General features: G+C 60.2%; 112 protein-coding genes and 1 tRNA gene (1 of these 113 only partly in view). 65 read left to right on the top strand and 48 right to left on the bottom strand.

Annotated features, from left to right (window positions below; genetic code table 11):
• Positions 1-128 precede the first annotated feature (128 nt).
• Positions 129-806, top strand: a complete 678-nt coding sequence (locus ACSHXH_RS04700) for a tyrosine-type recombinase/integrase (RefSeq protein ID WP_435670609.1) — start codon at positions 129-131, stop codon at positions 804-806.
• Positions 807-828: 22 nt separating this feature from the next.
• On the opposite strand, the gene ACSHXH_RS04695 is transcribed toward ACSHXH_RS04700, so the two are convergent.
• Positions 829-904: transfer RNA gene (locus ACSHXH_RS04695), tRNA-Lys, on the bottom strand.
• Between the two features lie 139 nt (positions 905-1,043).
• On the opposite strand from ACSHXH_RS04695, the gene dapF reads away from it, so the two are divergent.
• The 4 genes from dapF (at position 1,044) to ACSHXH_RS04675 (ending at position 4,879) form a co-directional block, all read left to right on the top strand.
• Complete coding sequence (gene dapF, locus ACSHXH_RS04690; protein ID WP_435670608.1) at positions 1,044-1,883, top strand: diaminopimelate epimerase; 840 nt, start codon at positions 1,044-1,046, stop codon at positions 1,881-1,883.
• Positions 1,880-3,133, top strand: a complete 1,254-nt coding sequence (mtaB, locus tag ACSHXH_RS04685) for a tRNA (N(6)-L-threonylcarbamoyladenosine(37)-C(2))-methylthiotransferase MtaB (protein WP_435670607.1) — start codon at positions 1,880-1,882, stop codon at positions 3,131-3,133. Before dapF ends, mtaB begins: the two co-directional genes overlap by 4 nt.
• Positions 3,134-3,224: 91 nt before the next feature.
• Entirely contained in the window at positions 3,225-3,920 is a 696-nt protein-coding gene (locus ACSHXH_RS04680; protein WP_435670617.1) for a CDP-alcohol phosphatidyltransferase family protein, read from the top strand.
• 35 nt (positions 3,921-3,955) lie between these two features.
• Complete coding sequence (locus ACSHXH_RS04675) at positions 3,956-4,879, top strand: DMT family transporter (RefSeq protein WP_435670606.1); 924 nt, start codon at positions 3,956-3,958, stop codon at positions 4,877-4,879.
• Here the strand turns inward: ACSHXH_RS04675 and ACSHXH_RS04670 are convergent.
• Positions 4,827-5,636, bottom strand: coding sequence for an ABC transporter permease (locus ACSHXH_RS04670; RefSeq protein WP_435670605.1), 810 nt, complete (start codon positions 5,634-5,636; stop codon positions 4,827-4,829). The two genes, ACSHXH_RS04675 and ACSHXH_RS04670, sit on opposite strands and share 53 nt — an antisense overlap.
• Positions 5,637-5,756: 120 nt before the next feature.
• Here ACSHXH_RS04670 and ACSHXH_RS04665 point away from each other — a divergent pair, with 120 nt between their 5' ends.
• Complete coding sequence (locus ACSHXH_RS04665; RefSeq protein ID WP_435670604.1) at positions 5,757-6,338, top strand: GcrA family cell cycle regulator; 582 nt, start codon at positions 5,757-5,759, stop codon at positions 6,336-6,338.
• Between the two features lie 68 nt (positions 6,339-6,406).
• Here ACSHXH_RS04665 and ACSHXH_RS04660 read toward each other — a convergent pair whose 3' ends face one another.
• The gene (locus tag ACSHXH_RS04660) at positions 6,407-6,946 is read right to left on the bottom strand and encodes a GNAT family N-acetyltransferase (protein WP_435670603.1); all 540 of its coding nucleotides are present in this window, start codon (positions 6,944-6,946) and stop codon (positions 6,407-6,409) included.
• 131 nt (positions 6,947-7,077) lie between these two features.
• On the opposite strand from ACSHXH_RS04660, the gene rimO reads away from it, so the two are divergent.
• Together rimO and ACSHXH_RS04650 are read left to right on the top strand one after the other, a co-directional pair.
• Positions 7,078-8,454 (top strand): 30S ribosomal protein S12 methylthiotransferase RimO, encoded by a 1,377-nt coding sequence (gene rimO, locus ACSHXH_RS04655; RefSeq protein ID WP_435670602.1) that lies wholly within the window; start codon positions 7,078-7,080, stop codon positions 8,452-8,454.
• 112 nt (positions 8,455-8,566) lie between these two features.
• A complete protein-coding gene (locus tag ACSHXH_RS04650) occupies positions 8,567-8,956 on the top strand; it encodes a thiol-disulfide oxidoreductase DCC family protein (RefSeq protein ID WP_435670601.1) in 390 nt (129 codons plus the stop codon).
• Between the two features lie 2 nt (positions 8,957-8,958).
• Here ACSHXH_RS04650 and ACSHXH_RS04645 read toward each other — a convergent pair whose 3' ends face one another.
• Together ACSHXH_RS04645 and ACSHXH_RS04640 are read right to left on the bottom strand one after the other, a co-directional pair.
• A complete protein-coding gene (locus ACSHXH_RS04645; RefSeq protein WP_435670600.1) occupies positions 8,959-9,309 on the bottom strand; it encodes a YigZ family protein in 351 nt (116 codons plus the stop codon).
• Complete coding sequence (locus tag ACSHXH_RS04640) at positions 9,296-9,754, bottom strand: hypothetical protein (protein ID WP_435670599.1); 459 nt, start codon at positions 9,752-9,754, stop codon at positions 9,296-9,298. Before ACSHXH_RS04640 ends, ACSHXH_RS04645 begins: the two co-directional genes overlap by 14 nt.
• A 274-nt stretch (positions 9,755-10,028) precedes the next feature.
• Here ACSHXH_RS04640 and ACSHXH_RS04635 point away from each other — a divergent pair, with 274 nt between their 5' ends.
• The gene (locus ACSHXH_RS04635; protein ID WP_435670598.1) at positions 10,029-10,610 is read left to right on the top strand and encodes a thymidine kinase; all 582 of its coding nucleotides are present in this window, start codon (positions 10,029-10,031) and stop codon (positions 10,608-10,610) included.
• Positions 10,611-10,636: 26 nt separating this feature from the next.
• Here ACSHXH_RS04635 and ACSHXH_RS04630 read toward each other — a convergent pair whose 3' ends face one another.
• From ACSHXH_RS04630 to ACSHXH_RS04575, 12 genes are all read right to left on the bottom strand, one after another.
• Positions 10,637-11,755: a beta-ketoacyl-ACP synthase III gene (locus tag ACSHXH_RS04630; protein ID WP_435670597.1), complete on the bottom strand. Its 1,119-nt coding sequence runs from the start codon at positions 11,753-11,755 to the stop codon at positions 10,637-10,639.
• A 77-nt stretch (positions 11,756-11,832) separates the two neighbouring features.
• Positions 11,833-12,789: a 2-hydroxyacid dehydrogenase gene (locus ACSHXH_RS04625; protein WP_435670596.1), complete on the bottom strand. Its 957-nt coding sequence runs from the start codon at positions 12,787-12,789 to the stop codon at positions 11,833-11,835.
• Entirely contained in the window at positions 12,783-13,121 is a 339-nt protein-coding gene (locus ACSHXH_RS04620; RefSeq protein WP_435670595.1) for a tRNA-binding protein, read from the bottom strand. Before ACSHXH_RS04620 ends, ACSHXH_RS04625 begins: the two co-directional genes overlap by 7 nt.
• Positions 13,114-13,929 carry a pyrroline-5-carboxylate reductase gene (proC, locus tag ACSHXH_RS04615; protein ID WP_435670594.1) on the bottom strand — a complete coding sequence of 272 codons (816 nt, stop codon included), beginning with the start codon at positions 13,927-13,929 and terminating at the stop codon, positions 13,114-13,116. Before proC ends, ACSHXH_RS04620 begins: the two co-directional genes overlap by 8 nt.
• 32 nt (positions 13,930-13,961) lie before the next feature.
• A complete protein-coding gene (locus tag ACSHXH_RS04610) occupies positions 13,962-14,462 on the bottom strand; it encodes a YbjN domain-containing protein (protein WP_435670593.1) in 501 nt (166 codons plus the stop codon).
• Positions 14,463-14,962: 500 nt separating this feature from the next.
• Positions 14,963-16,225: an ABC transporter substrate-binding protein gene (locus tag ACSHXH_RS04605; protein WP_435670592.1), complete on the bottom strand. Its 1,263-nt coding sequence runs from the start codon at positions 16,223-16,225 to the stop codon at positions 14,963-14,965.
• Between the two features lie 36 nt (positions 16,226-16,261).
• On the bottom strand, positions 16,262-17,203 hold the full coding sequence (locus tag ACSHXH_RS04600; protein ID WP_435670591.1) for a branched-chain amino acid ABC transporter permease: 942 nt from the start codon (positions 17,201-17,203) through the stop codon (positions 16,262-16,264).
• On the bottom strand, positions 17,200-18,114 hold the full coding sequence (locus ACSHXH_RS04595; protein WP_435670590.1) for a branched-chain amino acid ABC transporter permease: 915 nt from the start codon (positions 18,112-18,114) through the stop codon (positions 17,200-17,202). The genes ACSHXH_RS04600 and ACSHXH_RS04595 overlap by 4 nt, the downstream gene beginning before the upstream one ends.
• Positions 18,111-18,839, bottom strand: coding sequence for an ABC transporter ATP-binding protein (locus tag ACSHXH_RS04590; protein ID WP_435670589.1), 729 nt, complete (start codon positions 18,837-18,839; stop codon positions 18,111-18,113). Before ACSHXH_RS04590 ends, ACSHXH_RS04595 begins: the two co-directional genes overlap by 4 nt.
• Positions 18,836-19,606 (bottom strand): ABC transporter ATP-binding protein, encoded by a 771-nt coding sequence (locus ACSHXH_RS04585; protein WP_435670588.1) that lies wholly within the window; start codon positions 19,604-19,606, stop codon positions 18,836-18,838. Before ACSHXH_RS04585 ends, ACSHXH_RS04590 begins: the two co-directional genes overlap by 4 nt.
• Entirely contained in the window at positions 19,606-20,676 is a 1,071-nt protein-coding gene (locus tag ACSHXH_RS04580) for an aldo/keto reductase (RefSeq protein ID WP_435670587.1), read from the bottom strand. Before ACSHXH_RS04580 ends, ACSHXH_RS04585 begins: the two co-directional genes overlap by 1 nt.
• Positions 20,673-21,047 (bottom strand): TIGR04076 family protein, encoded by a 375-nt coding sequence (locus ACSHXH_RS04575; RefSeq protein ID WP_435670586.1) that lies wholly within the window; start codon positions 21,045-21,047, stop codon positions 20,673-20,675. The genes ACSHXH_RS04580 and ACSHXH_RS04575 overlap by 4 nt, the downstream gene beginning before the upstream one ends.
• 123 nt (positions 21,048-21,170) lie before the next feature.
• Between ACSHXH_RS04575 and ACSHXH_RS04570 the strand changes: the two genes are divergently transcribed.
• A complete protein-coding gene (locus tag ACSHXH_RS04570; protein ID WP_435670585.1) occupies positions 21,171-22,628 on the top strand; it encodes an aldo/keto reductase in 1,458 nt (485 codons plus the stop codon).
• Positions 22,629-22,631: 3 nt separating this feature from the next.
• On the opposite strand, the gene ACSHXH_RS04565 is transcribed toward ACSHXH_RS04570, so the two are convergent.
• A complete protein-coding gene (locus ACSHXH_RS04565) occupies positions 22,632-22,877 on the bottom strand; it encodes an accessory factor UbiK family protein (protein WP_435670584.1) in 246 nt (81 codons plus the stop codon).
• A 93-nt stretch (positions 22,878-22,970) separates the two neighbouring features.
• Between ACSHXH_RS04565 and lgt the strand changes: the two genes are divergently transcribed.
• The 5 genes from lgt to ACSHXH_RS04540 all read left to right on the top strand — a co-directional run bounded on the left by lgt (position 22,971) and on the right by ACSHXH_RS04540 (position 26,990).
• Positions 22,971-23,855, top strand: coding sequence for a prolipoprotein diacylglyceryl transferase (gene lgt / locus ACSHXH_RS04560; RefSeq protein ID WP_435670583.1), 885 nt, complete (start codon positions 22,971-22,973; stop codon positions 23,853-23,855).
• A complete protein-coding gene (locus ACSHXH_RS04555; protein ID WP_435670582.1) occupies positions 23,852-24,928 on the top strand; it encodes a class I SAM-dependent methyltransferase in 1,077 nt (358 codons plus the stop codon). Before lgt ends, ACSHXH_RS04555 begins: the two co-directional genes overlap by 4 nt.
• Positions 24,925-25,680, top strand: a complete 756-nt coding sequence (gene pgeF, locus ACSHXH_RS04550) for a peptidoglycan editing factor PgeF (protein ID WP_435670581.1) — start codon at positions 24,925-24,927, stop codon at positions 25,678-25,680. Before ACSHXH_RS04555 ends, pgeF begins: the two co-directional genes overlap by 4 nt.
• Before the next feature lie 141 nt (positions 25,681-25,821).
• Positions 25,822-25,974, top strand: a complete 153-nt coding sequence (locus ACSHXH_RS04545; RefSeq protein ID WP_435670580.1) for a hypothetical protein — start codon at positions 25,822-25,824, stop codon at positions 25,972-25,974.
• A gap of 236 nt (positions 25,975-26,210) precedes the next feature.
• Complete coding sequence (locus ACSHXH_RS04540) at positions 26,211-26,990, top strand: Hint domain-containing protein (protein ID WP_435670579.1); 780 nt, start codon at positions 26,211-26,213, stop codon at positions 26,988-26,990.
• A gap of 13 nt (positions 26,991-27,003) precedes the next feature.
• Here the strand turns inward: ACSHXH_RS04540 and ACSHXH_RS04535 are convergent, their stop codons facing one another.
• Complete coding sequence (locus tag ACSHXH_RS04535; RefSeq protein ID WP_435670578.1) at positions 27,004-27,504, bottom strand: Lrp/AsnC family transcriptional regulator; 501 nt, start codon at positions 27,502-27,504, stop codon at positions 27,004-27,006.
• 204 nt (positions 27,505-27,708) lie between these two features.
• Here ACSHXH_RS04535 and trxB point away from each other — a divergent pair, with 204 nt between their 5' ends.
• The 3 genes from trxB to ACSHXH_RS04520 all read left to right on the top strand — a co-directional run bounded on the left by trxB (position 27,709) and on the right by ACSHXH_RS04520 (position 31,806).
• Positions 27,709-28,713, top strand: coding sequence for a thioredoxin-disulfide reductase (gene trxB, locus ACSHXH_RS04530; RefSeq protein WP_435670577.1), 1,005 nt, complete (start codon positions 27,709-27,711; stop codon positions 28,711-28,713).
• 238 nt (positions 28,714-28,951) lie between these two features.
• Positions 28,952-30,667: a bifunctional sulfate adenylyltransferase/adenylylsulfate kinase gene (locus ACSHXH_RS04525; RefSeq protein ID WP_435670576.1), complete on the top strand. Its 1,716-nt coding sequence runs from the start codon at positions 28,952-28,954 to the stop codon at positions 30,665-30,667.
• Positions 30,668-30,771: 104 nt separating this feature from the next.
• Positions 30,772-31,806 carry an autotransporter outer membrane beta-barrel domain-containing protein gene (locus ACSHXH_RS04520; RefSeq protein ID WP_435670575.1) on the top strand — a complete coding sequence of 345 codons (1,035 nt, stop codon included), beginning with the start codon at positions 30,772-30,774 and terminating at the stop codon, positions 31,804-31,806.
• Between the two features lie 51 nt (positions 31,807-31,857).
• On the opposite strand, the gene ACSHXH_RS04515 is transcribed toward ACSHXH_RS04520, so the two are convergent.
• Both ACSHXH_RS04515 and ACSHXH_RS04510 read right to left on the bottom strand, forming a co-directional pair.
• Positions 31,858-32,085: a DUF1150 family protein gene (locus ACSHXH_RS04515; RefSeq protein ID WP_435670574.1), complete on the bottom strand. Its 228-nt coding sequence runs from the start codon at positions 32,083-32,085 to the stop codon at positions 31,858-31,860.
• A gap of 3 nt (positions 32,086-32,088) precedes the next feature.
• Positions 32,089-32,502 (bottom strand): Hsp20 family protein, encoded by a 414-nt coding sequence (locus ACSHXH_RS04510; RefSeq protein ID WP_435670573.1) that lies wholly within the window; start codon positions 32,500-32,502, stop codon positions 32,089-32,091.
• A gap of 164 nt (positions 32,503-32,666) precedes the next feature.
• Between ACSHXH_RS04510 and ACSHXH_RS04505 the strand changes: the two genes are divergently transcribed.
• The 3 genes from ACSHXH_RS04505 to ACSHXH_RS04495 all read left to right on the top strand — a co-directional run bounded on the left by ACSHXH_RS04505 (position 32,667) and on the right by ACSHXH_RS04495 (position 34,536).
• Entirely contained in the window at positions 32,667-32,891 is a 225-nt protein-coding gene (locus tag ACSHXH_RS04505) for a YdcH family protein (protein WP_435670572.1), read from the top strand.
• Between the two features lie 75 nt (positions 32,892-32,966).
• Positions 32,967-33,461 carry a 5-(carboxyamino)imidazole ribonucleotide mutase gene (gene purE, locus ACSHXH_RS04500; RefSeq protein WP_435670571.1) on the top strand — a complete coding sequence of 165 codons (495 nt, stop codon included), beginning with the start codon at positions 32,967-32,969 and terminating at the stop codon, positions 33,459-33,461.
• A 4-nt stretch (positions 33,462-33,465) separates the two neighbouring features.
• The gene (locus tag ACSHXH_RS04495; protein ID WP_435670570.1) at positions 33,466-34,536 is read left to right on the top strand and encodes a 5-(carboxyamino)imidazole ribonucleotide synthase; all 1,071 of its coding nucleotides are present in this window, start codon (positions 33,466-33,468) and stop codon (positions 34,534-34,536) included.
• Between the two features lie 28 nt (positions 34,537-34,564).
• On the opposite strand, the gene ACSHXH_RS04490 is transcribed toward ACSHXH_RS04495, so the two are convergent.
• From ACSHXH_RS04490 to ACSHXH_RS04455, 8 genes are all read right to left on the bottom strand, one after another.
• Entirely contained in the window at positions 34,565-35,713 is a 1,149-nt protein-coding gene (locus ACSHXH_RS04490) for an alpha-D-ribose 1-methylphosphonate 5-triphosphate diphosphatase (RefSeq protein ID WP_435670569.1), read from the bottom strand.
• Positions 35,703-36,482: an esterase/lipase family protein gene (locus ACSHXH_RS04485; protein WP_435670568.1), complete on the bottom strand. Its 780-nt coding sequence runs from the start codon at positions 36,480-36,482 to the stop codon at positions 35,703-35,705. Before ACSHXH_RS04485 ends, ACSHXH_RS04490 begins: the two co-directional genes overlap by 11 nt.
• Positions 36,483-36,521: 39 nt before the next feature.
• The gene (locus ACSHXH_RS04480) at positions 36,522-37,376 is read right to left on the bottom strand and encodes a DMT family transporter (protein WP_435670567.1); all 855 of its coding nucleotides are present in this window, start codon (positions 37,374-37,376) and stop codon (positions 36,522-36,524) included.
• Between the two features lie 165 nt (positions 37,377-37,541).
• Positions 37,542-39,182 (bottom strand): chaperonin GroEL, encoded by a 1,641-nt coding sequence (gene groL / locus ACSHXH_RS04475; RefSeq protein WP_435670566.1) that lies wholly within the window; start codon positions 39,180-39,182, stop codon positions 37,542-37,544.
• 54 nt (positions 39,183-39,236) lie between these two features.
• The gene (locus ACSHXH_RS04470; RefSeq protein ID WP_085627964.1) at positions 39,237-39,548 is read right to left on the bottom strand and encodes a co-chaperone GroES; all 312 of its coding nucleotides are present in this window, start codon (positions 39,546-39,548) and stop codon (positions 39,237-39,239) included.
• Positions 39,549-39,817: 269 nt separating this feature from the next.
• The gene (locus ACSHXH_RS04465) at positions 39,818-40,582 is read right to left on the bottom strand and encodes an ABC transporter permease (RefSeq protein ID WP_435670565.1); all 765 of its coding nucleotides are present in this window, start codon (positions 40,580-40,582) and stop codon (positions 39,818-39,820) included.
• Positions 40,579-41,379 (bottom strand): ABC transporter ATP-binding protein, encoded by an 801-nt coding sequence (locus tag ACSHXH_RS04460; protein WP_435670564.1) that lies wholly within the window; start codon positions 41,377-41,379, stop codon positions 40,579-40,581. Before ACSHXH_RS04460 ends, ACSHXH_RS04465 begins: the two co-directional genes overlap by 4 nt.
• A gap of 59 nt (positions 41,380-41,438) precedes the next feature.
• Positions 41,439-42,446 (bottom strand): ABC transporter substrate-binding protein, encoded by a 1,008-nt coding sequence (locus ACSHXH_RS04455; protein ID WP_435670563.1) that lies wholly within the window; start codon positions 42,444-42,446, stop codon positions 41,439-41,441.
• Between the two features lie 256 nt (positions 42,447-42,702).
• On the opposite strand from ACSHXH_RS04455, the gene ACSHXH_RS04450 reads away from it, so the two are divergent.
• Positions 42,703-44,937 carry a vWA domain-containing protein gene (locus tag ACSHXH_RS04450; RefSeq protein WP_435670562.1) on the top strand — a complete coding sequence of 745 codons (2,235 nt, stop codon included), beginning with the start codon at positions 42,703-42,705 and terminating at the stop codon, positions 44,935-44,937.
• 39 nt (positions 44,938-44,976) lie between these two features.
• Here ACSHXH_RS04450 and ACSHXH_RS04445 read toward each other — a convergent pair whose 3' ends face one another.
• Positions 44,977-45,633 (bottom strand): DUF2161 domain-containing phosphodiesterase, encoded by a 657-nt coding sequence (locus ACSHXH_RS04445; protein ID WP_435670561.1) that lies wholly within the window; start codon positions 45,631-45,633, stop codon positions 44,977-44,979.
• An 81-nt stretch (positions 45,634-45,714) separates the two neighbouring features.
• On the opposite strand from ACSHXH_RS04445, the gene ACSHXH_RS04440 reads away from it, so the two are divergent.
• Positions 45,715-46,704 (top strand): TraB/GumN family protein, encoded by a 990-nt coding sequence (locus ACSHXH_RS04440; protein ID WP_435670560.1) that lies wholly within the window; start codon positions 45,715-45,717, stop codon positions 46,702-46,704.
• Here the strand turns inward: ACSHXH_RS04440 and ACSHXH_RS04435 are convergent.
• The gene (locus ACSHXH_RS04435; protein WP_435670559.1) at positions 46,693-47,604 is read right to left on the bottom strand and encodes a DMT family transporter; all 912 of its coding nucleotides are present in this window, start codon (positions 47,602-47,604) and stop codon (positions 46,693-46,695) included. The genes ACSHXH_RS04440 and ACSHXH_RS04435 overlap by 12 nt on opposite strands.
• A gap of 1 nt (position 47,605) precedes the next feature.
• The gene (locus ACSHXH_RS04430; protein ID WP_435670558.1) at positions 47,606-48,493 is read right to left on the bottom strand and encodes a LysR family transcriptional regulator; all 888 of its coding nucleotides are present in this window, start codon (positions 48,491-48,493) and stop codon (positions 47,606-47,608) included.
• Positions 48,494-48,619: 126 nt separating this feature from the next.
• Here ACSHXH_RS04430 and ACSHXH_RS04425 point away from each other — a divergent pair, with 126 nt between their 5' ends.
• From ACSHXH_RS04425 to ACSHXH_RS04335, 19 genes are all read left to right on the top strand, one after another.
• Positions 48,620-49,201, top strand: coding sequence for an FMN-dependent NADH-azoreductase (locus ACSHXH_RS04425; RefSeq protein WP_435670557.1), 582 nt, complete (start codon positions 48,620-48,622; stop codon positions 49,199-49,201).
• Positions 49,202-49,431: 230 nt separating this feature from the next.
• Entirely contained in the window at positions 49,432-50,928 is a 1,497-nt protein-coding gene (gene ffh, locus ACSHXH_RS04420) for a signal recognition particle protein (RefSeq protein ID WP_435670556.1), read from the top strand.
• Positions 50,929-51,465 (top strand): GNAT family N-acetyltransferase, encoded by a 537-nt coding sequence (locus ACSHXH_RS04415; protein ID WP_435670555.1) that lies wholly within the window; start codon positions 50,929-50,931, stop codon positions 51,463-51,465. It begins immediately after the preceding gene.
• Positions 51,462-51,986 (top strand): GNAT family N-acetyltransferase, encoded by a 525-nt coding sequence (locus tag ACSHXH_RS04410; protein WP_435670554.1) that lies wholly within the window; start codon positions 51,462-51,464, stop codon positions 51,984-51,986. Before ACSHXH_RS04415 ends, ACSHXH_RS04410 begins: the two co-directional genes overlap by 4 nt.
• Entirely contained in the window at positions 51,986-52,591 is a 606-nt protein-coding gene (locus tag ACSHXH_RS04405) for a GNAT family N-acetyltransferase (protein WP_435670553.1), read from the top strand. The genes ACSHXH_RS04410 and ACSHXH_RS04405 overlap by 1 nt, the downstream gene beginning before the upstream one ends.
• A 13-nt stretch (positions 52,592-52,604) precedes the next feature.
• Positions 52,605-52,904, top strand: coding sequence for a chorismate mutase (locus tag ACSHXH_RS04400; protein WP_435670552.1), 300 nt, complete (start codon positions 52,605-52,607; stop codon positions 52,902-52,904).
• A 40-nt stretch (positions 52,905-52,944) separates the two neighbouring features.
• Positions 52,945-53,334, top strand: a complete 390-nt coding sequence (gene rpsP / locus ACSHXH_RS04395) for a 30S ribosomal protein S16 (protein ID WP_435670551.1) — start codon at positions 52,945-52,947, stop codon at positions 53,332-53,334.
• A 224-nt stretch (positions 53,335-53,558) separates the two neighbouring features.
• On the top strand, positions 53,559-54,386 hold the full coding sequence (locus ACSHXH_RS04390) for a MipA/OmpV family protein (RefSeq protein WP_435670550.1): 828 nt from the start codon (positions 53,559-53,561) through the stop codon (positions 54,384-54,386).
• Between the two features lie 74 nt (positions 54,387-54,460).
• Entirely contained in the window at positions 54,461-54,967 is a 507-nt protein-coding gene (gene rimM, locus ACSHXH_RS04385) for a ribosome maturation factor RimM (RefSeq protein WP_435670549.1), read from the top strand.
• Positions 54,964-55,764 carry a hypothetical protein gene (locus tag ACSHXH_RS04380; protein WP_435670548.1) on the top strand — a complete coding sequence of 267 codons (801 nt, stop codon included), beginning with the start codon at positions 54,964-54,966 and terminating at the stop codon, positions 55,762-55,764. The genes rimM and ACSHXH_RS04380 overlap by 4 nt, the downstream gene beginning before the upstream one ends.
• Positions 55,765-55,874: 110 nt before the next feature.
• A complete protein-coding gene (locus ACSHXH_RS04375; protein WP_435670547.1) occupies positions 55,875-56,423 on the top strand; it encodes a hypothetical protein in 549 nt (182 codons plus the stop codon).
• Positions 56,424-56,481: 58 nt separating this feature from the next.
• Positions 56,482-57,294: a tRNA (guanosine(37)-N1)-methyltransferase TrmD gene (gene trmD / locus ACSHXH_RS04370; RefSeq protein ID WP_435670546.1), complete on the top strand. Its 813-nt coding sequence runs from the start codon at positions 56,482-56,484 to the stop codon at positions 57,292-57,294.
• Positions 57,295-57,613: 319 nt separating this feature from the next.
• Entirely contained in the window at positions 57,614-57,997 is a 384-nt protein-coding gene (gene rplS, locus ACSHXH_RS04365) for a 50S ribosomal protein L19 (RefSeq protein WP_435670545.1), read from the top strand.
• 11 nt (positions 57,998-58,008) lie between these two features.
• A complete protein-coding gene (gene rpmE, locus ACSHXH_RS04360; protein ID WP_435670544.1) occupies positions 58,009-58,230 on the top strand; it encodes a 50S ribosomal protein L31 in 222 nt (73 codons plus the stop codon).
• Between the two features lie 165 nt (positions 58,231-58,395).
• On the top strand, positions 58,396-58,701 hold the full coding sequence (locus ACSHXH_RS04355; protein ID WP_435670543.1) for a hypothetical protein: 306 nt from the start codon (positions 58,396-58,398) through the stop codon (positions 58,699-58,701).
• On the top strand, positions 58,701-59,747 hold the full coding sequence (locus ACSHXH_RS04350) for a hypothetical protein (RefSeq protein WP_435670542.1): 1,047 nt from the start codon (positions 58,701-58,703) through the stop codon (positions 59,745-59,747). The genes ACSHXH_RS04355 and ACSHXH_RS04350 overlap by 1 nt, the downstream gene beginning before the upstream one ends.
• Before the next feature lie 112 nt (positions 59,748-59,859).
• On the top strand, positions 59,860-60,669 hold the full coding sequence (locus ACSHXH_RS04345; RefSeq protein ID WP_435670541.1) for a division plane positioning ATPase MipZ: 810 nt from the start codon (positions 59,860-59,862) through the stop codon (positions 60,667-60,669).
• A gap of 55 nt (positions 60,670-60,724) precedes the next feature.
• Positions 60,725-60,922: a hypothetical protein gene (locus tag ACSHXH_RS04340; RefSeq protein ID WP_435670540.1), complete on the top strand. Its 198-nt coding sequence runs from the start codon at positions 60,725-60,727 to the stop codon at positions 60,920-60,922.
• A 49-nt stretch (positions 60,923-60,971) separates the two neighbouring features.
• Positions 60,972-61,745 carry an HpcH/HpaI aldolase family protein gene (locus ACSHXH_RS04335; protein ID WP_435670539.1) on the top strand — a complete coding sequence of 258 codons (774 nt, stop codon included), beginning with the start codon at positions 60,972-60,974 and terminating at the stop codon, positions 61,743-61,745.
• Positions 61,746-61,790: 45 nt separating this feature from the next.
• Here the strand turns inward: ACSHXH_RS04335 and ACSHXH_RS04330 are convergent, their stop codons facing one another.
• Positions 61,791-63,008 carry a TsoY family (seleno)protein gene (locus ACSHXH_RS04330; protein ID WP_435670538.1) on the bottom strand — a complete coding sequence of 406 codons (1,218 nt, stop codon included), beginning with the start codon at positions 63,006-63,008 and terminating at the stop codon, positions 61,791-61,793.
• 227 nt (positions 63,009-63,235) lie between these two features.
• Between ACSHXH_RS04330 and smc the strand changes: the two genes are divergently transcribed.
• From smc to ACSHXH_RS04315, 3 genes are all read left to right on the top strand, one after another.
• Positions 63,236-66,691, top strand: coding sequence for a chromosome segregation protein SMC (gene smc / locus ACSHXH_RS04325; RefSeq protein ID WP_435670537.1), 3,456 nt, complete (start codon positions 63,236-63,238; stop codon positions 66,689-66,691).
• Positions 66,692-66,733: 42 nt separating this feature from the next.
• Complete coding sequence (locus tag ACSHXH_RS04320; RefSeq protein WP_435670536.1) at positions 66,734-67,090, top strand: hypothetical protein; 357 nt, start codon at positions 66,734-66,736, stop codon at positions 67,088-67,090.
• 201 nt (positions 67,091-67,291) lie between these two features.
• The gene (locus tag ACSHXH_RS04315; RefSeq protein ID WP_435670535.1) at positions 67,292-67,654 is read left to right on the top strand and encodes a hypothetical protein; all 363 of its coding nucleotides are present in this window, start codon (positions 67,292-67,294) and stop codon (positions 67,652-67,654) included.
• On the opposite strand, the gene ACSHXH_RS04310 is transcribed toward ACSHXH_RS04315, so the two are convergent.
• Entirely contained in the window at positions 67,651-68,640 is a 990-nt protein-coding gene (locus ACSHXH_RS04310) for a glutathione S-transferase family protein (RefSeq protein WP_435670534.1), read from the bottom strand. The two genes, ACSHXH_RS04315 and ACSHXH_RS04310, sit on opposite strands and share 4 nt — an antisense overlap.
• A gap of 185 nt (positions 68,641-68,825) precedes the next feature.
• Here ACSHXH_RS04310 and ACSHXH_RS04305 point away from each other — a divergent pair, with 185 nt between their 5' ends.
• The 6 genes from ACSHXH_RS04305 (at position 68,826) to ACSHXH_RS04280 (ending at position 75,094) form a co-directional block, all read left to right on the top strand.
• Positions 68,826-70,016, top strand: a complete 1,191-nt coding sequence (locus ACSHXH_RS04305; protein WP_435670533.1) for a hypothetical protein — start codon at positions 68,826-68,828, stop codon at positions 70,014-70,016.
• 233 nt (positions 70,017-70,249) lie between these two features.
• On the top strand, positions 70,250-71,740 hold the full coding sequence (locus ACSHXH_RS04300) for a SulP family inorganic anion transporter (RefSeq protein WP_435670532.1): 1,491 nt from the start codon (positions 70,250-70,252) through the stop codon (positions 71,738-71,740).
• Positions 71,741-71,752: 12 nt separating this feature from the next.
• Positions 71,753-72,610, top strand: coding sequence for a universal stress protein (locus tag ACSHXH_RS04295; protein ID WP_435670531.1), 858 nt, complete (start codon positions 71,753-71,755; stop codon positions 72,608-72,610).
• Positions 72,611-72,696: 86 nt separating this feature from the next.
• The gene (locus ACSHXH_RS04290) at positions 72,697-73,149 is read left to right on the top strand and encodes an ATP-dependent zinc protease family protein (protein WP_435670530.1); all 453 of its coding nucleotides are present in this window, start codon (positions 72,697-72,699) and stop codon (positions 73,147-73,149) included.
• Positions 73,146-74,051 (top strand): 30S ribosomal protein S6--L-glutamate ligase, encoded by a 906-nt coding sequence (gene rimK, locus ACSHXH_RS04285; RefSeq protein WP_435670529.1) that lies wholly within the window; start codon positions 73,146-73,148, stop codon positions 74,049-74,051. The genes ACSHXH_RS04290 and rimK overlap by 4 nt, the downstream gene beginning before the upstream one ends.
• Positions 74,051-75,094: a succinylglutamate desuccinylase/aspartoacylase family protein gene (locus ACSHXH_RS04280; RefSeq protein WP_435670528.1), complete on the top strand. Its 1,044-nt coding sequence runs from the start codon at positions 74,051-74,053 to the stop codon at positions 75,092-75,094. Before rimK ends, ACSHXH_RS04280 begins: the two co-directional genes overlap by 1 nt.
• Positions 75,095-75,113: 19 nt before the next feature.
• On the opposite strand, the gene ACSHXH_RS04275 is transcribed toward ACSHXH_RS04280, so the two are convergent.
• From ACSHXH_RS04275 to def (ACSHXH_RS04250), 6 genes are read right to left on the bottom strand one after another with little or no spacing between them, the layout of a single operon-like run.
• Positions 75,114-75,347 carry a GlsB/YeaQ/YmgE family stress response membrane protein gene (locus tag ACSHXH_RS04275; RefSeq protein ID WP_435670527.1) on the bottom strand — a complete coding sequence of 78 codons (234 nt, stop codon included), beginning with the start codon at positions 75,345-75,347 and terminating at the stop codon, positions 75,114-75,116.
• Between the two features lie 3 nt (positions 75,348-75,350).
• Positions 75,351-75,611: a hypothetical protein gene (locus ACSHXH_RS04270; RefSeq protein WP_435670526.1), complete on the bottom strand. Its 261-nt coding sequence runs from the start codon at positions 75,609-75,611 to the stop codon at positions 75,351-75,353.
• Positions 75,602-76,525: a methionyl-tRNA formyltransferase gene (fmt, locus tag ACSHXH_RS04265; RefSeq protein ID WP_435670525.1), complete on the bottom strand. Its 924-nt coding sequence runs from the start codon at positions 76,523-76,525 to the stop codon at positions 75,602-75,604. The genes ACSHXH_RS04270 and fmt overlap by 10 nt, the downstream gene beginning before the upstream one ends.
• Before the next feature lie 3 nt (positions 76,526-76,528).
• Positions 76,529-77,026, bottom strand: coding sequence for a peptide deformylase (gene def / locus ACSHXH_RS04260; protein ID WP_435670524.1), 498 nt, complete (start codon positions 77,024-77,026; stop codon positions 76,529-76,531).
• The gene (gene def / locus ACSHXH_RS04255; protein WP_435670523.1) at positions 77,023-77,520 is read right to left on the bottom strand and encodes a peptide deformylase; all 498 of its coding nucleotides are present in this window, start codon (positions 77,518-77,520) and stop codon (positions 77,023-77,025) included. The genes def (ACSHXH_RS04260) and def (ACSHXH_RS04255) overlap by 4 nt, the downstream gene beginning before the upstream one ends.
• Positions 77,517-78,035, bottom strand: coding sequence for a peptide deformylase (gene def, locus ACSHXH_RS04250; RefSeq protein ID WP_435670522.1), 519 nt, complete (start codon positions 78,033-78,035; stop codon positions 77,517-77,519). The genes def (ACSHXH_RS04255) and def (ACSHXH_RS04250) overlap by 4 nt, the downstream gene beginning before the upstream one ends.
• Before the next feature lie 206 nt (positions 78,036-78,241).
• On the opposite strand from def (ACSHXH_RS04250), the gene ACSHXH_RS04245 reads away from it, so the two are divergent.
• Positions 78,242-79,420 (top strand): MalY/PatB family protein, encoded by a 1,179-nt coding sequence (locus ACSHXH_RS04245; protein ID WP_435670521.1) that lies wholly within the window; start codon positions 78,242-78,244, stop codon positions 79,418-79,420.
• A 57-nt stretch (positions 79,421-79,477) separates the two neighbouring features.
• Here the strand turns inward: ACSHXH_RS04245 and ACSHXH_RS04240 are convergent, their stop codons facing one another.
• The 4 genes from ACSHXH_RS04240 to ACSHXH_RS04225 are packed head-to-tail and all read right to left on the bottom strand — an operon-like array spanning position 79,478 to position 81,591.
• A complete protein-coding gene (locus ACSHXH_RS04240) occupies positions 79,478-80,101 on the bottom strand; it encodes a trimeric intracellular cation channel family protein (protein ID WP_435670520.1) in 624 nt (207 codons plus the stop codon).
• Positions 80,098-80,559 carry a ribonuclease HI gene (rnhA, locus tag ACSHXH_RS04235; RefSeq protein ID WP_435670519.1) on the bottom strand — a complete coding sequence of 154 codons (462 nt, stop codon included), beginning with the start codon at positions 80,557-80,559 and terminating at the stop codon, positions 80,098-80,100. The genes ACSHXH_RS04240 and rnhA overlap by 4 nt, the downstream gene beginning before the upstream one ends.
• Positions 80,552-81,142, bottom strand: a complete 591-nt coding sequence (locus ACSHXH_RS04230; RefSeq protein WP_435670518.1) for a class I SAM-dependent DNA methyltransferase — start codon at positions 81,140-81,142, stop codon at positions 80,552-80,554. Before ACSHXH_RS04230 ends, rnhA begins: the two co-directional genes overlap by 8 nt.
• Positions 81,139-81,591 (bottom strand): DUF3429 domain-containing protein, encoded by a 453-nt coding sequence (locus ACSHXH_RS04225; RefSeq protein WP_435670517.1) that lies wholly within the window; start codon positions 81,589-81,591, stop codon positions 81,139-81,141. Before ACSHXH_RS04225 ends, ACSHXH_RS04230 begins: the two co-directional genes overlap by 4 nt.
• Before the next feature lie 236 nt (positions 81,592-81,827).
• Here ACSHXH_RS04225 and ACSHXH_RS04220 point away from each other — a divergent pair, with 236 nt between their 5' ends.
• On the top strand, positions 81,828-84,047 hold the full coding sequence (locus ACSHXH_RS04220) for a DEAD/DEAH box helicase (protein ID WP_435670516.1): 2,220 nt from the start codon (positions 81,828-81,830) through the stop codon (positions 84,045-84,047).
• Positions 84,048-84,083: 36 nt separating this feature from the next.
• Here the strand turns inward: ACSHXH_RS04220 and ACSHXH_RS04215 are convergent, their stop codons facing one another.
• Together ACSHXH_RS04215 and ispH are read right to left on the bottom strand one after the other, a co-directional pair.
• Positions 84,084-84,545, bottom strand: a complete 462-nt coding sequence (locus ACSHXH_RS04215) for a pyridoxamine 5'-phosphate oxidase family protein (RefSeq protein WP_435670515.1) — start codon at positions 84,543-84,545, stop codon at positions 84,084-84,086.
• On the bottom strand, positions 84,542-85,492 hold the full coding sequence (ispH, locus tag ACSHXH_RS04210; RefSeq protein WP_435670514.1) for a 4-hydroxy-3-methylbut-2-enyl diphosphate reductase: 951 nt from the start codon (positions 85,490-85,492) through the stop codon (positions 84,542-84,544). Before ispH ends, ACSHXH_RS04215 begins: the two co-directional genes overlap by 4 nt.
• 136 nt (positions 85,493-85,628) lie before the next feature.
• Here ispH and ACSHXH_RS04205 point away from each other — a divergent pair, with 136 nt between their 5' ends.
• Entirely contained in the window at positions 85,629-86,096 is a 468-nt protein-coding gene (locus ACSHXH_RS04205) for a c-type cytochrome (RefSeq protein WP_435670513.1), read from the top strand.
• A gap of 60 nt (positions 86,097-86,156) precedes the next feature.
• Positions 86,157-87,410, top strand: coding sequence for an MFS transporter (locus ACSHXH_RS04200; RefSeq protein WP_435670512.1), 1,254 nt, complete (start codon positions 86,157-86,159; stop codon positions 87,408-87,410).
• Here ACSHXH_RS04200 and ACSHXH_RS04195 read toward each other — a convergent pair.
• Together ACSHXH_RS04195 and ACSHXH_RS04190 are read right to left on the bottom strand one after the other, a co-directional pair.
• Entirely contained in the window at positions 87,391-87,828 is a 438-nt protein-coding gene (locus ACSHXH_RS04195) for a YqaA family protein (protein WP_435670511.1), read from the bottom strand. The genes ACSHXH_RS04200 and ACSHXH_RS04195 overlap by 20 nt on opposite strands.
• A gap of 24 nt (positions 87,829-87,852) precedes the next feature.
• Positions 87,853-88,425, bottom strand: coding sequence for an NYN domain-containing protein (locus ACSHXH_RS04190; RefSeq protein WP_435670510.1), 573 nt, complete (start codon positions 88,423-88,425; stop codon positions 87,853-87,855).
• A gap of 151 nt (positions 88,426-88,576) precedes the next feature.
• Here ACSHXH_RS04190 and folK point away from each other — a divergent pair, with 151 nt between their 5' ends.
• The 10 genes from folK to ACSHXH_RS04140 form a co-directional block, all read left to right on the top strand.
• Positions 88,577-89,140 carry a 2-amino-4-hydroxy-6-hydroxymethyldihydropteridine diphosphokinase gene (gene folK / locus ACSHXH_RS04185; RefSeq protein WP_435670509.1) on the top strand — a complete coding sequence of 188 codons (564 nt, stop codon included), beginning with the start codon at positions 88,577-88,579 and terminating at the stop codon, positions 89,138-89,140.
• 74 nt (positions 89,141-89,214) lie between these two features.
• On the top strand, positions 89,215-89,568 hold the full coding sequence (gene rpoZ / locus ACSHXH_RS04180) for a DNA-directed RNA polymerase subunit omega (protein ID WP_435670508.1): 354 nt from the start codon (positions 89,215-89,217) through the stop codon (positions 89,566-89,568).
• Between the two features lie 42 nt (positions 89,569-89,610).
• Positions 89,611-91,749: a RelA/SpoT family protein gene (locus tag ACSHXH_RS04175; RefSeq protein WP_435670507.1), complete on the top strand. Its 2,139-nt coding sequence runs from the start codon at positions 89,611-89,613 to the stop codon at positions 91,747-91,749.
• A 20-nt stretch (positions 91,750-91,769) separates the two neighbouring features.
• Entirely contained in the window at positions 91,770-92,423 is a 654-nt protein-coding gene (locus ACSHXH_RS04170; protein ID WP_435670506.1) for a DUF2062 domain-containing protein, read from the top strand.
• A gap of 26 nt (positions 92,424-92,449) precedes the next feature.
• Complete coding sequence (locus ACSHXH_RS04165) at positions 92,450-93,214, top strand: pyridoxine 5'-phosphate synthase (RefSeq protein ID WP_435670505.1); 765 nt, start codon at positions 92,450-92,452, stop codon at positions 93,212-93,214.
• Positions 93,215-93,245: 31 nt separating this feature from the next.
• The gene (locus tag ACSHXH_RS04160) at positions 93,246-94,709 is read left to right on the top strand and encodes an alpha/beta hydrolase (RefSeq protein ID WP_435670504.1); all 1,464 of its coding nucleotides are present in this window, start codon (positions 93,246-93,248) and stop codon (positions 94,707-94,709) included.
• A gap of 10 nt (positions 94,710-94,719) precedes the next feature.
• Complete coding sequence (acpS, locus tag ACSHXH_RS04155) at positions 94,720-95,163, top strand: holo-ACP synthase (RefSeq protein WP_435670503.1); 444 nt, start codon at positions 94,720-94,722, stop codon at positions 95,161-95,163.
• A 137-nt stretch (positions 95,164-95,300) separates the two neighbouring features.
• Positions 95,301-96,137 carry a signal peptidase I gene (gene lepB / locus ACSHXH_RS04150; protein WP_435670502.1) on the top strand — a complete coding sequence of 279 codons (837 nt, stop codon included), beginning with the start codon at positions 95,301-95,303 and terminating at the stop codon, positions 96,135-96,137.
• A complete protein-coding gene (gene rnc / locus ACSHXH_RS04145; protein WP_435670501.1) occupies positions 96,137-96,826 on the top strand; it encodes a ribonuclease III in 690 nt (229 codons plus the stop codon). Before lepB ends, rnc begins: the two co-directional genes overlap by 1 nt.
• Positions 96,823-96,992 carry the 5' end (the start) of a DMT family transporter gene (locus ACSHXH_RS04140; protein ID WP_435670500.1) on the top strand. The gene runs 730 nt beyond the window's last position, so the window shows 170 of its 900 coding nt (coding positions 1-170); it begins with the start codon at positions 96,823-96,825; its stop codon lies beyond the right edge, outside the window. The genes rnc and ACSHXH_RS04140 overlap by 4 nt, the downstream gene beginning before the upstream one ends.

Below are 96,992 nucleotides of genomic sequence, written 5' to 3'. Positions count from 1 at the left end.
GGAAAAGCCCCGTCGCCTTCGAGCGGAAAGTAGCTTAAACGAGCACTTGGGGCGGCACAGAAGCGTGACAGGTCCAAGCCGAGACCCCGACCGCCGCGAACAACCTGCGCAAGCGGCTGATCCAGTTGATGGATTTCGCGATCACGCTGGACTGGCGCGGAGACAACCCGGCGCGGGCAACGAAGCCGTTTCGTGTGGGCGGTGACGGCTTTCACACCTGGGACGAGGACGAGCTGGCGCAGTTTTTCAAGGCCCACAAGCCCGGTACGCTCGCGCATACGGCGATGACGCTGATGCTCTACACCGGCGCGGCGCGGGTCGATGCGGTGAAGCTGGGGCCGAAGAACGTCCGCAACGGCAAAATCGAGTACCGGCGACAGAAGACGCAGCGCTCAGGCGGTGTGCTGGTTTCCGTGCCGATCCACCCGGACCTGGCCGAAGTGCTAGACAAGTTGCCGAAGGACCGCCCCTTCCTGGCCACCCAGAAAGGCACCATGCGCTCTGCCGGTGGGCTGGGCAATCTCATGCAGCGTTGGACCGAAGAGGCCGAGCTGCCTCAGTGTTCCGCCCACGGGCTGCGCAAGGCTTGCGCGCGACGTCTGGCCGAGGCCGGAGCCACCGCGCACGAGATCGGCGCGGTCACAGGCCACAAAACGCTAGCCCTCGTGCAGCGCTACACCGAGGCCGCAGGCCGCGAAGGCATGGCCGATTCCGCGATTGAGAAACTGGTCGCCCGCCCGAATGGCGAGCGCAATTTGGCGAACCTTCCCAAGAGGTTCGTCAATTCTGACACCAACCCCAAGTAGGGAAAGGAAAATTGATGATCAGTGGTGAGCCGTGCAGGATTCGAACCTGCGACCCACTGATTAAAAGTCAGTTGCTCTACCAACTGAGCTAACGGCCCACTGGGGCGCTGTCTAGAAAGAGGGCCCATTGCGGTCAACCCCCAAAACGGCACATTCGAACGCTAACGTGAAGAAAGCCAAAGCGCGGGATCAGCGGCGCACTGGAAAGATGCATCGCACAGGCGTATATGCGCGGCCATGATGACCCACGCGACGCATGATATCGCCTTTATGAAAATGCACGGGCTCGGCAATGATTTTGTCGTGCTGGATGGCCGTGTGCGGCCTGTCGCCATGACAGCCGCGCTGGCGCAGGCCATTGGCGACCGGCATCGCGGTGTGGGGTTTGACCAGCTTGCCCTGATCGAACCGGGCACAGGCAGCGCGGATGCGCGGCTGACCTTCTACAACGCGGACGGGTCCACCGCCGGGGCATGTGGCAATGCCACACGCTGTATTGCGCGGTATCTGATGGACGACACGCGCAATACCCAGGTGGTTTTGACCACCGAACGCGGGCACCTTGTGGCCCAGGACGCAGGCCACGGCCTGACGACGGTCAACATGGGCCTGCCGCAGATCACGTGGCACGAGGTGCCGCTGGCGTCGCAGATGGACACGCTGGAGCTTCCTATCGACGGCGGGCCAACGGCCACGGGCATGGGCAATCCGCATTGCACGTTCTTCGTCGCCAATGCCGAATCGGTAGATCTTGAAACGCGGGGGGCCACCATCGAACATCACCCGTTGTTTCCCGAACGCACCAATGTTCAATTTGCCAGCGTGATCGGCGACAACCATCTGCGGATGAGGGTCTGGGAACGCGGAGTCGGGGTCACGCTTGCCTCGGGATCGTCCTCCTGCGCGACGGCAGTTGCAGCGGCGCGGCGCGGTCTGACTGGGCGGCGGGTGACCATTGACCTTGATGGTGGGCGGATTGACATAGACTGGCGCGACGACGGGGTCTGGATGACCGGACCCACGGCGCATGTGTTCTCGGGCACGTTCACACCCGAATGGCTGGAGCAGATCAGATGAGCGCGCCCAAATTCACCACGATGGGCTGTCGCCTGAACGCGTACGAGACCGAAGCGATGAAAGACCTTGCCGCGCAGGCGGGGCTGTCAAATGCCGTGGTCATCAACACCTGCGCCGTAACCGCCGAGGCGGTGCGCAAGGCCCGCCAAGAGATTCGCAAGCTGCGCCGCGACAACCCCGATGCCAAGCTGATCGTGACCGGCTGCGCCGCGCAGACCGAACCCGAGACCTTTGCCCAGATGGCCGAGGTCGACGCGGTGATCGGCAACACAGAAAAGATGACGCCGGACACGTGGGCGGGGCTTGCCACCGATTTCATCGGCGACACGGAGGCGGTGCAGGTCAATGACATCATGTCGGTGACCGAAACCGCGCAACATCTGATCGACGGGTTTGGCACCCGGTCCCGCGCCTATGTGCAGGTCCAGAACGGTTGTGACCATCGCTGCACCTTCTGCATCATCCCCTACGGTCGCGGCAATTCGCGCTCGGTGCCTGCGGGTGTGATCGTGGACCAGATCACGCGGCTGGTGGACAAGGGCTTTAACGAAGTGGTGCTGACCGGCGTTGACCTGACAAGCTGGGGTGCAGACCTGCCCGCACAGCCGAAACTGGGCGACCTGGTGATGCGCATCCTCAAGCTGGTGCCGGACCTGCCGCGCCTGCGGATCAGTTCGATTGACAGCATCGAGGTGGACGAGAACCTGATGCAGGCAATTGCAACCGAGCCGCGCCTGATGCCGCATCTGCATCTGAGCCTTCAGCATGGCGATGATCTTATTCTCAAGCGGATGAAACGGCGGCATTTGCGCGACGATGCGATCCGCTTTGCCGAGGACGCCCGCAAACTGCGCCCAGACATGACCTTTGGCGCGGACATCATCGCGGGCTTTCCAACCGAAACCGAGGCGCATTTCGCCAATTCGCTGAAGCTGGTTGAAGAGTGCCACCTCACATGGCTGCATGTCTTCCCCTATTCGCCCCGCCAAGGCACGCCCGCCGCGCGGATGCCGCAGGTCGATGGGCGCGCGATCAAGGACCGGGCCGCACGGTTGCGGGCCGCCGGAGAGGCCGCTGTCACCCGTCACCTGCAAGACCAACAGGGCCGCACCCACAACGTGCTGCTCGAAGCGCCCGATATGGGCCGGACCGAGCAATTCACCGAAGTGCGCTTTGCTACAGAACAGCCCGTGGGGCAGATCGTCAGCGCAATGATCACGGGGCGTGACGGGCACCAACTGGTGGCATGACGGTAACATCTGCGACAGTCGGGCCGCCAATGCAGGAACGATCCACAACCGGCGCGTTGCACGCGGCGGCGAATTGCGCCAAAACCGCAAAATGACCGATCAATCCCGCGCCTTGGGCGTTCATCTTCTTACTGCCACTGGTGCCGTGTTTGCCATGCTCGCCCTCCTGGCGGCGGCACAGGACCAATGGTCGGTGATGTTTCTGTGGTTGGTCGTGGCCTTTGCCGTTGACGGCATCGACGGACCGCTGGCGCGCAAATACGATGTCAAAACCAATGCCCCACGCTTTGATGGCGTGCTGTTGGACCTGATCATCGACTATCTGACCTATGTGTTCATCCCGGCCTTTGCCCTGTTCCAATCTGGCCTTCTGCCCGGCTGGACAGGCTGGTTTGCGATCATCGTGATCACCTTTGCCAGCGCCATGTATTTCGCAGACAACCGGATGAAGACCCCCGACAATTCATTCCAGGGCTTTCCCGGCTGCTGGAACATGCTGATTCTTGTGCTGTTCGCAATCGAGCCGAATTCATGGGTCTCGCTGGGATTGGTGGCGCTTTTGTCGGTGGCGATGTTCCTGCCTCTCAAGTTCATCCACCCCGTGCGCACCGAACGCTGGCGTGGCCTGTCCTTGCCCATCGCACTGGCATGGACGTTCTTTGCAGGCTGGGCGGCTTGGGTCGATTTCCACCCCGACAGCTGGGCGCATTGGGGTTTGATCGCAACCTCCGTCTACCTTGTGCTCGTGGGGATCGTTCAGCAGATTGTACCAACACGCGCGCAGTGATTGCCTTTGGCCGAAAGGCCGGGCAAGGCTGAGCGATGTTTGTGCCCAAATCCCAGAACCCTGTCTTGGCCGCGGTGCTGACGCTGCTTGCCTCGGCCTTTGTGGCGGGCACCACGTTGCTGGCCAAGATGCTGAGCACGGACGCACTGGGCCCAGCGCTCAACCCGCTCCAGATCAGTCAGGGACGGTTTGTCTTTGCCTTCCTCGCCTTTGCGCTGGCTGCAACGCTTATGCGTTTGCGCTTTACCCAGATCGCATGGAAGACCCACACGGTGCGCGTCGCGTTCGGCTGGGGCGGTGTCACCCTGATGTTTGCGGCCACCGCCTATATCCCGCTGTCAGACGCCACCGCGATCAGCTTTCTCAACCCGGTGATTGCCGTGCTGCTGGCCATCCCGCTTTTGGGCGAACGCGTCGGACCTGTGCGGCTGAGTGCGGCGGCCATTGCGCTGTGCGGGGCGATGATCCTGTTGCGCCCCACGCCGGACGCGTTTCAGCCAGCGGCACTTTTGGCACTTGGCGCGGCGATATCGCTGGGCATCGAACTGATCGTGATCAAGCGCCTGTCCGGGCGCGAGGGGCCGATGCAGATCCTGCTGATCAACAACGTGATCGGCGTTGGCATCGCCTCGGCTGCGGCCATATGGGTCTGGATCGCGCCCACCCCGGCGCAATGGCTTGCGCTTGCGGGCATCGGGCTGTTGATGGCAGCCGCACAGACCTGCTTCATCAACGCGATTGCCCGCGCTGACGCGAGCTTTGTCGGGCCGTTTTTCTATGCCACGCTGGTGTTTGCCGCGCTCTATGACTTTGTCGTCTTCGGCGTACGCCCCGATAGCGTGTCGGTGATCGGAACCGGTGTCATTCTGTGCGGTGCGGGCCTGTTGGTCTGGCGCGAAGGCCGGATCAGGCCTTCAGCCGGTAGCCCCGTCGGAAAAATGACCACGCCAGAAGATTGATCGCCAGCGTCGCCGCAACAGTCACCGCGGCACCCAGCCACGGACTGCTGTCAGAGACCCCCAACATGCCCCAACGCACCCCATCAATCAGATAAAAGATCGGGTTCATATGGGTGATGTCGTTCAACAGCGGCGGCAAGGCCTGCACGGAATAGAAGGTGCCGGACAAGAAAGCCAAAGGCGTGACGATGAAATTGGTGATCGCGGCCATCTGATCAAACTTGTCTGCATAAATCCCGGCAACCATGCCAACGCCCGACATCAGCGCGCCGCCGATAAAGACGAAGAACAACGCGACCAGCGGATGCTGTGGCACGATCCCAAGGAACAGCCAAAGCGCAAGCGCGATGGCAACCGCCACCACCAGCCCCCGCGCGATCCCGCCCGCAAGATAGCCCAGAACCAGCTCTGCCGCCGACAAGGGCGGCATCAACGTGTCAACGATATTGCCCTGCACCTTCGAGATCACAATCGACGACGACGTGTTCGCAAACGCATTCTGGATCACGGTCATCATCAGGATGCCGGGTGCCAGAAACAGGGTGAAATCAACGCCCATCACGTCGCCCCGGCGTTCCCCGATGGCGATGGTAAAGATCACAAGGAACAATCCTGCCGTCACCAAGGGCGCAAGCAGCGTTTGCGTCCACACATTGGCAAAGCGCAGGATCTCGCGCTGACCGAGCGTATAAAGCCCCAACCAATTTACTCGGCCAAAACGACGCTCATTCGCATTCATCTGCTCGGTCTGTTGCATTGGGCACCTCTTGCCTGTCAGCGCGGGTTGTAACTCGCCCACGCATGATTAGAATAGAGAGCGACTTAGAGATTTCGGGCGGCCAACGCAAATGGCCGCTCTTTTTGATGGAGGGCGACGATGTCCTGGACCGATGAACGTGTAGAGCTGCTGAAAAAGATGTGGGGCGAAGGCCAGTCGGCCAGCCAGATCGCCAAGGAACTTGGCGGGGTGACCCGCAATGCCGTGATCGGAAAGGTGCATCGCCTGGGCCTGTCGAACCGTGCCGGGGCCGCTGGCGCGACCAAAGCCGAAGCCAAGCCTGCGCCCAAGGCGGAAGCGCCCAAACCCAAGGCCGCTGCCAAGCCAGCGCCTGCCCAAAAGCCTGCTGAACCCGAAGTGGTGATGGAAACGAAATCCGCCACCCCGCCGCCCAGCCCGCGCAAGCAGATCATTCCGGCGGGTCAACCGCTGCCGCCGCAACCCTCGGCGAACGAGATCAGCCCCGAAGCCTTGGCCAAGGTCAACGCGATCGAGAAGAAGGCAAAGAAGCTGACGCTGATGGAATTGACCGAACGGACCTGCAAATGGCCGGTGGGTGATCCGGCAACGCCGAACTTCTGGTTCTGCGGATTGCCCGTGCAACAAGGCAAACCCTATTGCGAGGCGCATGTCGGCGTGGCGTTCCAGCCGATGAGTTCACGCCGCGACCGGCGTCGCTGAGGCACAGATACGGTTTTGATGTCAGGGGCGGGTCAACCGCCCCTTTTTATTTGCCGCTGGAATGTCGTTTACCAAAAGTCCGGGTGATCCAGTGCTGGCGCACATATCGCAGGCTTTGGCAGCGGGGTCAGTGGAGCGTCTGTCAGGGATTGCGCGATCCAGCCCACTGGCATGTTGAGTGGCTGCGGCGCCGGAACGATATCAGGTGAGACCTGCGTGAAGCCGACACGCCCATAAAAATCCGGATCCCCGTAGGTGACAGCGACGTCCACACCTTCGGCTTTCAAATCCTTTAGCGCATGGGTCAAAAGCTTTTGGCCGACACCTTGGCCTTGATGTACTGTGGCCACTGCCATGGGCGACAAAAGAACCACCTTCCGCGCATCATCGGCAAAGCGCATTCGCGTAAAGACCGCGCAACCGCAGAGCGCGTCATCCTGATGCGCCGTGTAAACGCAAAGATCGCCCGAGGGGGTGGTGGTCAGCAGATCATGGACAAGACCCTGAATTACGGCCCCTTCTTGAGCGCCTTCCGACTCTGTGAACGTGTCTTTGAACAGTTCAGCAATTGGAGCGTTGAGCCCCGTTTGATTTTTCAGAAACTGCACGCCGCGCACCTCTCACAATTTCCTTTCGCAAGACGCATCTCATATTCCCCGTGATGATCCTGCCGATGCCCGCGAAGCCATCGCAAGCGGCATGACGATCTGGGCTTTCGCAGTGGCATGCAAGAGATTATATGCAGCGCATGTCACAGAACCCCCCTTCCCTGCGTCCTGATCTGGCCCCATCGGCCAAGATCACCGATGCACCCCGTGCTGGCCAGCCGACCATCGGTATGGTGTCGCTTGGTTGCCCCAAGGCGCTGGTGGACAGCGAACGCATTCTGACGCGACTGCGGGCCGAAGGGTATGGGATCAGCCCGGATTATTCCGGAGCAGATGCGGTCATTGTAAACACCTGCGGTTTTCTGGACTCGGCCAAGGCGGAAAGCCTTGATGCCATCGGCGAAGCGCTCACTGAAAACGGTCGGGTGATCGTCACCGGCTGTCTCGGAGCAGAGCCGGAGTATATCACCGGTGCGCACCCCAAAGTTCTGGCCGTCACGGGTCCACATCAATACGAACAGGTGCTGGATGCGGTGCATGCCGCTGTGCCGCCAGATCCTGATCCCTTTATCGATCTGCTGCCCGCAACCGGTGTGAGCCTGACCCCGCGCCATTACAGCTATTTGAAAATCTCGGAAGGCTGCAATCACAAGTGCAAATTCTGCATCATCCCGGACATGCGCGGGTTGCTCACCTCGCGCCCCGCCAAGGCGGTGCTGCGCGAGGCGGAAAAGCTGGTCGAGAATGGCGTGCGCGAATTGCTGGTCATTTCGCAGGACACCTCGGCCTATGGCACCGATTGGAAGGACCGGGACGAGAAGTTCCCGATCCTGTCGCTGGCGCGGGATCTGGGCAGTCTGGGGGCCTGGGTGCGGATGCATTACGTCTACCCCTACCCGCATGTGCGCGAGTTGGTGCCGCTGATGGCGGACGGTCTGGTGTTGCCCTATCTCGACATTCCGTTTCAGCATGCGCATCCCGACACGCTCAGACGTATGGCGCGGCCTGCGGCAGCGGCGCGGACGCTGGACGAGATCGCAGCCTGGCGCGACCTGTGCCCGGACATCACGCTGCGGTCCACTTTCATCGTCGGCTATCCCGGCGAGACCGAGGCCGAGTTCCAGACGCTTCTGGATTGGCTGGACGAGGCGCAACTGGATCGCGTTGGGTGTTTCCAGTATGAAAACGTCGCCGGTGCGCGGTCAAACGCCCTGCCCGATCATGTGCCAGCCGAGATCAAGCAAGAGCGTTGGGACCGGTTCATGGAAAAGGCGCAGGCCATTTCCGAAGCCAAGCTGGCGGCAAAGGTCGGGTCATTGATAGACGTGATCGTCGACGATATCGACGAAGACGGGATCGCCACCTGCCGCACCAAGGCCGACGCGCCCGAGATTGACGGCAACCTGTTCATCGACGAAGGCACTGACGGCCTGTCGGTTGGGGACATCGTGACGGTCGAGGTGGACGAAGCGGGCGAATACGACCTTTGGGGAACTGTGACCCGTTGATCCTTGGGCAGTATGCGGCATGCGGTGACGCATCACACTGTTTCCCGTTGCGGAACCGCACGCGCCCCCGACGCCACCTTGCCGGATAGGCATTGCGGCATATCTGTGGGTCATGACTGACACGCCCCACACCAAAGTTCTGTTCAACGACACTTGCCCGGTCTGTTCGTTCGAGATCAACCATTACGCGGCCTATGCACAAAAGCACGGCCTTCGGATTCAGTTCGACGATCTGAACGGACCGGACCGCGCCGCCTGGGGTATCGACGAAGACACCGCAGCGCGGCGGCTGTATGTCCTGAAAGACGGTGCGCTGACCAGCGGCATTCCCGCGTTTCTCGTGCTTTGGCAGGAGATGCCCAAGTATCGCTGGCTGGGTCGGATTGTCGGCCTTCCGGGGATCAGACAGGCCGCAAGCGCGGTCTATGACCACATCCTTGCCCCCCTGATCTACCGCTGGCACCTGCGACGCAAAGCACGGGCAACACGCAGCGCCCCCTGATTTCAGGTGTTGTCGAGGTAGTGGCGCACACAATCCTGCACATGGCGGAACCGGTCACCGCCAAGATGCTTGCCGCCATACCACCGGGTCACCACGATCATGTGATCGGTCAGCCCGGCGCGTTCCAGCATGTGCAGGATGATCTGACCCGCGCCGCCTTCACCATCGTCATTCTTGAGGGGCGTGCCATCCGAGAACACGACTGCCCAGGTGTTGTGCGTGGCCTTGGCGTATTTCTTGCTGCGCTTGAGGTCTTTGAGGAAGGCCATCGCCTCTTCACGGGTTGCCGCCGGACCACCGCTCACCGCATATTTGGAGCCACGGTCCGAGATGACGCCTTCAAACTTGTTCATCTTCCAGATGCAGTTTCATATCCACAAGCACCTGCTGCAAGGCAAGCGTTTCGCGCAACAGGCGGCGCGCTTCGTTTCCGGTGATCACACCGTCCTGAATGGATTGGTGATATTCCGCCATCAGCATCGCAAAGCGCTGGCTGAGGGCCACCACATCGGAATTGACCCCACCTTTGCGCGGTTCGTTGTCACGCCGTTTGTCAAAGGACAACGTGATCCCGTTCAGTTCCGCCAGGGCAGAGGTCACATGCGGGTAACTTGATTCCTGTTCCAGTGCCGCGACCGCATCAACCGGGATGAACCGGTCGGCATGTTCGTCGTGATCGGCGTAATAGCGGCCAAGCGTGGCTTTGGATTTGCCTGTCAGTTCGCAGGCTTTTTCGATCCCCACGTCTTTGACGAGAAGCTCGGTGTGTTTTTTCAGATATGGACCGAAACTCGGCATCGTTGACCTCTCGCACCATTCCAACGGGGAATGGGAACATTTGCATCTGTTTCCCCTGACTTGCAGTGTAATGCAATGGCACACCTGTACCAGACCCGAATTCGTCGGGCGCAAGGCACGTCGGGCTTGTCCCGGACCTGGGATGCGCAGTTTGGTCGCTGGCACGGTGCGTGTTGTATGCCGTGTAAAATGTCGCCACTCATGGGCACAGCGGCAGCGCATCCCTTATTTGCCACTCTTGCGCGGCGGCCTGTGTTGCGGCACATGGCGGGATATGGCCAAGCTTTACTTCAATTACTCCACCATGAACGCAGGCAAATCGACCTTGCTGCTGCAAGCCGCGCATAATTACGAAGAGCGCGGTATGTCGGTCTACCGGATGACTGCGGCTTTTGATGATCGGGCGGGCAAGGGCCAGATCGGATCACGAATCGGTTTCGCACAGGAGGCGGACACGTTTTCCCCGACGGACGATTTGTTCGCGCGCCTGCAAACCGTGCTACAGGGTACGCCGCTGGCCTGCATCTTTATCGACGAGGCGCAATTCCTGACGCCAGACCAGGTCTGGCAATTGGCGCGGGTGGTTGATGATCTGGGTGTGCCTGTCATGGCTTACGGGTTGCGCGTTGATTTCCGGGGCAAGCTGTTTCCGGGATCGGCCACGCTTTTGGCACTGGCCGATTCGCTGCGCGAGGTGCGCACGATTTGCCATTGCGGGCGCAAGGCCACGATGGTGGTGCGGCAGGACGATCAGGGCCATGTGCTGACCGAAGGGGCGCAGGTGCAGATCGGCGGCAACGAGACCTATGTGAGCCTGTGCCGCAAACACTGGCGGCAGGCCACCGGAACCCAGTAACCGCTAGCCACGCTCAGGCCATTGGATCAGGCGCATTCGATAAGAACGGACCCGACCGAATATCCCGCACCGAATGAACAGATTACCCCCCGGTCGCCTTTTTCCATATCGTCCGAGTGCTTCGAGAACGCGATGATCGAACCGGCGGACGATGTGTTGGCGTAATCCTGCAAGATGTTGGGCTGCTCTCCCGGTTCCGGCGTGCGGCCCAGAACCTTTTTGCCGATAAAGTCATTCATCGTCTTGTTCGCCTGATGCAACCAAAGGCGTTGCAGGCTGTCCGCCGTCCAGCCCGTGTCGTCCAGATGCCCAAGGATATGCGCCGACACCATTGGCAGCACCTCTTTGAACACCTTGCGCCCGTTTTGCATGAATTGCATATCGCGGCGGTCTTCCATCTGGTCGCGGGTGCGGCGCAGAAAGCCATTATTGTTGCGGATGTTGTTGGAAAACTCGGTGGCACACCGTGTGCCGTGAATGGTGAAATGCGCGCCTTTGGCATTGGCATCGGGTTCGATCACCACAGCCGTTGCCACGTCGCCAAAGATGAAATGACAATCCCGGTCGCGCCATTCCAGATGCGCCGAACAAATCTCGGGGTTGACCACGATGGCACAGCGCACCGACCCCGCGCGCACCATGTCAGCGGCGGCCTGAATCCCGAACGTGGCCGAGGAACACGCGACATTCATGTCAAAGGCAAAGCCGCCCGCGCCGATCAGCTTTTGGATCTCGACCGCAATCGCCGGGTAGGCGCGTTCGTGGTTTGACGCGGCGCAGATCACCAGATCGACCTCGGAAGCGTCGCGCCCGGATTGGGCCAGCGCCTTGGTGATCGCATCCACCGCCATTTCGGCCATGATCGACGGCGCGTCATCGTCGCGCGCCCGCAAGCGGGGGAACATGCGGGATGGGTCCAGCACACCGTCCTTGTCCATCACATAGCGCTGTTCGATCCCGGATGCAGACTGGATAAAATCCGCACTGGACTGCGGCATGGCCACTGCCATTCCGGCGGCAATCGCATCGGCGTTGTCGGCGTTCACCCGGTCGGCATAGGCGTTGAAAGCCACCACCAATTCGTCATTGGTAATGATGTTTTCGGGCGTGAACACACCGCTCCCGGTGATGGCGGGTTTGATCATTTTCAGCTCCTCCAGACGTTGGGGAACCAAAAGACACGCTGTCCCGAGGGTCAAGGTGAACGCTACGGCGGTTTGCGTCAGGTCACGGCGTTTGGCAGGTCTTGCCCCTTGGAAAACGCAATCAGGTTGTCGAGCGCCATGCGCCCCATATCCGTCCGCACTTCGAGCGCCGCCGTGCCCAGATGCGGCAACAGTGTCACGTTTTCCATGTCGATCAGGGCTTGCGGCACGCGGGGTTCAAATTCGTACACGTCAAGCCCCGCACCCGCGATCTGGCCGGTTTGCAGCGCGTTGATCAGCGCGATTTCATCCACGATATCGCCCCGTGCGATGTTCACCAGATGCGCATGCGGCCGCATCGCAGACAGCACATCGGCTGTGATCAGATGATGCGTCTCGGGCCCGGCGGGCACGGCAATGACCAGCACATCCACCTGGGCTGCAAGCTCTGTCAGGCTGGCGATCTGTGTCGCCGGAAAAGGCACATCCTTGGCAGAGCGGTTGACGTATTTGACCGTCATGCCAAATCCGAAATGCGCGCGTTTGGCAATTGCCTGTCCAATCCGGCCCATGCCGACAATGCCGACCGTCTTGCCGGACATATGCAGCCCAAGCATCTGCACCGGATGCCAGCCATGCCAGTCACCTGCACGCACCAGCCGTTCACCTTCGCCCGCGCGACGGCAGGTCATGAGCATGAGCATCAGGCCAATATCGGCGGTTGCATCCGTCACAGCACCGGGCGTGTTGGTCACCGCGATGCCAGCCTGTGTGGCGGCGGCCACGTCGATATGGTTGTAGCCAACCCCAAAATTGGCCAGCAACTTGCAGCGCGGCTGCGGCACAGCGGCAAACACCTCAGCGCGGTAAAGGTCGCCCAATGTCGGCAGCACCACATCATGGTCGCGCAGGCTGGTTTCCATTTCGGCGCGCGTCATCACATCGGGGCTGTCACGATAGGTCAGGTCAAAGTGATCGCGCGCCGTGGCAATAACGCTGTCGGGCAGATTTCGGGTGATGAGCAGTTTCAGCACAGGCGCGCTCCGTTTGGGGTGGTTTTGTCTGGGGTCGCCAGCACGATGGCCTCGCCCGCGTCATGAAAACCAAGCACAAGCGCTTCGGACATGAACGGGCCGATCTGGCGCGGCGGGAAATTCACCACGCCCATCACCTGTTTGCCGATCAGCGTTTCGGGGTCATAATGCACCGTGATCTGGGCCGAGGATTTCTTGACCCCAACCTCGTCACCGTAATCCACCCAAAGCTTGATCGCGGGCTTGCGTGCCTCGGGGAAAGGTTCGGCGCGAATGACAGTGCCGACGCGGATATCGACCTGCATGAAATCGTCGAACGTGATCTCAGCCATTTGCAAGCTCCTTTGATCGCTTTGTCGCGGCATCAATTGTCTTGACCATCAAGGGTGGCAGGCCGGTATCCGGGTGCATCAAGACATCAAGCCCCGCCTGCGTGGTGCCATTCGGGCTGGTCACGTTCACGCGCAATTGGCTGGGTGTTTCGTCCGATTGCTGGGCCAGCGCGCCAGAGCCCGCAACCGTGGCCTTGGCCAGCGTCATTGCCAAATCCGGGGCCAGCCCCTGCGCCTCGCCTGCTTTCGCCAGACAGTCGATCATGTGAAACACATAGGCCGGACCAGAGCCGGACAGGCCGGTGACCGCATCCATTTGGTCTTCGGTCTCAAGCCGCACCGTCTGGCCAATCGCAGACAGCAGCGTTTCGGCCATCTGGAGCTGGGTCTCGGACACGCGCGCATTGCCGATGATCGCCGTGATCCCCTGTTTCACAGCCGCAGGCGTGTTGGGGATGGACCGGATCACCGGGGTGTCTGCGCCCAGCATGTCCTCAAACGTGGCAATCGTGATCCCCGCCGCCACTGACAGGAACAGCGTGTCACCATTGCCCAGTCGGGCCAATGTCGGCAAAGCGTCGCGCATGACCTGCGGCTTGACCGCGACCAGCACAATTGCGGGCGCGGTGGGCAGATCGGCATTGAGGTTCACACCCTGCGCGGTCACCCAATCTGACGGATGCGGATCATTGATCCAGACAGACCTGCACGGCAGCCCGGCGGCCAACCAACCTTCGAGCATGGCCGACCCCATCTTGCCACAGCCCAAAAGAACAAGGCCGCGCCTGGCGATATCGGAATTCTGCATGGTGCCCCCAATTTTTACGTCGGGGGCAAGTGTTACGCGCGGCCGTAAGCCTCTGCAATGGCGACCTGAAGCGCGTCTTTGGGATCACGATTGCCCCAGACAACCAGCTGGAACGCCGGGTAATAGCGCTCGGCGCTCATCACGGCGCAATTGATCATCGTGTCGATCTGATCGGCACTGGCCACATTGCCACCCGCAAGAACCAGACCATAGCGATAGACCGTCAGCTTGGCCTCTTCCCAATAGGTAAAGGCCCCGGCCCAGCATTGGTCATTGACCGAATTCAGGCTTTCATAGAGCGCGGGCAACCGGTCTTTTGGTGGGTCCATGTCGAAGGTACAGATCAGGCGCAGGGTTTCGTCGTAGGGCGACCATGCCAGCGTGATCGAATAGGTCCGCCACTGGCCTTCGACAGCCATGGCAATCTGATCTTCCGCGATACGGTCAAAATCCCAGTCATGATGCGCGGCGATATGTTCGACGATATCAATAGGGTGGATGTCATCTTCAAGATACTGCTCGGACAGGGCCATACTCCCGCCTCCTATTGCCTGTGCGGAAAGGTCGGATGTGCCCAACCTTTCGGTGCCTGCTCAAGGGGCTGCGTCGTTCCGCCATCCCCATACAACATATGCTGCATGGGCGCGCGTCCTGCGTAAAGCAATAATTCGGGGATAAGCCCAATAAGTTGTGGAGAAGTCCACCTGATGTGGTGGATGCGTATAGTGCCACAAATTGTGGATAAGTTCACCGGAATTTTGAACACGGCGCCAACACCCCGGCCAAACTGCGGCTTGGTGGCACCAATGTCGGATAATGGCGGCGCGCTGGTGCTCAGTCGGGCTGCCTGATTTCCGGGCATTTGCCAGAGCGCGGGTGCCCCTGCTTCTCTGGTTCGAAAATATCCCGGAGGCAACGCCCCAAAGGGCGACGGGGGCAGCGCCCCCACCCTTTTTCATCCGCAAAAAAGGGACGATGCGTCACCGCATCGTCCCCCGGTCGGATTGGCAGAGCCAATCCGACATCAAACGCCTCAGTTGAGTGAGGTCATGAAATCATTCACCTCGGTCAGTGAGATGTATTTCTGTTCTTCGATGCCCGTCTCCGAGAACACCCATGTCACGGCAGGGGCCGACACATCGCCGTTCTTGTCGAACTGCACATTGCCCGTGGCACCTTGGTAAGACACCGTCCCGCCGCCATCGAGCACTTCTTTCGCCAGCGCAAAGCCAGCCGCATCTGCCGTGACCGGAGTGCCGTTGGGATCGGTGATCGACGCCACCTTGGCCGCGATATCGGCGCCGGTCGCGCCCTCACCGGCGGCGTGCATCGCCAGCAATGCGATCAGCGTCGCGTCATAGCTGTTGGCCAGACCCGGACCGTTGGGCGGGCCGTCAAAACGCGCGGTATAGGCCTCGACAAAGGCATCCGCAGAGTCGCTGCGCGGAGATGCAGTATCGGTGCCGGTGAAGTTGCCGAGGAACTGCATGCCCACATTGTCGCGGAACTCGTCCGACTTGAGCGCGTTCGCGGCGATCATGTTCTGCGAGCCACCCAGCGAGATCCATTCGCGCACCACTTGGGTGCCCTCTTTGGGATAAAGCGCCATGTAGATCGCCTGCGGATTGCCCTTGAGCGCCTCGGTCACTTCGGCACGAAAGGACGCCTGCCCATCGTTGATCGCAATAGAGGCGGTGACGTTGATGCCCAACGCCTCAAGGTCAGCCGCGACCAGACCGCCAATGTCCTGTCCCCAGTCGTCGTTCTTGTAGAACACAGCCACGGATTCGTAGCCCGCATCCCGCGCAACCATCGCACCAACCGCAGCTTGCACGCCCGATGTGGCGAAGGTGCGGTAGAACAGACCGTCGGTCTTGCCTTCCTCAGACAATGCCGTGAAGGCGGTCGAGGACGAACAGCATGACATCTGCATCACGCCCGCAGGTACCGTAACAGAGGTCAGGATCGGCATGGACACACCGGACGACACCGCGCCCAGCAGCAATTGCACGCCATCCAGATCAACCAGCGCCTTGGCCGCATCGACGCCGACCTTGGGGTCAACTTGCGTATCGCGCAGAACCATTTCGATCTGACAGCCCGCAACGCCGCCGGTCTCGTTGGCGATATCCACCGCGTATTGCGCGGTTGCGGCGATGGGTTTGCCCCAGTCCACGGATGTGGGCAGAACCGCGCCGATCTTGGTGGTACAGTCTTGTGCGGCGGCGTTTGTGCCAAGGCTGGCAAATCCGGCCGCAAGGCCCAGTGCAAGGGCCGAAGTCTTTAGTCCGTTCATGTCCGTCTCCCTGTTATTTTATGCTTTGATCAGTGGTTATTTGGCCGATTGTGACACGACAAGTTTTTCCGGGAACAGGCCCTGTGGTCTCCACATGAGCATCCCCACGATGACAAAGCCGATCAGCACGAACTGGATCGACCCGGTGTACAGCTGCACCTCCAGCGGTGCGAAGCGGGACAAGGCCCAACCGCTGGCGGTCCAGGCGGCCCAGATCAGGAACGTGCCCATCACCGCGCCCTTGTTGTTGCCCGCGCCGCCGACGATCAGCATCGCCCAGATTTGGAACGTCAGGATCGGCAGCACGTCTTGCGGGCTGATGAAGGCATAGAATGTGGCGTAGAGTCCACCTGCAAGCCCCATGATCACCGATCCGGCGATGAATGCTGTCAGGCGCACGCGCGACGGAGATTTGCCCAGCGATTGGGCAGCGGTTTCGTCCTCTCGGATCGCGCGGAGCAGCCGTCCAAAGGGCGACGCGATCAGGCGTTCAAGGAACAGGTAGGTGGCAATCAGCAAGATGGCGACGAAAACCAGGAACAGCAGGTTGTAGGTGAACCCGTTGCCGAACGTGTCGCGCAAGGGGCGCTCAAACCCCCGGATGCCCTGCGCACCACCCAACCACGCCGCATTGCGGGCGAGGTTTTCAAACGCGACGGCGACGCCGAAGGTGGCAATGGCAAGATAGTCGTGCCTGAGCCTGAGTGTCAGCAAACCAACGACCCATGCAACAAGGCCCGCAATCACCATCCCACCAAACAGGGCGATCAGGTAAGGCAATTCGAAACCGCCCATCATTCCGTCTTGCGGGATGCCGCCAAGGATCAACGTGCCATATGCCCCTGCGCCAAAAAACGCGACCACACCACCATTAAAGAGGCCCGTGTTGCCCCATTGCAGGTTCAGGCCCAGCACCGCGATCGACAGGATCGACGCCACAGTGGCGAAGAAGACAAGGTAAGACAGAACCCCGATCATGCGCGTTCCTCGCCGAACAATCCATGCGGGCGGATCAGAAGCACCGCGAGGATGATCAGGAACGGTACGGCAGGGCTGTACCCTGAGGGCAGGATTACCAGTGCGAGGTTGGACGCGAGGCCGACAAGGAACCCGCCAAGGACCGCACCGTAGATACTGCCGATGCCCCCAACAATGGTGGCGGCAAAGATCGGCAGCACAAGGTCGCGCCCAAGAACCGGGTTGATCTGGTTTGTCAGGCCGTAAAATACCCCTGCCGCCGCAGCCAACCCGCCGCCGATCAGCCAGATCAGCACGATCATACGGCTTAGGTTGATGCCGGACACCTGCGCAAGACTGGGGTTTTCGGCCACGGCGCGCAGGGAATAGCCAAAGGTCGTGCGCGACAGGATCAGATGCAGGATGAACATGATCGCAAGCGCGGCAATCAGGGTGAACACTTGGTCAGGTTTGACCAACAGAAACGGATCGCGGCTGACCACGATGGCGAAGACGATGTCCTGCGAATACAGTTTTGGATCAAGGCCGAAGATCAGCCCGAGGATATTGCGCAGGATCATCGCCACGCCAAAGGACGCAAAGACCATCGACAATTCCCCACCCTTGGCGCGGACGCGTTTGAACACCAGCTTGTCTATGAGGATCGCAGACAGGCCTGTGAGCGCCATGGATATCAGCGTCGCCAGTGTCAGCGCCCATGTGAGGCTGAGCGGACCAATCGCACCCGCCAAGGCCGGGTAAATGGCCGAGAACAACCCGTCAAACACCAGCGCCGCATAGGCCCCGATAGACAGCAGTTCGGCATGCGAGAAGTTCGCAAAGCGCAGCATATGCATCGCCATCGTCAGGCCAATCGCGCCCAGCGACAGGATCGATCCCACCAACACTCCGTCCACGAGGTTCTGGATCATGCCGCTGTCACCCGTTTGCCGCCAAGGTAGATTTGCCCCACAACTGGATCATCCAGCAGGTCTTGCGCGGCACCGTCCACCTGGTTGTGGCCGTCCGCAAGAATGTAGCAGTGATCCGCCATCCGCAGCGCTTGTTTGACGTTTTGTTCCACCAAAAGGATCGTGACGCCTTTTTCCGTCAGGGATTTGGCGTATTCCAGCACCTCTTGCGCGGCCTTGGGCGACAGCCCGGCCGAGGGTTCATCCATCAAAATGACCTTTGGGTTGATCGCAAGCGCCATGGCGACCGCGAGGAACTGGCGTTGCCCACCCGACAAAGCGCCCGCCTTGTCAGACTGTTTGTCTGCCAGCGCCGGGAATTGGGCAAAGAGCGCATCGCGCCGGGAGCCTGCGTCTTTGCCCGCGTTGCGCAACACCAGATCAAGGTTCTGCCGGATTGTCAGAGATCGGAAGATATTGTCCGATTGCGGCACATAGGCGACTCCAAGCCCGCCCATCCGGTCGGGGCGCGGATTGGTGATGTCGGTGCCGTTCAACTGGACTGTGCCACTTAAGACGGGCACCAGACCGGCAATCGCCTTGATCAGCGTGGACTTGCCCGCGCCATTGGGGCCGATGATGACAGTGACCTTGGCAGTCTCAGCCGACAGCGAAACGCCCTTGAGGATCGGCAGGTCCGGCACATAGCCCGCGACGATGTCTTTTGCGACCAAGGCCTGCGTCATTCGACCTGTGCCCCCAGATACGCGTCGAGCAGAACCGTGTTGTTCTGCGCGTCCTCTGCGGTGCCTTCGAACACCTTGCGCCCCTCGGCCAACGCGATCACGGGGTTGCAGTGTTGCATCACGAAATCCATGTCGTGTTCGATGATGACAAAGGTCTTGCCCTCGCGGTTCAGTTCTTCGATCTTGGCGATCAGCGTTTTGGTCAGGGTCGGGTTCACACCCGCCGCCGGTTCATCCAGCAGGATCAGCTTTGGATCGCCCATGAGGATGCGGGCCAGTTCCAGCAACTTCATCTGCCCGCCCGAGATTTGCCCGGCCGCGTTGTCGGCCAAAGGCGCAAGGGTGACAAAATCCAGAACCTCCATCGCGCGTTTGCGGATGGCGGTTTCCTGTTCGCGCATCTTGGCCGCACCAAAAAACGGCCCCCAGAGGCGTTCGCCAGCCTGTGCCAGCGGGGCCAGCATGACGTTTTCCAACACGCTCATCTTTGTAAAGGGACGTGGAATTTGGAACGTGCGGCCAAGGCCCAAGCTGAACAGCGCATCAGGGGCAAAGCGGGTCACGTCTTGACCGTCAAGATGTACCGTGCCGCTCGTCGGGGGCAGCATGCCTGTCAGGACGTTGAACAGCGTCGTCTTGCCCGCGCCGTTAGGGCCGATCAGCCCGGTGATCGTGCCGGCGTGAATGTCCAGCGACACGTCGTTGACAGCGCGGAATTCGCCAAAATCGCGGGTGATCCCGGTCAGACGCAGAAGCGGCTCTGCCATTATCCGTGTACCGCGTCGTTGGGGTTGGCGTTGAGGTTGTACTTCATGATCCGGCCATGGCGGCTACTGCGGTCGCCTTCGAGGGAATAAACATCGCCTTTGGGCCCATCCGCCTGATCGAGCACAGCGTTCAGGGTCGCGTGATCCTCTGCATCAAGCGCAAAGGCGAAGGTCTGCAACGTCTGCGGCAGGTGCCGTGCATAGCGCGCACCGACGATCCCGGCGGCGACCTGCGGCTGGTCCAACACCCAGCGCGTGGCCACGGCCGAGAGCGACACGCCGTGCTTGTCGCCCACCGTCTTGAGCACCGTCAGAAGCGCCTGAAACCGATCCCAAGGGCCGAATTCGTCGATGACCAGACGGTACTTGATGAGGCTGCGGTTCTCAAACTCGAAACCGGGGTCAGGGACGCCCAGCCATTTTTCGGTGATGAACCCTCCTGCCAAGGTGCCGTAGCAGATCAGTTGCATGTCGTTCTCCGCCGCCCAGTCGGTCAAACCATTCTGCGGACGGCGGTCAAGGACCGAGAACTGCACCTGCGCCGACGCGATATCAAACCCGGCGTCAATAAACCGCTGCATCGGCTGACGGTCCCAATTGGTGGTGCCAAGGGTCTTGATCTTGCCCTTTTGCCTGAGCGTCTTAAGCACATCCAATGATGCCACCGCATCGCCAAGGCTTAGATCCCACCAGAAAAACTGCACCAGATCAAGCTGATCGACCTTCAGCCGCATCAGGGATCGGTCGACAATCGCCTCAACCTCATCGGCGCGCAGATCGGCAAGGCGGGTCAGATCGGGCACCAGCTTGGTATGCACACACACCCGGTCCGCCACCGACGCGCCCCGCCGCATGCGCAGGTCGGCGATGAAATCCCCGATCATCTCTTCGACGCCAGTGTAGATATCGGCACAGTCAAAGGTGAACAGACCCGCGTCGACAAACGCTTCCATGTCGCGGATCGCCTGCGCGCGGTCTACCGGGCCGTGATCCCCGGCCAATTGCCAGCCACCACGAATAACGCGGGCAATTGTGTGGCCGGGGCGCAGGTCGGTCGTTTCAACACTCATGTCTGTTTCTTCCAGTAGGGCAAACCGCGCTTGTCCGGCAGGCCCGTGGTTTCGGCATGCGAGAATATTCGCTTGCCTGTTCTGGTGATGCGGAACCGGCCACCGCAATTCGGGTCCGGGCAGGCAATCTCGGCATCGGTGGACATCCAGTCATGCTCAGATGTCGGTCTCTGCTTTGCCGGCAACAGCGGAAGAAGGGCGGCGAGCGCGTACATGGACACTTTTTGTTGGTCGTCAAAGATCAGCAATTCGCCTTCGACGCGAAAGCTCTCGCCTTCGACATGGCGGCAGATGGACGTGCGGTCACCCAACACAGTCTCGACCCGCAGGTCGTACAGCCAAAAATTATCCGCGTGTTCCGCAGCGCACATTCTTCCCCGGTGCGCTGTTCCGCGCGATTGTTCCCCGTTGGCGCAATGGTTGCGGGGTTCTTTCGGGCTTGTCAAACCGGTTCGGGGCGGCAACTCATGGATCAACAGTACAAAGGACCGCCCGTGACCCAACCTGATCACATCGCCCTGAGCCCAAACCTGACGATCCGCCGCGCGCTGGTGGGTCTGTGGCAGGTCGCCGATATTGAGAAAGACGGCGCGGTTATGGACCCGCAGATCGGTGCGGATCATCTGGCCGCCTATGCCGCGTCCGGCTTTGATACGTTCGACATGGCGGATCATTATGGCACGGCAGAAGTGATCACGGGCGCTCTGCTTGCGCGCGGGGATGCGGCAACTGTTTGCACCAAATGGTGCCCGACACCGGGGCCGATGACGGCAGAAGTGGTGCGCGCGGGCGTGCAAGAACGGCTGGATCGGTTGGGCGTCGACACCGTCGATCTTTTGCAATTCCACTGGTGGAGTTTTGAGCATCCCGCATGGCTGGATGCGCTGCATGAAATGACGCACCTGCGCGACGAAGGGCTGATCCGAGAGATCGGTCTGACCAATTTCGACGCGGCGCATCTTCATTTGGCCTTGGCCGATGGCGTGCCGATTGTCAGCAATCAGGTGCCCTGTTCGCTATTGGATCGCCGCGCGACCGGGCCGCTGTCAGATGTCTGTGCGCAGTGGGGGGTGAAACTCTTGTGCTACGGCACATTGCAAGGCGGGTTCCTGTCGGAAAAGTGGTTGGGTCAGCCCGAGCCAACCAAAATCACCGATTGGAGCAAGATGAAATACAAACGCTTCATTGATACGGCAGGCGGTTGGGACGCCTATCAATCCGTGCTGCGGGCGGCGTCTGAGGTGGCGGCGAAACATGGCGTGTCTATCGCCAATGTCGCCACGCGCTGGGTGTTGGAGAACAAGGCGGTTGCGGGGGTGATCATCGGCGCACGTCTGGGCGAGGCACGGCACAGCGCGGACAATCTGAAACTCTTTCGGTTCGCCCTCGATGCCGACGATCACGCGCACCTGAAGGCAGCGTTTGCTCTGACCACGCCCCTGCCCGGTGATTGCGGCGACGAGTATCGCAAGCCACCGTTCCTGACGGCCAGCGGTGATCTGAGCCATCACCTTGATACAATGCCCAGCGCGATGACTGTCGAAGATGTGCCAAACCGCCCCGGCGAACAGCGTGTGCTGTCGGGCAGCGAATGGGAAGACATATGTGGGTATTGTCGCGCGCACCGGGTCGGGGACCGGGTGTTTGTGTCAGGCACCACCGCGACGGCGGGTCTGGACCGGGCGGTGGCCCCCCAAGACGCAGGCGCGCAGACGACCTTTGTTCTGGACAAGATCGGCGCTGCGCTGACTGCGCTTGGCGCGTCGATGGAAGACGTTGTGCGGACCCGCGTCTACCTGAGCGATGCAGAAGACGTGCTGGCCGTGTCCAAGGCGCATGGGCGCGTCTTTGGTGAGATCAAACCAGCCAATACACTGTTTCAGATCGGACAGTTGATCGGCGACTACAAGGTCGAGATCGAGGCCGAAGCGATCCTTCGGCCCCAGATCTAGGCGTTACTTCTGCGCCGCTTCGAGCGCGTCAAGGCGGGCCTTGAGCATTTCGTTCTCTTCGCGGGCCTTCATCGCCATGGCGCGCACGGCGTCGAATTCTTCGCGCGTAACGAAATCGCGGTCTGCCAACCAACGATCCACCAACGATTTCATCGCGGTTTCCGCTTCGTCCTTGGCGCCCTGAGCAACGCCCATGGCGTTGGTCATGAGTTGCGAAATGTCTTCGAATACCTTGTTACGAGTCTGCATAAATGCCTCCGGCGTTTGCTTGTCCCTTATATGGGCTTCAGACCTGTACGGCACAAGGTTGACTTCACCGCAGAGCAATGAACATTTGCCGTCATGTCATATGGCCTGCCCTTTCCGAATGTTTCGCCAGAGCTGTTTTCGATCTCGATTTTCGGGATGGAATTTGCCCTGCGCTGGTATGCTCTGGCGTATATCGCAGGTATCTTGATTGCGTGGCGCATTGCCGTAGCGGCGGTCAAACGGGCCAGCTTGTGGGCCAATGACACACCGCCAATGCGCCCCGAGCAGGTGGAAGACTTGCTGACATGGGTGATTTTGGGGATCATCCTTGGCGGGCGATTGGGCTTCGTGCTGTTTTACCAGCCCGGCTACTACATGGCGCACCCGCTTGAAATCTTCGCGGTTTGGCAGGGCGGGATGTCGTTTCACGGCGGCCTGATCGGGGTGATTGTTGCAGCCCTTATCTTTTGTGTGCGTGCAGGTATCCCGCTGCGGCCTGCTGCCGACATGATCGCAATGGCCGCTCCGACTGGGGTGTTTCTGGGTCGGGTGGCGAATTTCATCAATGCAGAGCTTTGGGGCCGTCCCACAGAGCTGCCATGGGGCGTTCAGTTCCCCGGTCAGGCGGCACAGTCCTGCGGGCAGGCATTGGGAGAGATTTGTGCGCGGCACCCATCGCAGCTTTATGAAGCTATTCTCGAAGGATTGCTTCTGGGGGTTGCTCTGCTGTGGCTTGCATTCCGACGCGGGACGCTCAAGACCCCCGGCAAGATCGCAGGGCTGTTCATTGGCGGCTATGGTGCTGCACGGTTCTTTGTGGAGTTCTTTCGTCAGCCAGACGCGCAATTCGTGTCGCAGGGCAACCCGCTTGGCCTCGCCCTGCATATCGGCGGCTATGGCGTGACCATGGGACAGCTTCTGTCGATCCCAATGATCGTGATCGGGGTGTATTTGTGGAAAACCGCGCGCCCCGCATGACAGGACTTGGCGACATATTGCGCAAGCAGATCGCGGCAACGGGACCGATGACGCTGGCACAATACATGTCGGCTTGCCTGCTGCACCCCGAGCATGGCTACTACACCACCCAAGATGCGTTTGGAGTGGACGGGGATTTCACCACAGCGCCGGAAATCAGCCAGATGTTTGGCGAAGTGATCGGGCTTTGTCTGGCGCAGGCGTGGTTGGATCAGGGTGCGCCGGATCGGTTCGCCTTGGTCGAATTGGGACCGGGGCGCGGGACGCTGATCGCGGATGTGATGCGCGCCACGCTTCAGGTGCCCGGTTTTCACACAGCCGCAGACCTGCACCTGATCGAAGCCTCGGACCGTATGCGCCGGTTGCAAGCTGCCGCCCTGCCCGCCCACCAGCCTGTCTGGCACAACACGGCAGAAACCCTGCCCGAGGATGTACCCGTCTACGCGATTGCAAACGAATTCTTCGACGCCCTGCCGATCCGACAGTTCCAGCGCGACGCAAAGGGCTGGCGCGAGATCATGGTGGGGCTTGGTGCGGACGGCGCGTTGCACCGGGGCCTAAGCGATGCCGCCCCGATTGAGGCGCTGGATTACAGGCTGGATGACACCTCGCCCGGCGCTTTGATCGAAACATGCGCCCATGCAACGGCCGTGGTCGATGCCCTTGCCCGCCGGATTGCCGTGCAGCGCGGTATGGCTCTGATCCTTGACTATGGTGGCTGGCGGTCGGATGGCGACACGTTTCAGGCCGTGCGTGCGCACACGCCGGTTGATCCCTTTGCCGACCCCGGACGCGCCGATCTGACAGCCCATGTCGATTTCGAGGCCTTGGCCCGTGCAGCGCTGATTGCGGGATGTGCAGCCAGCCAATTGACCCATCAAGGCGTTTTCCTGGAGCGGCTTGGGATCACGCCGCGCGCACAAAGCCTTGCCAAAGGGCAGAGCGGTCCGGCACTGGATGCCCACATTGCTGCACATCGGCGGTTGACCCACCCCGACGAAATGGGTTCCTTGTTCAAAGTGCTTGGGCTGTACCCCAGCAGCGAGTCGCCTCCACCGGGACTGGATCCATGACGCTTGAAATCATCACGTCAGACAGCCTTGGTGCCCTGCGTCACGGGTTTTTCACCCGGCGTGGTGGTGCATCCTCGGGGGTTTTTGCGGGGCTGAACTGCGGCGCGGGGTCGTCGGACCAATCCGAGATTGTTGCGATCAACCGGGCCCGGGTGGCCGACGCGATGCAGGTGCCCGGTGATCATTTGCTGACCGTGCATCAGGTGCATTCCGCAGATGTGGCCACCGTTGACGGCCCGTTGGGCGCGCCTAGCCCCAAAGCCGACGCCATGGTGTCTTGCACCCCCGGTGTGGCGCTTGGGATTTTGACGGCGGATTGTCAGCCGGTGCTTTTTGCCGATGTCGATGCGGGCGTGATCGGGGCCGCACATGCGGGATGGCGCGGGGCGCTGGACGGTGTTCTCGAAGCGACAATCGACGCGATGGTTGCGCTTGGCGCAGAGCGCGAGGCGATCACAGCCGTGATTGGACCCAGCATCAGCCAACGCGCCTATGAGGTTGGGCCAGAGTTTCTGGACGCGTTTCTAGCCGAAGACGAGCAATACGCGCGATTCTTCGTCAATGGCGCGGACGACAAGTTCCATTTCGATCTGCCGGGTTTTGGGTTGCATAGGTTGCGCAACGCTGGCGTGGCCGCAGAATGGACACGGCATTGCACCTATGCCGACGCAGATCGCTTTTATTCCTATCGCAGGGCAACCCATGCCCGCGAGGCCGATTACGGCCGCCTGATTTCGGTGATCCGGCTCTGAGCAGCTTTGACCTGCATTGGCCGCTGCCCAAAATCAATCACGACAATACACCGGGATTGTCCACGTTCGGTCACAAACGCGCCCAATTGCGAGGGTTAATTAGGCTTAACGAAACAACAGATCATACATCGGAGCAGTCCTATGTCGCGCAAATCGAAATTTATCGCATCGGTCATTGCCACCTCGAAAGAGGAGCTGCCGGTTCTTCCGTTTCAGCGCGGCGCAGCACGCAAAGCGATGTTTGACAGGATCAAAGCCAAAGCAGCAAACCAGCCGGTCCGCAAACGGGCCTAACCCTTTCGCTTGAACAGCGCAGGGCTGCAATGTTCCCCGATTGTGGCAGTGTTGTTCAGAACGACACAACAATTCCCCACTCCCCCTGAAATTGGCCGCGATCTCGCGGCCAATTTTCGTTGTTTTTTGACGAATCGACCCGTGTCAGGGCAGGTTGCGAAGATTAGGTTTGCACCGTCCTTCTGGTGTTGTTGGTGGGGGCCAACGCGGATGTGACCCAACTGCTAAGGTATCACATGGCCCAGACTTCGACCGATCACCCAGTGACGACGGATTTCAATGCCTATGCAGTGTCCACTGACAAAGTTGCCACGTTCGATGGGCAGCCTCGGCGCGACTTACCTGTTACGCGCTTGATCGAGGCGACAGCGATCAATCCTGATCATTCGGTGTCGGATCAGACCTTTACTGTTCCCGCCACGCCCAGTTTTGAGGCCTGCGCTTCTGCGTTCGCGCGCGGCACGCTGATTTCAACGGTGATGGGGCCGATTGCTGTGGAAGACCTGATTCCCGGCGATCTGGTGGAAACACATCGCGGTCCACAGCAGCTTGTCTGGAAAGGCAGCACGCAGTACCTGCCCAATTTTGTCAGCGAAACAACATCACTGACGCATTTGTTGCGATTGCCGGGTGCCGGCATGGATCAAGGCGATCTGATACTAGGTCCGGCTGCGCGATTGGTGATCCGGCATGACCGCTTTGCCGATTTGCTGAACTGTGACGCGGTTCTTGCGCCCGCGTCAGATTACGTCGACGGGGATCGTATCTTGCAGATCACGCCGCCGGGGCCAGTCCAGCTTTATCATGTTGCGCTCAAGCGGCACGGGATCATCCGGGCCAATGGTCACGAATTGGAAAGCTATCACCCGGGCCGCGTCTTTGCGTCGGAGGTTGGGACATCGGTCCGGGCGGTCATGCTGTCGATGTTCACGCATCTGAACGATCTGGACGCGTTTGGGGATTTGGCCTTCCCGCGCACAACCCGAGAGGCCATCGAGACGCTGCGGGTCGCATAGATCAGACGATAGCCTAGCTGCGGCTTTCCAGACGCGCTTCGAGCACATCAAACGGCACCCCCGGTTCATCCTTGGCCCCACGAATGACCAGCGATGTTTTCACACTCCCCACGTTGGGCGAGGTCAGCAAATCACCCGTGAGAAAGCTTTGGAATGTGCTCAGATCCGGGGCGACGCATTTCAGGATGAAATCCACTTCGCCATTGAGCATGTGACATTCCCGAACCAGCGGCCATCCACGGCAGCGGTCCTCAAAAGCCCGCAAATCAGCCTCGGCCTGACTTTGCAAACCGACCATTGCAAAAACCTGCACCTCGAACCCAAGCTCGCGGGGATCGACTTCGGCGTGATAGCCGCGAATGAACCCCTGCTCTTCAAGCGTTCGCACCCGGCGCAGGCAGGGCGGGGCCGAAATGCCAACCCTGCGCGCCAGTTCGACATTGGTCATGCGACCATCGGCCTGTAGCTCTGCCAATATCTTGCGATCAATTGGATCCAACCGATGTGACGGCATTTTCAGCACCCCTGCTTTTAGACATTGTTATAGCATCACCCGACCATGCGCAATATTGTTTCAACGTTGCGCAACAATCTTAAAGCAAATTTTGATCTGATGATGTCATGGAAATCGACGGCGCATTGATTTGCGAACCGGCTAACAGGCGCATATATCGGGAGTCCAGAAATGTCACTTACTGTTGCAACGCGAGGCTGCCCCATGTCCGACACACGCCACACCAAGGTTTTGATCATCGGCTCTGGCCCGGCGGGCTATACCGCTGGTGTTTATGCCAGCCGTGCGATGCTGAACCCCATCCTAGTACAGGGCATGGAACCCGGCGGTCAGTTGACCACAACCACCGAGGTTGAAAACTGGCCCGGTGATACCGAAGTACAGGGGCCTGATCTGATGGTGCGGATGGAAGCGCATGCGCGCGCGATGGGCACCGAGATCATCGGAGACCTGATCACATCGCTGGACCTGTCAAAGCGCCCGTTCACCGCGCACTCAGACAGCGGCACGGTCTACACCGCAGATGCCGTCATCCTTGCCACCGGCGCGCGCGCGAAATGGCTTGGCCTGCCGTCTGAGGACGCGTTCAAGGGCTTTGGCGTGTCGGCCTGTGCCACCTGCGACGGGTTCTTCTATCGCGGTCAGGAAATCGTGGTTGTCGGCGGCGGCAACACTGCCGTGGAAGAGGCGCTGTTCCTGACAAACTTTGCGTCAAAGGTCACGCTGATCCACCGCCGCGACGAATTGCGGTCCGAGAAAATCCTGCAAGACCGGCTGTTCAAGAACCCGAAGATCGAAACGCTGTGGTTCCATCAGCTTGAAGAGGTCTATGGGACCGACATGCCCAAGGGCGTGGAAGGTGTGAAGGTCAAACACGTCAAGACCGGCGAGATCACGGATATTCCCTGCAAGGGCGTCTTTATCGCCATCGGCCACGCCCCCGCGACCGAACTGGTCAAGGACGTGCTGGAAACCCATATGGGCGGGTATGTCGTCACCAAGCCAGACAGCACCGAAACCTCGATCCCCGGTGTGTTTGCGGCGGGCGATTTGACCGACCACAAATATCGTCAGGCGGTCACGTCGGCGGGCATGGGCTGTATGGCGGCGTTGGAAGCGGAACGCTTTCTGTCCGAAGTCGGCGATGACGCGGACAAGGATGTCTCGGAACCGTTGGGCCACGGTGCAGAAGTTTCCGCTGCTGAATGATCTGACAGGGGCGATGGACGGGCGCATCTGCCCAACCTGACCTGGAATAAGCACGCGCCGTGCCCAAGCCATAGACGGCGCGCGTTCTACAATATTCGTCAAAACAGTATAAACTGCGCCAAAACTGGCGCAAATTCCGCACAATTTCCCGAATTTGGCCATGTAAATGCTGTGTTGCTGGACTTTGCGTCACCAGCAGGCGTAACCAACGCGCAAAATTGAAAAAACGAGCAGCAGAATGTATCCAAAGAACCTTGCCCCAATCCCAGAGCTTTACGTCTCGTACGACAGCGCCCAGAAACTCAAGCACGAGGCGACCGACCTCGTCAGTCACGATCTTACACCGCGTCAAATCTGCGATCTGGAATTGCTGATGAATGGCGGGTTCAATCCGCTCAAGGGATTTCTGAGCGAAGCGGATTACACGAGCGTCGTTGAAACCCTGCGCCTTGCCGATGGCACGTTGTGGCCCATGCCGATCACTCTGGATGTGTCCGAAGCCTTTGCCGACAGCCTAGACATTGGTCAGGACATCGCGCTGCGCGACCAAGAGGGTGTGATCCTTGGCACCATGACCGTGACCGACCGCTGGGCGCCCAACAAGGCCCGCGAGGCAGAGATGGTGTTTGGCGCGGATGACGATGCGCACCCGGCGGTGAACTATCTGCACAACACCGCAGGCAAGGTTTATCTGGGCGGGCCGGTCACCGGCATCCAACAGCCCGTACATTACGATTTCCGTGGTCGCCGCGACACGCCGAATGAACTGCGTGCCCTGTTCCGCAAGCTGGGCTGGAACAAGGTTGTCGCCTTCCAGACCCGCAACCCGTTGCACCGCGCGCATCAGGAACTCACCTTCCGTGCCGCAAAAGAGGCGCAGGCCAACCTGTTGATCCATCCCGTGGTTGGCATGACCAAACCCGGCGACGTTGATCACTTTACCCGCGTGCGCTGCTACGAGGCGGTGCTGGACAAATACCCGCAATCCACCACGACGATGTCCTTGCTCAACCTTGCCATGCGCATGGCGGGCCCCCGCGAAGCGGTGTGGCACGGGATCATCCGGCGGAACCACGGCTGCACGCATTTCATCGTGGGCCGGGATCACGCGGGCCCCGGCAAGAATTCCAAGGGCGAAGATTTCTACGGCCCCTATGACGCGCAGGATCTGTTCCGCGAACATGAGGCCGAGATCGGTCTTGAGATGGTCGATTTCAAACACATGGTCTATGTGCAGGAACGCGCGCAATATGAACCAATGGACGAGATTGCCGACAAGGATGACGTGACCATCCTCAACATCTCGGGCACGGAACTGCGCCGCCGTCTGGCCGAAGGTCTGGATATCCCGGAATGGTTCAGCTTTCCCGAAGTGGTGCAAGAGCTGCGAAAGACGCGCCCGCCTCGGTCACAGCAGGGCTTTACCGTATTCTTCACCGGCTTTTCCGGGTCCGGCAAATCCACCATTGCAAACGCGTTGATGGTCAAGCTGATGGAGATGGGCGGACGTCCGGTGACGCTACTTGATGGTGACATCGTGCGAAAAAACCTGTCTTCTGAGCTGGGCTTTTCCAAGGAACACCGCGATCTGAATATCCGTCGGATCGGCTATGTCGCGTCCGAGATCACCAAGAACGGCGGCATCGCGATATGTGCCCCCATCGCGCCCTACGCGACCACCCGCCGTGCAGTGCGCGAAGACATCGAACAATTCGGTGCGTTCATCGAGGTCCATGTTGCGACCACCATCGAAGAATGCGAACGCCGCGACCGCAAGGGTCTTTATAAGCTCGCGCGCGAAGGCAAGATCAAGGAATTCACGGGGATTTCAGACCCGTATGATGTGCCGGATCATCCCGAGCTGCGGGTCGAGACCGAAAATGTCGCGGTCGATAACTGCGCGCATCAGGTCATCCTTAAGCTGGAAAGCCTGGGATTGATCGCAGCAGGATGAACGCGACCGAGGTTTTGGTCAAACGGCCACATTCATATCCCGTTTGACGTCGCAGACCCTGAAAAACGATCCTTTTCTCATTTTTTGCAAGCATCGCGCATTCTTTGTGCGATGCTTTCACCCATTCAATTTGTTTTCATATTTGGAAAAGGTGTTTCGCCATGACTTTATTCATCCATGCCTCTTTGATCGCTGTAGCCGTCACGGGCATCACGTTGTTGTCTTCCGCACATGCGCAAGCCGATGGAATTGACTGCGACATCACTGAACAAGACGTCGCTGGTGCCGGGAATGACAGCACCGGAAACCCTACCGTTTGCGCAACTGCGGCAGATTTTGGCTGGCAAGCCGGTCAAATTCGCGGGGCTTTACAATCCCGGCACGCCTTCCGGCTTAGCGGACACGCCAGTGGACCTACTGCGCGCCTATCGACCAGCGGAAATACAAGTCGCTACTCGGGCATCACATCACTCTCGACACAACGCACAAACGGCGATTTTGAAGGCCATGCGACAGGATTGCTGCTGGGAATTGACCGCCCATTCCAATCGGGCGCATTTGTGCTTGGAGCGATGGCACAAGTTTCGCGCTCAAATGTTACTGCGCCAGCGTCGCCAAAAGTCGAACGAGAAGAGCTTTTGTTCGGGCCGTACTTCACCAGCAGCCTTAGTGAGACGCTGTTTCTGGACGGGTATCTGTTGTACGGCACTCCAGACTACACGGTTGGAGGCAGCGGGTCCGACGGTGAAGCCTGGACCGGGGGCCTGACGCTGACGATGGGCATTCCCGGCGATCGCATGAACCTGTTTCCGTTCGTGGCCATCGCCTTCAAGTCCGAGGAACCGGATTCGTCGACAGAAATCGATTCAACGATTCTGACGCTGGGCACTGATGTGCACTTCGCACAGCGTTCCTTCACTGGGGGTCAGAGCAGTGTGTTCGCCAAGTTCGAGGTCGATTTTGGACAATATGAAGACAATCTCGGCACCGAGATCGACTACGTCGCCCCGCGTCTTGGCCTGGGCACCGACATCGTGTTCGACAGGGGTGGAGCGTTGCGCTTGGGTATCAACGGTTCTCGTGCCAGTGACAGCACCAATATGGTGTCTGCGCAAGTAATGTACCGGATCAGCTTTTGACAAAGCCCAACTAGCTCCCCCTTCGTATCAGCACGAAAGGGGAGCGCGCTTTCAGTGCACCGTCACAGGTGCAAAATCATTCTGTCGCGCCAACATGAACGCCAGCTTGCGGTCTTTGACCAGCGCAAGGCGTTCGCCATCGGCACGGTGCACCGCGTAGATGGTTTCCTGATTGCCCAGTTCATCCCGCACATCTTCGGGAAGGTCAGCCACGGCAACTGGCCGGACATAGACAAGGTTGGACTGATCTGCTTCGTTGAAATCGAACGGCGTATTCATGGCTTACCCCTTTTTGATCTGGATTGTCTGAACCACGGTTTCGGGGCGGAGTAATGTCAGATCAACATGCAACAACCCGTTTTCCATGATCGCCTCTCCCACTTCGACACCGTCGGCGAGCACAAAGCTGCGCTGAAACTGGCGCGCGGCAATGCCGCGATGCAGGAACACGCGGTCGCCCAAGTCATCCTGTTGCCGCCCGCGGATCACAAGCTGCCTGTCCTCGACCGTGATGGCGAGGTCTTGTTCCCGGAAACCGGCAACGGCAAGGGTGATGCGGTAGGCCCCTTTGGATGTCTGTTCGATGTTAAAGGGCGGATATCCCTCATTGCCGGACTTGGCAGTACGTTCCAGCAAGCGCTCAAGCTGTTCAAAGCCAAGCAGATGGGGATAGGATCCCAATGTCAGTTTCGTCATCGACACGTCCTTCTTGCGCAAGCGACAGTGTTATCTCGGCCCCGTTTTGGCGACCGGTCTTATCGAAATATGGGTATACAGACCCCAAGACGCAAGGGCTTTGCGGAATCGCTTTATAAGGGTATTGTCGAGGCCTCAGCCAAATTTGAGGACCGCACAGCGACATGAATGCCCCCACTGATCTGTCAATGAAAACAGATGACGTCCTGAAGGTTGAACTCGAAGTGTTCCGGCGCGAACATCGTGATCTGGACGAGGCGATCCGCGCCATGCAGCAGACCGGCACCGCCGATCAGCTTACGTTGCAGCGACTCAAGAAGAAAAAGCTGCGCCTCAAGGACACGATTGCCGTGATCGAGGACCGCCTTCTGCCCGACATCATTGCCTGAGGCACGGGGCGAGTTGCCCCTTGTTCCGATCTGGCTATAGTGCGCGCTTCGAACATCTTGAGGGGCCCTTTCGCCATGTCGGAACCGATAAAAGTAGGCATCATCATGGGCAGTCAATCCGACTGGCCAACGATGAAAGAAGCCGCTGATATACTGGATGCCCTGCACGTGCCCTACGAGACCAAGATCGTGTCAGCGCATCGCACGCCAGACCGGCTTTGGGACTATGGCAAAACAGCGGTAGATCGCGGGTTGCAGGTCATTGTCGCCGGTGCCGGGGGTGCGGCGCATTTGCCGGGCATGATGGCGTCAAAGACCCGCGTGCCGGTGATTGGCGTGCCGGTTCAGACCCGCGCGTTATCGGGGGTCGACAGCCTTTATTCGATCCTGCAAATGCCCCGCGGCTTTCCGGTTGCGACAATGGCCATTGGCGCGGCAGGGGCTGCCAATGCCGGGCTGATGGCCGCTGGCATACTGGCCTTGCAAGACGCCGATCTGGCTGCGCGGCTGGACACGTGGCGCGCGGATCTGTCCGCGTCGATCCCTGACGCCCCTTCTGACGACGGATAACCCCATGACAGTGTCACTTCCCATCGGATCAACCATCGGCATCATCGGCGGGGGGCAACTTGGCCGGATGCTGTCTGTTGCCGCCAGCCGTCTTGGTTTTCGGTGTCACGTCTATGAGCCGGGGGCCACTCCCCCGGCGGGGCAGGTTGCCGATCAGGTGACCACGGCCGCTTATGACGACGAAGACGCCCTGCGCGCGTTTGGCGGGTCCGTCGACGTGATCACCTATGAGTTCGAGAACATCCCGACAGCCGCACTGGACATCCTACAGAATTTGGCCCCGATCCATCCGGGACGCGAGGCGCTGCGGGTCAGTCAGGACCGGTTGACCGAGAAGGCGTTTCTGCAAGAGCTGGGCCTTACCACGGCGCCCTATGCCGACATCACCGATGCGCAGAGCCTTGACGCCGCATTGGCCGAGATCGGCACCCCGTCGATCCTGAAAACCCGGCGATTTGGCTATGATGGCAAAGGTCAGGCCCGGATCATGACGCCAGATGATGCCACGCAAGCGCTGGCCGATATGCAGGGCGCGCCTGCGATCCTAGAAGGGTTCGTGGATTTTTCACACGAAGTGTCGGTGATAGCCGCCCGCAGCGTGGATGGGGCGGTGTCTGCGTTTGATCCCGGTGAAAACGTGCACAGCGATGGCATCCTGCGCACCACCACCGTTCCGGCCCGCCTGACGCCCGGCCAGCGGACGGACGCGGTTCTGATCGCTGCCCGCATCGCCAACGCGCTCAACTATGTCGGGGTGATGGGAGTCGAGCTTTTCGTGACCCCAAAAGGATTGATCGTGAACGAGATCGCCCCGCGCGTGCACAATTCCGGCCATTGGACGCAGAATGGCTGCGCCGTAGACCAGTTCGAACAGCACATCCGCGCCATCGCGGGCTGGCCTTTGGGGGACGGGCAACGCCATGCCGACGTGGTGATGGAGAACCTGATCGGTGCCGACATGGACCGCGTTCCCGAACTGGCAAAAACCCCGGATTGCGCGCTGCATCTCTATGGCAAAGCCGACACCAAACCGGGCCGCAAGATGGGCCATGTGAACCACATCAAACGCGCCTGATTTTCGTTAAACTTGGACCGGGCGCCGTTTACACCCCAAGAAACCGCGCGGCCACCGGCCCCGTCATATGCGCAACAGTGCCACCAGCGATCGTGGCCATGACGCGCCGCGTCTCAACGTCCAGCACGATCAGGTCCGCGCGTTTTCCAAGCGCCAGAGTGCCGCGATCCGACAGCCCCAGAAGCCGCGCAGGACCAGCAGACACCATCGCCCAGGCGGTGGAAAAGTCACACAGACCCAGTTCTTCCAAACGGAACGCCGCGCGCAGGGGCGACGGGTAGTGATAATCCGACGCCAACGCATCGCACAGCCCTTTAGCCACAAGATCAGACGCTGCAATATTGCCTGCGTGACTGGCACCGCGCACCACGTTTGGCGCACCCAGCACGATATGCGCGCCGTCCGCCCGCGCCGCCTGTGCCGCCTCTAGGGTTTCGGGAAATTCGCTGACCCTTGCGCCTCGCACCGCCCAGATCGCACGGTCGTCTGCATTGTGATCATCATGGCTGCCCAGCACCACGCCCCGAGCGGTCAACGATGTGGCAAGCGCATCAAGAGCGGCGGGTACCTCGGCGGTCCGGGCGTGAAGGTCTTGCATCAGCGCCAAATGGAATTCGGGGCTGCGTCCGCTTTTCAAGGCCTGCCCGGTCAGGCGTGGCGGCTTGCGCCCTTCGGACAGCCGTTTGTGGGGCAGGTGATCGTTGAAAACCACATACCCGATCCCAAAGCGGTCAATCGCCGCCTCGGCGCGTGGGAACGCATCCATCAAATGCGTTTCAAGCCGCAATTGCAGACGTAGGTCAACCGGCACAGAGCCGCGCACTGCACACACGCTTTCAAAGACATGTTCCGCGAAATCCGGTCCACGCATTCCGCCTTCCCAGCTGAAGAACTGCGCCAGAACGGCAGTGGTGATCCCGTTGACGGCCAGTTCGGACGCTGCGGCAATCACGCCATGTTCGGCCTCGCGCAACGCGCCCCGGCGCGGGGCCATGTGGCGTTCGAACCCATCGCCATGGGCATCCACAATCCCCGGTAGGACCATGTAGCCTGACAGATCTACCTTTGGACCACTCGTGTCTTGCTGAACAGTCCCGCCCCCAATGCACAGCGGTTCACTGCTCCAACCCTCGGGCGTCAGCACGTGTGCGCCGACAAGTGTACGGTCAATTGTCATCAGCGGGCTCCGGGCATATGCCAAAGATGCACTCCAGCTCTTCAGAGGTGATGGCATCGGTCCAATCCAGTTCCGGGTCAAACCGTCCGGTGCGTAGGAACAGATCAACCTGCGCAATCACCTTGGGGGCCTGCATGATAAAGGTGTGGGTCACCGGCAATGTCAGATGCGCGCGCATGCCTTTGACCTTGGTTGATTCAACCGACACCTTGCCATCATCCGGGCCAGGAATCAGGCTGGAAAAAAACGGGTTGAGCGACCGCGTTCCCGCGATCACCCCCAGATCGAAATCCACTGGTGGCAGCGATTTGGGCAGATCATTCGGCGACGTGCCCAATTGCAGCCCCGCCGGTCCGTTCAGCCATTCAAAAAGCTCCAGCCCGCCAAGTTGGTCGACCAGTTCACTTCCCTGATTTGGTGGCGCCAGCATGACCACACGGCCAAGGTTGGCGGGGCGGTTGTCCTTGAGCCAGAACCGCAACAGGATGCCGCCCATCGAATGGGTGACGAAATGCACGCGGTCTTCGCCACAATTTGCCACCGCCTCAGGCAGCGTTTCATCAACCAGCGACTGGATGCGCGCGGTGGTTGACGGGTAGCGGGGTGCCTTGACGGTATAGCCCTTGGCCTCGAACACCGTTTGCATGATCACAAACGACGTTTCCGTCCGGGCCAAGCCATGCAGCAGGATCACGCAATCCGCCCGCGCCGAAGCCGGGAAAAAAGCGGTCAAACAGGTGACAAGAGACAAGAGGAACGCGCGGATCATATCGCCCAGATACGATGTGTGTGCCGCATTAGAAAGGGCCTAGCGCCGCGACGTAACGGCCAAAAGTACACCGCCCAGCACCAGCAGCGTTGCAATGCCAAGACGCAGGCTCAGGTCTTCGGACAAGATCAACGCGCCAGCGGCCATGGCGATGATTGGCACTGTGAGCTGCGCAACCGCAGCCGTCGTTCCCCGCAAGTCGGGAAGCACCGAATACCATAGAGCGTATCCCAGTCCCGAGGTAACGGCACCGGACAGAATGGCCATCGCCACGCCAAACCCGCTGACCTCTATCGGGTTGGTGTTCGGGGCAACGAACATCATGGCGGCGGCGCACACCACCGCAGCGCAGGCGGCCAGCACGAAATTGGCCGCACTTGTCCCCAGCGCGTCTTGGGATGCACGCCCGGTCAGGGAATACAGACCCCATCCAACCCCCGCCACAGTCATCATCCCCGCATGCATCAGGCTTGGCGCGTCGGCGTGGCCCGGCCAAAGCAGCCAGATCAGCCCACCAAACGCCAGTATCGCGCCTGCCCATCGCTGAACAGCAGGACGTTCGCCGCCCATCAGCGCGCCTGCAAACATGGTGATCTGCACCATGCCAAACAGGATCAGCGCCCCCAGACCAGCATCAAGGTTTTGATAGGCCAGGGAAAATCCAAAGATGTAGATCAAAAGCGAGGTCACACCGATCAACCGCCCAGCACCCCCAAGGCGCAGTTTGCGCCCTTGAAACGCGACAAGTCCGGCCAGCATAAGCGCACCCGCCAAAAGGCGAACAACGCCGAACAGAACCGCATCAATATCCCCATCCGCCAGTGCAACCCGGTTGAGGATCGAGTTGGCCGCAAAGGCGATCATGGTGAGGCTGGTCAGAAGAATAAGGCGCATGGCGTTGCCTAGCGCGGGCGGCGCGCGGATGCCATAGGGTGGACCACTGATGTCTTGCTTGTGATCACCCCGGATCACACGCGTGTCCCAGACATGACAAAGGCGCCCGAAGGCGCCTTTGTGCGTAGATTATGGAAAGATTTCGCGCTGCGAAATCCGGCCTGATTACATCATGCCGCCCATGCCGCCCATGTCGGGCATGCCGCCACCAGCACCGCCGTCTTTCGACGGCTTGTCTGCAACCATGGCTTCGGTTGTGATCAGCAGGCCAGCGATGGAAGACGCATCTTCAAGCGCGGTGCGGACAACTTTGGCCGGGTCGATGACGCCAAACTTGAACATGTCGCCATATTCATCGGTCTGCGCATTGTAGCCGAACTTGGCATCGTCGCTTTCGCGGATTTTGCCAGCAACGACGGACCCGTCGACGCCTGCGTTCTCTGCGATCTGACGCAGCGGTGCCTCGAGAGCCTTGCGCACGATGGCGATACCGGCGTTCTGGTCGCTGTTGGCACCTTCGAGACCGGCAAGCGTCTTGCCCGCCTGAACAAGGGCAACACCACCACCGACAACGATACCTTCCTGAACAGCGGCACGTGTCGCGTTCAGAGCATCATCAACGCGGTCTTTGCGCTCTTTGACTTCGATTTCGGTCATGCCGCCAACGCGGATGACAGCAACGCCACCTGCGAGCTTTGCAACACGCTCTTGCAGCTTTTCACGGTCGTAGTCGGACGAGGTTTCTTCGATCTGGTTGCGGATCTGGGCAACGCGCGCCTCGATCTCGGCCTTCACGCCTGCGCCATCAACGATGGTGGTCTCGTCTTTGGTGATCTGGATTTTCTTGGCGGAACCAAGCATGTCCATGGTCACGTTCTCGAGCTTCATGCCGAGATCTTCAGAGATCACCTGGCCGCCTGTCAGGATAGCGATATCCTGCAGCATGGCCTTGCGACGGTCGCCAAAGCCCGGTGCTTTGACAGCAGCAATCTTCAGGCCGCCGCGCAGCTTGTTGACCACGAGGGTCGCCAGCGCTTCGCCTTCAACGTCTTCTGCAATGATCAGAAGCGGCTTCTGCGACTGGATCACCTGCTCAAGCAGCGGAACCATCGGCTGAAGCGAGGACAGCTTTTTCTCGTGCAGAAGCACGATGCAATCGTCCAGCTCGGCTGTCATCTTGTCAGCGTTGGTGACGAAATAGGGGCTGAGGTAGCCACGGTCGAACTGCATGCCTTCGACAACATCGGTCTCGGTTTCGAGGCCTTTGTTTTCTTCGACGGTGATTACACCCTCGTTGCCGACTTTCTGCATCGCATCAGCGATCTGACGGCCGATTTCCACTTCGCCGTTGGCAGAGATCGTGCCGACCTGTGCAACTTCGTCAGTGTCTTCGACCGGGCGTGCCGCTGCCTTGATGGCTGCAACTACTTTGGCCGTGGCGAGGTCGATACCGCGCTTGAGGTCCATCGGGTTCATGCCCGCTGCAACCGACTTCATGCCTTCTTTGACGATGGCTTGGGCCAGAACGGTTGCTGTTGTTGTGCCGTCGCCGGCTTCGTCATTGGTGCGGGAAGCAACTTCCTTCACCATCTGCGCGCCCATGTTCTCGAACTTGTCTTCCAGTTCGATCTCTTTGGCGACAGAAACACCGTCTTTGGTGATGCGCGGGGCGCCGAACGACTTGTCCAGAACCACGTTGCGGCCCTTGGGGCCCAGTGTCACCTTAACCGCGTCGGCAAGGATGTTGACACCCTTGAGCATGCGCGAACGGGCGTCTGTGCTGAATTTTACGTCTTTTGCAGACATCTTATAGTCTCCACTAATTAGTCAGAGGTTCTTGTTTGCGACCACAATCGGCGCTTATGCAGCTTTTGCTGCCGCGTCGTCCGTGATGATGCCGAGGATGTCCGACTCCTTCATAATGAGGAGTTCTTCGCCATTGACCGTCACCTCGGTGCCCGACCATTTGCCGAAAAGGACTTTGTCGCCTGCTGCGACAGCCATCTCGATAAGCTCGCCACTGTCTTTGCGCGCGCCTTCGCCACACGCAACAACCACGCCTTCTGCCGGCTTTTCTTTGGCGCTATCTGGAATGATCAGGCCACCAGCAGTTTTTTCGTCACTTTCAGTGCGACGGACCAGCACGCGGTCGTGAAGCGGTTTGAATGCCATCTTCGAGTCTCCTTGCTCAAAGGTTTCTACCAAAGTCCCTCGCTCTCGAAGGACTGTTATCACTCTGTGAGCTAGAGTGCTAACGAGGTGTAGCTAGGCATCTCACCCCGACGAGTCAACACAACGATGAAAAATTTTCGCACGTCGACGAGCGCCCATAGGCGATACGACGCCAAGTGCGGCCAAACGCAAATGTCTGGCCACTAGAGCGATCCGTTATCAGAAGGGAAACAGCCCCGCACGCCGTCGCGCGACAGGGCTGCGCACGGTCAGTAACTTGGCGATCGTTCCGCCCAGCCTGCAAAGGTCTTTTCCAGCGCGACCACGACGTAATAAAGCAAGATCCCCATCAACGCGAGCGCGATCAGGACCGCGAACATCAACGGATAATCCGAGTTCGTCTTACCGGAGTCGAACAACGCCCCCAGCCCGCGCCCGTGAGGCGACACGATCTCCATCAGGTTGGTGCCGATAAACGCCAGTGTGACGGCAACTTTGAGCGCGCCAAAGAACTCCGGCAGGGTTTTGGGCAACGCGATCTTCCAAAAGATCGTCGTCTTTGATGCACCCAAGGACCGCAGGATATCGCGGTACTCGGGTTCTAGCGTGCTCAGGCCAATCGACACTGAAACGGCAATCGGAAAGAACGAGATCAGAAAGGCGATCATCACCGTATTGAAATTATGCTGCCCCACGAACAGAAGCGCGACAATCGGCACAAGAGTTGCCTTGGGAATGGCATTGAACCCCACCAAAAGCGGATAAAGCGCGTCGCGCATGAGACGGGAAAACCCCATGACCATGCCCAACAACACGCCAAAAATGATCGCAAGAACCAACCCGACAACGGTCCGCCACAGGGTTTGCCAGCCCATGACGATAAACAGTTCCCAATAACGCGCATAGGCAGGCGGCAAATCTGAAGGCGACGCCATGACATAGTTGGGCCAGCCATTCGCCCAGACCAAGAATTCCCAGAACAGGCCAAAGACCACGATTGCCGCAATCGGCACCAGAATGTTGCGTGCGTTCATTGAGCGGCCTCGCTTGCGTCGGTACGGCCCTGCGCAACCTGAATCTGGTGACGCAGAATGTTCAATGCCTCGGCAGATTCCGGTGTGTAAAGATGTTCGATGTCGCGCTGCCCCGTCAAATGCACATCCATCACATATTGCGTTTTTGCAGGTCTCCCGGACAGCACAACAACCTGATCCGCAAGGAAGATGGATTCCCGCAGATCATGGGTGATAAGAACTCCGGTGAACGGTTCCTCGGCTTTTACCTTGTGCATGGTCTGCCAAAGATCTTCGCGGGTGAAGGCGTCCAACGCGCCAAACGGCTCATCAAGGATCAACACTTCGGGTTTGTGCACGATGGATCTGCACAGCGACGCGCGTTGACGCATTCCCCCTGACAATTCGCTTGGGCGTTTGTCCTCAAAGCCTTCGAGCCCGACCAGCGCCAAAAGCTTGCGTGCGCGCTCTTCCTGATCGCGCTTGGACATCTTGGTTGGCACGATTTCCAGCGGCAGCATCACGTTTTGCAGAATCGTCCGCCATTCAAGCAGGACCGGGTTCTGGAATGCCATGCCAACGGTCGATTTCGGCCCTGTGACCAGCTCGCCATGCAGCCAGACTTCGCCCTCGTCAGGCCTCATCAACCCCGCGACCAACCGCGTCAGGGTAGACTTGCCGCAGCCAGAGGGGCCAACCACGGCGGCAAACCCACCTTCGGGCACACTCAGTTCCAGACCATCAAGCACCGGCAACGGGCCAGCCTTGGTTTGGTAGGCGTGGCGCACGCCTTTGATTTCGATCAGATTTTCAGACACGCGCATCGCCTTGCTACAAAGGCCAGCCACCGTTTGCTGTGACTGGCCCTTTGGTTGATTTACTTTAGCATACGCATGCTGGCGTCGGGCAGATAGGCGTCTGTGAAATACAGGCTCGCATCGGGTGCGTTCTGAAATTCATAGGTCTGCGCGATCTGCTCAAGCGCTGTTGCCATCCGCGCGTCATCAATGCCGCCCATGCCATTCGCCAAGGCAAATTCGGTGGCAACATTGGCCTCGATGGACAGCTCAAGTCGGCGCTGTTCCAACGCGGCGTCTGCTGCCGGGTTGCGTTCGATCAGGCTTTCGATCGCCATGGCCGGATCAGCAATCGCGTCTTTCCAGCCCGCTGCAATGGCCCCAAGAAATCCTTTGATGATCTCGGGATTGGCCGCCGCGTAATCAGTGTTGACGATGATTGCGTTGCCATAAAGCGCAAGCCCGTAATCGGCCATCAGGATGGTCGAAATATCGTCTTCCGGCACGCCGAGACGCACGAGGTTCAGGTAGGACGAGAATGAAAAGCCCGTCACGGCCGCCACGTTGCCTTCGGCCAGCATCGGCTCGCGGGTCGGAAAACCAACGGGTTCAACGGTGATCGCGTCGACGTCGAGATCGTTGGCGATGGCAAAAGCCGGGAACTGCGCCCACGCGCCATCGGGGGGCGGTGCACCCAACACACGGCCTTCGAGGTCTTTGGGCACTTCGACACCCAGAGATTTGCGACCAATAATGGCGAAGGGCGGTTTGTCATAGACCATCATCACAGCCGTGACTGGCGCACCAGGGTTCTGATCAAGGAACTTGATCAACGAATTGATATCGGCAAAGCCAACCGGGAAAGCACCGGTTGCAACCTTTGGAATGGCATCCAACGATCCTTGCCCCGCAGTGATCTCGACCGACAGATCGGCGGCTTCGAAATGGCCCTTGTCGATAGCGACAAAGTAGGGCGCGGCGGGCCCTTCGAATTTCCAATCAAGCGCAAACGGCAGATCGGTCTGTGCAAAGGCTGCGCCAGCCATGCTCAGTGTTGCGGCAAAGGCCGCGAGTGTGTGTTTCAGCATAGGTGTATCCCCAAGTTTTCTCGCGCTAAATTGCGACACAGATTTGAAAAACGGAATGCACAGCAGGGAATCAGACCATAGGAATGTCGGGCCACACCCAGAAATCGCTCATAAAATAAACAAACGCACCCCAAATGAGCATATTTGCGTTTTTCCGCCAAGCAAAATCCTGTCACCAAAATCCGAGACCACTGTGCAGACAGCCTGCAACGTGCTTTTCTACGCGCATTGACTCGTGACATTTGAGGACGCCGATATGCGCTTTCCAATCGCCATTTCCATTTCCGTTGCCTTGCTTGCCAGCGTGGCCTCTGCCCAGACCCACCCCAACACCGTTCTTGTGATGGATGGCTCCGGCTCCATGTGGGGTCAGGTCGACGGGGTCGCCAAGATCACCATCGCCCAAGAGGTGGTCGGCACTCTGCTGTCTGATTTTCCAACCGAACAAGGGCTTGGCCTGACGATTTATGGCCACCGCGAACGGGGTGAATGCACCGATATCGAAACTGTTGTTGCCCCGGCCCCCGGTACGGCATCGCAAATCGCCGACGCCGTGAACAGCATCAAACCGCTTGGCAAAACACCCATGACTGATGCGGTGATCGCCGCCGCACAAGCGCTGCGCTACACAGAAGAGAAAGCGACCGTGATTCTGGTGAGCGACGGGGTCGAGACCTGCAATCCCGATCCCTGTGCGGCCGCGCGCCTGCTGGAAGAGGCCGGGATTGATTTCACCGCCCATGTGATCGGGTTCGATGTCGGATCTGACGCCGAGGCGCTGGCCCAAATGCAATGTATCGCCGACGAAACAGGCGGGCAATTCCTGACCGCCGACACCGCAGACCAGCTGACTGCCGCCCTGACACAAGTCGCGGCAGCCCCCGAACCAGAGCCGGAACCCGCGCTCGTCCCCACGACGCTGACGGCGGTGATCGAAGGCACGGACACGCTTGTCAGTGGTCCCGTGCTTTGGGAATTGACCAGCACCACCGACACCGTACTGAGCGATACCGAAGGCAACCCGCTTGACCTGCAATTGCCCGAAGGTTCCTACACCGCGATTGCTTATGCCACCGCGCTCGAAGTGGAACTGACCCGACAATTCGTAGCCATCGGCGATGCTGCGTCGGTGCAGATCGCGTTCCCCGAACCACAGGAAACCGCACGCGTTCTTGCCCCCGCAACAGCGGTTGCCGGGAGCAGCATTCAGGTCGGTTGGGACGGCCCGAACTATGAAGATGACTATATCGGCATCGGTGCAAGTGATGCCGAGGCCGCAAACCAATGGCGCAACTGGGTCTATACCGCCACGGGCAACCCGGTCACTCTTGTGGTGCCTCCGGTCGAAGGCCCGCATGTGATCCGCTATTTCAAACGCGATGGGCGCGAGGTTTTGGGTGAAACGGAAATCATGGTCACCCCCACCACAGCGACGCTGGCCAGTGTCGCCGAAGCGCCTGCCGGATCAGACATCACCGTTGAATGGACAGGCCCCGGCTACAAGGAAGACTACATCGGGATCGGCAAGGTCGGCGCGGATGGGGCCAACCGTTGGGAAAACTGGGTTTATGTCTCCTCTGGGTCGCCCGCAAAACTAAAGGTTCCCTCAGAGCCAGGCGCGTATGAGATCACCTATTTCATGCGCCAGGACCGTACACCGCTGGCCACCATCGCATTTACCGCCACCGACATCACCGCCCGTATCATCGCCCCGACCCAGGCCGCCGTTGGATCAACCATCGACGTCGGGTGGTCCGGGCCGGATTATCACGAAGATTACATCGGCATCGGCAAAGTCGATGCGAGCAGTGCAAACCAGTGGGAAAACTGGGTCTACACCCGAACGGGCAACCCGGCCAAACTGCTGATGCCGACAGCCCCCGGCGACTACCTGATCACTTATTTCGAGCGGCAGAATCGCACTCCGCTTGTGTCCGTGCCAATCACTCTCACCCCGGTCGAGGCCACGCTGAGCGCCCCGGCAGAGGCCCCGATGGGATCAACCCTTGATGTCGCTTGGACTGGGCCGAATTATTCCGAGGATTATATCGGCATCGGCAAGGTCGACGCGAACGGTGCGAACCAGTGGGAGAACTGGGTCTACACGCGAAACGGCACTCCGGCCAAGCTCTTGGTCCCGGCTGAGCCGGGTGACTATGTCATCCGTTATTTTGTGCGTCAGGACAGGGACGCCATCGCGGAAATCCCGGTCACCGTAACACCCGTCGAAGCCAGCCTGATCGCCCCGGCAACCGCCACGCCCGGCGCCACAATCGAGATCGGCTGGACCGGCCCGGACTACACCGAAGACTATATCGGGATCGGCCTGCCCGGCGCGTCGGGTGCGGCCCAGTGGGAAAACTGGGTCTACACGCGCACGGGCAATCCGGTTTCGATCGAGGTGCCCACGACACCCGGCACCTATGTTGTCCAGTATTTCGTCCGTCAGGACCGCAACAGCATCGGCCAGACCACGATAACCGTTGAATAATCCATCCCTTGGGCAATGTGCCCAAAGCCGGTCCAAGGGCTATCCAAGGCTATCGCCCCAATCGACCAACCCCTGACGCCCCTGTGGCGTCAGGTCATACACACCCGTTTCCACCTTTCGGAACCAGCCATAATGGTTGTCGCGCATCAGGGTCGTGGCGGTCTCGACTCCGGTGGCCCGCGCAACAATCGACCCTTTCTCGGCTCCCGCCTCGGCCAGATACATCGCGCAGCGCAGCGCGTCCTGACGGTAGGCCGTGACAATCCCGTGGCGCGTCGCACCGCCATCGTTCGGGTCGCCCTTCAAACGGTGGAATTCGCGCAAAAGCTTGTCACGCTTGGTTTTGGTCTGGCGCGGCGCGTAAGGGCCGGGATCACATTGCGCCTCAACCGTGCCATCCCTGCGCACCGTCAGAAACCCAAGACCCAAACGACGACACAGGATGGTGTTCTCGCGCAGCGCTTTGCGGCCTTTCGGCTTTGGCACCGCGATATAGACAAGATCGGTCATCCGCAGCCGCGTCACCGCCTGATGATACAGTGTCAGGGTTACGCGCAGCTTAAGCTCGACAATCACCGGGTCTTCGTCCCGTCGCACGGCAACAAGGTCGGCCGCGCCGATCTCTCCCTTCACGGTATAGCCTTGCGCCTGCAAGTACGCTTTCACATGCGGATAAAGATCGGCTTCGCGCTCCATGCGGTATCAATGCGCGACTGTCTTGCCGCTGGCAAGCACAGCCCCTAGCTTAACCCGCAACAGCCCAAAAAGGATGCCCTGATGTTTGTTCGCCTGGTTTCGGTTCTTTGCCTTGTCCTGTTGGCCCCCGCCGCCTTTGCCGCCTGCGCGGGCAGTGACCTGCGCGCAACGCTCAGCGATCAGGAACAGGTCCGGCTGCAAGACGTGGTGCAGGATGCACCTTTTCCCGAAGGCAATCACTGGCGCGCCACACGCGGCGACAGCACGCTGCACTTGATCGGGACAATGCACCTGTCGGACCCGCGGCTTGATGGCCCGGTTGAGCGCCTGCGCGACACGATTGAAAGCGCAGACCTTCTGTTGCTCGAAATGACAGATGAAGACAAAGCGGCGTTGCAACAAAGCCTGACCTCGGACCCAAGCCTCCTGATGATGCCCGACACCACCCTGCCCGAAATTCTGTCAGAAGAGGACTGGGCCAAAATGTCGGACGCACTGACCGCACGCGGCATGCCGCCGTTCATGGCAGCCCGGTTTCAGCCGTGGTACGTTTCAGTGATCCTTGCTGTGCCGCCTTGTGCCGCCGCACCAGACTTGGCTGCGGGCGGGATGGATGCCCGCCTGGAAGCGATTGCACGCACCGCAGATGTGCCGCGCGCCGCGTTGGAAGATGTCTCAACGATCTTTGCAGCCTTTGCCGACCAACCCCGCGACACGCAGATTGACATGATGCTGTCTGCGCTGGTCGATCCCACAACAAGCGAAGACCTGTTTGCCACACTCTTGGCCAGCTATTTCGATGAAAACCACGCCGAAGGCTGGGCGGTGTCCGCGCTTTTGGCCGAACGCTACAGCCCGATTGACCCGTCGGCAGCAGCAGCGATTTTTGCCACGATGGAGCAAGAGTTGCTGATCGACCGCAATCGCGCGTGGATTCCGGTTCTGCTTGCGGCCGCGCAAGAACATGACCTCGTGGTTGCAGCCTTTGGCGCGGCACATCTGCCCGGCACGGACGGGGTTCTGGCCCTGTTGCAAGACGAAGGCTTTGCCCTCGAACGGTTATCCTTCTGACGGCACGCGCCCGCGCACCTGACTGTCATCTTTCAACAACAGCGCCAAGGCCGCAATCGTCATGCCTACGCCCACAAGGATCAGCAGCGGCGGCAGAGGGCGGCCCAAGGCCATCTCCCACAAGATGACCCAGCTTGGTGTCAGATAGGTGTAGGCCATCACCTTGGCTGACGGAATTCGAAGGCTTGCGTATTGCAGCAGCAAAAACGTCAGCGCGCTGGCAAAGACGGATGTGTAGGCAATGGTGATCCATACGATCCCCGGCAGCGCCGCCCAATCGGTGCTCACGAGCGCCGATGCCCCGAAGATCAGCAACAACACCGCGCCTGCCGTCAATGTCCCAAACGTAAAGACCACGGGCCGTTCGCCCCGGTTCAGCTTGGGCACCAAGGGGGCGTAAAGCGCATGCGCCACGCAGCCGACGAAATAGATCATCTCACCACGCCCGACGCCGAATGCCAGAAACGCCGAAAGCTCTGCCCGGAAGATCACCCAAATTGCACCAACCGCCCCGATACACAGGGCAAGCGCCATGCGCGGCGTCAAGATCTGCCGCAGCAAAAGCCAGCCGAACCCGGCGGCAATCACCGGTGTCAGGGTAAACACCGCCGCCATCGACACCGGTGCCCCGGTCTTCAGCCCTTCGAACATCAACACGAAATACGCCACCAAAAGTGTCGCCATGGCAAAATAGCGCCATGGGGCGCGCAACGCAGACCGCTCCATCCCGCCTGTCGCCCACATCAACGCCGCCATGATGAGCGCCGCCAAAACAAACCGCACCGCATTCAGCGCTTCGGGCGCAATGTGCGGCGCGGCCATTGATCCAAGCGAAAACGATCCCGCGACCAGCGCCGAAAACGCCAGCATCGCCAGGTGGCCGCGATGCGCCTCGGTCATGTCAGCCCTGCGCCGCGTTGAAATCTTCCACCGCAGCCTTGAGATGGGTCAGCAAGGCCTGCACCTTGGCGGTGCGATGCAGGTCAACATGCGTGACCAGCCAAAGTGGGGCCGACCATTCCTCTAGCGGGGGCATCACTTCGATCAGGTTGGGATCCGCATCGCCCTGCGCCACGGGCAGAAACCCGATACCGGCCCCGCTTCGGACGGCGGCAACCATGCTGTAGGTGTCGGTGGCCCGAAACACGACCCGATCATAAGACACCTTGGACCGCAGCCAGCGCTGGAACGGGGCGCGGTCATCGGGATTGTCGTTGCCGACATAGACATGATCCCCCAATTCGCTTTCGTCCTTGGGCACGCCGTTTTTGGCGGCATAGCCTTTGGACGCGTACAGACCGATCCTCAGATGCGTCAACGCCTGCACCACGTTGTCGGGTTCGTCCGGCGCGGTGCCCGCACGGATGGCCACATGGGCCTCTCCGTATTCAAGCCTGAACACACGCGCATCGGTCAGGTAGCGCACAACAACGTCGGGATATTCCGCCTTGAACCCGGCCAGAACCGGCACAAGAAAATCCGAAAGTTCGACAATCGACGTTACCATCAATTCGCCACTCACCTCGGACCCGCGTCCCTTGATGCGGCCCACCAGTTGCTGCAACTGATCCTCGGTTGTCTGCGCCACCCGTGCAAGATCTTCACCGGATTCCGTAGGTGTGTATCCCCGCGCATGGCGTTGAAACAGCTTGACGCCCAACCGCGCTTCCAACGCATCAATGTGCCGGATCACCGTTGCATGATGCACGCCCAACACCTCGGCAGCGCCGCTGACCGTGCCCTGTCGCGCAACCTGGTAGGCGGTGCGCACTTCATCCCAATGTTCCATTCTCACCCTCTGTGCACATGTCCACACATACTGCGCGATCATCGGCCTTATGTGCGCATACATAGAGAGGTAAATGGTGTTGGACAGGTTCACAACCTTTCTCTTTCCAGTCCAAAGGACGCGTCCATGACACAGACAGTATTGCGCATCGACACCTCAATCCGCGGCGACGCATCGGTCAGCCGAGACATAACCGACAAGATCATTGCCAAGCTGGCCGCTGACACGGTCATCACCCGCGACCTGAGCAAAGGCCTGCCCCTCATCGACGCATCCTGGCTGGGTGCCAACTGGACCGCAGAGGCCGATCGCAGCCCGGAACAAAAGGATGCGTTAGCCCTGTCCGACGCGCTCATCGCCGAGATCATAGCCGCAGATACGCTGGTCATCGGCATGCCGTTCTACAACTTTGCCGTCCCCGGCGCGCTCAAGGCCTGGGTCGATCTGATCGCCCGCGCAGGGATAACGTTTGTCTATACCGAAACGGGGCCAAAAGGCCTTTTGGATGGCAAGCGCGCGATTTTCGCAGTGGCCTCAGGCGGCACGCTTGTGGGCTCGGACATCGACTTTGCGACCGGCTATATGCGGCACATCATGGGCTTTATCGGCATCACCGACGTGCAGATCGTCGCCGCGGATCGGTTGATGGTGGATGCAGACGCATCCCATGCCAAGGCAAACGCCGCGCTGGACGCGCTGGTCGTCTGATGCAAGCGGGCGCGGGTTGACTCCGCGCCCCTTCTTCCACTAAACGCACTTCAACTCCGGGAAGTACGGCTTTCCGGTCCCTTGGACCCATGTCCGGGATCGCCCCCCACCAGCGTGTTACGCCCGTGGGGGCGCACTTGTTTGTTTGCGCTCCTGTAGGGCGACGTTTGGTAAATGCGCCGTTGGCCCTTACATCAGGACCAAACCAGCGGCAAAGGAGGCGAGAGCCCATGTTTGAAAATCTGTCCGACCGCCTGTCAGGCGTCTTTGATCGGCTCACCAAACAAGGCGCCCTGTCCGAGGACGACGTCAAAACGGCCCTGCGCGAAGTACGTGTTGCCTTGCTCGAAGCGGATGTCTCTCTGCCCGTCGCGCGCGATTTCATCAAAGCCGTGCAAGGCAAAGCCACCGGGCAAGCCGTCACCAAATCGATCACCCCCGGCCAGCAGGTCGTCAAGATCGTGCATGACGAACTCAAGCACATTCTGACCGGCGACGCAGACCCGGGTGCGCTGAAGATCGACAACCCGCCTGCGCCAATCCTGATGGTCGGCCTACAGGGCGGCGGTAAAACCACCACCACCGCAAAGATCGCGAAACGCCTGAAAGAGCGTGAGGGCAAGAAGGTTCTCATGGCCTCGCTCGACGTAAACCGCCCCGCCGCTATGGAGCAGTTACAAATCCTCGGCATGCAGATCGGCGTTGACACGTTGCCGATCGTCAAAGGCGAAAACCCGGTGGCCATTGCCAAGCGCGCCAAAACACAAGCGAGCCTTGGCGGTTACGACGTCTATATGCTCGACACGGCTGGCCGCCTGTCCATCGATGAAGAGCTGATGGCACAGGTCGAAGCGGTGCGCGATGTCGCCAACCCGCGCGAAACGCTGCTGGTGGTGGACGGCCTGACAGGTCAGGATGCCGTGCAAACCGCCGAAAACTTCGACGCCCGCATCGGGATCACCGGTGTCGTCCTGACCCGGATGGACGGTGACGGGCGCGGCGGTGCCGCCCTGTCTATGCGCGCCGTAACCGGCAAGCCGATCCGCTTTGTCGGTCTGGGCGAAAAGATGGACGCGCTTGAGACGTTCGAGCCGGACCGGATCGCGGGTCGCATCCTTGGCATGGGCGACATCGTAGCACTTGTCGAAAAGGCGCAGCAGACGCTTGAGGTCGAACAGGCCGAGCGGATGATGAAGCGGTTCCAGAAGGGGATGTTCAACATGAACGACCTCAAGATGCAGCTCGAACAGATGATGAAGATGGGCGGCATGGAAGGCATGATGGCAATGATGCCCGGTGCAGCCAAGATGGCCAAACAGATGGACGGGGCCGGCATAGACGACCGCATGCTGCGCCAGCAGATTGCGCTGATCAATTCGATGACCAAAAAAGAACGCGCCAACCCCGCGCTTCTTCAGGCCAGCCGCAAAAAGCGGATCGCGGCAGGGTCGGGCATGGAAGTGTCAGACCTCAACAAGCTGCTCAAGATGCAGCGCCAGATGTCCGATATGATGAAGAAGATGGGCAAAATGGGCAAAGGCGGGATGCTCAAACAGGCCATGAAAGGCATGATGGGCAAAGGCGGCCCCTCCCCGGAAGAGATGATGGGCAGCATGGATTCCAAGTCGCTGGAACAGGCCGCCAAGCAGATGGGCATGGGCGGCATGCCCGGTATGGGCGGCGGTGGCCTGCCCCCCGGTCTCAGCGGTTTCGGCAAGAAAAAGTAAATGTTCTCTGCCCCTGTCATAACCACACCGCGCTTGCGGCTCAGACAGCATGTCGCCAGCGACCTTGAGCTGCTGTGCGACCTGTTCGAGACTGCGCGCTCGCATCACATGGGTGGCCCCATCCCGCGCAAACAGGCGTGGCGGTGGATGGCGTCCGAGATCGCGATGTGGGATCTGATGGGCCACGGCGCGTGGGGAATTGAAACCCAAACCGGCATGTTTCTTGGCCAGATCGGCATCCTCCAGCCGCCACATTTCCCCGAGCGTGAAATCGGTTGGACCTTGCTAGAGCACGCCGAAAGCAAGGGATATGCAACCGAGGCTGCAATGGCCGCACTTGCGTGGGGTTGGGAACAGGACTTCCCGACACTTGTAAGCTACATTGCGCCACAAAACACCCTCTCCATAGCTTTGGCCAAACGTCTTGGTGCGGTGCACGATCCCGACGCCGCATTGCCCGAGGGCGAAACCTCTGCCGACACAATCGTCTACCGCCACAGCCCCGACGCCGATGGCAGCTCCGAGGCCTATGCATGACCCTCACCAACGCCCCCATGCTTGAAACAAAGCGCCTTATCCTGCGCGGCCCGGAAAAGGCCGACGCGGACGCAATGATCAACTTTCTCATGGACGAGACGCGGGCAGTCGGCTTTGGCGGTTACACCAAGCGGTCGGATGCGTGGCGCTGGTTCACGTTGAACGTGGGGCACTGGCATTGGCACGGCTACGGGTATTTCACGATTCAAGACAAAGAGACCGGCAAACCCGCTGGCATCAGCGGCATTTGGAATCCCGAAGGCTGGCCGGAACCCGAAGTGGGTTGGGTGGTTTTTGACGGGTTCGAAGGCAAGGGCATCGCATTTGAGGCCGCAACCCGCGTGCGTCAATGGGCCTACGACGACCTTGGCTTTACCACGCTGACCTCGAACATCGTACCGGGCAACAGCCGTTCCATCCGCCTTGCCGAACGCATGGGCGCGACATACGAACGGACCTACGACAATCCGAACATGGGCGAAGACATGCTCTATCGCCACCCCGGACCGGAGGCCGCGTGATGGGTCACCGCGACATTCCTGTTCTGGAAACCAAGCGTCTGCAATTGCGCAGCCCCAAGCCCGAGGATTACCCCGATTTCAAGGCGACCTTCGCTTCATATCGGTCGCGGTTCATGGGGGGACCGCTCAATGCCTATGAGGCGTGGATGCTCTATGCCGCCGAGATCGGCCATTGGGAAATCCGCGGCTTTGGTATGTGGATGGTGCACCTCAAGGGGTCTGAAGAAACCGTTGGCATGGCCGGTGGGTGGTCCCCGGCGGGTTGGCCCGAGCGGGAAATTGCGTGGATCATCTGGCCCGACAAGGCAGGCAAGGGATACGCGCTAGAAGCCACACACCGCGTGCGGCGTTATTTCTATGATGACCGGGGTTGGAACACTGCCGTGAGCTACCTTGACCCTAAGAACCTCGACAGCATCCGCTTGGCCGAGCGCCTAGGAGCCAAGAAAGACCACAATGCGCCGACGGTTGATGGCAGCGATGTGGTCTACCGGCACCCAAGCCCCGAAACCATGCGGAGCAGCCAGGTGTCACACGGCATCGACATGGAAATCGCGCATTACCAAGACCCTCTGTTCAAACCGAAAGGCTGGGCCATTGACTAATTCCGGGACTGATATGACCACCGATCCAGTGGCCCGCGCGGCAGAGCTGCTCAAGGGTCACCGCAACAGCATCGACCGTCTGGACGCGATCCTCGTGTTCACGCTGGCCGAGCGGTTCAAACACACACAAGCCGTGGGAGAGCTGAAAGCTCAACACGCGCTCCCGCCCTCAGACCCCGCGCGCGAAGCCAACCAGATCGCGCGGCTCGAAGAGCTTGCGGCTCAGGCAGATATTGATCCTGAGTTCGCCAAGAAATTTCTGAATTTCATCATTCAGGAAGTCATCCAACACCACAAACAAAAGCAATCGTGACGGTTTCACCGTCCAACACGACAACCTAGGAGAAGACCAAATGGCTATCAAAATTCGTCTCGCCCGTGGCGGTTCCAAAAAACGCCCCTTCTATCGCATCGTCGCTGCCGACAGCCGCATGCCGCGAGATGGCCGCTTCATCGAAAAGCTGGGAACGTATAACCCGCTCCTGCCGAAAGACAGCGAAGAGCGCGTAAAGATGGACGTTGAGCGCATCCAGTACTGGATGAGCCAAGGCGCCCAGACCACCGACCGTGTGGCGCGCTTCCTCGAAGCCGCTGGCATCGTTGACAAGAAAGCACGCAACAACCCGAAGAAAGCCGCTCCGGGCAAAGCTGCAACCGAACGTGCCGAAGCGAAAGCCGCCAAAGCAGCAGAAGCTGCCGAAGCCGCTGCTGCCCCGGCCGCAGAAGACGCATCCGCAGAATAATCTCGGACTGCCGAACAGATGGCTGGCCCACCCGGCCGTCTGTTCTTGACCCTGCCATGCGGCAGGGCCATTCCCCTTTCTGTCTGATTAATGTCACAACGCATGTGTTGCGTTCGGTCCTTGTCCGCCGGAACAGGGCCGAACACACAGCCTAGCTTGACGCAATCACGGCTTGGCACCATGTGATGGTCCAATACGACACACGCCAAAAGGACCGTTTTATCATGACCGCGCGCCTCGCCACCCTCACCAGTTTTGTCCTTGCACTTGCCGCTCCGGCGTATGCTGCGGGCCCAGTTGACACGACAGCACAGGCCGGGGTGATTTCGCCATCCGTGACACCCGTGCCCACGCGTCCGCAATTGGTGTTCACCCTACGTGGCGGCGTTGCGGCATCGCCCGAGTATTTCGGCTCTGACGACTATGCCGTCGGCCCCGACCTTGGCTTCAGCTTCAACTATCTTGCCCTGCGCAGCGGTCGCAGCTTTGGCAACCCGGACCCGTGGGCTGACCGCATGGGCCTGTCTTTTGGTGGCTCTTTCCGGGTCATTCAGGACCGCAAAACCGACGATTTCGATGAACTGGCTGGCCTTGACGATATCGACGCCGCATTCGAACTTGGCGGCTCGGTCCGGTACGGCGCAGAACATTTTGCCGCGTTTGGCGAAGTCCGCCGCGGCTTTGGTGGTCACGAAGGCTGGGTCGGCGAGATCGGTGCAGACGCCATCGTGCGCCCCACAGAGCGCCTGCAACTGACCTTGGGTCCGCGCCTGTTCTTTGGGGACGACACCTACACAGACACCTATTTCGGCATCACCGCCGATGAAGCCAGCGCCGCGCTGCCCGCCTACGGTCCCGAAGGTGGGATGGTATCGGCTGGCATCGAATTTGGCGCACGTTACCAGATCAACGATGTCTGGGGCCTTGAAGGCGCGGTCACATGGGAGAAATTCACCGATGACGCTGCCGACAGCCCGATCGTCGAACAGGGCAGCGACGAACAATGGGGCATCCGCTTTGGCGTGACCCGTGTCTTTAGCATCGGCGGCTGATCCGCTTTCCGGCAATTGCCTCTGCACACCCATCTGGTTTATCCAGTCGTTCAAATCGACCGGGAGCATGATCGGTGACTGAAAAACTCTGTGTTGGCGCAATTGCCGGGGCCTTTGGCGTCCGGGGGGAAGTGCGGCTGAAAAGCTTCACAGCCATTCCCGAAGACATCGCCTCGTATGCGCCGCTTGAAACCGAAGACGGCGCACGCAGCTTTACTGTCAAGATCACACGCCAGATCAACAACGGCCTCGCGGCGCGCGTGTCCGGTGTGACGACGAAAGAAGCTGCTGACGCCCTGCGCGGCACACAGCTTTTTGTGCCGCGTGACCGGCTTCCCTCACTTCCCGATGATGAATTTTACCACGCCGACCTGATCGGCCTCGAAGTCACCGACACCGGCGGCACGTCTTTGGGAAAAGTCCTTGCCGTGATCAACAACGGCGCGGATGACCTGCTGGAGCTCAGCGCACCGGGACAGAAGCAAACCGTGCTTTTGCCCTTCACCAAGGCCGTGGTGCCCACTGTTGACCTTGCACAGGGTCGCATCGTGGCCGATCCGCCCGAGGGTCTGCTTTCGTGACACTCCGCATCGTCATTCATGCGGGCTTTCACAAAACCGGAACCACCAGCGTCCAATCGATGCTGCGAGAAAACGCTGCACTTCTGACCCCCCATCTGCGCGTGTTTCTCAAAGACGGCTTTGAAGACCTGACCACCAAAGCGCGTGCGTTTTCGATCGACCCCAAAGAAAAGACCCTGTTTCACGTCGCAGACGCCGCAGCCGCGTTTTTTGACGCTCTCGATCCCCAAGATGAACGCCCCATTCTCATGTCCTCCGAAGACCTGTCTGGCCATATGCCGGGACGGCACGGCCTTGAATGCTACGACAGCGCGGGTCTCGTCATGAAATGCCTTGCCGAGGCTGCTTTGGCCCGGTTTGGCGACGACACCGATCTGACCTTCTATTTCTCGACCCGTGACCGCGATCCGTGGCTGCGCAGCACATGGTGGCAGAACCTGCGCAGCACGCGGTTGACAGCTGATTTCGCGGCTTACAGCGCGCAATTCGATGAGGCGCGCAACCTTGATGATATCCTTGCCGAAGTCGCTCAGGACGTGGCTCCGGCCAAGGTCACATCCACCCGGCTTGAGACATCGTCAGACCTGTCGATGGGACCGCTTGATCCGATCCTTGCGCTGTTCACCCTGCCCGGCCTTGACCAAAGCGCCTTGCGCGCCCTGCCGCCAGAAAACGTGCAACCCGACCTTGGGATTGATGCTGTGTTTCTGGCATTGAACCAAAGCGCACTGCCCGAGAAAGATGTGCAGGACGCCAAACGCACAATTCGCAAGATGGCGCGCCGCATCGCACCCTGACCGTCGCCATTGTTTCGCCATGAACTCACCGTTTGTGCGCCACAATTGGGGCGAAGAATTGCCATTCAGCACCGTTACCGTCGCCTATCTGCTCAAATGAGCGCTTGCTGGTGGGTTATGTGAAACGTCGTTTGTTGTTGAGTTTGGCCGCCCTGTCACCGGGAGTGGTCACCATAACGCTTCAGGAATTTGCGGTGTCCCTGGCCTTTATGGCCCTGGGGCTGTTTGGTGCGATTGGCCTCGCGGTGGTGGCTGTGTCTATCTCGCCACAAGTCAAACAGGCCCAGTTTCGCACCGACGCACCCAGCCCATCCTACCCATCATTGGTCCTTACCTCAGCCTTTGCCGACCTTAGACAGAAAGCGCCAGATCCGCTTGTGATACGCGCGACCCTGTACGCGGTGATGACACCCACCATCCAGCCGCCCGGCTTTGTGACCGAGGATGAAAAGGTCGCAATGGTTTTGGCCCAGATCATGGCACGCTGGGGCGAAACCGACCCGATGTCAGTGTCAGACGACCAATCGTGCGAACTTTGGCTTGTGGAACGCCTTATGCGCGCCACCCCGGCAGAAGCAGGCGCACTTGCCGTATATTTCGCGGCACCAAATGCCATGCTCACCATGCGCGACCGGATCGCGCCTCCTGTTACGGCCTGAACTGGCAATCCGCGCCGCAACGGATTAAAGCCATCGTCGTCAGCAAAAGGCAGCCGCGATGGACACCCCGACTTCCCCTCCACAAAAATCCCATGGGCGCAAAACCATCCGCCCGACGCTCAAGCCGCGCGAGTTGATGGAACAGACGCCTGATCTCGCGCGCGTCTGGAAGGCCCAGATCATCACCCTGATGCCTGACGCCTTTCCCGGCATCCTCGGCCAGTCCCTCACGGGACGCGCGCTCAAGGACGGGTTGTGGCAGCTCGACATCATCCAGTTGCGCCAGTTTGGCGAGGGCAAACACCGCAATGTTGATGACACCCCCGCCGGGGGCGGTGCCGGTATGGTCCTGCGCCCCGATATCATGGCCGCCGCCATTGACCATGCCCGCAGACGCATCACGCCGGCCGCCCCGCTGATCTACCTAAGCCCACGCGGAAAACCCTTTACGCAGGCCATGGCGCAAAGCCTTGCCACCGGGCCGGGCGTCAGCTTGATATGTGGCCGCTTTGAAGGGCTCGACCAACGCGTGATCGACCACTACAACATCATCGAAGTCAGCCTTGGGGATTTCGTTCTGACCGGCGGAGAGATCCCGGCACAAGCCATGATCGACGCCAGCGTGCGCCTCTTGCCGGGGGTGCTCGGCAACGAAGCTTCGACAGAAGAAGAAAGCTTTTCCAACGGCTTGCTCGAACATCCCCAATACACCCGCCCCGCTGATTGGCGCGGGATGGAGATCCCGCCTGTCCTGATGTCCGGCCATCACGGCGAAATCGCAAAATGGCGCCGTGCGCAGTCTGAAACACTGACGCAGGACCGACGTCCCGATCTATGGGCCGAACATCAGGCAAAGCCCAAAGCGCGCTAGTCAGATCGAAATCTTCGGCCTCACCTTCACCGACGCGCAACAGCCCCCCGTTGCTTGGCCGACCCTGCCGAACACCCCTTGATTTACGACCTGTGTTCTGGTCTATGGCGCGTGTTCCGGGTGTCAGCTCGGTATGGTGATTCCGTGTGTGCTTCGCACAAGGCCAAACTGTACCCGTCCCGAACGCTGAAAAGACAAAGTCGACCTGATCTCTGGCGGGCGCACCGGTTTAAATCGGACGCGGACCCGAACGAAGACCAAGAGCTCTGAGGCGCGCACATCTTTGCGGACCAACCGCAAGCAGTTTAGGAGAGAAGCGATGAACCTGATCGCTCAGCTAGAGGCGGAACAGATTGCCGCCCTCGGGAAGACCATTCCCGATTTCAAAGCCGGCGACACCATCCGTGTCGGCTATAAAGTGACCGAAGGCACCCGTACCCGTGTCCAGAACTACGAAGGCGTCTGCATCAGCCGTCGTCAGGGTTCCGGCATCGCCGGGTCGTTCACGGTGCGCAAGATTTCCTTTGGCGAAGGCGTGGAACGTGTGTTCCCGCTCTATTCGACCAACATCGACAGCATCGAGGTTGTCCGTCGTGGCCGCGTCCGTCGCGCCAAGCTGTACTACCTCCGCTCGCGTCGCGGCAAATCGGCCCGTATCGCGGAAGACACCACTTACAAGCCCCTCAAGGGCGCAGACGCGTAAGGATTGCCGAGATGAAAAAAGATATCCATCCCGAATACCACGTCATCAACGTCAAAATGACCGATGGCACGATGCTCGAAATGCGCTCCTGCTGGGGCAGCGAAGGTGACACGCTGTCGCTCGACATCGACCCCACAGTGCACCCTGCCTGGACCGGCGCCAACTCGCGCCTCATGGACACAGGTGGCCGGGTGTCCAAGTTCAAAAAGAAATACGAAGGCCTGGGCTTCTAAGCCACCTTCCCACGTATTTTTCAAAAGCCGCTCCAATTGGGGCGGCTTTTTCTTTTCTACCCCCCCAGTTCTTCGCGCAACCCAGCCTGACACCTCTTCCAGCACTTGTTCCTCTTGTCTAAGCTTCGGTGCAACACGGTTTGTGTCGAAAAAAGGACCACCGCCTTGGACATATCCCCGCTCATAGCCGCAGGTCTTTTGTTTGCAGTCTCCACCGTTGTCGGCATGGCGAATGTGGTCAAGATCATCACGATTTACGAAGCAAAACACGAACTGAAGCAGGGATCAGCGGGTTGGATACGGTCGATCTCGGGCTGGACCTTGGTAGTGTTCTGGCTGCTGATCACATGGTTTCTGGCAACAATCATTGGCGATTGGCATATCAGCGGCGATCTTGAGCAAGCGATTGACCGGTCCGCGCTGCGCTTGCAGATCATGCTCGAAATCATGGCCGCGCTTGGGTCCGATTGATGGCACACGGAACAGTCGATCAAACCGACATTCAATGTCCAAGCTGCGGCGGCCAATGCGCATTTGACCCGGCACAGCACGACCTTTTGTGCAGCAGTTGCGGATCATTATGGCCACTGGCAACCGACGACGATCACGAAGCTGCAACCGAATTTCCCTACAATCCCAACGCCCCGATGCCCGAACCCCCAAGCCTGCGGGGCGATCAGGTCCACCAATGCAAAACCTGCGGCGGTGAGGTCATTTTCATAGGCGCTGCCCTGTCTGAAAACTGCCCCTATTGCGACGGTCCTGTCGTCTTGGCGACCGAGGGCACCGCGTTTGCCACAATGGCGCTTGTCCCGTTCCGCATTGACCGCGCCTACGCTGCCGGCGCAATCACCGATTGGGTGAACCGGCGGGTCGCCGCCCCAAACGATTTAACAAAGGTCTCAGCAGAAGGCCGCATTGCAAGCATCTACGCACCCTTTTGGACATTCGATAGCAAAGAAGCGATCGAGTATTGGGCCACCTATCAGGTAGGGTCCGGCAAAAACCGTCGCCGTCGTGGTCGCAAAGGGCGGATCAATATCGATTTCAACGATATGTTGGTACCAGCATCACCGCACGTTACACCATTGATCCGTGACGGTATTCTGCACGACTTCAAACCCAGCTACTTACGACCCTATCAGGCGGGCTATCTCGCAGGCTTTGCGGCTGAGCGTCATCACATGACAGTTCAGGAAGGACTTGACGCCAATGAAGCCGACAAAGACGTCCTCATCCGCAATTTGATCAAAGGCGAGATCGACAAACCTAACCCAAGGGTGGAACGCTACCGCACCGACACCACGGGCATCCAGTACCGGCGCATCTTGCTGCCCGTTTGGATCTTGCACTACACCTATCACGGCACAGCAAAAAAGGTCGTGGTGTCCGGCATTGACGGGCGGACCTTTGGCGAACGTCCGTTTTCACCTTGGAAACTGGCTGGGTTTTCGGCGCTGATCACCGCGCTGACGATGGCATTCGGTCTGGTGTGGGGGGCCACAGGCATACTATAGATATGCGCCGTCGCTGCACCGCTCTCTAACGGATTTCCGCAAACGCCGCATCTCACGTTGCAACCGCTGCCCTGATGCATATAGCTGTCCAAAAGTACGCAAGAGCAGGCGCATGGCACACATCATTGTTGTCGGAAATGAAAAGGGTGGCGCGGGGAAATCGACCGTGTCGATGCATGTGGCAACCGCATTGTCACGCATGGGCCACAAGGTGGGTGCCCTTGACCTCGATCTGCGTCAAAAGACGATGGGCCGCTACATCACCAACCGGACCAAAGCAATGGAAAGCGAAGGGCTGGATCTGCCGACCCCACGCTATCTCGAACTGCCCGAGATCGACCCCGACACGTTGCAACCGGGCGAAAACATCTATGATCACCGCCTGTCCGCCGCCGTGGCCGAGCTTGAACCGGGAAGCGATTTCATCCTGATCGACTGCCCCGGATCGCACACGCGCCTCAGTCAGGTGGCCCATTCGCTGGCAGACACGCTGATCACACCGCTGAATGACAGCTTTGTCGATTTTGATTTGCTCGCCCACACAGACTCGGCCGGAGAAAAGATCGAAGGCCCCTCCGTCTATGCCGAGATGGTGTGGAATGCGCGCCAGTTGCGCGCCCAAGCTGGCCTTCCCCCGATCGATTGGGTTGTCTTGCGCAACCGTCTTGGGGCCCAGCAGATGGTCAACAAGGCCAAGATGGAAAACGCGCTGGATCGCTTGTCCAAACGCATCGGTTTTCGGGTCGCGCCCGGTTTCAACGAACGCGTGATCTTCCGCGAACTTTTCCCGCGCGGGATGACCCTGCTTGATCTCAAGGATGTGGGCGTCAAACAGCTCAATATCTCGAACATCGCCGCGCGGCAGGAATTGCGTGACCTGATCAAGGCGCTCAACCTGCCCGGTGTGACCGTTACATTCTGACCGGCTGGCCAACAGCATGGCGCGGGCTATTTTTGCGCCAAGCAAAGGACAGCCCATGACCGGACCCACCAGAAACGAGCTTTGGTTTCGCCTGATCTTCAGCCTGTTCGGGCTGGTGCTTTTGGCAATCACCATTTGGGTGCGCGGGATCGCCAACGCGGCTGCCTTGGTCGAAGTTGTCGGAATCGCCGGTCTGTTCTTCGGAGGCACGGCGGTGTGGGCCGCGCTTCGACTTTGGTGGCAGCGCGAGTGACTTGCCAAGATCGAAAACGTGGTATCTGATCCAAAGAAAAGGATCTGCCATGCCCGCACCTCTCAATCGGTTCAAAGCCAGTCTTGCTTCAAACACCCCATCGCTCGGCTTTTGGCTTGGCTTTGGCACTGGATACGCAGCTGAAATCGCCGCCCATGCCGGATTTGACTGGCTGCTGATCGACGGAGAGCATTCCCCAAACGATCTGGGCAGCATCAACGAACAACTCTCGGCCTTGTCCGGCCATGACGTGTCACCCATCGTTCGCATCCCGCACAACGATCCTTCGCTGATCAAACAGGTGTTGGATATGGGCGCGCAAACCCTGCTTTGCCCGATGGTCAACAGCGCCGACGACGCCCGTGCCATAGTCAGCGCCATGCGCTATCCGCCTCGGGGCATTCGCGGCGTAGGCCATGTTCTGGGGCGCGCGTCCCATTTCAATGGTATTCCAGATTATATGGACACGGTCGAAGACCAGCTTTGTCTGATCGTACAGGCCGAAACCGTCGCGGCCATGAACGCGCTGGAAGAGATTTGTGCCGTCGACGGTGTGGACGCCGTGTTTGTCGGCCCCGCCGATCTATGCGCCGATATGGGGCTGCTGCCGGAATTCGGCCACCCCGATCTGCGCAAAGCCGTGACCGATGGGCTGAGCCGCATCCGCGCCGCAGGCAAGGCGGCGGGCATTATTGACGGGAACCCCGACTTCATTCAGGCCGATATCGACGCTGGTGCGAATTTTGTCGCATTGGGGGCTGACGTAGTGTTGCTCGCCGATACGATGCGAGGGTTGGTCAAAACGTGGAAGGCCCGGACCTGACGCCCGGACCTTTCCCGTCCTGATAAGCGGTGCAGGGCGGCTAAATCATTCAGCGGGAACCGCGACATGAGGTACACTGCGCCGGGTGAAATGCTGGTGGTTCAGACGCAGCACAAGCCCAATGGCGACGATCTGCGCAACAATCGCAATGCCTGTCACACCCCAATAGGCGATCCCGAACGCGTCGATTGCACCAGCAGCCACCAGCCCCTTGTTGACGAAAAAGTGGATCATCACCGACAAGGCCACCGCAGGACATACCAGCGCATAGGATCCCGGTGACGTTTTTGACCCGATCACGAAGTCGCTGAAATAGCCCTGACGCCCCATCACAACCGCACCCAGCAGCAGGAACACCACCTGGATAGACAACAGGCGTGCGAGAAAGATCATCGTCTCACCGGCCTGAACATGGGTGTCAAAGGCAACATGCAGACCGTGGCTTTGACGCAGGAACAGGATGCCCAGAACCGTCACAATCGGAACGATGATCATCAAGGTCGGGCCCGATTCGCGCGCGGTGCCATGCTGAAGCATCGACGCAAACGCGGTGGTTGCTGCAATCACCGTGTACAGGATTGCCGCAACTCCAAAGAAGGTCGACAGCATCAGGGCCACAGCCACCGTGGTCGCAGAGGTGCTCATCGCGGCAGGCGCGGCAAAGCCAACACCGACCATCGCGATGCTGAACGCAGGCAGCAATTGCGCGAACGAATTATGCGCGGTCACGTCAAACACGCCACCTGTGGACAGGACACGCCCAAGGAACGCTCCGATCATGCGGAAGGCCAGTGCGCCGATGGCGGCAAACGCAATGAGCGCCAGCGGAAACAGGTATTCGACCACGCTCCAAAGCTGCGGCACAAAGACCAGCCCGACGATGAACATCGCGTTCACGCTCATGGCGAGGGCCAAGGGCATGGCCAGCAATGTCGCCTCGGCATTCGTCGCGCGCAGGGCCGTGTAGGCATCGGTTTTCTTGAAGGCGGACAGCGCCTGAAGGTTCCAGATCAGCGATTTGATGTTGAGAACCGCAAAGGCCGCGATTCCGAACAGCGCCAGAACGATGGCGGCTTGCAAAGGCATGCCGCCGTTGCCGAACGCAGCGACAATATCCTCAAACACCGGAACCGGTTGCCCCGGATGCGGCACCCAGAACATAAGGGCCATGAAAAACGTCACCGTGATGCCCCCGGCCCCAAGCGAAGCCAGAAAGTAAAGTGGCGAATAGCTGTCAGCGGGTCTGGTTGCGGGATGATCCACGATGTTTCTCCTTACATTCTATATTTGGAATATATATACATTCCGTTTTCGGAATGTAAAGGAATATCTCGTCCCTGCCGCGCCTCCGAACCTGATGCGCACAGGCCCCTCGCAATATCTTGTGGATAATCTCCTAACGTTTACCACATACGGAACCAAACCGTTGACTCAGCGCCAACGCCCGCGACACACTGTCGATCAACTTGGGAATCAGGCAGGCTACAAAGGTGCGCTTTTCCAAACTTCGTTTGACGGGCTTCAAAAGCTTCGTTGACCCCACCGATCTGATCATCGCCGATGGTCTGACCGGCGTTGTGGGGCCAAATGGCTGTGGGAAATCCAACCTTCTCGAAGCGCTGCGCTGGGTCATGGGCGAAAACCGCCCCACCGCGATGCGTGGTGGCGGTATGGAAGACGTGATATTTGCCGGGGCCGCCACCCGTCCCGCCCGCAATTTTGCCGAAGTATCGATCCAGATCGACAATTCCGACCGACTGGCCCCCGCAGGCTTTAACGATCAGGATCAGCTCGACATCGTGCGCCGCATCACCCGCGACGTCGGCAGCGCCTATAAGGCCAATGGCAAGGACACCCGCGCCCGCGATGTTCAGATGCTGTTTGCCGATGCCTCCACCGGGGCGCATTCGCCAGCCTTGGTCCGACAAGGCCAGATCAGCGAGTTGATCAACGCCAAACCGAAGAACCGCCGCCGAATCCTTGAAGAGGCGGCCGGCATTTCCGGCCTCTACCAGCGGCGCCACGAGGCAGAACTGAAGCTCAAGAACACCGAAGCGAACCTGCTGCGCGTCGATGACGTGATCGAACAGCTTGCTGCACAGCTCGCGCAGCTCGCCCGCCAAGCCCGGCAAGCCGCCCGCTACCGCGCCATTGGCGAAGAGCTGCGCCACGCCGAGGGCTTGCTGCTCTATCGCCGTTGGAAAGACGCCGATGTCGCCCGCGCCGAGGCAGACGCCCAATTGCGCGAACGCACCACCGATGCCGCCCGCGCCGAAACCGCCGCGCGCGAGGCGACCAAGGCCCGCGAACAGGCCGATGCGGCGCTTCCTCCCTTCCGCGAAGAAGCCGCCATCGCCGCAGCAATCGTGCAACGCCTGACTCTCCAGCGCGATACCCTGTCCGAACAGGAACGCCGCGCCGAGGACGCAATCCAGACCCTCACCCGCCGCATCGAACAGATGACCAAGGACATGGACCGCGAAAGCGGACTGAACCGGGATGCGGGCGAAACCATCCAACAGCTTGAATGGGAAGCCCGCGAACTCGAGAAAGCCGCCGACGGTCATGACGACAAACTCGCCGCCGCGATTGAAGCCGCCCGCGAAGCTGGTGCTGTCTTGCAAACCCGCGAAGCCGATCTGAGCCAGAAAACCGAAGACGTCGCGCGCCTTGCCGCCCGCCACCAATCGGCGCATCGTCTGTTGTCCGACAGCCAGAAAATGCTCGACCGCAACGAGGCCGACGCCCAGCGCGCCCGCGACGCCATGCTCGCTGCGAAAAAGACCCTGACCGACGCCAAGGACACCGCAGCCCAAGCCGCAACCGAACAGAACGCGTCCCGCGATCTGGCAGATCGTGCTGATCAGGTCCTGACCGAAGCCGAAGCCGCCCGCGCCGAAACCCAATCCCGCGAAGCCGATGCCCGCGCCGAACGTTCCGAGGCCGAAGGCGAGATGAACGCTCTGAGCGCCGAGACCACAGCATTGGCCCGCCTGCTGGATCGTGACACCGCCGAAGGGGGGCAGATTCTGGATCGCTTGCAGGTGGAGCAGGGCTTTGAAAAGGCCCTTGGTGCCGCCCTTGCCGACGATCTGCGCGCACCTGAGGTGGATGGCGACGGCCCAACCGGCTGGACCGCCCTGCCCCGCTACGACACCGATCAACCGCTGCCCAGCGGGGTGACGCCGCTCACCAATCACGTCTCTGTGCCGGATGTTCTGGAACGTCGCATGGCCCAGATCGGTCTGGCCGATGCCGAAGATGCGACGCGCCTGCAACCGCTGCTCAAGCCCGGTCAACGTCTGGTCAGCCTCGAAGGTGATCTGTGGCGCTGGGACGGGTATCGCGCCTGGGCCGAAGACGCGCCATCGGCAGCAGCCCTGCGTTTGGAACAACTGAACCGCCTTGAATCGCTGAAACAGGAAACCGCTGGCGCATCCGCCCGTGTCGATGGCGCACGTGCCGCGCATGAAAGTCTGACGCACCGGCTCAATGATCTGGCACAGGCCGAAAAAGCCGCACGTCAGGCGCGCCGCGATGCGGATGCGTCGGTGACCGACGCCGCCCGCAAACTCAGCCGCGCAGAGGCGGACCGCGACATGGCCGAAGGCAAGCTGGAAAGCCTGTCGCTCTCGGTATCCCGCTACGAAGACGAAGCAACGACCGCGCGTGCACAGCTGCTCGATGCGCAACGCGCCGTGGCCGATCTCGAAGATCTCGACACCGCCCGCGCCGAAGTCGAAGACCTCAAGATGACGGTCGAAGCAGCGCGCATGACCATGATGGCACGGCGATCTGCACAAGACGAATTGCGCCGCGAAGGCGATGCGCGCAAAGCCCGATCACAGCAGGTCACCAAAGACCTGAGCGGCTGGCGTCACCGTCTGGACACTGCCGAAAAGCGCAGCACCGAGTTGGCGGAACGTCGCTCTGCTGCACAAGCCGAACTCGACGCAGCCGCCAACACACCGGCCGAGCTTGCCGCCCAGCGCGAAACCCTTGGCCACGAGATCACCCAAGCCGGGGCCCGCAAGGCCAATGCGGACGATGCGCTGTCGACAGGCGAAGCCGCCCTGCGCAGCGCCGATCAAATCGAACGGGACGCAGAACGCAAAGCCTCCGAAGCGCGCGAAGCCCGCGCCCGTTCCGAGGCCCGCGCCGAAGCTGCCCGCGAGGCTGTAAACGCTGCCGCCGAACGCATCGCCGAAGATCAGGAAACAAGCCCAACGCATCTTTTGCAGCACCTGGGCGCGGACCCCGACAATCTGCCAAAAGCCGAAGCGATCGACGCCGATGTGAACCGCCTGAAACGGCAGCGTGATGCGCTGGGTGCCGTGAACCTGCGTGCCGAAGAAGACGCCCGCGAGGTGCAGGACGAACACGACACGTTACTGGCCGAAAAGCACGACCTCGAAGAGGCGGTAAAGACGCTGCGCTCTGGCATCAACAGCCTCAACCGCGAAGGCCGTGAACGCCTGCTGACCGCGTTTGAACAGGTGAACAGCAATTTCTCTTTGCTGTTCACGCACCTCTTTGGCGGCGGCGAAGCCAGCCTTGTCATGGTCGAAAGCGACGATCCTCTTGAAGCCGGGCTTGAAATCATGTGCCAACCGCCTGGCAAGAAACTCTCGACGCTGTCGCTGCTGTCAGGTGGCGAACAGACCCTGACGGCGATGGCGCTGATCTTTGCGGTCTTCCTTGCGAACCCCGCACCGATCTGCGTGCTCGACGAAGTGGATGCCCCGCTGGACGATGCCAACGTCACCCGCTTTTGCGACCTGCTGGACGAAATGTGCCGCCGGACGGAGACGCGTTTTCTCATCATCACCCACCACGCCGTCACCATGTCGCGCATGGACCGCCTGTTCGGCGTGACCATGCAGGAACAGGGCGTCAGCCAGCTTGTCTCGGTCGATCTGAAAAAAGCCGAACGCATGGTCGCGTAAAGTTGTGTCTGCGGTGAACGGCTTTGGCGCTAGACTGGTCAAATGATCCGGTTTGCCCTTGCTCTTTGTCTGCTACCGATACCCCTTGCCGCCCAGCAATGGGCCCCTCGGGACAGCGATGTCCTGTTCGAGCAGGCTGCACTTGACGCCTTGCTGCGCGGCGCGACCATCACATTTTTCGATGACGGGCAGTCGCAGTTTTTTGAAGACGGACGGTATACATATACCTATGCGAACGACGGCGGGACGGGATACGGGTACTTCACCGTTGAAAACGACAGCACGATCTGCATCGATTTCGTCACCGGCGCGGCGCGTTGCGATCTTTATGTGCGGGACGATCAAGGGCGCTTGATCGTCATAACAGACAGCGGTGATCGCTTTCCAACGCGACCCTAAATGATACAACCCTTATCCTCTGATACATTGTTGCGCACAACCCATGCGAGTTATCCTCACCTGCATCCACAAGATGTCGGCCGATCTTCGCTTAACTTAACGATCTGATCATATCCCTTACGTGAATATTAACTCTTTATTATCCTATAAGACGGGACTCTGGGGCATCCACCCACTCCGCGGAAAGACAGGTTGCGTTGCATGTATGTGTTGATTGTTCAAAACAACGCCAAGCTTGGCCAGTTGTGGCAACGCCACCTAGAGCGGCATGGCCACGTTGTGGACATAGCGTTGGATCAGGATACCGCGACCGACAAACTGGCCTCGCAGTTCTATTCAATCCTGATCCTTGATGTCATTCTGGATCAAGGCAGCGCCATTGCCGTGGCCGATTATGCCAGCTACCGCCACCCGGATGCCCGCGTGATTTTCGTCACCAATTCCAGCTTTTTCTCCGATGGCTCCATCTTCCAGCTATGTTCGAACGCTTGCGCCTTTGTGCCCAGCGCGACCCAGCCAGACGACCTGACCGCAATGGTCGAACATTACGCCAAGGCGCATTAGGCTGCTGGCAGATGGTCCCGATCCTGCGGCGCATCGAACTCAAGGCGCGGGTTGATCGGAATGATCCGATTCGGGTTTATGGTTTCATGGCTAAAATGGTAGTGCCGGACGATGTGATCCAGATTGACCGTTTCCGCCACACCCGGCCATCGATACAGCGCGCGCGTATAGGCCCACAGGTTTGGATAGTCGACAATCCGGCGCAGGTTGCATTTGAAATGCAGGTGATACACCGCGTCAAACCGCACCAGCGTGGTGAACAGCCGCCAATCCGCCTCGGTGATCTGTGACCCCATCAGGTATCGCTGCGTCGAAAGCCGCTCTTCCAACCAGTCAAGAGAGTCGAACAACGGCACCACAGCCGCGTCATAGGCGTCTTGTGTGGTGGCAAAACCAGATTTGTAGACGCCATTGTTGACCGTGTCATAAATCCGGTCATTCACCGGCGCGATCTCTTCGCGCAGCGCTTCGGGCCAATAGTCATCCGTGTTGCCGGTGATCCCATCAAACGCCGAATTCAACATGCGGATGATCTCAGAGCTTTCGTTCGACACGATGGTCTCGTGCTTTGTGTCCCACAGGATCGGCACCGTCACCCGACCGGATATCCCCGCATCGGCCTTGATGTAAATGTCCCGCGCAAAGGGCAGGCCGTAAAGCGTATCGCCCGTGGCCCCCGGATACTCTGTGCCAAAGCTCCACCCATCGCCAAGCATATCGGGGTGCACAACCGACACCCTGATATGCGGTTTCAGGCCCTTGATCGCGCGAAAGATCAGCGTGCGATGCGCCCAAGGGCACGCAAGGCTGACATACAGATGATAGCGCCCCGACTCTGCCGGGAACCCGCCGTCACCAGACGGCCCGGCGCTGCCATCTGCGGTGATCCAGTTGCGAAACGTGGCCGTGCTGCGCTTGAACGCACCGCCAGAGCTTTTGGTGTCGTACCATTGATCTTTCCAAACGCCGTCCACCAACAATCCCATGTCTCGCTCCTTTTGTGTTCACGCCATCCAGATAGACCGCGACAGCGAGGCGCAAAACACCCACGCCCGCGCAGAAAGGTACGGGTTTGCGCACATGACCCGCAACAAGCAGCACCACGACCATTCAACACACCGCCTGCGCGCACCGTATTGTCCCCTCCCGAATGATCTGATTTGGAAAGCCCATGCTCAACGCCCTCATCCTTGCTGTTGTCGTCTTGTTCGGTGCGATCCTGATCTGGCCTCGCGTCGCAAATGCGATCCTGTGGCGGGCCACGATCACACCCCTTGCGTCGATCATCGGCAGCGGTTTTCTGGTGTTGGGGCCCATCCTGGATGTCAGCTATGGCGGTCTCGCGCCGCTTGTGATGATCGGCCTTTGCGCCATCGCCTATCTCTTCGGCGGGGCGATCCGTTTCAACATCGCCGACATCGACACACAGCCAAATCCGACTCCCTTGGTGGCCCTGCTGGAAACGGTCGCCTCGTTTGTGCTGGCCTTCGCTTTTGTCGTGTCCGTGGCCTACTATCTTAACCTGTTCGGCGCCTTCGGGGTGAGTCTGACGAACCTCGACGATCGGTTTCACGCCAACTTGCTGACCACGGCGGTGTTCGTGCTAATCCTGTTCACCGGCCTGACACGCGGTTTTTCCGCTCTCGAACGGATGGAGCAGGTGTCGGTTGGTCTGAAACTGGCGATCATCGCGGGCCTGATTTTCGGCCTCGCCGTACATTTTGGACAAGCCACCGGCGCAGGCGCCTTGCAGTTTGACGCCCCCCAGATCACCGGATGGGCGGGCATCACGCTCATGGCGGGGTTGATCGTCACGGTCCAAGGGTTCGAGACTTCGCGCTATCTGGGCGCAACATACGATGCCCAAACGCGCATCCACTCCATGCGGCTGGCACAAGGGATCTCCACGGGTATTTACTGCGTCTATATCGTGCTTTTGACCTACGCGGTCCGATCCGATCCAAATGCGCTGAATGAGACGGCCATCATAGACCTGATGCAGGTGGTGGCCCCGATCCTGCCGCTACTGCTGGTGACAGCCGCCCTAAGTGCCCAGTTCAGCGCAGCAATCGCTGACACAAGCGGTTCGGGCGGCCTGATTGCCGAGGTCACCAAAGGCCGCATCACCGAAAAACCCGCCTATGTCGGTCTGATCGGCATCGGTCTTTTCCTCACATGGTCTGCCAATATCTTTGAGATCATCAGCTACGCATCGCGGGCCTTTGCCCTGTACTACGCCATCCAATCTGCCATCGCCGCCCTGCGCGCAGCCCGTCGGAGGCTGCTTGTGCAAACCGCCCTGTTTACCCTTCTTGCCGCATTGGGAAGCGCGATTGCCCTGATCGGAACCCCCGTCGAATGAACCGAGGGCCTTGGCCGCGCGTGCCTCAGTCCCCCGGTCACCACACACACAACACCTTTTTTTGCTGCTCAACTTGGCTTCTGGCCCGGTCCAAGGTAGAGGTCGCGCGAACCAAGGACACGGGTGCGACCCCCGGCTGGCTTTTCAGCCGCCATTCCGCCGAACACCCCATCGACACAAAACACCATCAAAGACCGCGTGACCGTTCTGCGGCCTAGGGCAAAGACCTATTCATGATCTCATTCGCAAAATACCAGCACCAATGGACCCATAACATACGGGGCGATCTTCTGTCTGGCCTCGTGGTCGCCTTGGCCCTGATCCCCGAGGCCATTGCCTTTTCGATCATCGCAGGTGTCGATCCCAAGGTCGGGCTGTACGCGTCGTTCTCGATCGCCGTGATCACCGCGATCACTGGCGGGCGCCCCGGCATGATCTCAGCCGCCACGGCGGCCACCGCCGTTCTGATGGTGACGCTGGTGCGGGATCACGGGCTGGAATACCTGCTCGCGGCCACAGTGCTTGCGGGGCTGCTCCAGATCGCGGCGGGGTTCCTAAGGCTGGGCTATGTCATGCGCTTTGTCTCGAAATCTGTGATGACCGGGTTTGTGAACGCACTGGCCATCCTGATCTTTCTGGCCCAATTGCCCGAACTCGATCCGACCAAAGTCCCGCCCCTGACCTATGCGCTGGTGGCGGCGGGGCTGGCGATCATCTACCTCTTCCCGCGCGTGACCAAAGCGATCCCGTCGCCACTTGTGACGATCATTGTCCTGACGGCCCTTGTGGTTGCCATGGGCTGGGATGTACGCACCGTCGGCGATATGGGCGATCTGCCCGATACGCTCCCGATCTTTCTGATCCCGGACATCCCGCTCACCTTCGAAACGCTCCAGATCATCTTCCCCTACTCGGTCGCCGTGGCTGTTGTCGGCCTTCTCGAAAGCCTGATGACGCAGCAGATTGTCGATGACCTCACCGACACCACATCCAACCGCAATCAAGAATGTATCGGTCAGGGCCTCGCCAACACCGCCACCGGCTTTATCGGCGGCATGGCGGGCTGTGCCATGATCGGGCAATCCATCATCAACGTAAAATCCGGTGGGCGCGGACGTTTGTCCAGCTTTGTCGCCGGCGTCTTCCTGTTGATCCTTGTTGTGGTACTTGGCGATATCGTGGCGATCATCCCGATGGCGGCCCTTGTGGCAATCATGATCATGGTCTCCATCGGAACGTTCTCATGGTCCTCGATCAAGAACCTGCGCGATCATCCCCGGTCGTCCTCCATCGTGATGCTGGCAACGGTGTTCTTCGTGATCTACACGCACAACCTTGCCATCGGCGTTCTCGTGGGTGTGCTGCTCTCAGGCATCTTCTTTGCGTGGAAAATCTCGCAACTCTTCCGTGTGCGATCATCCATCACGCCAGACGGCAACCACCGCACCTACACCATCGAAGGCCAGCTGTTCTTTGCCTCGTCCGAAGATTTCATGAAGGCCTTTGACTTCCGGGAAGCCCCCGAAAAAGTCACCATTGACCTCAGCCGCGCCCATATCTGGGACATTTCATCGGTTGCAGCGCTGGACATGGCCGTGCTCAAATTCCGCCGCGAAGGGGCCGAGGTTGAATTGATCGACCTGAACGAGGCGTCCGAAACCATCGTTGACCGGCTTGCCATGCACGACAAGCCCGATGCGATGGATCAACTTCTGGGCCACTAGAGAGGCACGATCATGACAACCAACACCCTCATCGCCCTTGTGGACGCATCGTCGTATGCAACAAGCGTCTGCCAGCACGCCGCGTGGATTGCCTCGCGCAACGGCTGGACCGTCAAACTCTACCACGTCATGGGTCGCCGCGACGCCATCGAAAACCAGGACCTGTCCGGCGCAATCCGTTTGGGGGCCCGCAGCGCGCTGCTCGCGCAATTGTCCGAACTGGACGCCGCCCGTGCAAAACTGTCCCACGAACATGGCCGCGCCATTCTTGAAGACGCCAAGGCGCTTATCCAGACCAACCGCGACATCGCGGTCGAGACCCGCCTGCGTCAGGGCGATCTGGTGGAAACCGTGGCCGACAAAGAAGGCAGCGGCGACATGATCGTCATCGGCAAGCGCGGTGAGGCAGCAGGCCTAGCCATGGACCATCTTGGCTCAAACCTAGAACGCATCGTCCGCGCCAGCCACAAACCCGTGTTCATCGCCAACCGCAGTTTTACCGATATCGAAACCGTGCTGGTCGCCTTTGACGGCGGCCCGTCATCCCTCAAATCCATCGACTATATCGCCCGCAGCCCGCTTTTTGCAGGGCTCAAGGTAACACTGGTTTTCGCGGGCAAAGACAGCCCTGCAATCCAGAAATCGCTGACCGATGCCACCGCGACACTCAGGGCCGGTGGCTTTGACGCCAAAATCCGTGTTGAAAACGGTGACCCCGAAAAGGTGCTTGCCGGGATCAGCGCCGAGGGCACACATGAACTGCTGGTCATGGGCGCGTATGGCCACAGCCGCGTCCGGTCCCTGCTCATCGGCTCGACCACCACCGAAATGCTCCGCTCCTGCAAGGTGCCGGTTCTCATCATGCGCTGAGGGGCACTGACTGCCGCATTGGCACGGCTGGCAGTCCGCACATGGCTGGTGTAACGTGATTGTCCTGAGTTATGGAAAAGCATGGGATGCTGGTAATTGGTTGGCAAGAGCGGGTGGACCTGCCCTTGCTTGGACTTACGAACCTGACGGCGAAAATTGACACGGGCGCGCGGACATCCGCGCTCCACGCGACCAATATCGCAGAGTTTGACCGCAACGGCGTGCCGTGGGTGCGGTTTCACTCGAAATTCAATGATGACACGCAAGACATCGACGTCGAGTGCCCGGTCCATGACCGCCGCGACATCACCAACACAAGCGGTGTGCCCGAAACACGTATCATCATTCGAACCAAGTTTCGCATCGAATCCCGTCTCTGGACCATTGACCTGTCACTGACAGACCGCAACGAAATGAAATTCCGCATGATCGTCGGACGCTCAGCCCTCAGACGACACACGATCCTCGTAAACCCCGGCAAGCGAAACCTGACCGAGCTTCGGCCAGTCACCCCCAGGAAAATAAGGACGCGCCCATGAAAATCGCCATGCTTGCCCGGAACCCCGATCTGTATTCCCACAAGCGCCTTGTCGAAGCCGCCGAGGCGCGCGGCCACGAGATTGACGTCATCAACACCCTGCGCTGCTATATGAACATCGCGTCGCGCAGGCCCGAGATTTACTACAACGGCGAAAAGCTCACCGGCTATGACGCCGTGATCCCACGCATCGGGGCGTCGGTCACGTTCTACGGCACCGCCGTTCTGCGCCAGTTCGAAATGATGGGCGTCTACCCCCTGAACGAAAGCGTCGCCATTGGCCGGTCGCGCGACAAACTCAGGTCGATGCAACTTTTGGCCCGCGATGGTGTCGGCCTGCCGGTCACCACCTTTGCCCATGACCCCAAACAAACCGAAGAGGTTCTCAAGGTCGCAGGCAGCGCGCCGCTGGTCATCAAACTGCTCGAAGGCACCCAAGGTCTGGGCGTGGTCCTTGCCGACTCAGACCGCTCGGCCAAATCGGTTGTCGAAGCGTTTCGCGCGACGGGCACCAACATCCTGATCCAGGAATTCATCAAAGAGGCCGGAGGCACCGATATCCGTGCCATCGTCATTGGCGGCAAGGTGATCGCCGCGATGAAACGCACCGGGGCCGAAGGCGAATTTCGCTCCAACCTGCACCGGGGAGGATCGGCGCAACTGGTCAAACTCTCTCCGGAAGAACGCTCAACCGCGATCCGGGCCGCGAAATCCATGGGGCTCAACGCCTGCGGTGTCGACATGCTGCGCGCCAATCACGGTGCCGTGGTGATGGAGGTGAACTCGTCCCCCGGTCTGGAAGGGGTCGAGAAAGCAACCGGACTTGATGTGGCGGGCAAGATGATCGAATTTCTGGAAAAGAACGCCAAACCCGGCAAAACCAAAACAAAGGGCAAAGGCTGATGCCACAACGGGCCGGATTTCACATCAACGGTCAAACCATCGCAGCCGGAACCAGCCGCACCGTTGACCTTCCTGTCAGCTCCCTGTCCGACCACACCCCCGTCACCATGTCGGCGCATGTGATCCACGGCAAGGTCGATGGTCCAACCGTCTTTGTCAGCGCTGGCATCCACGGCGACGAAGTGATCGGCATTGAGATTGTACGCCGCTTGCTCAAATCCACAGGCCTGCGCCGCCTCAAGGGCACGCTGCTTGTGGTGCCAATCGTGAACTCGTTCGGCTTTATCAACAAATCCCGCTACCTGCCCGACCGTCGTGACCTGAACCGCTCCTTTCCGGGCAGCGACACAGGCTCGCTTGCCGGGCGTCTGGCCCATCTGTTCCTGACCGAGATTGTCGCCCGCGCCGATATCGGCATTGACCTGCACTCTGCCGCGATCCACCGCACCAACTATCCGCAGGTACGCGTCTCGGCTGGCGATCCCCGCATGCGCGAATTGGCTGACGCGTTTGGCGCGCCCATCATCATGCAATCCCCGATCCGCGAAGGGTCTTTGCGGTGGGCTGCCAAGGAACTTGGCACCGATGTGGTGCTGTACGAGGGCGGCGAAGGCCTGCGCTTTGATGAGGTCTCGGCCCGCGCCGGTCTTGCGGGCATCCTGCGGGTTCTGCGCTCGCTCGACATGATTACGGCGCGCGGCGTGGCTGCCCCGAAATCGCCGCCGCAATTCTGCTCATCAAGCAAATGGCTCCGCGCGCCCATGGGCGGCCTGTTCCGCAGCCTGCGCGCGGATGGCAATCTGGTGCGCAAGGATGATGTCCTGGGACTGGTCTCTGATCCATTCGGCGAAAACGACACACCTGTCGCTGCCCCGTTCGAAGGCATCATCGTCGGACGCGCCGTCATGCCCGTGGTCAACGAAGGCGACGCAGTGTTTCACTTAGCGCGGATCGACTCGTACAAAAAAGCCAATGACCTTATGGACGATCATTCCGCGCAACTGGCCGATGACCCGATGTTCGACGAAGACGAGATCATCTGACCGTCAAGCAAGCCCAATCTCAGGACCGCAGCTTCTGCACCACCCAGATCACGACCATCGCGCCCAGAACGGCGCCGATCATCCCGGCCACCGCACCCGAAGCCACAAGCAACAGCCGGATCGCCATGCCACCGATCAACGCGCCTGCAACACCTATCATCACGGTTTGCAGCGTGCCCATTTCAACGCGCATGAACCGCGTTGCCAGAAATCCAGCCGCGGCACCAATAATCAGAAGGAATAAAACTGGCATCGCTTATTTCCTCCGCCGGTCCTTGACCGAGGACCTCCAATGCGTCGGCACGATAATCAGCGCCCCCAGCGACGAGGCAATCGCATTCAGGCCCGGCGAACCAAATCCGATGCCAAACATAATCCGCACGAAATAGGCCAGAAACGCCCCACCAACGCAGATGATGATGCTTTGCAGAATCCCGTTATTGGTGAAACCCGCCTTTTCAGAGATGTAACCGACGATCCCGGCGATCACGACGGTGCCCATAAGGATCATGAACATGGGTACTCTCCTAACAGCGTCCCCAAAGGAACCGCCATACCGCGCAAAAACGTGTCACTGTCCTGCGCACCTTTGCCAGCACGCTGTGCCCGAGTGATGGTAACCGCCCCGTCGCCGCATGCAATGGTCAACCTGTCATCCAGCACAGTTCCCGCCACACCCTGCGCCTGCGCCACACAACTGCCCAGCAGTTTGATCCGCTCCGCACCGATCATCGTCCACGCGCCCGGAAACGGCGACAGGCCCCGGATCAGGCGATCCACCTCGATCGCCGGACGCGCCCAATCAACCTTGGCCTCGGCCTTGTCGATCTTTGCTGCATAGGTCACGCCGTCTTCGGGTTGGATCTCTGGCGTCAAATCATCTAGCCTGTCCAACGCCTGCACGATCAGACCTGCACCCATCTGGCTCAGCCGGTCATGCAGACCGCCGGTTGTCTCTGTCGCGCCAATCGGCGTCGCGTCGCGCAGCAACACTGGCCCGGTGTCCAGCCCCGCCTCCATCTGCATGATGCAAATACCGGTCTGGACGTCACCGGCCATGATCGCACGATGAATAGGGGCCGCGCCGCGCCACCGTGGCAACAGCGACGCGTGGATGTTCAGACAGCCCCGTTTCGGCGCATCCAGAACCGCCTGCGGCAGGATCAGCCCGTACGCGACAACCACCGCAATATCCGCCCCCAGCGCCGCAAAATCGCGCTGCGCCGCGTCGGTGCGCAGGCTGGTCGGATGCCGCACCTCAAGCCCCAGCGCCTCGGCACGCGCCTGTACCGGCGTCGGTCGGTCCTTCTTGCCCCGCCCCGCAGGACGCGGGGGCTGACAATAGACAGCGGCAATCTCGTGCCCAGCGCCCACCAGCGCATCCAGAACCGGAACCGAAAAATCGGGCGTGCCCATGAAGATAACGCGCATGTCCTAGCCCTTCAGCTTTTTCGCGCGCTTGATGAGCATGTCGCGCTTGGTCTTGCCCAGGTGATCGAAATACATCTTGCCGTTCAAATGGTCGATCTGGTGCTGCACAGATGTGGCCCACAGGCCAACAAAATCCTGTTCATGCACCGCGCCGTCCACTCCGAGGAACCGCACAGTCACAGCGCGCGGACGCTCAATCGCGGCGAACACACCGGGCAGGTTCGGGCTGGCCTCTTCGTGCCAGCGCAAATGCACCGAAGAATGCAGCATCTCGGGGTTTGCCATCCGCACCGCGCGCCCCCGTTCCTCAGACGCATCCACAACGGCCAACCGCATCAGAACACCGATCTGGTTCGCCGCAAGACCAACACCGGGCATCGCCTCCATGGTGTCGATCATATCATCCCAGATCGCACGAACCTCGTCGGTGATCGCGTCCACCGGTGCCGCCACACTGCGCAAACACTGGCTTGGCCAAGGCAAGCATCGACGCACCGTCATGCAAGAGCCGCATATTCGGCTTCGAACCGCGCGCGAGCGTCCGGGGCCAGCCGGTCAAAGATCACCACGCCATTGAGATGGTCCAACTCGTGCTGGGCGCAGATCGCGGCAAACCCGGTCAGTACCTCTTGGTGCCGGACACCGGACAGATCGCTATAGGCCAGCGTGATCTCGGTCGGGCGCGTCACCTTGGCGGACACACCGGGGATCGACAGACAGGCCTCCGCCCCCTCCGCCACGCCCTCAGCCGCATGCAAAACGTCGGGGTTGATGCACACCAAGGGCGACCGATCCCCGTCTTTCCATGTCGGATCCATGACGAACACCCGTTGCATCAGACCCACCTGCGGCCCTGCCAAACCCCGGCCGGGTGCGGCATACATCGTGTCGAACAAATCGCGCACAACACCCGCCAACGCCACCACATCTGTCACCGGCGCACAGACCTGTGACAGGCGCGGGTCCGGCCACCGGACAATCGGCAAAACGCTCATGGCCGCGCCATCTCGCGCTTGAGCTTGACCATCTTGCGGGTGATCATCTGTCGCTTGAGCGGCTTGAGATAATCAATGAACAGCTTGCCGTTCAAATGGTCGATCTCGTGCTGCACACAGGTCGCCCACAACCCGTCGAATTCTTCTTCCTGCGGATTGCCCGCCTCGTCCAGCCACGCCACCGTGACCGCCTCGGGCCGGGTCACTTCGGCGTATTGATCCGGGATCGACAGGCAGCCCTCTTCATAGACGTTCACGTCCTCGGACAACGCGACGATCTCGGGATTGAACATCACCAAGGGGCGCGGCGCGGAATTTTCGTCCTTTTGGCAATCCAGCACGATCAACCGCGACAAGACACCGACCTGCGGCGCAGCAAGCCCGATGCCCGGCGCGTCATACATGGTTTCAAGCATGTCCTTGGCCAGCGCGCGCAGATCGTCCGACAAATCGGGCACTGGCGCGCAAGCTTTCTTAAGACGCGGGTCCGGGTGGATGAGGATCGGTAATTTCATGCAGGTGATTTAGGGCCAACGCGCCCGAATCGCAACGTGCCGCGCACAGGTTCCTCCATGCGCCAATGGATCGCGGCACCAGCAGGCATTTTCCACCCCCTGCCGTCTCACCGCGCGCACAGGCCACGCACTGCCACCACGACGCGTTTCACCCTTGCACCCAGAGGCAATGTGCCCAAGGAATAGACCACAATGACGGAGACAGCATGACCTATCAATTCAACACACCAAATGATCGCCGCGGCACCCATTGTTCCAAGTGGGACGTGCTGGAAAGCAAGTTCGACGTCCCGATGGAGGACGGCTTGGCCATGTGGACCGCCGACAGCGATTATCCGACAGCGCCCTGCGTGCTCAAAGCGCTGCAAGACGCGGTGGATCATGGCGTGTTTGGCTATTGGACCGACAACACCGACTATCACAACGCGATCCAGTGGTGGATGAAAACGCGCCACGGCTGGGACATCGACACCGACTGGATTCTCACCTCGCAGGGTCTTGGCAACGCCATCGCGCTTTGCCTTGATGTCTGGACCCAGCCGGGCGACCGCGTGGTCACCTTCAACCCGGTCTATCACGAATTCGAATTCAAGATCCGCCGCGCTGGCCGCGAGCCGGTGCAGATCGAGATGCCGCGTACCGGCGATACCTACCACCTCGATCTGGACGCCGCACAGGCGCAGTTGGACGGCACCGAGAAGATGCTGATTTTCTGCTCGCCGCAGAACCCGTCAGGCCGTATCTGGAGCGCCGATGAATTGCGCGCCGTGGCCGCGTTTGCCAAGCGCAATGACCTGATTATCGTGGCCGACGAGATCCACCATGATTTCATCTTCCCCGGCCACAGCTTCACCCCGTTTGATGTCGCCGCCCCAGACGCCCGCGACCGGACAGTGGTGCTCACCGCGTCGTCCAAAACGTTCAACATCGCGGGTCAAAAGACCGGCAACATGATCATCCCCGATGACATCCTGCGCGAAGCAATGCAGGCGCGGCTACGTTCGCTTGACTATTCCCCCAACGCGCTCGGCCTCAAGATGGTCACCGCCGCCTACACCCCGGAAGGGGCAGCATGGGTCGATGCTCAGATCGCCCATCTGGTGGAAATGAAGACACTCTTTGACGACGGCATCAACACGATCCCCGGTGTGCGATCCTTGCCTCTGACCTCGACCTACCTGGCATGGGTGGACTTTTCCGGCACCGGCATGAGCTTTGACGAAATCAGCCGCCGGGTCCGCAAGGACGCCCGCATCGCCCCCAGCCCCGGTCCCGAATTCGGCCCCGGCGGTGAAACCTTCCTGCGGTTCAATCTGGCCACCCAGCGCAGCCGCGTGGAAGAGGCCGTAGCGCGGTTGCAAACCGCCTTTGCGGACCTGCAATAGGTCTTCTCTGGTTCAATATATTTCGGGGTTTGGGGCAAAGCCCCAATCCTGCTCCTATCAGGCGCGCGGCGGCCGGGACTTGTAGACCGGCAGGCTCCAACCAAACGCGATGGAGCCAGCGCGCAAACCAAAGGTGAGTGCCGCAGAGCCAAGAATGGTCAGCGTCGGGCTGATGCCCAGCAGCGGCGCAAAGGCCACAACCGCCGCACCTGCGACCGCACAGGTCACGTAAAGCTCGCCTTGCTTGAGCACCAAGGGCACCTCGTTGGCGACCACATCGCGCATCAACCCGCCCAGACAGCCCGTGACCACACCCATCACCACGATGATCGCTGCACCTTGGCCCAGCGTTTCGGCAATCTGCGCGCCAGCGGCCACCGCAAAGGCCAGCGCAGCAGCGTCCAGCCACAGGATCGCTGTGTAGCGGCTCTCGATCAGATGCGCGGTGAAAAACACCAAAAACGCCGCCGCAAGGGCGACGCCCAGATAGGTGGGATCGGTCATCCAGAACACCGGGTTCCGGTCCAGCAGCACATCGCGCAACGTACCACCACCCACGCCGGTCAGAATGGCGAGAAAGGAAAAGCCGATGACATCAAGCTGCGCGCGGCTGGCGACCAACGCCCCGGTCAACGCAAAGACCAAAACCGCCGCATGGTCCAGCAGCGCAATAAGGGTCACGCCGCGCCTTTTTTGTAAGGCTTCATGCCCTCGCGCGCCAACTCATCGGCGCGTTCGTTCTCGGGGTGGCCGGCATGACCCTTGACCCATTCCCAGGTCACATCATGCCGTGCCTGCGCCTCGTCCAACCGCTGCCACAACTCGACATTCTTGACCGGCTTCTTGTTCGCGGTCTTCCAACCATTGCGCTTCCAGCCAAAGATCCACCCGGTAACCCCGTTCTTCACATACGCACTGTCGGTCACAATGGTCAGCTTTGACGGTCGCGCCAGCGTTTCAAGCGCGTGGATCGCCGCCAGCAATTCCATCCGGTTGTTGGTGGTGTTCGCCTCTCCGCCGCACAACGTGCGTTCCTTGACGATCGCGTCACCGTCCTTGGCCTGCATCAGCACACCCCACCCTCCGGGTCCGGGGTTTCCGGAACAGGCTCCGTCAGTATAGGCGTAAAGATCAGGCATGGGCAGTTACAGATATCCAGTCAGCATCTTCGCCGCTTAGCCCTTTGTCGCGCCCGCGTCGAGTGTCCCCGGTTGTAAATCCGGCCTCGGCCAAGAACGCCGTCAGCTCAGCTTCGGTGTAATAGGTATACATTCGGTTGATGCTGTCCCGATGCGCGCCGGTGCCTTCCTTGACCGCGATATGAAACAGGCCGCCGGGCCGCAATGATGCGTGGATGGCCGCCAAATGGCGCGGCATGTCACCGCGCGCCGCGTGCAACAGGCTGAAATTGGCCCAGACCCCATCGTAAACCGCCCTGCCCGAAATATCGTCAAACGTCGCAACCCGCGCGGTCACACCGTCGATCTCTGATGCAAGCCGGATCATCTCGACCGACGCGTCCACCGCGTCGACCACACAGCCTGCATGCACCATGTGCCGCGCCGAGGTGCCGGGACCGCAGCCCAGATCAAGCACCCGCGCGCCATGGGGCAGCCCCGCGATGAAGGCCGCCAAGGTATCGCTCGGCGTGTTGGACGGCTCTAGTTTGGCATAATCCCGCGCCCGCGCATCATAAACCGCGATGGTGTCCCGATCGGTCACAGAAACACCCCCACAGACAGGCAGGCCACCACCAGTGCGGTCAACAGCATCCGCAAGGACATCCACCATTTTGGAGCAAGCCCCCATGTCCAGAACGCGTAATCCAGCACCAGAAGTCCCACAAACCCGAAGAGCAGATTGGTGCCCGCCGACACCGGTCCACCCCCGGTCATGAAAAACGCCCAAAGCGCCGGGATCACCGACAGCGCATAGCCCGTCGCCGCCTGACCGCCCTGCGCCTTGGTGGCAAAGCCCCAAAGCACGCCAGACATAAAGCTGAGAATCACCATGCCGTAGGACAGTTGCACATAGGGCCCGATGAACCTTGGCCCAAGCGTATCCAAGCCCCATTGCGACGCCGGATCAGACAGCAACGTGATCGCCCCCCAGACAAACGGGATCACCCCGGCAAGGCCAAGGATCAGGGCGGAACGGGGGATCTGGGTCATGTGCGGTCCATTGCTTGCAACGTGTCGCGCGACATAGCTCAGGCGCGCTCCAGCGCCAACCGTCCCGCCAAAGCAGCAAAGAGGGCGGCAGCACGCGAGGTCAGCAGGAATTGAGGCAACAGCATCACGACTCCTCTCTTGGGTGTGCGCCCATGACGCTATACATTTGTGTCCCAATGATCTAGACGCGCGCTTTGGCCCACTGACGGGCCCCAGACACAAAGAAGACGACACACGTGAAAAAAGCCCTGCAAGACGCCCTTGATGCCCGTGGATATGAAACGCTGACCCCTGTTCAGGAGGCAGTGCTGAATCCCGGCTATGTGGGGGCCGACCTTTTGGTCTCGGCCCAGACCGGATCGGGCAAGACACTGGGCTTTGGCCTCGCCATCGCGCCGACCATCCTTTCAGATGAAAGTTTTGGGCCCGCAGGCGCGCCGCTGGCGCTGGTGATCGCACCTACCCGCGAACTGGCCTTGCAGGTCAAACGCGAACTGGCATGGCTCTATGCGCAGGCCGGCGTTGTCATGGCCTCGACCGTAGGCGGCATGGACATGCGCGATGAACGCCGCGCGCTCGAACGCGGAACGCATATCGTGGTTGCCACACCGGGCCGTCTGCGCGACCACATCACACGCGGGTCCATCGACCTGAGCCAGTGTCGCGCCGTTGTGCTGGACGAAGCCGACGAGATGCTAGACCTCGGTTTCCGCGAAGACCTCGAATTCATCCTTGGCGAAGCGCCTGACGACCGTCAGACGCTGCTGTTCTCGGCCACCGTGCCGCCGCAGATCGCCAAGCTGGCCAAAAGCTACCAGCGCGACGCGATCCGTGTGGTCACCAAGTCCGAAACCAGCCAGCATGCCGATATTGCCTATCGTGCGATGATGGTGGCCGACCGTGACACCGACAACGCCGTCATCAACACGCTGCGCTTTTACGAGGCCCCCAACGCCATCGTTTTTGCAAACACCCGCGCGATGGTGAACCGCCTGACAACCCGCCTGTCCAATCGTGGTTTTCAGGTTGTGGCGCTCTCGGGCGAACTGTCTCAGACCGAACGCACCCACGCGCTGCAAGCCATGCGCGACGGGCGGGCGCAGGTCTGTGTGGCCACCGACGTCGCAGCGCGCGGCATTGACCTCCCGAACCTTGATCTGGTGGTCCATGCCGAACTGCCGTCGAACCACGAAACCCTGCTGCATCGCTCGGGCCGCACGGGCCGCGCCGGGCGCAAGGGTGTGTCCGCGCTGATCGTGACACCGAAGGTGCGCAAAAAGGCCGAACGCATCCTCGGCATGGCCAAGCTGAAATCGGAATGGGGGGCTGCCCCCTCTGCCGAAGAAGTGCTGGAACGTGACGAAGACCGGATGTTCGCCGATCCCGCATGGGACACCCCGGTTTCTGAATTCGAAGAAACCGTTGTGACCCGCCTCGTGTCCGAAAAAACGCCGGAACAGATCGCCGCGGCCTATCTGCGCATGTTCCGCGAACAGCACACAGCGCCCGAAGAACTGTCTGATCCGGGCACCAAACCCGCCAAGCGCGAAGAATTCGGTGCAAGCGTCTGGTTTGCCGTCTCCGGTGGCCGTGCTGCGGATGCTGAACCCCGCCGCATTCTGCCCATGGTCTGTGGTGCTGGCGATCTGAGCAAGGACGACATTGGCGCGATCCGCATCCAGCAGGATCATTCGCTGGTACAAATCAAGGAATCCTCGGTCGCACGATTCCTCAATGCCGTTGGCCCCGAGATGCAGCTGGAAAAGGGCGTGACCCTGACCCGCCTCGACAAGGCGCCGGATTTTGATCGCGGCGCACGCCCCTCGGGCAACAGCGGCCCCCGCCCCGAACGCAAACCCTACCGCGATGGCCCCAAGCCCGAGCGCAAACCCTATGGCGATGCCCCGCAAGCCGCAGCACCCGCCGAACGCTCGGAACCCTCTGAGGCCCCGGTGAAATCAAACCCGTCATCGGCCCCGATTGACTGGAACGACGCACCCGCACCACGGGTGAAAAAGCCCAGACCAGCGGATCGCAAAGACAGCAAACCCGGTGGCAAGCCCGCCGGGAAATACGCGGGCAAATCCGACGGTCCGTCACGGGATCGCAAGCCCTATCAGGGCAAATCTGACGGCCCGGCGCGTGACCGCAAACCCTATGGCGACAAGCCCGGTGGCGAACGCCCGCCGCGTCGCGCGGAAAACGAATTTCAGGCGCAGCCCTACAAAGGCAAAGGCAAGCCCAAAGGCCCGCCCCCGCCCGAAGGCCGCCCCGACAGCAAGAAAAACATCGCCCGCGCCGCAGCGCGCGACAATGCGGGCGACCCGTCGCAAAGCATGCGCAAACCCCGCACAGGTGCTGGCAAACCCGCCGGTAAATTCGGCGCAAAGCCGGGTGGAAAACCGGGCGGCAAGCCCGGTGGAAAGTTCGGCGGCAAACCGGGTGGGAAACGCTAAACCTGTAGGGTGTGTGCTTTGCACGCACCTTTTCCGTCAGCCCCCTGATGCAAGGCGCGGCCCAGTTCGGAAGAAACTGACGTCATTCGTAAAGGTCGTCTCAGGCTGTAGTCGGATCAGACGGCCATCTGGATCGTCGATGCAGGCCACTGTTTCGATGAACCATGCGTTCCAAGTGGGCTCGGGGCCTAAGTAGCGATTCAACAATCGACGGAACAGGTCCGGGTTCATCTTTTCGACGGTCGCACGCCCGCGATACCCAAGATGCCGAAGGATGCCCCCGGCGTTGTCGTATTGCACGATTTCGACAGAGACGCGCGGATCGGCAGAGACACGCTTGGTCGACGCATTGTCTTTGCTGCCCAGCATCCACAAGGCGTTGTCTTCCCAATGAAACCAGACCGGCGCGTTTCGTGGGCTACCGTCTGAGGCTAACGTGGCAAGGTTTGCCATGAGCGGAAGTTGTAGGATGTCGTCTGGCGGAAAAGGCGTTTTCATGCAGGTTCGCGCAACACCCGCGGCACTTTGAACTCCACGTTCTCTACCGCCGTTTCGACCATCTCAATCGTCACATCAAACCGGTCTCGGAACGCGTCGATCACCTCGGTGATCAGCTCTTCCGGGGCACTGGCGCCCGCAGTGATACCCATGCTGGTGATCCCCTCAAGCGCGCGCCAATCTATATCCGGCGCGCGCTGGACAAGCTGGGAATAGGAACATCCCGCCTTGCTGCCCACCTCGACCAGACGTTTGGAGTTCGACGAATTGGGCGCACCCACAACCAGCATCGCGTCGCATTTCGGGGCCATCGCCTTGACCGCCTCCTGACGGTTGGTCGTGGCGTAACAGATGTCTTCCTTGTGCGGACCAACGATCATCGGGAACCGCGCCTGCAAAGCCGCGACGATGTCGATGGTGTCGTCCACGCTGAGCGTCGTCTGAGTGACAAAAGCCAACCGCGCAGGATCCCGCACCTGAACAGTGGCCACATCCTCGACCGTTTCGACAAGCAGCACTTCCCCTTCGGGCAATTGCCCCATCGTGCCCACGGTTTCGGGATGGCCTTCGTGACCGATCATGATCATCTGCAAGCCATTCTCGTGATGCCGCGCCGCCTCGATATGGACCTTGCTCACCAGCGGGCAGGTCGCATCGACATAGATCATTTCGCGCTTGGCAGCCTCGGCGGGCACGGCCTTGGGCACGCCATGGGCGGAAAAGATCACCGGGCGGTCATCGGGACACTCATCCAGTTCCTCGACAAACACCGCGCCCTTGTCACGCAGCGAATCCACCACGTATTTGTTGTGCACGATTTCGTGGCGCACATAGACAGGAGCCCCCCATTTCTGAAGCGCCAGTTCGACGATCTTGATCGCGCGGTCCACACCGGCGCAGAAACCGCGCGGCGCGGCAAGGTATAGGGTCAGGGGCGGTTTGGTCATGTCTGTCTCCGTCTTGTCCAAGACCTAAAGCCTCAGGGCGCGCGTTTCCAGTAGAATGCTGCGGTCACTTAGCCGTGACTTGACCTTCCCGCACCGGAAGGCCGGACAGACCGAAACAGAATTCGGAGGATACTGCGTGAAGAAGATCGTTGTGGCCAGCATGACCCTCGCTGCCGCCCTTGCCGGAGCTGTGTTCATTGGTCCGGTCTGGACCCAGGGACAAACCGCCCAGACCTTGCCCTATACCGACCCGGTGCGCGTGGCCGAAGGGGCTGCCCTCTACGGAACATATTGTGCAAGTTGCCATGGTGCTGACCTCGAAGGGGAACCCGATTGGCAAAGCCGCGATGCCGATGGCTATTTGCCCGCCCCGCCCCATGACGCCACAGGCCACACATGGCACCACGACACAGCGTTGCTCACCCGGATCGTGCGCGACGGGACCGAGGCGATTGTCGGCGGCACCTACAGATCGAACATGATCGGGTTCGGCGACGTCATGACCGACAACGAGATCGTGTCTGTGCTGGCCTATATCAAAAGCACCTGGCCCGCTGAGGTTCAGGACATCCACACCGAGATCGACGCACGCGCGCTCCCGTAGCGCCGCGCTACGTCGCGTTTGAGGCTTGCCACAAAGCCAGGTTGGGGGCATGGCAAACACATGCGCCTGACTGACTTTATCCGCGCCAATGCGCCCTTTCTGACAGCAGGAGCCCTGCTGACCTTTCTGTCGTCCTTTGGTCAGACCTATTTCATCTCGCTCTTTGCAGGCGAAATCCGCCTGAGCTTTGACCTGACTCATGGGGCGTGGGGCGGCATCTACATGATCGGGACAATGGCGTCGGCGGCGGTGATGGTCTGGGCGGGCGGTCTCACCGATCTGTTCCGCGTGCGCCTTCTTGCCCCCATCGTGCTGATCGGACTGGCCATTGCCTGTCTGGCAATGGCCTTCAACCCGTGGGTCTGGGCCTTGCCGGTCATCATCTTTGCGCTGCGGCTTTTTGGGCAGGGCATGTGTTCACATATCGCTGTGGTTGCCATGGCCCGCTGGTTTGTCGCCACGCGCGGGCGGGCGCTGTCAATCGCATCATTGGGTTTTGCCTTGGGCGAAGCGCTGGTTCCAATGGCCGTGGTCGCAGCGATGAGCGTGGTTGCGTGGCAAAACATCTGGATACTGGGCGCGGTGATCTGCCTGTGTGCCCTGCCGGTTCTGGCCCGGCTGCTGGCACAGGAACGCACCCCGGCGTCCCACGCCGCAACAGACGTGTCCGTCGGCATGCAGGGCCACCACTGGCGGCGGATGCAGGCGCTGCGGCATCCGCTCTTTTGGTGCATGGTGCCCGCCGTTCTTGGGCCATCCGCCTTCAACACCGCGTTCTTCTTTCACCAGGTCCATGTGGCCGAGGTAAAGGGCCTTGAGCATCTGGTCTTTGTGAGCTTCTTTCCGCTTTACACTGCCATCGGCATCGCCGCGATGGTGCTGTCGGGATGGGCGCTGGACAAGCTGGGCACAGCACGGCTGACCCCCTATTACCAACTGCCGATGGTTGCCGCGTTCCTGATCTTTGGGCTGACCCGTAGCCCGCTTGGGCTGGTTGTCGGGTTTGTGTTTCTGGGTTTGACCTCTGGCGCGAATGCCACGCTGCCCAACGCGTTCTGGGCCGAATTCTACGGCACCGCACATATCGGATCGATCAAGTCGATGGCGACAGCGGTGATGGTGCTGGGATCAGCGATTGGGCCGGGCCTCACCGGCCTGTTGATCGACCTTGGCGTCGGGATTGAAACGCAGTTCATCGGCATCGCCGCGTTTTTCGTCGGCACGACCGTTTTCATGAACTGGGGCATATCCCGCGCCGCCCGAGACCTGCCGACAGCAACCACAGATACCGACCTTAGAAGGCCGCAGCCGTGATCATCGCCACAACGATATAGCGGATGGTTTTGGCAATGCTGATCAGCAGGAAAAACAGCCAGATATTCGTCCGCATGACCCCAGCCACAATCGTCAGCGCGTCGCCCAACGGAGCCCAGCTGAACAACAAGGTCCACACGCCCCATTTCTGGTACCACGCACGGGCGCGCTCCAACTGGGTTTCGGACACCGGAAACCAGCGACGTCCGCGATAGCGCTCCAGAACCCGACCCAAACCGTAGTTCAGGCCAGACCCCAGAATATTGCCAACGCTGGCGAACAGGATGATCCACTCGATTGCGATATCGCCCCGCAATTGCAGCGCAATAAACACGATCTCTGATTGGAAGGGCAGGATGGTTGCTGCACCAAACGCCACCACGAAGAGCCCGCTCAGCGCGAGAAGATCACTCCACATGGGCCATCAGGTGCTGGGCCACAGTTACTCCTGCTCGGCCGCGACCGGTTCGCGCTCGGGCATCGGATCACGCGGCGGACGGCCGATGACGTCACGCAGCTCGTCAAGTTCGATGAAGTTGTCGGCCTGACGGCGCAGTTCATCCGCGATCATCGGCGGTTGGCTTCGGATGGTGGACACCACCGACACGCGCACGCCCTTGCGTTGCAGACTTTCGACCAGAGGCCGGAAATCGCCATCGCCAGAGAACAGAACGATATGATCCACGTGATCGGCCAATTCCATGGCATCGACCGTCAGCTCGATATCCATGTTGCCCTTGACCTTGCGGCGGCCTTGGCTGTCGGTATATTCCTTGGCCGGTTTCGTCCGCATGTTGAAGCCGTTGTAATGCAGCCAATCCACCAAGGGGCGAATCGGCGAATACTCGTCATTTTCCAGCAGGGCGGTGTAATAAAATGCGCGCAGCAACTTGCCACGCCGCACAAACTCTTGGCGCAGCAGCTTGTAGTCAATGTCAAACCCAAGTGACTTTGCCGCCGCGTAGAGATTGGAACCATCAATAAACAGCGCCAATCGCTCGTCTTTATAGAACATGAATTGAGCCTTTCAAAAATAGGTGCGACCGGGCCGACTTGCGGGAGTGGTGGTCCGAAGTTGTATGGCAAAGCCGCGAGGGGTGATTTAATGATTCAAAGTAGCACCGCAAGGTGCGAATTCCGGTCACCATCTCATATATGACAACTTTATGAACGAGTTTTACGTCGCCTTAGGAGCTAATTTGCCAACCAGCAATCATCCGCCTAGTGTAACACTCCGGGCGGCGATTGCGGCAATTGGTCAAGAAAATATAGAGGTTGTGGCGGTCAGCCCATTTTACCAGACGCCCTGTTTTCCGCCCGGCGCAGGCCCCGATTACGTAAATGCCGCAGCCTATCTAAAGTCGCCAACCTCACCTAAAGACATGCTAAACAAACTTCACAAAATCGAAGCGTCGTTCGGCAGGGAACGCAAGCAACGCTGGGGCATGCGGACGCTTGATCTTGACCTGATCGCCTGTGGCGATTTGGTCATGCCCGACCGCGACACCTACTCCCACTGGCACCACCTTGCGCCCGAAGCCCAGCGCACGGCGGTCCCGGACGATCTGATCCTGCCCCACCCCAGACTACAGGACCGCGCATTTGTCCTTGTGCCGCTGCGCGATATTGCGGCACAGTGGCGCCATCCGGTTCTCAAACTGACCGTGACCGAGATGTGCACTGCGCTCTCGCCAGAGGATCTGGCCGAGATTCGTATGCTTGGTGCCTGATATCGACTTGTATTCGCGCAATTGCAGATATATCTGTCAGTCTCTCAAAGGCTGCCCGATGAATTGGAGTTCCCATGGCCCGCGTCACGGTTGAAGATTGCGTTGATAAAGTCCCAAATCGTTTTGAGCTGGTGATGCTTGCTGCACATCGCGCGCGCGAAGTGACCGCTGGTGCGGCCATCACCGTTGATCGTGACAACGACAAGAACCCGGTTGTTGCACTGCGCGAGATTGCAGACGAAACTCAGTCGGCAGACGAACTTCGTGAACGTCTGATTGAATCGAATCAGACCCAGATCGAAGTGGACGAACCGGAAGAAGACGCAATGGCGTTGCTCATGGGTGCAGAACCCGACAAGCCCGCCGAAGATGACCTCTCCGAAGAAAAGCTGCTGCGCGCTTTGATGGAGGCGCAAGGTCAGGGCTAACGTGGCCTGCCGTGATGTGGGCCGCATGAAAATGAGGCGCCGATGATCGCGGCTGACGACCTTGTTGCGCTTGTCCGCAACTACAACCCGAAAACCAACGAGGCGCTGATCCGCGCGGCCTATGAATATGGCCGCGCCATGCATGAGGGTCAGTTCCGACATTCGGGTGAACCGTATTTCTCGCATCCTGTCGCGGTCGCTGCAATTCTGACCGAACAGCAGCTTGATGATGCCACCATTATCACCGCGTTGCTGCACGACACTATCGAAGATACCAAATCCACTTATGCCGAAGTTTCTACCCGCTTTGGCAAAGAAGTGGCCGAATTGGTCGATGGGGTCACCAAGCTGACCAATCTTCAGCTCTCGAGCTCTGAAACCAAGCAGGCCGAGAATTTCCGCAAGCTGTTCATGGCAATGTCCAAGGACCTGCGGGTCATTCTGGTCAAACTTGCCGACCGTTTGCACAACATGCGCACCATCAAGGCGATGCGCCCGGAAAAGCAGGCACAAAAAGCCCGCGAAACCATGGATATCTTTGCGCCACTGGCCGGGCGCATGGGGATGCACTGGATGCGCGAGGAACTGGAAGACCTCGCGTTCCGCGTGCTCAACCCCGAAGGCCGCGCAAGCATCATCCGCCGCTTTATCACGCTGCAAAAGGAAACCGGCGACGTCATTCACCGGATCACCGGCGATATGCGCACCGAGTTGGAAAAAGCCGGGATCGAGGCAGAGGTGTTTGGCCGCGCCAAAAAGCCCTATTCGATCTGGCGCAAGATGCAGGAAAAAGAAATCGGGTTCTCCCGTCTTTCCGACATCTACGGTTTCCGCATCATCACCCGCTCCAAGGCCGATTGTTATGCCACCCTGGGCGTCATCCACCAACGCTGGCGGGCGATTCCCGGACGGTTCAAGGATTACATCTCTGAACCCAAACAGAACGGCTATCGATCAATCCACACCACCGTGTCGGGCCGCGATGGCAAGCGGGTCGAGGTGCAGATCCGCACCCGCCAGATGCACGATGTGGCCGAAACCGGCGTCGCCGCGCATTGGTCCTACCGTGACGGTGTGCGCAGCGAAAACCCCTTTGCCGTCGATCCCGCGAAATGGGTGGCATCCCTTACCGAACAATTCATCGGCGAAGACGATCACGAGGATTTCCTTGAGGCGGTGAAGCTCGAAATGTACCCCGACAAGGTGTTCTGCTTCACCCCCAAGGGGGATGTTGTGAAACTGCCGCGCGGGGCGACGCCGCTGGATTTTGCCTATGCGATCCACACCCGGATCGGATCGGGCTGCGTCGGCGCCAAGGTTGACGGCATTCGCGTGCCGCTCTGGACCCGGCTCAAGAACGGGCAATCCGTTGATATCGTTACCGCCGAGGGCCAGACCCCACAGGCGACGTGGCTCGACATTGCCACCACCGGCAAGGCGAAATCCGCGATCCGCCGCGAACTGCGCGAAGCCGGGCGCGAACGCTTTGCGCAACTGGGCCGCGAACTCGCGCGCTCTGCGTTTGAAAACGTTGGCAAGAAAGCCAGCGACAAAGTGCTTGAGATGGCCGCCCGCAACCTTCGGATACCCGACGCACAGGAATTGCTGGCCCGTCTGGGCAGCGCCGAAATGTCCGCCCGCGATGCAGTCGCCGCCGTTTATCCCGACCTTGCCCCGGCCGCGCAGGACTTTATCGAAATGCAAAGCGCTGTAATCGGCCTTGATCACGATCAGGCCTTTGTCCGCGCGCCCTGCTGTCAGCCGCTTCCCGGCGAACGCATTGTCGGCATCGTACAGCGGGGCAAAGGCGTGACCGTTCACTCGATCGATTGCGGCGCGCTGGCAGCGTTCGAAGACCAACCCGCCCGCTGGCTTGACCTGCATTGGGAAACCGGGAACCACCCGCCCATCTATGCCGTTTCCCTTGAACTCACCATTGGAAACGACGCGGGCGTGCTGGGACGGATTTGCACATTGATCGGCGAGAAAAAGGCCAATATCTCGGACCTGAACTTTGTGGATCGCAAACCTGATTTTTACAAACTGCTTCTGGATATCGACCTGAGGGATGCCAATCATCTGCATGCGGTCATGTCGGCGCTCGAAGCGGAAAGTGATGTTGCGTCTGTGGTGCGGCGGCGGGATCCCGCATTGACCACCCAAGCGGCTGCGGCCGAATAGGAAGATCGAAGGGACGCGAGTTGGTATTCAAACGGCGGGACAGGCGATCGATCCTGAACACCCTCCGCGAGGCGCTTTGGCCCCGCGGCGGATGGGGACGTGCCGCCCGTTATGTCCAGCACCGCCTGAACCGCCTGCCCGATCCACCCGAACGCATCGCGCGCGGCATCTTTGCCGGTGTTCTGACAACATTCACCCCGTTCTATGGCATGCATTTTGTGGCGGCGGGACTCATTGCTTTGGTCATGCGGGGCAATATCCTTGCCGCGCTGCTGTCGACATTCTTTGGCAACCCGCTGACCTATGTGCCGATCAGCGTTGCGTCACTCCAGACCGGGTATTGGTTGCTGGGCATGGGCGAAATCCGGCACGCCCATGGCAGCATTGGCTACAAATTTGCCAAGGCGGGCGAAGACCTTTGGCGCAACTTCCTTGCGATCTTCACAGAAGACACGGCCAATTGGGAAGGGCTGGGCCTCTTTTATGACGAGGTGTTCTTTCCATGGCTGGTGGGCGGTATCCTGCCGGGCATTTTCTGCGGGCTGATCTGTTACTACCTCTCCGTACCGCTGATCCGCGCCTACCAGAACCGCCGCAAGGGTGCGCTCAAGGCCAAGCTGGCATCGTTGAAGAAAAAGAAGAAACAGGCTGACGACAAGGCAGCGGCGGACTAGGTTCCGCCTCAGGTATGGAGGCGACAATGACGGAACATGCGACCGAATATGCAGGCCGCTTGCGGCTGGGCGTGAATATCGACCACGTGGCAACCCTGCGCAACGCGCGCGGCGGGGCTCTTCCCGATCCGGTGCGCGCGGCGCAATTGGCCGAAGAGGCCGGAGCCGACGGCATCACCGCGCATCTGCGCGAAGACCGCCGCCACATCATCGACAGCGACATTGATCGCCTGATGGACACCCTGCGTGTGCCATTGAATTTCGAGATGGCCGCGACAGACGAAATGCAGAAAATCGCCCTGCGGCACAAACCCCACGCGGTGTGCATCGTGCCCGAAAAGCGCGAGGAACGGACCACCGAAGGCGGGCTTGAAGTGGCGCGGGACGAAGCCAAGCTGGCACGCTACATCGCCCCGCTGCGCGAGGCCGGGTGCCGGGTGTCGATCTTTATCGCCGCTGACGAACGCCAGATTGCCGCAGCGCACCGGATCGGCGCGCACGTGATCGAGCTGCACACGGGGGCCTATTGCGATGCCCATGCCGAGGGCGATTTCCAAACCCGCGACCGCGAGCTGGAAATGATGCGGGAGATGTCGGCCTATGCCCATGCGCTTGGTCTTGAGGTGCACGCGGGCCATGGCCTTAACTACGACACCGTTGCTCCGATTGCCGCCTTTCCCGAAGTGGTTGAACTGAACATCGGCCATTTCCTGATCGGCGAATCCGTGTTTCGCGGGCTTGGCCCGGCCATCACCGAAATGCGCCAGCTGATGGACGCCGCGCGCGCATGATGCGACGGGCGGCGCATCGGTGGGACACCTGATGTCACACAAGCTGGGCACGATCCTTGCGGTTGTGATCGCCGTGATCGCATGTGTCGTGCTGGAAACCGCGCGCTGGGGTGTGATCCACACCGCCACCCATGTCGGCGACACCCCGGTCACAACGTTGGAGCGCCGCGATGCGGACGGGCCGCATGTGGTCATCGCGCACGGCTTTGCCGGATCGCGCGAGATGATGCAGGGCTACGGGCTGACCCTCGCGCAGGCGGGCTACCGGGTGCATATGTTCGACTTTGAAGGCCACGGCGCGCATCCCTTGCCGATGTCCGGCGATGTGACCCGGATCGACGGCACCACGCAACGGCTGATGACGCAAACGCTTGCGGTGATTGACGATGTGGCCGACGACGAAAGGCCCGTCGCGCTTTTGGGTCATTCAATGGCGACAGACGTGCTGGTGCGGGTGGCTGACGTGTCGGACCGCACCGGACCTTTGGTGCTGCTTTCAGCGTTTTCGCAAGCGGTGACCGCGACGTTCCCGCAGGACATGCTGCTGATCTCGGGCCAGTGGGAACCACCCTTGCGAGACTTTGGCCTGCGCGCCACCCGGATGGTCGACCCGGATGCGGTTGAGGGCGACATTGCCCAAGCCGCAGGCGTGATCCGATCGGCACAGGTGGCACCCTTTACCGAGCATGTTGCAATCCTTCAATCACGCGCAGGCCGGGCAGAGGCGTTGGCTTGGCTGAACCGCGCGTATGGGCGGGACACCACCGCCGCAGTGCCGCCCACCGGCTGGGCGTTTCTGGCGCTCATGGCTGCGATCACCGTGCTGGCCGCGCCCATTGCGCGCCTGATCACCCGGCCCACCGACCTGCCTGCAAAACCGGACCTGCCGATGCGGACATTCGCCGCTGTGCTGATCGCGCCGATGCTGCTTGCCCCCGGTGTGGCCAGCCTGTTCGAGATCAATCTTTTGCCAGTGTTGGTGGCAGAGTATCTGGCAATCCATCTGGGGCTTTACGGGCTGTGCACCTTGCTCATGCTACGCTTGATGAATAAGGCGCTGCCTGTGAGCCGCATCCAACCCCTTGCGCTGGTTGGACTGTGCGTCTGGGGCATCGGCGTGTTTGGTTTTGCGCTGGACCGCTATGGCGCGAACTTCTTTCCGGTGCCCGAGCGGTTGCCGATCATTGCCGCCCTCGCCCTTGGTGCGGTGCCGTTCATGGTGGCCGACGCGATGCTGGCATGGAAAGCGTCGATCTGGCGGCGCATCGCCTCGCGGGGCGCGCTGCTTGTATCGCTGGGCATCGCCGTTGCGCTGGATTTCGAGGGGCTGTTTTTCCTCATCATGATCGCGCCGGTGATTGTGCTTTTCTTTCTGGTGCACGGCGCGATGGGCCGCGCCTTTGGCAAACAGGCGGGGCCCTTGACGGCAGGGCTTGCCTTGGGTCTGATCCTCGCTTGGGCGCTTGGCGTCAGCTTTCCGATGTTTGCCGCCTGAGGGACATGACATGATCATCGGCATCGGCACCGATCTGGCCAATATCGACCGCATCGCAGCCACGCTGGCCCGGTTCGGCGACCGCTTTCGCAACCGCGTGTTCACCGAGACCGAACAGCGCAAGGCCGAGCGCCGCCGCGATGTGGCGGGCACCTATGCCAAACGCTGGGCCGCGAAAGAGGCGTGCTCCAAGGCGCTTGGCACCGGCCTGCGCATGGGAATTGCCTGGAAAGACATGTCCGTGCGCAATCTACATACCGGCCAGCCGGTGATGGAGGTCACAGGCTGGGCCAAAACGCGGCTTGAGGCGCTGACCCCGCCGGGGCACGAGGCCATCATTCATGTCACGCTGACCGACGATCATCCATGGGCGCAGGCCACCGTACTGATCGAGGCGCGGCCCGTGGCCGAACCGGGTGGCCAAAAACTTGCCCATGGGCAAGATCTACCATAGGTTGTTGATTCAGCACGGTTCTTGGGAATCCGTCTGCACAGCCCCGTACCAGACCCGACACGCGCGGGCGCGCTTGGCTTGACACCCGCGCCGCCCCCGCTCATGTAGCGCGGGACAGTCGAGCAAAAGGCAGGAAAATGGCGTCTGAACCCCAGAAAAGCGGCGGGATCGTCGAGACGATCAAAACCATCCTCTATGCCCTTTTGATCGCAGGCGTCTTTCGGACGCTGTTTTTTCAGCCATTCTGGATTCCGTCGGGGTCGATGAAGGACACGTTGCTGATCGGGGATTTCCTGTTCGTGAACAAGATGGCCTATGGCTATTCCTATTCGTCCTGCCCATCGCTGTACCTGCCCCAATTCGGCATCAACGTTGATTCAACAGACCTGTGCGGCTGGGCCGATGGCGACAACACCCGCCTGTTCGGATCGGAACCCGAGCGCGGGGATGTCGCGGTGTTCCGCCATCCTGTGTCGGGCCGTGATTTCATCAAGCGCGTGATTGGCCTGCCCGGCGACACAGTGCAGATGGTGCGCGGCGTGCTCCACCTCAACGGCAACCCGGTTGAGCTGGTGCAACAGCCCGACTTTGAAGAAACCGCATCCCCGCAAGGTCCGCAGGGATTGCGCCCGCGCTGTGCCAATGGGCCGGTCGGCACCGGAGGCACATGCATCAAGGAACGGTTCCTTGAAACGCTGCCCAACGGCACGACCCACTCGATCCTGAACATCGGCAATCAGGGGTCTGACAATACCCCGGTCTATACCGTACCCGAAGGCCATTATTTCATGATGGGCGACAACCGCGACAATTCCTCGGACAGCCGTGTGCCAAGCGTTGCGGGCGGTGTCGGCTTTGTGCCGTTCGAAAACCTCGTGGGCAAGGCAAACCGGGTGATGTTCTCGTCTGCGGGATCATCCATGCTGTTTTTCTGGACATGGCGCAGCGACCGCTTTTTCGAGAAAGTCGAGTAGTGAAGCTCGCGGCGGATCTGCAAGCGCTGAGCACGCGTTTGGGGCATCGGTTCAGACGCCCCGAATTGCTCGTGCGCGCGGTCACGCATTCATCGCGGTCGGGCGTCAACCGCGAAGACAACCAGCGGCTTGAGTTTCTGGGCGACCGGGTGCTTGGCCTTGTCATGTCCGAGGCGCTTTTGGCCGAAGACACCTCTGCCTCTGAAGGGCAGCTTGCGCCGCGGTTCAACGCGCTGGTGCGCAAGGAAACCTGCGCCGAAGTGGCCCGCGAGATTGATCTGGGGGACGCTCTCAAACTGGGGCGCTCCGAGATGCTGTCGGGGGGCCGCCGCAAGCAGGCGCTTTTGGGTGACGCGATGGAAGCAGTCATTGCCGCCGTCTACCTGGATGCCGGGTTCGACACCGCGCGGGATATCGTTCTGCGGCTTTGGGGCAACCGCATCGGATCGGTCAAGGAAGACGCCCGCGACGCCAAGACCGCGTTGCAGGAATGGGCGCAGGCGCGGGGTATGCCGCCGCCCGCCTATATTGAGACATCCCGCGACGGGCCGGACCATGCACCGAACTTTGTGATCCGTGCCCGGCTGGACAATGGCCAATCCGCCGAAGCGCGCGCCGGGTCCAAGCGGCAGGCCGAACAGGCCGCGGCCAAGGCGCTTTTGGCGCTTGTCGAAACGGACCAGCCTTGAGCGATAACCTTCGAGGCAGCCTGTTCATGGTTTTGGCCATGCTGGGTTTCGCCATAGAGGACGCGTTTTTCAAAGCGGCCACGGGCACGGGCGATGTGTCGGCAGGTGTTGGCACGATGCTTTTTGGGGTGTTTGGCACCGGGTTTTTCGTGCTCTACGCGCTTTG

Source organism: Marivita sp., from assembly GCF_051251565.1.
In the GTDB taxonomy this organism is placed as follows: Bacteria; Pseudomonadota; Alphaproteobacteria; order Rhodobacterales; family Rhodobacteraceae; genus Marivita.
Note: the sequence above shows the minus strand (reverse complement) of the source record. Positions and strands in the feature narration are given on the sequence as shown.

What these genes read in the sequence shown, in the direction of transcription:
- ACSHXH_RS04700 (WP_435670609.1), top strand. Translation starts at nt 129, where the DNA reads ATGGATTTCGCGATCACGCTGGACTGGCGCGGAGACAACCCGGCGCGG.
- dapF (WP_435670608.1), top strand. Translation starts at nt 1,044, where the DNA reads ATGATGACCCACGCGACGCATGATATCGCCTTTATGAAAATGCACGGG.
- mtaB (WP_435670607.1), top strand. Translation starts at nt 1,880, where the DNA reads ATGAGCGCGCCCAAATTCACCACGATGGGCTGTCGCCTGAACGCGTAC.
- ACSHXH_RS04680 (WP_435670617.1), top strand. Translation starts at nt 3,225, where the DNA reads ATGACCGATCAATCCCGCGCCTTGGGCGTTCATCTTCTTACTGCCACT.
- ACSHXH_RS04675 (WP_435670606.1), top strand. Translation starts at nt 3,956, where the DNA reads ATGTTTGTGCCCAAATCCCAGAACCCTGTCTTGGCCGCGGTGCTGACG.
- ACSHXH_RS04670 (WP_435670605.1), bottom strand. Translation starts at nt 5,636, where the DNA reads ATGCAACAGACCGAGCAGATGAATGCGAATGAGCGTCGTTTTGGCCGA.
- ACSHXH_RS04665 (WP_435670604.1), top strand. Translation starts at nt 5,757, where the DNA reads ATGTCCTGGACCGATGAACGTGTAGAGCTGCTGAAAAAGATGTGGGGC.
- rimO (WP_435670602.1), top strand. Translation starts at nt 7,078, where the DNA reads ATGCAGCGCATGTCACAGAACCCCCCTTCCCTGCGTCCTGATCTGGCC.
- ACSHXH_RS04650 (WP_435670601.1), top strand. Translation starts at nt 8,567, where the DNA reads ATGACTGACACGCCCCACACCAAAGTTCTGTTCAACGACACTTGCCCG.
- ACSHXH_RS04645 (WP_435670600.1), bottom strand. Translation starts at nt 9,309, where the DNA reads ATGAACAAGTTTGAAGGCGTCATCTCGGACCGTGGCTCCAAATATGCG.
- ACSHXH_RS04640 (WP_435670599.1), bottom strand. Translation starts at nt 9,754, where the DNA reads ATGCCGAGTTTCGGTCCATATCTGAAAAAACACACCGAGCTTCTCGTC.
- ACSHXH_RS04635 (WP_435670598.1), top strand. Translation starts at nt 10,029, where the DNA reads ATGGCCAAGCTTTACTTCAATTACTCCACCATGAACGCAGGCAAATCG.
- ACSHXH_RS04630 (WP_435670597.1), bottom strand. Translation starts at nt 11,755, where the DNA reads ATGATCAAACCCGCCATCACCGGGAGCGGTGTGTTCACGCCCGAAAAC.
- ACSHXH_RS04620 (WP_435670595.1), bottom strand. Translation starts at nt 13,121, where the DNA reads ATGGCTGAGATCACGTTCGACGATTTCATGCAGGTCGATATCCGCGTC.
- proC (WP_435670594.1), bottom strand. Translation starts at nt 13,929, where the DNA reads ATGCAGAATTCCGATATCGCCAGGCGCGGCCTTGTTCTTTTGGGCTGT.
- ACSHXH_RS04610 (WP_435670593.1), bottom strand. Translation starts at nt 14,462, where the DNA reads ATGGCCCTGTCCGAGCAGTATCTTGAAGATGACATCCACCCTATTGAT.
- ACSHXH_RS04605 (WP_435670592.1), bottom strand. Translation starts at nt 16,225, where the DNA reads ATGAACGGACTAAAGACTTCGGCCCTTGCACTGGGCCTTGCGGCCGGA.
- ACSHXH_RS04600 (WP_435670591.1), bottom strand. Translation starts at nt 17,203, where the DNA reads ATGATCGGGGTTCTGTCTTACCTTGTCTTCTTCGCCACTGTGGCGTCG.
- ACSHXH_RS04595 (WP_435670590.1), bottom strand. Translation starts at nt 18,114, where the DNA reads ATGATCCAGAACCTCGTGGACGGAGTGTTGGTGGGATCGATCCTGTCG.
- ACSHXH_RS04590 (WP_435670589.1), bottom strand. Translation starts at nt 18,839, where the DNA reads ATGACGCAGGCCTTGGTCGCAAAAGACATCGTCGCGGGCTATGTGCCG.
- ACSHXH_RS04585 (WP_435670588.1), bottom strand. Translation starts at nt 19,606, where the DNA reads ATGGCAGAGCCGCTTCTGCGTCTGACCGGGATCACCCGCGATTTTGGC.
- ACSHXH_RS04580 (WP_435670587.1), bottom strand. Translation starts at nt 20,676, where the DNA reads ATGAGTGTTGAAACGACCGACCTGCGCCCCGGCCACACAATTGCCCGC.
- ACSHXH_RS04575 (WP_435670586.1), bottom strand. Translation starts at nt 21,047, where the DNA reads ATGTGCGCTGCGGAACACGCGGATAATTTTTGGCTGTACGACCTGCGG.
- ACSHXH_RS04565 (WP_435670584.1), bottom strand. Translation starts at nt 22,877, where the DNA reads ATGCAGACTCGTAACAAGGTATTCGAAGACATTTCGCAACTCATGACC.
- lgt (WP_435670583.1), top strand. Translation starts at nt 22,971, where the DNA reads ATGTCATATGGCCTGCCCTTTCCGAATGTTTCGCCAGAGCTGTTTTCG.
- ACSHXH_RS04555 (WP_435670582.1), top strand. Translation starts at nt 23,852, where the DNA reads ATGACAGGACTTGGCGACATATTGCGCAAGCAGATCGCGGCAACGGGA.
- pgeF (WP_435670581.1), top strand. Translation starts at nt 24,925, where the DNA reads ATGACGCTTGAAATCATCACGTCAGACAGCCTTGGTGCCCTGCGTCAC.
- ACSHXH_RS04545 (WP_435670580.1), top strand. Translation starts at nt 25,822, where the DNA reads ATGTCGCGCAAATCGAAATTTATCGCATCGGTCATTGCCACCTCGAAA.
- ACSHXH_RS04540 (WP_435670579.1), top strand. Translation starts at nt 26,211, where the DNA reads ATGGCCCAGACTTCGACCGATCACCCAGTGACGACGGATTTCAATGCC.
- ACSHXH_RS04535 (WP_435670578.1), bottom strand. Translation starts at nt 27,504, where the DNA reads ATGCCGTCACATCGGTTGGATCCAATTGATCGCAAGATATTGGCAGAG.
- trxB (WP_435670577.1), top strand. Translation starts at nt 27,709, where the DNA reads ATGTCCGACACACGCCACACCAAGGTTTTGATCATCGGCTCTGGCCCG.
- ACSHXH_RS04525 (WP_435670576.1), top strand. Translation starts at nt 28,952, where the DNA reads ATGTATCCAAAGAACCTTGCCCCAATCCCAGAGCTTTACGTCTCGTAC.
- ACSHXH_RS04515 (WP_435670574.1), bottom strand. Translation starts at nt 32,085, where the DNA reads ATGAATACGCCGTTCGATTTCAACGAAGCAGATCAGTCCAACCTTGTC.
- ACSHXH_RS04510 (WP_435670573.1), bottom strand. Translation starts at nt 32,502, where the DNA reads ATGACGAAACTGACATTGGGATCCTATCCCCATCTGCTTGGCTTTGAA.
- ACSHXH_RS04505 (WP_435670572.1), top strand. Translation starts at nt 32,667, where the DNA reads ATGAATGCCCCCACTGATCTGTCAATGAAAACAGATGACGTCCTGAAG.
- purE (WP_435670571.1), top strand. Translation starts at nt 32,967, where the DNA reads ATGTCGGAACCGATAAAAGTAGGCATCATCATGGGCAGTCAATCCGAC.
- ACSHXH_RS04495 (WP_435670570.1), top strand. Translation starts at nt 33,466, where the DNA reads ATGACAGTGTCACTTCCCATCGGATCAACCATCGGCATCATCGGCGGG.
- ACSHXH_RS04490 (WP_435670569.1), bottom strand. Translation starts at nt 35,713, where the DNA reads ATGACAATTGACCGTACACTTGTCGGCGCACACGTGCTGACGCCCGAG.
- ACSHXH_RS04485 (WP_435670568.1), bottom strand. Translation starts at nt 36,482, where the DNA reads ATGATCCGCGCGTTCCTCTTGTCTCTTGTCACCTGTTTGACCGCTTTT.
- ACSHXH_RS04480 (WP_435670567.1), bottom strand. Translation starts at nt 37,376, where the DNA reads ATGCGCCTTATTCTTCTGACCAGCCTCACCATGATCGCCTTTGCGGCC.
- groL (WP_435670566.1), bottom strand. Translation starts at nt 39,182, where the DNA reads ATGTCTGCAAAAGACGTAAAATTCAGCACAGACGCCCGTTCGCGCATG.
- ACSHXH_RS04470 (WP_085627964.1), bottom strand. Translation starts at nt 39,548, where the DNA reads ATGGCATTCAAACCGCTTCACGACCGCGTGCTGGTCCGTCGCACTGAA.
- ACSHXH_RS04465 (WP_435670565.1), bottom strand. Translation starts at nt 40,582, where the DNA reads ATGAACGCACGCAACATTCTGGTGCCGATTGCGGCAATCGTGGTCTTT.
- ACSHXH_RS04455 (WP_435670563.1), bottom strand. Translation starts at nt 42,446, where the DNA reads ATGCTGAAACACACACTCGCGGCCTTTGCCGCAACACTGAGCATGGCT.
- ACSHXH_RS04450 (WP_435670562.1), top strand. Translation starts at nt 42,703, where the DNA reads ATGCGCTTTCCAATCGCCATTTCCATTTCCGTTGCCTTGCTTGCCAGC.
- ACSHXH_RS04445 (WP_435670561.1), bottom strand. Translation starts at nt 45,633, where the DNA reads ATGGAGCGCGAAGCCGATCTTTATCCGCATGTGAAAGCGTACTTGCAG.
- ACSHXH_RS04440 (WP_435670560.1), top strand. Translation starts at nt 45,715, where the DNA reads ATGTTTGTTCGCCTGGTTTCGGTTCTTTGCCTTGTCCTGTTGGCCCCC.
- ACSHXH_RS04435 (WP_435670559.1), bottom strand. Translation starts at nt 47,604, where the DNA reads ATGACCGAGGCGCATCGCGGCCACCTGGCGATGCTGGCGTTTTCGGCG.
- ACSHXH_RS04430 (WP_435670558.1), bottom strand. Translation starts at nt 48,493, where the DNA reads ATGGAACATTGGGATGAAGTGCGCACCGCCTACCAGGTTGCGCGACAG.
- ACSHXH_RS04425 (WP_435670557.1), top strand. Translation starts at nt 48,620, where the DNA reads ATGACACAGACAGTATTGCGCATCGACACCTCAATCCGCGGCGACGCA.
- ffh (WP_435670556.1), top strand. Translation starts at nt 49,432, where the DNA reads ATGTTTGAAAATCTGTCCGACCGCCTGTCAGGCGTCTTTGATCGGCTC.
- ACSHXH_RS04415 (WP_435670555.1), top strand. Translation starts at nt 50,929, where the DNA reads ATGTTCTCTGCCCCTGTCATAACCACACCGCGCTTGCGGCTCAGACAG.
- ACSHXH_RS04410 (WP_435670554.1), top strand. Translation starts at nt 51,462, where the DNA reads ATGACCCTCACCAACGCCCCCATGCTTGAAACAAAGCGCCTTATCCTG.
- ACSHXH_RS04405 (WP_435670553.1), top strand. Translation starts at nt 51,986, where the DNA reads ATGGGTCACCGCGACATTCCTGTTCTGGAAACCAAGCGTCTGCAATTG.
- ACSHXH_RS04400 (WP_435670552.1), top strand. Translation starts at nt 52,605, where the DNA reads ATGACCACCGATCCAGTGGCCCGCGCGGCAGAGCTGCTCAAGGGTCAC.
- rpsP (WP_435670551.1), top strand. Translation starts at nt 52,945, where the DNA reads ATGGCTATCAAAATTCGTCTCGCCCGTGGCGGTTCCAAAAAACGCCCC.
- ACSHXH_RS04390 (WP_435670550.1), top strand. Translation starts at nt 53,559, where the DNA reads ATGACCGCGCGCCTCGCCACCCTCACCAGTTTTGTCCTTGCACTTGCC.
- trmD (WP_435670546.1), top strand. Translation starts at nt 56,482, where the DNA reads ATGGACACCCCGACTTCCCCTCCACAAAAATCCCATGGGCGCAAAACC.
- rplS (WP_435670545.1), top strand. Translation starts at nt 57,614, where the DNA reads ATGAACCTGATCGCTCAGCTAGAGGCGGAACAGATTGCCGCCCTCGGG.
- rpmE (WP_435670544.1), top strand. Translation starts at nt 58,009, where the DNA reads ATGAAAAAAGATATCCATCCCGAATACCACGTCATCAACGTCAAAATG.
- ACSHXH_RS04350 (WP_435670542.1), top strand. Translation starts at nt 58,701, where the DNA reads ATGGCACACGGAACAGTCGATCAAACCGACATTCAATGTCCAAGCTGC.
- ACSHXH_RS04345 (WP_435670541.1), top strand. Translation starts at nt 59,860, where the DNA reads ATGGCACACATCATTGTTGTCGGAAATGAAAAGGGTGGCGCGGGGAAA.
- ACSHXH_RS04340 (WP_435670540.1), top strand. Translation starts at nt 60,725, where the DNA reads ATGACCGGACCCACCAGAAACGAGCTTTGGTTTCGCCTGATCTTCAGC.
- ACSHXH_RS04335 (WP_435670539.1), top strand. Translation starts at nt 60,972, where the DNA reads ATGCCCGCACCTCTCAATCGGTTCAAAGCCAGTCTTGCTTCAAACACC.
- ACSHXH_RS04320 (WP_435670536.1), top strand. Translation starts at nt 66,734, where the DNA reads ATGATCCGGTTTGCCCTTGCTCTTTGTCTGCTACCGATACCCCTTGCC.
- ACSHXH_RS04315 (WP_435670535.1), top strand. Translation starts at nt 67,292, where the DNA reads ATGTATGTGTTGATTGTTCAAAACAACGCCAAGCTTGGCCAGTTGTGG.
- ACSHXH_RS04310 (WP_435670534.1), bottom strand. Translation starts at nt 68,640, where the DNA reads ATGGGATTGTTGGTGGACGGCGTTTGGAAAGATCAATGGTACGACACC.
- ACSHXH_RS04305 (WP_435670533.1), top strand. Translation starts at nt 68,826, where the DNA reads ATGCTCAACGCCCTCATCCTTGCTGTTGTCGTCTTGTTCGGTGCGATC.
- ACSHXH_RS04300 (WP_435670532.1), top strand. Translation starts at nt 70,250, where the DNA reads ATGATCTCATTCGCAAAATACCAGCACCAATGGACCCATAACATACGG.
- ACSHXH_RS04295 (WP_435670531.1), top strand. Translation starts at nt 71,753, where the DNA reads ATGACAACCAACACCCTCATCGCCCTTGTGGACGCATCGTCGTATGCA.
- ACSHXH_RS04290 (WP_435670530.1), top strand. Translation starts at nt 72,697, where the DNA reads ATGCTGGTAATTGGTTGGCAAGAGCGGGTGGACCTGCCCTTGCTTGGA.
- rimK (WP_435670529.1), top strand. Translation starts at nt 73,146, where the DNA reads ATGAAAATCGCCATGCTTGCCCGGAACCCCGATCTGTATTCCCACAAG.
- ACSHXH_RS04280 (WP_435670528.1), top strand. Translation starts at nt 74,051, where the DNA reads ATGCCACAACGGGCCGGATTTCACATCAACGGTCAAACCATCGCAGCC.
- ACSHXH_RS04275 (WP_435670527.1), bottom strand. Translation starts at nt 75,347, where the DNA reads ATGCCAGTTTTATTCCTTCTGATTATTGGTGCCGCGGCTGGATTTCTG.
- ACSHXH_RS04270 (WP_435670526.1), bottom strand. Translation starts at nt 75,611, where the DNA reads ATGTTCATGATCCTTATGGGCACCGTCGTGATCGCCGGGATCGTCGGT.
- fmt (WP_435670525.1), bottom strand. Translation starts at nt 76,525, where the DNA reads ATGCGCGTTATCTTCATGGGCACGCCCGATTTTTCGGTTCCGGTTCTG.
- def (WP_435670524.1), bottom strand. Translation starts at nt 77,026, where the DNA reads ATGACGGTGCGTCGATGCTTGCCTTGGCCAAGCCAGTGTTTGCGCAGT.
- def (WP_435670523.1), bottom strand. Translation starts at nt 77,520, where the DNA reads ATGAGCGTTTTGCCGATTGTCCGGTGGCCGGACCCGCGCCTGTCACAG.
- def (WP_435670522.1), bottom strand. Translation starts at nt 78,035, where the DNA reads ATGAAATTACCGATCCTCATCCACCCGGACCCGCGTCTTAAGAAAGCT.
- ACSHXH_RS04245 (WP_435670521.1), top strand. Translation starts at nt 78,242, where the DNA reads ATGACCTATCAATTCAACACACCAAATGATCGCCGCGGCACCCATTGT.
- rnhA (WP_435670519.1), bottom strand. Translation starts at nt 80,559, where the DNA reads ATGCCTGATCTTTACGCCTATACTGACGGAGCCTGTTCCGGAAACCCC.
- ACSHXH_RS04225 (WP_435670517.1), bottom strand. Translation starts at nt 81,591, where the DNA reads ATGACCCAGATCCCCCGTTCCGCCCTGATCCTTGGCCTTGCCGGGGTG.
- ACSHXH_RS04215 (WP_435670515.1), bottom strand. Translation starts at nt 84,545, where the DNA reads ATGAAAACGCCTTTTCCGCCAGACGACATCCTACAACTTCCGCTCATG.
- ispH (WP_435670514.1), bottom strand. Translation starts at nt 85,492, where the DNA reads ATGACCAAACCGCCCCTGACCCTATACCTTGCCGCGCCGCGCGGTTTC.
- ACSHXH_RS04200 (WP_435670512.1), top strand. Translation starts at nt 86,157, where the DNA reads ATGCGCCTGACTGACTTTATCCGCGCCAATGCGCCCTTTCTGACAGCA.
- ACSHXH_RS04195 (WP_435670511.1), bottom strand. Translation starts at nt 87,828, where the DNA reads ATGTGGAGTGATCTTCTCGCGCTGAGCGGGCTCTTCGTGGTGGCGTTT.
- ACSHXH_RS04190 (WP_435670510.1), bottom strand. Translation starts at nt 88,425, where the DNA reads ATGTTCTATAAAGACGAGCGATTGGCGCTGTTTATTGATGGTTCCAAT.
- folK (WP_435670509.1), top strand. Translation starts at nt 88,577, where the DNA reads ATGAACGAGTTTTACGTCGCCTTAGGAGCTAATTTGCCAACCAGCAAT.
- rpoZ (WP_435670508.1), top strand. Translation starts at nt 89,215, where the DNA reads ATGGCCCGCGTCACGGTTGAAGATTGCGTTGATAAAGTCCCAAATCGT.
- ACSHXH_RS04175 (WP_435670507.1), top strand. Translation starts at nt 89,611, where the DNA reads ATGATCGCGGCTGACGACCTTGTTGCGCTTGTCCGCAACTACAACCCG.
- ACSHXH_RS04165 (WP_435670505.1), top strand. Translation starts at nt 92,450, where the DNA reads ATGACGGAACATGCGACCGAATATGCAGGCCGCTTGCGGCTGGGCGTG.
- ACSHXH_RS04160 (WP_435670504.1), top strand. Translation starts at nt 93,246, where the DNA reads ATGTCACACAAGCTGGGCACGATCCTTGCGGTTGTGATCGCCGTGATC.
- acpS (WP_435670503.1), top strand. Translation starts at nt 94,720, where the DNA reads ATGATCATCGGCATCGGCACCGATCTGGCCAATATCGACCGCATCGCA.
- lepB (WP_435670502.1), top strand. Translation starts at nt 95,301, where the DNA reads ATGGCGTCTGAACCCCAGAAAAGCGGCGGGATCGTCGAGACGATCAAA.